At 73.1% G+C, this 82,487-nt stretch carries 86 protein-coding genes (1 of these 86 running past the window's edge); 46 read left to right on the top strand and 40 right to left on the bottom strand.

Annotation, left to right across the window (positions count from 1 at the left end; genetic code table 11):
* Nucleotides 1–629: sugar phosphate isomerase/epimerase family protein (locus IE108_RS31800; protein WP_189397808.1), on the bottom strand; the 629-nt coding region annotated here is incomplete at its 3' end.
* 53 nt (nt 630–682) lie between these two features.
* A complete protein-coding gene (locus IE108_RS31795) occupies nt 683–1,729 on the bottom strand; it encodes a zinc-dependent alcohol dehydrogenase (RefSeq protein ID WP_064731602.1) in 1,047 nt (348 codons plus the stop codon).
* A 170-nt stretch (nt 1,730–1,899) separates the two neighbouring features.
* Between IE108_RS31795 and IE108_RS31790 the strand changes: the two genes are divergently transcribed.
* The 5 genes from IE108_RS31790 to IE108_RS31770 are packed head-to-tail and all read left to right on the top strand — an operon-like array spanning nt 1,900 to nt 7,395.
* Entirely contained in the window at nt 1,900–3,303 is a 1,404-nt protein-coding gene (locus tag IE108_RS31790; RefSeq protein ID WP_064726111.1) for an ABC transporter substrate-binding protein, read from the top strand.
* Between the two features lie 30 nt (nt 3,304–3,333).
* Complete coding sequence (locus tag IE108_RS31785; protein WP_064726112.1) at nt 3,334–4,353, top strand: carbohydrate ABC transporter permease; 1,020 nt, start codon at nt 3,334–3,336, stop codon at nt 4,351–4,353.
* A complete protein-coding gene (locus IE108_RS31780) occupies nt 4,350–5,234 on the top strand; it encodes a carbohydrate ABC transporter permease (RefSeq protein ID WP_064726113.1) in 885 nt (294 codons plus the stop codon). Before IE108_RS31785 ends, IE108_RS31780 begins: the two co-directional genes overlap by 4 nt.
* Nucleotides 5,235–5,252: 18 nt before the next feature.
* Nucleotides 5,253–6,452 (top strand): ROK family transcriptional regulator, encoded by a 1,200-nt coding sequence (locus tag IE108_RS31775; protein ID WP_064731603.1) that lies wholly within the window; start codon nt 5,253–5,255, stop codon nt 6,450–6,452.
* A 49-nt stretch (nt 6,453–6,501) separates the two neighbouring features.
* Complete coding sequence (locus tag IE108_RS31770; RefSeq protein ID WP_064726114.1) at nt 6,502–7,395, top strand: Gfo/Idh/MocA family protein; 894 nt, start codon at nt 6,502–6,504, stop codon at nt 7,393–7,395.
* 37 nt (nt 7,396–7,432) lie between these two features.
* Here the strand turns inward: IE108_RS31770 and IE108_RS31765 are convergent, their stop codons facing one another.
* Nucleotides 7,433–7,840, bottom strand: coding sequence for a RidA family protein (locus IE108_RS31765; protein WP_064726115.1), 408 nt, complete (start codon nt 7,838–7,840; stop codon nt 7,433–7,435).
* A gap of 119 nt (nt 7,841–7,959) precedes the next feature.
* Nucleotides 7,960–8,427, bottom strand: coding sequence for a GtrA family protein (locus IE108_RS31760; protein WP_226485591.1), 468 nt, complete (start codon nt 8,425–8,427; stop codon nt 7,960–7,962).
* Nucleotides 8,428–8,630: 203 nt separating this feature from the next.
* On the opposite strand from IE108_RS31760, the gene IE108_RS31755 reads away from it, so the two are divergent.
* Together IE108_RS31755 and IE108_RS31750 are read left to right on the top strand one after the other, a co-directional pair.
* Nucleotides 8,631–9,206 carry a tellurite resistance TerB family protein gene (locus tag IE108_RS31755; RefSeq protein WP_064726116.1) on the top strand — a complete coding sequence of 192 codons (576 nt, stop codon included), beginning with the start codon at nt 8,631–8,633 and terminating at the stop codon, nt 9,204–9,206.
* A gap of 71 nt (nt 9,207–9,277) precedes the next feature.
* On the top strand, nt 9,278–10,195 hold the full coding sequence (locus IE108_RS31750) for an aminoglycoside phosphotransferase family protein (RefSeq protein WP_373297082.1): 918 nt from the start codon (nt 9,278–9,280) through the stop codon (nt 10,193–10,195).
* Here IE108_RS31750 and IE108_RS31745 read toward each other — a convergent pair.
* Nucleotides 10,192–11,655, bottom strand: coding sequence for an alpha/beta hydrolase (locus IE108_RS31745; protein WP_064726117.1), 1,464 nt, complete (start codon nt 11,653–11,655; stop codon nt 10,192–10,194). The two genes, IE108_RS31750 and IE108_RS31745, sit on opposite strands and share 4 nt — an antisense overlap.
* 289 nt (nt 11,656–11,944) lie before the next feature.
* On the opposite strand from IE108_RS31745, the gene IE108_RS31740 reads away from it, so the two are divergent.
* Nucleotides 11,945–13,162 (top strand): alginate lyase family protein, encoded by a 1,218-nt coding sequence (locus tag IE108_RS31740; protein WP_064726118.1) that lies wholly within the window; start codon nt 11,945–11,947, stop codon nt 13,160–13,162.
* A 22-nt stretch (nt 13,163–13,184) separates the two neighbouring features.
* Here IE108_RS31740 and paaE read toward each other — a convergent pair whose 3' ends face one another.
* Genes paaE through paaA form a run of 5 tightly spaced genes read right to left on the bottom strand, consistent with a single transcriptional unit; the run spans nt 13,185 to nt 16,898 of the window.
* On the bottom strand, nt 13,185–14,291 hold the full coding sequence (gene paaE, locus IE108_RS31735; protein WP_064726119.1) for a 1,2-phenylacetyl-CoA epoxidase subunit PaaE: 1,107 nt from the start codon (nt 14,289–14,291) through the stop codon (nt 13,185–13,187).
* The gene (paaD, locus tag IE108_RS31730; RefSeq protein WP_064726120.1) at nt 14,291–14,800 is read right to left on the bottom strand and encodes a 1,2-phenylacetyl-CoA epoxidase subunit PaaD; all 510 of its coding nucleotides are present in this window, start codon (nt 14,798–14,800) and stop codon (nt 14,291–14,293) included. The genes paaE and paaD overlap by 1 nt, the downstream gene beginning before the upstream one ends.
* Nucleotides 14,794–15,621: a 1,2-phenylacetyl-CoA epoxidase subunit PaaC gene (gene paaC, locus IE108_RS31725; protein ID WP_064726121.1), complete on the bottom strand. Its 828-nt coding sequence runs from the start codon at nt 15,619–15,621 to the stop codon at nt 14,794–14,796. Before paaC ends, paaD begins: the two co-directional genes overlap by 7 nt.
* Nucleotides 15,622–15,630: 9 nt before the next feature.
* Nucleotides 15,631–15,924 carry a 1,2-phenylacetyl-CoA epoxidase subunit PaaB gene (gene paaB / locus IE108_RS31720; protein ID WP_064726122.1) on the bottom strand — a complete coding sequence of 98 codons (294 nt, stop codon included), beginning with the start codon at nt 15,922–15,924 and terminating at the stop codon, nt 15,631–15,633.
* A complete protein-coding gene (gene paaA / locus IE108_RS31715; RefSeq protein ID WP_064726124.1) occupies nt 15,921–16,898 on the bottom strand; it encodes a 1,2-phenylacetyl-CoA epoxidase subunit PaaA in 978 nt (325 codons plus the stop codon). Before paaA ends, paaB begins: the two co-directional genes overlap by 4 nt.
* Before the next feature lie 178 nt (nt 16,899–17,076).
* On the opposite strand from paaA, the gene paaI reads away from it, so the two are divergent.
* From paaI to IE108_RS31700, 3 genes are all read left to right on the top strand, one after another.
* Nucleotides 17,077–17,544 carry a hydroxyphenylacetyl-CoA thioesterase PaaI gene (gene paaI / locus IE108_RS31710; RefSeq protein ID WP_064726126.1) on the top strand — a complete coding sequence of 156 codons (468 nt, stop codon included), beginning with the start codon at nt 17,077–17,079 and terminating at the stop codon, nt 17,542–17,544.
* A complete protein-coding gene (paaK, locus tag IE108_RS31705) occupies nt 17,541–18,887 on the top strand; it encodes a phenylacetate--CoA ligase PaaK (RefSeq protein ID WP_064726128.1) in 1,347 nt (448 codons plus the stop codon). The genes paaI and paaK overlap by 4 nt, the downstream gene beginning before the upstream one ends.
* A 111-nt stretch (nt 18,888–18,998) precedes the next feature.
* The gene (locus IE108_RS31700; RefSeq protein ID WP_064726129.1) at nt 18,999–20,309 is read left to right on the top strand and encodes a flavin-containing monooxygenase; all 1,311 of its coding nucleotides are present in this window, start codon (nt 18,999–19,001) and stop codon (nt 20,307–20,309) included.
* Nucleotides 20,310–20,393: 84 nt separating this feature from the next.
* Here the strand turns inward: IE108_RS31700 and IE108_RS31695 are convergent, their stop codons facing one another.
* The 6 genes from IE108_RS31695 to IE108_RS31670 form a co-directional block, all read right to left on the bottom strand.
* Entirely contained in the window at nt 20,394–21,521 is a 1,128-nt protein-coding gene (locus IE108_RS31695) for a tryptophan dimethylallyltransferase family protein (protein WP_064726130.1), read from the bottom strand.
* A 207-nt stretch (nt 21,522–21,728) separates the two neighbouring features.
* Nucleotides 21,729–23,075: a cytochrome P450 gene (locus tag IE108_RS31690; RefSeq protein WP_064726131.1), complete on the bottom strand. Its 1,347-nt coding sequence runs from the start codon at nt 23,073–23,075 to the stop codon at nt 21,729–21,731.
* A 15-nt stretch (nt 23,076–23,090) separates the two neighbouring features.
* Nucleotides 23,091–23,684: a GTP-binding protein gene (locus IE108_RS31685; RefSeq protein ID WP_064726132.1), complete on the bottom strand. Its 594-nt coding sequence runs from the start codon at nt 23,682–23,684 to the stop codon at nt 23,091–23,093.
* A complete protein-coding gene (locus tag IE108_RS31680) occupies nt 23,659–24,036 on the bottom strand; it encodes a DUF742 domain-containing protein (RefSeq protein ID WP_064726133.1) in 378 nt (125 codons plus the stop codon). The genes IE108_RS31685 and IE108_RS31680 overlap by 26 nt, the downstream gene beginning before the upstream one ends.
* Entirely contained in the window at nt 24,033–24,434 is a 402-nt protein-coding gene (locus tag IE108_RS31675) for a roadblock/LC7 domain-containing protein (RefSeq protein ID WP_064726134.1), read from the bottom strand. Before IE108_RS31675 ends, IE108_RS31680 begins: the two co-directional genes overlap by 4 nt.
* Nucleotides 24,431–25,603: an ATP-binding protein gene (locus tag IE108_RS31670; RefSeq protein ID WP_064726135.1), complete on the bottom strand. Its 1,173-nt coding sequence runs from the start codon at nt 25,601–25,603 to the stop codon at nt 24,431–24,433. The genes IE108_RS31675 and IE108_RS31670 overlap by 4 nt, the downstream gene beginning before the upstream one ends.
* Before the next feature lie 330 nt (nt 25,604–25,933).
* Between IE108_RS31670 and IE108_RS31665 the strand changes: the two genes are divergently transcribed.
* The 8 genes from IE108_RS31665 (at nt 25,934) to IE108_RS31630 (ending at nt 34,419) form a co-directional block, all read left to right on the top strand.
* Nucleotides 25,934–26,686, top strand: a complete 753-nt coding sequence (locus tag IE108_RS31665) for a sulfite exporter TauE/SafE family protein (RefSeq protein ID WP_189397810.1) — start codon at nt 25,934–25,936, stop codon at nt 26,684–26,686.
* Between the two features lie 143 nt (nt 26,687–26,829).
* Nucleotides 26,830–28,227 (top strand): cytochrome P450, encoded by a 1,398-nt coding sequence (locus tag IE108_RS31660; protein ID WP_202544486.1) that lies wholly within the window; start codon nt 26,830–26,832, stop codon nt 28,225–28,227.
* A 158-nt stretch (nt 28,228–28,385) separates the two neighbouring features.
* Nucleotides 28,386–29,114: a S1 family peptidase gene (locus IE108_RS31655; protein ID WP_064726137.1), complete on the top strand. Its 729-nt coding sequence runs from the start codon at nt 28,386–28,388 to the stop codon at nt 29,112–29,114.
* 261 nt (nt 29,115–29,375) lie between these two features.
* Entirely contained in the window at nt 29,376–30,215 is an 840-nt protein-coding gene (locus IE108_RS31650; protein WP_064726138.1) for an ABC transporter ATP-binding protein, read from the top strand.
* A 208-nt stretch (nt 30,216–30,423) separates the two neighbouring features.
* Nucleotides 30,424–31,497 (top strand): ABC transporter substrate-binding protein, encoded by a 1,074-nt coding sequence (locus IE108_RS31645; protein ID WP_064731607.1) that lies wholly within the window; start codon nt 30,424–30,426, stop codon nt 31,495–31,497.
* Complete coding sequence (locus IE108_RS31640) at nt 31,494–32,354, top strand: ABC transporter permease (protein ID WP_064726139.1); 861 nt, start codon at nt 31,494–31,496, stop codon at nt 32,352–32,354. The genes IE108_RS31645 and IE108_RS31640 overlap by 4 nt, the downstream gene beginning before the upstream one ends.
* A complete protein-coding gene (locus tag IE108_RS31635) occupies nt 32,330–33,097 on the top strand; it encodes an ABC transporter ATP-binding protein (protein ID WP_064726140.1) in 768 nt (255 codons plus the stop codon). The genes IE108_RS31640 and IE108_RS31635 overlap by 25 nt, the downstream gene beginning before the upstream one ends.
* Nucleotides 33,094–34,419 carry an LLM class flavin-dependent oxidoreductase gene (locus IE108_RS31630; RefSeq protein WP_064726141.1) on the top strand — a complete coding sequence of 442 codons (1,326 nt, stop codon included), beginning with the start codon at nt 33,094–33,096 and terminating at the stop codon, nt 34,417–34,419. Before IE108_RS31635 ends, IE108_RS31630 begins: the two co-directional genes overlap by 4 nt.
* Here the strand turns inward: IE108_RS31630 and IE108_RS31625 are convergent.
* The 4 genes from IE108_RS31625 to IE108_RS31610 all read right to left on the bottom strand — a co-directional run bounded on the left by IE108_RS31625 (nt 34,377) and on the right by IE108_RS31610 (nt 38,305).
* Nucleotides 34,377–35,282 (bottom strand): oxygenase MpaB family protein, encoded by a 906-nt coding sequence (locus IE108_RS31625; protein WP_064726142.1) that lies wholly within the window; start codon nt 35,280–35,282, stop codon nt 34,377–34,379. The genes IE108_RS31630 and IE108_RS31625 overlap by 43 nt on opposite strands.
* Nucleotides 35,283–35,353: 71 nt before the next feature.
* Nucleotides 35,354–35,719, bottom strand: coding sequence for a transglycosylase family protein (locus IE108_RS31620; protein ID WP_064726143.1), 366 nt, complete (start codon nt 35,717–35,719; stop codon nt 35,354–35,356).
* A 99-nt stretch (nt 35,720–35,818) separates the two neighbouring features.
* On the bottom strand, nt 35,819–37,288 hold the full coding sequence (locus tag IE108_RS31615; RefSeq protein ID WP_064726144.1) for an MFS transporter: 1,470 nt from the start codon (nt 37,286–37,288) through the stop codon (nt 35,819–35,821).
* Between the two features lie 87 nt (nt 37,289–37,375).
* Nucleotides 37,376–38,305, bottom strand: coding sequence for a dihydrodipicolinate synthase family protein (locus IE108_RS31610; protein ID WP_064726145.1), 930 nt, complete (start codon nt 38,303–38,305; stop codon nt 37,376–37,378).
* A gap of 129 nt (nt 38,306–38,434) precedes the next feature.
* On the opposite strand from IE108_RS31610, the gene IE108_RS31605 reads away from it, so the two are divergent.
* Together IE108_RS31605 and IE108_RS31600 are read left to right on the top strand one after the other, a co-directional pair.
* Nucleotides 38,435–39,151 (top strand): FadR/GntR family transcriptional regulator, encoded by a 717-nt coding sequence (locus tag IE108_RS31605; protein ID WP_079163798.1) that lies wholly within the window; start codon nt 38,435–38,437, stop codon nt 39,149–39,151.
* Nucleotides 39,152–39,246: 95 nt separating this feature from the next.
* Nucleotides 39,247–39,735 carry a DUF5949 family protein gene (locus IE108_RS31600; RefSeq protein ID WP_064726147.1) on the top strand — a complete coding sequence of 163 codons (489 nt, stop codon included), beginning with the start codon at nt 39,247–39,249 and terminating at the stop codon, nt 39,733–39,735.
* 40 nt (nt 39,736–39,775) lie between these two features.
* Here IE108_RS31600 and IE108_RS31595 read toward each other — a convergent pair whose 3' ends face one another.
* Nucleotides 39,776–40,312, bottom strand: coding sequence for a cysteine hydrolase family protein (locus IE108_RS31595; RefSeq protein ID WP_064726148.1), 537 nt, complete (start codon nt 40,310–40,312; stop codon nt 39,776–39,778).
* 153 nt (nt 40,313–40,465) lie between these two features.
* Here IE108_RS31595 and IE108_RS31590 point away from each other — a divergent pair, with 153 nt between their 5' ends.
* Together IE108_RS31590 and IE108_RS31585 are read left to right on the top strand one after the other, a co-directional pair.
* Complete coding sequence (locus IE108_RS31590) at nt 40,466–41,536, top strand: right-handed parallel beta-helix repeat-containing protein (protein WP_064726149.1); 1,071 nt, start codon at nt 40,466–40,468, stop codon at nt 41,534–41,536.
* Between the two features lie 49 nt (nt 41,537–41,585).
* Nucleotides 41,586–42,614 (top strand): methyltransferase, encoded by a 1,029-nt coding sequence (locus IE108_RS31585; RefSeq protein ID WP_064726150.1) that lies wholly within the window; start codon nt 41,586–41,588, stop codon nt 42,612–42,614.
* 82 nt (nt 42,615–42,696) lie between these two features.
* Here IE108_RS31585 and IE108_RS31580 read toward each other — a convergent pair whose 3' ends face one another.
* The 4 genes from IE108_RS31580 to IE108_RS31565 all read right to left on the bottom strand — a co-directional run bounded on the left by IE108_RS31580 (nt 42,697) and on the right by IE108_RS31565 (nt 45,931).
* The gene (locus IE108_RS31580; RefSeq protein ID WP_064726151.1) at nt 42,697–43,860 is read right to left on the bottom strand and encodes a SchA/CurD-like domain-containing protein; all 1,164 of its coding nucleotides are present in this window, start codon (nt 43,858–43,860) and stop codon (nt 42,697–42,699) included.
* Between the two features lie 134 nt (nt 43,861–43,994).
* A complete protein-coding gene (locus tag IE108_RS31575) occupies nt 43,995–44,672 on the bottom strand; it encodes a class F sortase (protein WP_064726152.1) in 678 nt (225 codons plus the stop codon).
* 113 nt (nt 44,673–44,785) lie between these two features.
* Nucleotides 44,786–45,226, bottom strand: a complete 441-nt coding sequence (locus tag IE108_RS31570; protein WP_064726153.1) for a hypothetical protein — start codon at nt 45,224–45,226, stop codon at nt 44,786–44,788.
* A 267-nt stretch (nt 45,227–45,493) separates the two neighbouring features.
* Entirely contained in the window at nt 45,494–45,931 is a 438-nt protein-coding gene (locus IE108_RS31565) for an ATP-binding protein (protein WP_064726154.1), read from the bottom strand.
* Nucleotides 45,932–46,052: 121 nt separating this feature from the next.
* Here IE108_RS31565 and IE108_RS31560 point away from each other — a divergent pair, with 121 nt between their 5' ends.
* Nucleotides 46,053–47,024 (top strand): LysR family transcriptional regulator, encoded by a 972-nt coding sequence (locus IE108_RS31560; RefSeq protein ID WP_203237559.1) that lies wholly within the window; start codon nt 46,053–46,055, stop codon nt 47,022–47,024.
* Nucleotides 47,025–47,052: 28 nt separating this feature from the next.
* On the opposite strand, the gene pgm is transcribed toward IE108_RS31560, so the two are convergent.
* The 3 genes from pgm to IE108_RS31545 all read right to left on the bottom strand — a co-directional run bounded on the left by pgm (nt 47,053) and on the right by IE108_RS31545 (nt 50,221).
* On the bottom strand, nt 47,053–48,693 hold the full coding sequence (gene pgm / locus IE108_RS31555) for a phosphoglucomutase (alpha-D-glucose-1,6-bisphosphate-dependent) (RefSeq protein ID WP_064726156.1): 1,641 nt from the start codon (nt 48,691–48,693) through the stop codon (nt 47,053–47,055).
* Between the two features lie 103 nt (nt 48,694–48,796).
* A complete protein-coding gene (locus tag IE108_RS31550) occupies nt 48,797–49,225 on the bottom strand; it encodes a hypothetical protein (RefSeq protein ID WP_181849096.1) in 429 nt (142 codons plus the stop codon).
* Nucleotides 49,226–49,285: 60 nt separating this feature from the next.
* Nucleotides 49,286–50,221, bottom strand: coding sequence for a LysR family transcriptional regulator (locus IE108_RS31545; protein WP_064726158.1), 936 nt, complete (start codon nt 50,219–50,221; stop codon nt 49,286–49,288).
* A gap of 94 nt (nt 50,222–50,315) precedes the next feature.
* Here IE108_RS31545 and mdlC point away from each other — a divergent pair, with 94 nt between their 5' ends.
* Genes mdlC through IE108_RS31530 form a run of 3 tightly spaced genes read left to right on the top strand, consistent with a single transcriptional unit; the run spans nt 50,316 to nt 54,654 of the window.
* Complete coding sequence (gene mdlC / locus IE108_RS31540; RefSeq protein ID WP_064726159.1) at nt 50,316–51,896, top strand: benzoylformate decarboxylase; 1,581 nt, start codon at nt 50,316–50,318, stop codon at nt 51,894–51,896.
* A 41-nt stretch (nt 51,897–51,937) separates the two neighbouring features.
* Nucleotides 51,938–53,392 carry an aldehyde dehydrogenase family protein gene (locus tag IE108_RS31535; protein ID WP_064726160.1) on the top strand — a complete coding sequence of 485 codons (1,455 nt, stop codon included), beginning with the start codon at nt 51,938–51,940 and terminating at the stop codon, nt 53,390–53,392.
* 17 nt (nt 53,393–53,409) lie between these two features.
* On the top strand, nt 53,410–54,654 hold the full coding sequence (locus IE108_RS31530) for an MFS transporter (protein ID WP_064726161.1): 1,245 nt from the start codon (nt 53,410–53,412) through the stop codon (nt 54,652–54,654).
* A 75-nt stretch (nt 54,655–54,729) separates the two neighbouring features.
* On the opposite strand, the gene IE108_RS31525 is transcribed toward IE108_RS31530, so the two are convergent.
* On the bottom strand, nt 54,730–55,491 hold the full coding sequence (locus IE108_RS31525; RefSeq protein ID WP_064726162.1) for a PepSY domain-containing protein: 762 nt from the start codon (nt 55,489–55,491) through the stop codon (nt 54,730–54,732).
* Nucleotides 55,492–55,569: 78 nt separating this feature from the next.
* Nucleotides 55,570–56,556 (bottom strand): LysR family transcriptional regulator, encoded by a 987-nt coding sequence (locus tag IE108_RS31520; RefSeq protein ID WP_064726163.1) that lies wholly within the window; start codon nt 56,554–56,556, stop codon nt 55,570–55,572.
* Between the two features lie 214 nt (nt 56,557–56,770).
* Between IE108_RS31520 and snpA the strand changes: the two genes are divergently transcribed.
* Together snpA and IE108_RS31510 are read left to right on the top strand one after the other, a co-directional pair.
* Entirely contained in the window at nt 56,771–57,454 is a 684-nt protein-coding gene (gene snpA, locus IE108_RS31515; RefSeq protein ID WP_064726164.1) for a snapalysin, read from the top strand.
* A 125-nt stretch (nt 57,455–57,579) separates the two neighbouring features.
* Nucleotides 57,580–57,840, top strand: coding sequence for a hypothetical protein (locus IE108_RS31510; protein WP_064726165.1), 261 nt, complete (start codon nt 57,580–57,582; stop codon nt 57,838–57,840).
* Nucleotides 57,841–57,851: 11 nt separating this feature from the next.
* Here the strand turns inward: IE108_RS31510 and IE108_RS31505 are convergent, their stop codons facing one another.
* Nucleotides 57,852–58,535 carry an adenosylcobinamide amidohydrolase gene (locus IE108_RS31505; RefSeq protein WP_064726166.1) on the bottom strand — a complete coding sequence of 228 codons (684 nt, stop codon included), beginning with the start codon at nt 58,533–58,535 and terminating at the stop codon, nt 57,852–57,854.
* Nucleotides 58,536–58,699: 164 nt separating this feature from the next.
* Here IE108_RS31505 and IE108_RS31500 point away from each other — a divergent pair, with 164 nt between their 5' ends.
* Nucleotides 58,700–59,050, top strand: a complete 351-nt coding sequence (locus tag IE108_RS31500) for a hypothetical protein (RefSeq protein ID WP_064726167.1) — start codon at nt 58,700–58,702, stop codon at nt 59,048–59,050.
* Here IE108_RS31500 and IE108_RS31495 read toward each other — a convergent pair.
* Together IE108_RS31495 and nsrR are read right to left on the bottom strand one after the other, a co-directional pair.
* Nucleotides 59,047–60,249, bottom strand: coding sequence for a globin domain-containing protein (locus IE108_RS31495; RefSeq protein ID WP_064726168.1), 1,203 nt, complete (start codon nt 60,247–60,249; stop codon nt 59,047–59,049). The two genes, IE108_RS31500 and IE108_RS31495, sit on opposite strands and share 4 nt — an antisense overlap.
* A 71-nt stretch (nt 60,250–60,320) precedes the next feature.
* Complete coding sequence (gene nsrR, locus IE108_RS31490; RefSeq protein ID WP_064726169.1) at nt 60,321–60,767, bottom strand: nitric oxide-sensing transcriptional repressor NsrR; 447 nt, start codon at nt 60,765–60,767, stop codon at nt 60,321–60,323.
* Between the two features lie 99 nt (nt 60,768–60,866).
* On the opposite strand from nsrR, the gene IE108_RS31485 reads away from it, so the two are divergent.
* Entirely contained in the window at nt 60,867–61,298 is a 432-nt protein-coding gene (locus tag IE108_RS31485) for a hypothetical protein (RefSeq protein WP_064726170.1), read from the top strand.
* Nucleotides 61,299–61,321: 23 nt separating this feature from the next.
* Here IE108_RS31485 and IE108_RS31480 read toward each other — a convergent pair whose 3' ends face one another.
* Nucleotides 61,322–63,058, bottom strand: coding sequence for an MFS transporter (locus IE108_RS31480; protein ID WP_064726171.1), 1,737 nt, complete (start codon nt 63,056–63,058; stop codon nt 61,322–61,324).
* Nucleotides 63,055–63,534, bottom strand: coding sequence for a MarR family winged helix-turn-helix transcriptional regulator (locus IE108_RS31475; protein ID WP_064726172.1), 480 nt, complete (start codon nt 63,532–63,534; stop codon nt 63,055–63,057). The genes IE108_RS31480 and IE108_RS31475 overlap by 4 nt, the downstream gene beginning before the upstream one ends.
* A gap of 150 nt (nt 63,535–63,684) precedes the next feature.
* Here IE108_RS31475 and IE108_RS31470 point away from each other — a divergent pair, with 150 nt between their 5' ends.
* The 10 genes from IE108_RS31470 (at nt 63,685) to IE108_RS31425 (ending at nt 72,647) form a co-directional block, all read left to right on the top strand.
* Nucleotides 63,685–64,374 carry a GAF and ANTAR domain-containing protein gene (locus tag IE108_RS31470; RefSeq protein ID WP_064726173.1) on the top strand — a complete coding sequence of 230 codons (690 nt, stop codon included), beginning with the start codon at nt 63,685–63,687 and terminating at the stop codon, nt 64,372–64,374.
* 165 nt (nt 64,375–64,539) lie between these two features.
* Nucleotides 64,540–66,438 (top strand): ATP-binding protein, encoded by a 1,899-nt coding sequence (locus IE108_RS31465; protein WP_064726174.1) that lies wholly within the window; start codon nt 64,540–64,542, stop codon nt 66,436–66,438.
* The gene (locus IE108_RS31460; protein WP_064726175.1) at nt 66,435–66,842 is read left to right on the top strand and encodes a roadblock/LC7 domain-containing protein; all 408 of its coding nucleotides are present in this window, start codon (nt 66,435–66,437) and stop codon (nt 66,840–66,842) included. The genes IE108_RS31465 and IE108_RS31460 overlap by 4 nt, the downstream gene beginning before the upstream one ends.
* On the top strand, nt 66,839–67,186 hold the full coding sequence (locus IE108_RS31455) for a DUF742 domain-containing protein (protein ID WP_064726176.1): 348 nt from the start codon (nt 66,839–66,841) through the stop codon (nt 67,184–67,186). Before IE108_RS31460 ends, IE108_RS31455 begins: the two co-directional genes overlap by 4 nt.
* Complete coding sequence (locus tag IE108_RS31450) at nt 67,167–67,784, top strand: GTP-binding protein (protein WP_189397807.1); 618 nt, start codon at nt 67,167–67,169, stop codon at nt 67,782–67,784. The genes IE108_RS31455 and IE108_RS31450 overlap by 20 nt, the downstream gene beginning before the upstream one ends.
* Nucleotides 67,781–69,013, top strand: a complete 1,233-nt coding sequence (locus tag IE108_RS31445) for a cytochrome P450 (RefSeq protein WP_064726177.1) — start codon at nt 67,781–67,783, stop codon at nt 69,011–69,013. Before IE108_RS31450 ends, IE108_RS31445 begins: the two co-directional genes overlap by 4 nt.
* Nucleotides 69,010–70,233 (top strand): cytochrome P450 family protein, encoded by a 1,224-nt coding sequence (locus tag IE108_RS31440; protein WP_064726178.1) that lies wholly within the window; start codon nt 69,010–69,012, stop codon nt 70,231–70,233. Before IE108_RS31445 ends, IE108_RS31440 begins: the two co-directional genes overlap by 4 nt.
* Nucleotides 70,234–70,397: 164 nt before the next feature.
* Nucleotides 70,398–70,796 carry a hypothetical protein gene (locus IE108_RS31435; protein WP_064726179.1) on the top strand — a complete coding sequence of 133 codons (399 nt, stop codon included), beginning with the start codon at nt 70,398–70,400 and terminating at the stop codon, nt 70,794–70,796.
* A 115-nt stretch (nt 70,797–70,911) separates the two neighbouring features.
* A complete protein-coding gene (locus tag IE108_RS31430; protein ID WP_064726180.1) occupies nt 70,912–71,715 on the top strand; it encodes a YhjD/YihY/BrkB family envelope integrity protein in 804 nt (267 codons plus the stop codon).
* A 140-nt stretch (nt 71,716–71,855) separates the two neighbouring features.
* A complete protein-coding gene (locus tag IE108_RS31425) occupies nt 71,856–72,647 on the top strand; it encodes an SAM-dependent methyltransferase (RefSeq protein WP_064726181.1) in 792 nt (263 codons plus the stop codon).
* Nucleotides 72,648–72,668: 21 nt separating this feature from the next.
* Here the strand turns inward: IE108_RS31425 and IE108_RS31420 are convergent, their stop codons facing one another.
* Nucleotides 72,669–72,854, bottom strand: coding sequence for a hypothetical protein (locus IE108_RS31420; RefSeq protein WP_064726182.1), 186 nt, complete (start codon nt 72,852–72,854; stop codon nt 72,669–72,671).
* Between the two features lie 190 nt (nt 72,855–73,044).
* Between IE108_RS31420 and IE108_RS31415 the strand changes: the two genes are divergently transcribed.
* Complete coding sequence (locus IE108_RS31415; RefSeq protein WP_189397806.1) at nt 73,045–74,223, top strand: spore photoproduct lyase family protein; 1,179 nt, start codon at nt 73,045–73,047, stop codon at nt 74,221–74,223.
* Nucleotides 74,224–74,236: 13 nt separating this feature from the next.
* On the opposite strand, the gene IE108_RS31410 is transcribed toward IE108_RS31415, so the two are convergent.
* From IE108_RS31410 to IE108_RS31395, 4 genes are all read right to left on the bottom strand, one after another.
* On the bottom strand, nt 74,237–75,250 hold the full coding sequence (locus IE108_RS31410; protein WP_064726183.1) for an iron-siderophore ABC transporter substrate-binding protein: 1,014 nt from the start codon (nt 75,248–75,250) through the stop codon (nt 74,237–74,239).
* 44 nt (nt 75,251–75,294) lie between these two features.
* On the bottom strand, nt 75,295–76,107 hold the full coding sequence (locus IE108_RS31405; RefSeq protein WP_064726184.1) for an ABC transporter ATP-binding protein: 813 nt from the start codon (nt 76,105–76,107) through the stop codon (nt 75,295–75,297).
* 253 nt (nt 76,108–76,360) lie between these two features.
* Nucleotides 76,361–77,407: a FecCD family ABC transporter permease gene (locus IE108_RS31400; protein WP_107420049.1), complete on the bottom strand. Its 1,047-nt coding sequence runs from the start codon at nt 77,405–77,407 to the stop codon at nt 76,361–76,363.
* A complete protein-coding gene (locus tag IE108_RS31395) occupies nt 77,404–78,441 on the bottom strand; it encodes a FecCD family ABC transporter permease (RefSeq protein WP_064726185.1) in 1,038 nt (345 codons plus the stop codon). Before IE108_RS31395 ends, IE108_RS31400 begins: the two co-directional genes overlap by 4 nt.
* Before the next feature lie 160 nt (nt 78,442–78,601).
* Between IE108_RS31395 and IE108_RS31390 the strand changes: the two genes are divergently transcribed.
* The 4 genes from IE108_RS31390 to IE108_RS31375 all read left to right on the top strand — a co-directional run.
* Nucleotides 78,602–79,165 (top strand): MSMEG_1061 family FMN-dependent PPOX-type flavoprotein, encoded by a 564-nt coding sequence (locus IE108_RS31390; RefSeq protein ID WP_064726186.1) that lies wholly within the window; start codon nt 78,602–78,604, stop codon nt 79,163–79,165.
* A 102-nt stretch (nt 79,166–79,267) separates the two neighbouring features.
* Nucleotides 79,268–80,128, top strand: coding sequence for an ABC transporter ATP-binding protein (locus tag IE108_RS31385; protein ID WP_064726187.1), 861 nt, complete (start codon nt 79,268–79,270; stop codon nt 80,126–80,128).
* The gene (locus IE108_RS31380; protein ID WP_064726188.1) at nt 80,125–81,108 is read left to right on the top strand and encodes an iron-siderophore ABC transporter substrate-binding protein; all 984 of its coding nucleotides are present in this window, start codon (nt 80,125–80,127) and stop codon (nt 81,106–81,108) included. The genes IE108_RS31385 and IE108_RS31380 overlap by 4 nt, the downstream gene beginning before the upstream one ends.
* A 7-nt stretch (nt 81,109–81,115) precedes the next feature.
* A protein-coding gene (locus tag IE108_RS31375) for an iron ABC transporter permease (RefSeq protein ID WP_064726189.1) crosses the window boundary here: on the top strand, nt 81,116–82,487 show its 5' portion. The gene runs 698 nt beyond the window's last position; 1,372 of the gene's 2,070 nt are visible here — the first part of the coding sequence; it begins with the start codon at nt 81,116–81,118; the stop codon falls past the right edge of the window.

The raw sequence follows: 82,487 nt of genomic DNA, 5'->3' as shown, positions 1-82,487 counted from the left end.
GAGACCTGGGCGTGGCCGATGACGTCGGCGTGGGCGACGATCGCGGCGGCGGGGTCGGTTTCCTCGATGTTCATGTGGTAGCTGTCGATGCCGATCCGGACCGAGTCCAGGCCGACGGTACGGATCAGGTCGGCGGCCTGCTCCAGCCGGTTGACCATGTGGTCCTCGTACCGGTTGAGCGGCTCCAGGAAGAGGGTGACGCCCTCCCGGCGGGCGTGCTCGCCGAGTTCGGTGAGGCCGGCGAGGAGCACCTCGCGGTCCGCCGCCTCGTCGCGCGGCGGTTCGAACGGCGGCAGACGGCGGGAGAACATGCCGTACGAGGCGGGCGTCTGGGCGCCCACCCCGCCGATCTCGGCGATGACGGTGAGCTGCGACTTCATCTGGGCGACGGCGTCGCGGCGCAGGTCCTCGTCGAAGGCGCCGAGGAAGTGCAGCATGTCGACGCAGACCGTCGGCATGACGACTCCGTCGGCGCGGGCCTGCCGCAGCTCGCCGAGGCGGGAGGCGAAGTGGAAGTCTCCCTTGCCGCGCAGTTCGATCGCGTCGTAGCCGGCCTGCCGGGCGAACTCCCACTTGGCCTGGAGGGTGTCCCCGGGCAGCAGCTGTTCCTGGACGGCGGTCTTGAGCATGGGGGGCCTTTCGGAAAATCCGGTCTCGGGGAGTCGGGTGGGGAGATCCGGGCTCAGAATTCCAGGACGACCTGCAGCGCCTCGGCGGGCCGCTCGTCCAGCAGTACGTAGGCGTCGGCGGCCTCGGCGACAGGGACGACGTGGCTCACCAGGCCGTCGACGTCCACCTGGCCCTCGGCGACCAGGCGCAGGAAGGTCCGCTGGAGGCGTTCGACGGTCCAGCGGCCCGACAGCTGCGGGGGCACGCCGCCGATCTGGGAGCAGATCAGCTGGACCCGGTTGTGGTGGAACTCGTCGCCCAGGCGCAGGCCGATCCCGTCGCCCTGGTAGAAGCCGGAGGCGACGACCCGTCCGCCGGCGGCGACCGAGCGCAGCGCCTCGTGCAGGGCCGGGTAGGCGCCGCTGATCTCGATGGCGAGGTCGGCGCCGAGGCCGCCGGTGGCCTCCCGCAGGCGTTCGGCGACGGCGTCGGTGCGGGCGTTGAGGGTGTGCTGGGCGCCGTACCGCTTCGCGGTCTCCAGGCGGCCGTCGAGGGCGTCCACCGCGGTGACGCGGGCGCCGCTGAGCCGGGCGAGCCGGGTGGTGAGCAGGCCGATCACGCCCTGCCCGAACACGGCGACGTCCTCGCCGAGGTGGATGTCGCCGGCCAGGACGGCGTTGTACGCGATGGCACCGACCCGGGCGAAGGCGCCGGCCAGCGGTTCGAGGCCGGCCGGGAGGGTGTGGCCGATCATGCGCTCGGCGGGGACGATGCCCTCGCTGCGGTGGCCCCAGATGCCCCACACCAGGTCGCCGGGGACGGGCAGGCCGGGGGTGCCGGCCAGCTCCGGGGAGACCTCGACGACCTCGCCGACCTCGGAGTAGCCCCAGCCGGCCACCGGGTACTCGATGCCGGGCGCGCCGTCGCGGAAGAGGCGCGCCTCGGGGTCCCAGGTCCGGGTCAGGTACGGGTTGGTGCCGCGGTAGGCGGTGAGTTCGGTGCCCGCGGAGATGCCGGAGTACCTGGTGCGGACCCGCAGGTGGCCGGGCGGCAGCTCGGCCCGGGTGTGCTCGGCGACCTCGACCTGGCGGGGGCCGGTGAACTGGACGACGCGCTCCACGGACGGCACGGGCGACGCTGCTGACTTCGGCGACACGGATGACACGGAGGGCTCCGGAAGGGTTGCTGATGCTGTTGCGTCGACAATATCCGCAACTTATGTCTTGTCAACAAGCAAAAGTGATGCTGTGATGCGTGACGAGCAGACGTAAGCCGGAACGAGGACACTCAATGCGCATCAGGACCCTGCGGTCGAGGACGACCGCGGTCGGCGTCACGGCGGCCCTGGGAGTGGGGCTGCTCTCGGGCTGCGCGGGCAGCACCGGGCCCGGCAAGCCGGACCGTGAGATCACGGTCTGGTCCCAGGAGAACCTCCCCGACCGGGTCGCGGCGACGCGCAAGGTCGTCGACGGCTTCGAGAAGAGGACCGGGATCAAGGTCAAACTCGTCGGGGTCGACGAGGCCCAGATGCCGCAGCTGATCATGTCGGCGGCGGCCTCGGGCACGCTGCCCGACGTCATCGGCGCCGCCCCCATGGGCCAGGTCTGGCAGATGTACACCAACGGCCTGCTGAACACCGACATCCCGAAGCGCATCGTCGGCGAGCTGGGCCGGGACACCTTCAACGCCAACGCGCTGGAGCTGACCTCCGACGGCGCCACCAGCCTCGGGGTGCCCTCCGACGCCTGGCTCCAGCTGCTGGTCTACCGCAAGGACCAGTTCGCCCGGAAGGACCTGCCGGCCCCGGACACGTACGCGAAGACGCTGGCCGCCGCCAAGGCACTGACCACCAAGGGCCATGACGGCATCTCGGCGGCCACCGACCCCAGCGACGTCTTCACCTCGCAGAGCTTCGAGAGCGTCGCCCTCGCCAACGACTGCCAACTGGTCGACGACCGGCACGAGGTCGCCCTCGACTCCCCGCAGTGCCAGGCCGCCTTCCGCACCTACGATCAACTGGCCCGCACCTACGGCGCGCCCGGCACCCAGACCGTGGACTCCACCCGGGCCACCTACTTCGCCGGGCGCTCCTCGATGGTCGTCTGGTCCTCCTTCCTGCTGGACGAACTCGCCGGCCTGCGCAAGGACGCCCTGCCCAGCTGCCCGGAGTGCGCCGAGAACCCCCAGTACCTGTCGGACAACAGCGGCATCGTCACCGCGATGAAGGGCCCCGACGCCGAGGAGGCGGCCCAGTTCGGCGAGATCACGTCCTGGGTGACCACCAAGACCGCCGAGACCACGGCGTCCCGCGAGTTCATCGAGTACATGATGGGCACCGGCTACGAGTCCTGGTTCGGCATGGCGCCCGAGGGCAAGATCCCGGTCCGCAAGGGCACCGCCGACGCCCCGGAGCGCTACCTCGAGTCCTGGCGCCACAGCGAGATCGGCGTGGACACCCGCAAGCCGCTGGACGAGGTCTTCCCCGACAGCCTGCTGGACCAGCTCGCCGACGGGGTCAGCAACATGCGCCGCTGGGGCATCGCCCAGGGCGAGGGAGCCCTGGTCGGCGCCACCAACGGCGAACTGCCCGTCCCGAAGGCCGTCGGCGCCATGACCAGCGGCCAGAGCTCGCCGTCCGAGGCGGCACGCGACGCCGAGGAAGAGGTCGCCGCCCTCAAGAAGTCCTTGCAGTAGCCGCCCGCCTGCACCTCACGAAGGTCCCTCATGACTACAGCTCCAGCCGGCGCACCGCAGCGCCGGGACACCAGCCCCCGGTCCACCGACCGGTCCGCCCCCGAGGGGCGGCGCCCGATGACCGCCAGCCGGCGTGCCAACCGGGCGGGACTCGCGTTCGTCTCCCCCACCTTCATCGTGGTCCTCGTGGTGGTCGTGCTGCCCATCGCCTGGACCGTGCTGCTCGCCTTCCAGAAGGCGAGGCTCGTCGACATCCAGGGCATGGGCCTGTTCGGCAACTGGTCCCTGGACAACTTCGCGCAGGTCTTCGACTCCGCCGGCTTCTGGTCCAGCCTCGGCACGACCCTGCTGTACACGGCCGGTTCGACGCTCGGCTCCGTCGTCCTCGGCCTGATCGCGGCGCTCGCACTGCGCAAGCCGTTCAAGGGGCGCGGGCTGCTGCGCGCGGCGATGCTGCTCCCGTACGTCGCGCCGGTCGTCGCGGTGGCCTTCGTCTGGGAGGTCGCGCTCAGTCCGCAGTACGGCGTGGTCAACGACTGGGGCAAGCGGCTGTTCGGCTGGGACGACCCGATCGCCTTCCTGTCGACCCGGGAGTACGAAGTCCACCTGCTGGGGCTGCACTTCGACATCCCCCTGGCGCTGCTGACCGTCATCGTCTTCGAGTGCTGGCGCTACTTCCCCTTCGCGTTCCTCTTCATCCTGGCGCGGCTGCAGGCGGTGCCCGACACCCTGGAGGAGGCCGCGCTGGTCGACGGGGCCACCCCGACCCAGCGGTTCCGGCACGTGCTGCTGCCCCAGCTGATGCCGGTCATCGCGCTGCTGTGCGTGCTGCGCTTCATCATGACGTTCAACAAGTTCGACGACGTGTACCTGCTCACCGGCGGCGGCGCCGGCACCGACGTGGCCGCCGTGCGCGTCTACGACTTCCTCACCGCCCGCTACGACGTGGGAGCCGCGGCCGCCCAGGCGCTCGTCCTGGCCGCCTCGCTGATGATCCTGCTGGGCTTCTACTTCAAGTTCTTCGGCAACAAGGTCCAGGAGGAAGCGTGACGCGCAAGGCGGCCCTGACCCGGGCCCAGTTCGAGGAGCGGTTCTTCGGCGTACTGCGCTGGTTCGTCATCGCGTTCCTCGCCGTGATCACCGTGCTGCCGTTCTACTACATGGTGCTGCTGTCGCTGAAGCCCATCGACGCGCTCCTGCTGGACCCGGGCTCGCTGTGGATCTCGGCGAAGGACTTCACCCTCTCCACCTACCGTGACGTACTGCGCTCCTCCGAGGACGGCGGGCAGGGATTCCTGAAGTTCCTGCTCAACTCCGCGCTGGTCTCGCTCGGCACGGTGGTGCTGACCCTGGTGGCGGCGGTGCCGGGCGCCTACGCGGTGAGCCGGCTGAAGTTCTTCGGCCACCGGCAGGTGAGCGCGCTCTTCCTGGCGGTCTACCTGTTCCCGGCGACGCTGCTGGCCGTCCCGCTCTTCGTCATCTTCGCCCGGATCGGCCTCTCCTCCAGCCTGGTGGGCCTCGCCATCGTCTACGTCGCACAGACGGTGCCGGTGTCGATCTACATGCTGAAGAACTACCTCGTCACCATCCCGCCCTCGATCGAGGAGGCGGCGGCGCTCGACGGGTGCTCCCGGCTCCAGACCGTCCGCAAGGTGATCCTGCCGCTGGCCCTGCCCTCCCTGATGGCGACCGGGCTCTACGTCTTCATGATCGCCTGGAACGAGTTCCTCTTCGCGCTGCTGTTCCTCGCCGCCGACCCGGGCGAGTGGACGGTGTCCCTGGGACTGGCCCAGCTGTCCAACGGCATCGAGGTGCCCAAGACCGTCCTGATGGCCGGTTCGGTGGTGCTGACGATCCCCGTGGTACTTCTGTTCTTCGCCGCCGAACGCCTGCTCACCGAGGGGCTGACCAGCGGCGCCGACAAGAGCTGAGCCGTGGGGGACTCCATGATGACGTCAAGTCAGGCCAGCGCGGGTGCGCTGCTGCAGCTGATCCGCAGCGGCCGCGCCAACACCCGCGCCGACCTCCAGCAGGCGACCGGCCTGTCCCGCTCCACGGTCGGACAGCGCCTCGACCTGCTCAACCGCGCCGGGTGGCTGCGCCACGCGACGGGCAGTTCCACCGGTGGCCGCCCCTCCCACCGGATCGTGTTCGAACCGGGCCACGCCTCGGTGATCGCCTTCGACCTGGAGACCCGGCACGCGCGGGCCGCCGTGCTCGACCTGGCGGGCACCATCCTGGCCGAGCACACCGCTCCGCTGGACGTCGCCGAGGGCCCCGAGCACGTCCTGGACCGGCTGGCGGAGTGGTTCCCCGACCTCGTCGCGGCCGCCGGGGTCCCGGCCTCCCACGTCGCCGGCATCGGCCTCTCGGTGCCGGGGCCGGTCGACTGGGAGTCGGGGCAGGTCATCGAGCCGCCGATCATGCCTGGCTGGGACCGGTACCCCATCAGGGAGCGGCTGCAGAAGGCGTTCGCCGCGAAGACGGGCCTCGCCGCGTCGGCCGGCGCCGTGCCGGTCCTCGTGGACAACGACGCCAACCTCATGGCGCTGGCCGAGTACCAGGCCAGCCACCGGGACTGCTCCTCGTTCGTCCTGCTGAAGGTGTCCACGGGCATCGGCGCGGGGGTCGTCATCGACGACAGCCTCTACCGGGGCATCGACGGCGGGGCCGGCGACATCGGGCACATCCGGCTGCACGACCGGTCGGACGCGCTGTGCATGTGCGGTTCCCACGGCTGCCTCGCGGCCGTCGCCAGTGGCCGGGCCATCGCCAAGGAGCTGTCCGCCCTCGGCCTCGACACCACGTCGGGCCGGGACGTGCGGCGGCTGCTCAACGAGGGGCATCCGGACGCGGTCCGGCTGGCCCGGGAGGCGGGACGGCGGGTGGGCGAGGTCCTGGTGACCGTCGTGACCCTGCTCAATCCCGGGGTGCTCATGATCGCCGGTGAGCTGTCCGGGGTGCCCTTCCTGACCGGGGTGCGGGAGCTGGTCTACCAGCGGGCCATGCCCCGCGCCACGGCCAACCTCCAGGTCGTCACCTCGCGGCTCGGCGACCACGCGGGGCTCGTCGGGGCCGCCGCGATGGTCGTGGAGCACCTCTACTCCCCCGCCGGGGCCGACGCCCGTCTCGAACGCCTCGCACCGTGAGCACACCGCATCGCGACCGTGTGCCGTACCCCGCGAAGACAGGAACACCGTGAACGCTGTCCCCGCCCCCTGGACCGACCGGCCCGTCGAGGTCGGGCTCGTGGGCGCCGGCCCCTGGGCCCGCGCCATGCACGCCCGGGTGCTCGCCGCCGGACCCGAGACCCGGCTCGCCGCGGTCTGGGCCCGCCGCACGGACGCGGCACGCGAGGCCGCCGCGCCCTACGCCGCCCATGTCGCCGCCTCCTTCGAGGAGTTGCTGGACCGCTGCGAGGCCGTGGCGTTCGCCGTGCCGCCCGCCGTGCAGGCCGAACTGGCGCCCCTGGCCGCGAAGCGGGGCAAGGCGGTGCTGCTGGAGAAGCCGCTCGGCCCCGACCTGTCCGCGGCGCACCGGGTGGCCGACGCCGTCGCCGAGGCCGGTGTCGTCTCCCAGCTGGTGCTCACCAAGCGCTACCACCCGGCCACCCGCGCCTTCCTCGAGGCCGCGCGCTCCTTCGAGGCGAGCGGGGCCCGTTCCTGCTACCTCCACGGCGCCTTCCTGGGGGGCGAGTTCGCCACCGGCTGGCGGCTGGAGCACGGCGCCCTGCTGGACCTCGGCCCCCACCTCCTCGACCTGCTGGACGCCTCGGTGGGCCCCATCACTGGCATCCGCGCCACCGGCGACCCGCGCCGCTGGACCGAGCTGACCTGCACGCACGAGAACGGCGCCGTCAGCCAGGCCTCGCTGTCCGGCGCGGTGGCGGTCCCCCACGCACTCACCCGCGTCGAACTCTTCGGCCCGGACCAGCCGCTGGTCTACGACACGGCCGGCATCGACCACGAGGAGTGCTGGCCCGTCCTGCGCCACGACTTCGCCACGGCCGTCCGCACCGGCACACCGACACCGGTGGACGCCCGGCGCGGCCTGTACCTGCAGGGGTTGCTCGACCGGGTCACGTACGACTGACGGCCCCGGCCGGAGAACCGTGCGACCGCACGCCGTGTCAGTCGACGACCGCCGTCGCCTCCACCTCGACCAGGTGCTCGGGCACGTCCAGCGCCGCGACGCCCAGGAGGGTGGCCGGTGCGGCCGGGGTCACGCCCAGCCGGGCAGAGGCGCGGGCGATGCCGTCCAGGAGCAGGGGCATCTTGTCCGGGGTCCAGTCGACGACGTGGACGTTGAGTTTGGCGACGTCGGCGAAGGTCGCGCCGGCCGCGGCGAGGGCGGTGCCGACGTTGACGTAGCACTGCTCGACCTGTGCGGCGAGGTCGCCCGCACCGACCGTGGCGCCCTCGGCGTCCCAGGCGACCTGGCCGGCGACGAACACCAGTCTCGTGCCCGAGGCGACCGAGACCTGCCGGTAGACGTCGATCTCCGGCAGTCCCGCGGGGTTGACCAGGGTGATGGCCATGGCTGCTTCTCCTTGCCCGTGTGCTCTCCAGTGGTTACCGGGGAACCGTAGGAGAGTGACCCCTGACATGGAAGAACGCACTTTCGGGTGACCTGGGCACCTGTCGGTGACCCAGCAGCTCAGGGACGTGCCCGGCGCCCGAAGACGGCGAGTCGCAGCACCAGGAAGCGCACGACGGTGACGACGACGGACGTGGCGGCGAGGACCACCGTCTCCGCGGCGGGCGAGGCACCGGGCCGCTCGTGCCGGAACCAGAGCACCGCGCCGGAGGTCACCAGGTAGCCGAGCAGGAAGAGCCCGCCGGCTCCCAGGTGGGCCCGGAGCGGCCCGGCGTCGGCGTTGCGGAACGTCAGCCGCCGGTTGGCCTCGGTGTTGAGCACCGTGAGGACCAGCAGGGAGACCAGGTTGGCGGCGACGGGGGGCCACCACAGGCGCAGCGCCCAGTAGAGAGAGGCCTGTCCGGCGGTGGACGCCACGCCGATGGCGACGAACCAGCGGACCTCGCGCGACCACACCGCGCGGCGGACGGCGGACATCCGGGAGGGCGCGGCGCCCTCGGCGACCGGCGCCCCCTTCAGCCGAGCCACACGCGACGCCTCCACCCGGCCGGCCGAACCCTCGACACCCTGACTCCTGGTCGCGCAGCCTACTACGGCACCGGTAGGCTCTTTGCCCTGTCTTTGCCTTCCGGGAACCCTGCGGTCCCGGGGGGCGTTGATGCTGGTGACCGCGGGCGACCGCGGCCAGGAACCACGACCGACAAGCAGCAACAGAAGCCGAGGTGGCACGAGTGGCGATGTGGGACAAGATCAAGGACCAGGCCAAGACCTTCCAGCAGTCCCAGGGCACTCGGGGAGCGACCGGATCGGGCCACGGACAGCCGGGACACCACCAGGCGGGTGGCACGGGCTCGTCCTCCGGAGGCTCCAAGGCCCAGCTGATGGGGCTGTTCAAGTCCCAGCTCGCCTCGGTCAAGACCGAGCTGAAGAGCGGCTCCTACCGGGACGCGAGCATGGCCATGTGCGCGCTGGTCGCCGCGGCCGACGGCCAGGTGGAGCCGGCGGAGCGCCAGCGCGTGGAGGAGCTGATCGTCACCAACGAGGTGCTGCAGAACTTCCCGGCGGACCAGCTGCGCCAGCGGTTCAACCAGCACGTGGACAAGCTCCTCGCCAACTTCCAGCTGGGGAAGACCGAGGCGCTCCAGGTGATCGCCAAGGCCGCCAAGAAGCCGCAGGAGGCCCGCGCCGTCATCCAGACCGGCATGGTCGTGGCGGGCGCCGACGGCGTCTTCGAGCACGCCGAGCAGCAGGCGATCCGCGAGGCCTGCACGGCGCTGGGCATCTCGCCCTCGGAGTTCGGCGTCTGACCCGCCGTCGGGAAAGCGTTTGACGGCCGGCCGCGCCCGGGGGTCGGATGCGGTGCATGAGTGCAGAGCGAATGCGTCCGGACGCCCACCCGATCGACGAGCGTCTGGTGCGGCGGCTGGTCGACGGGCGGTTCCCCCGGTGGGCGGAACTGCCCGTCGAGCGCTTCCCGTCGGGTGGCACGGTCAACGCGATGTACCGGCTGGGCGACGACATGGTCGTACGGCTGCCGCTCGTCGAGGGCGGCGCGGCGGACGTGGCGGCCGAGCGGCGCTGGCTGCCGCGGCTGGCGCCGCTGCTGCCCGTCGCCGTGCCCGAGGTGCTCGGCGCCGGTGAGGCGGCCGAGGGCTTTCCGTGGCCCTGGTCGGTGTACCGGTGGCTTCCCGGGGAGATCCCCGAGGCCGGCGCGCTGAGCGACCCCGAGGCGCTGGCGACGGACCTCGCCGGGTTCGTGGCCGCGATGCGGGGCGTCGCTCTTCCCGGTGCGCCCGGCGCACACCGCGGCGGTCCGCTCGCCACGCTGGACGCCGCGACCCGGTCCGCCGTCGAGGAGCTGCGCGGCATCCCGGAGGAGGACGTCGACTGCGACGCGCTGACCGCCGTGTGGCAGGACGCCTTGGACGCCCCGGCCTGGGACGGGCCGCCCGTCTGGCTGCACGCCGACCTGATGCCCGGCAATCTGCTGGTCGCGGACGGCAGACTCACCGCGGTCATCGACTTCGGGTGCGCGGGGGTGGGCGACCCCGCCTGCGACCTCTTCCCGGCGTGGAACCTGCTGCCCGCGGCCGCGCGGGAGGTCTTCCGGGAGAGGCTCGGCGTCGACGGGGCGACCTGGCGGCGCGGCCGGGGCCGGACGCTCTCCCAGGCGCTGATCGCACTGCCCTGCTACCGGAAGACCAACCCGGCGATGGCGGACAACGCCCGCCACGTGATCCGCGCGGTGCTGGCGGAGCGGGAGCGGAGCCGCCAGGCCTCGGCCCGTCCGGTCTAGGGCGCGATCCCCACCCCCTCGATCCTGCTCCATGCCCGCTCCTGCGCGGCGGTCATGGCGGGCCAGTGCAGGCCGCCGGGCCGGGGCAGCACGCGGGAGGCGTAGGGTTTCGGGTGGAACCCGGGGTCGTAGAAGCAGCCGTCGCCGTACGTGGCATCGAAGGTGGCGCAGGAGGCCGCGATCGAGTGCGGCGCGGGCTTGCGGCCCGTGCTCGCCCAGGCGTCCAGCGCGGCGATGGAGGCGGCGTACTCGGAGTCGCTCAGCGAGCTGTGCTCGGACTCCCTCGTGAACGTCTGGACCAGGTTCCGGCCCCGGCCGGCACCGTCGAGCGTGGCCCGGTAGGCCGCCTCGTGCTCCACGAAGGCCGTCGGGTCGTCGATGGCGTGCAGCGTGAGGACGGGCAGGTCGACGCGGCCGGTGAGGTCGCTGTCGTAGGACAGGTCCCGGCGGGCGGCGGGGTCGGCCGAGAAGCGTTCGACACCCGCGTTGAGGGCCTTGTCGTCGTGCGAACCCGAGTACCGCACACCGCGGTTGCTCCACGGGTTGCGCCCGTCCAGCCGGCTGGACACGATGTCCCGGAACGTGAACGTGGCGAACCTCAGGTGCGACTCCAGCGTCCGCTCGGGGATCCCGGTGACGGCGAGGATGTCGTCGAGGTTGCGCTGCTGGAGGGCCGTGCGGTCGGCGGGGGCGGAGTCGTAGCCCGTGCACTCCCGCAGGCGGGCGTCGAGCCCGGCGTTCGTCATCGTGGAGCCGGGGCGCAGGCCCTGCCACAACGGGTACTGCGGCTCGGTGGGACGCGGGTGGTTGCGGCAGTAGTACTGGTAGACGACGCGCAGGTCCACCCGGTAGTCGTAGCCGCGCGAACCGCCGCCGAGGACGCCGTTGGTCAGCAGTACCCCGTCGTAGGCGCCGCGCCGGGCGCCGTAGGTCTCCGCCGCCTTGGCCGCGACGTCGCCGCCCCAGGACTGGCCGTGCAGATAGGTCCGTTCCGGCCGCCCGAACCGCTGCGTGAACAGGCGCCGTACGTTCTCGGTGTCCTCGGCCGCCATGCGGGCGCCGTAGCCGCCGCGCCGGTAGGCGGAGCCGGCCCAGGCGTACCCCTCCTCGACCATCACCGCCCAGCGCCCCAGGTCCTCGGTGCTGCGGGCGGGGTCCGAGGCGTCGCCGAGGTCGGGTCCGCCGTGCGCGTGGACGACGAGGGAGCCGTTCCAGTCCTTCGGGACGGCCATCGTGTAGTACGCCCCGCCCGTGTCCCGGCCGGTCCAGCAGGTGGCCTTTTCGGCCAGTGCGGGCGGGCAGTCGGCGACCGCGGGCGGTTCGGCCGCGCGGGCGGGGGCGGCCGACACGCTGCCGAGGGTGCCGAGGAGGACGGCCGCGAGCGCGGCGGCCACCAGGGCCGGGCGGCCTCGGCGGTGAGTGGTCCGGGGGGTGTTCGGGGGAGCGTCGGGTCTGGTCAAGGTGCGGCTCCTGTACGTGCTGCGGGCCGGCGCGAAGTTGCGCTGCGAGCCGGGATGCTAGGAATCCGCCGCGTCCGGGGCCACCCCTTCGATCATTGCGTTCATAGTGTTCGCCCCCGGCCACCGGCCCGGCCCCGTCGGTGACACCGAGGGAGTGCTCTTCGGTCGTCCTCCGGCGCTCCCTGCGCGGCCTCTTGACGGCCCATTGGTCTCTACCTATCGTCACCGCCCAGCCGAACGTTCAGAACAGCACTCAACGTTCACATAGACGAACGGATGGACCCCCCACATGTCCTCTGCCGCCACCCCTCGCCCCCGCGGATCCCGAGTCGTCCTGCTCGCGGCCCTCACCGCCGCGCTGGCCGGCACCCTGCTCGTCGGTCCGGGCCCCGCGGCCTCCCGCGCGGAAGCCGCTCCGGCCGCGTTCACCCACCCCGGAGTCACCGTCTCCGAGGGCCAGCTCGACTTCACCCGCGCCAAGGTGCAGGCCGGGGCCCAGCCCTGGAAGGGCGCGTTCGACCAGATGATGCGGAGCAGGTACGCCGACCTGAACCGTGCCCCCAAGCCCCGCGCGGTGGTCGAGTGCGGTTCCTACTCGAACCCCAACCTGGGCTGCACCGACGAGCGCGAGGACGCGATCGCGGCGTACACCAACGCGCTCGCCTGGTACATGACCCGCGACGAGCGCTACGCCCGCAAGGCGATCGAGCTGATGGACGCCTGGTCCGCGGTGATCCGGGACCACACCAACAGCAACGCGCCGCTCCAAACCGGCTGGGCCGGCTCCTCCTGGCCCAAGGCCGCGGAGATCATCAAGTACACGTACACCGGCTCGTGGGCCAACTCCGGCCGCTTCGCCACGATGCTCCGGAACGTCTACCTGCCCGAGATCATCAACGGCTCCAACTCCAACGGCAACTGGGAGCTGACGATGATGGAGGCCGCCGTCGGCATCTCCGTCTTCCTGGAGGACAAGGCGTCCTACGACAAGGCCATGGGCAAGTTCCGCACCCGCACGGCCGCGTACGTGTACCTGGAATCGGACGGCGCCCTGCCGAAGACCGTCCCGAGCCAGAACCTCAACACCCGGGACAAGATCGTCAACTACTGGCAGGGCCAGTCCACCTTCGTCAACGGCCTCACCCAGGAGACCTGCCGGGACTTCACCCACACCGGGTACGGCATCTCGTCGATCGCGCACGTCGCCGAGACCAGCCGGATCCAGGGGCAGGACCTGTACGGCACCGACGTGGGCGAGCGGCTGCGGCACGCGCTCGGCTTCCAGGCGAAGTACGAGCAGGGCGCCGCGGTCCCGGGCTGGCTGTGCGGGGGCTCCGTGCACCTGGGGCTCGGTCCGGTCACCGAGGTCGGTTACAACGCCCTGCACAACCGCCTCGGCCACGCCATGGACAACACCCAGGCCCTGACCGAGCGCACCCGTCCGTCCGGCTCGAACAACCTGTTCGTCGCCTGGGAGACGCTCACCCACGGCGACAACCCGGCGTGAGCGGGCGCCGGGTGGGAGCCGCTCAGCTGTCGTAGTCCACGGTCAGCCTCTCCGAGACCGGGTACGTCTGGCAGGTCAGCACGTACCCGGCGTCGACCTCGGCGTCCTCCAGGGCGTAGTTGCGGCGCATGTCGGCCGTGCCGTCGGTGACCAGGGCGCGGCAGGTGCCGCAGACCCCGCCCTTGCAGGCGAAGGGGAGGTCGGGCCGGGTCTGCTGGGCTCCGTCGAGCAGCGTCCGCTCCCGGGAGAGCGAGGCGCTGGTGGAACGGCCGTCCAGGGTGATGGTGACCTCGCTGACGGGGCCCCGCGGGCCGGACTCCTCGTGGCGGACCTCCCGTACGGGCTCGTCCTCGGCGAAGAACAGCTCCCGGTGGACGCGGTCCGCCGGGACGCCGAGGCCGGCCAGCACCTGCTGGGCGTCGGCGACCATGCCCTGCGGCCCGCACAGCCACCAGTGGTCCGCGGACTCCACGTCCACCAGCGCGCCGACGAGCTCCGCGAGCCGCCCGGCGTCCAGGCGGCCGGAGAGCACCTCGGCCTCGCGGGGTTCGCGGGAGAGCACGTGCGCCAGGTGGAAGCGGGCCGGGTGGAGGTCCTTCAGGTCCGCCAGCTCGTCCGCGAACATGACCGTGTCGGTGCGGCGGTTGCCGTAGAACAGCGTCACGGACGACCGGTCGTCGGCGGCCAGCACCGACTCGGCGATGGACACCATGGGCGTGATGCCCGACCCGGCCGCGATCAGCACGTGGTGGCCGGGGACGGTCAGGTCGGGGGTGAAGAGGCCGGTGGGCGCCATGACCTCGACGGTGTCGCCGGGCCGCACCTCCTCGACCAGCCACGAGGAGAACACCCCGCCCGGCACCACCCGGACCCCGATGCGCGGCACCGCGCCGGCCGGCGCGCAGATCGAGTACGAGCGGCGCTCGTCCCGGCCGTCGACCTCACGCCGCAGGGTGAGCGACTGGCCGGGTGCGAAGGCGAACTCCGCGGCCAGGTCGTCCGGGATCTCGAAGCTCACGGCCGCCGCGTCCGCGCACAGCCGCTCCACGGCGGCGACCCGCAGGCGGTGGAAGGCGGGCCGGCGGCGGGCGCGCACCGGCGCTGCCGGGACGGGGGCGGTCGGGGCCATCAGATCTCCTTGACGTACTCGAACGGCTCGCGGCAGGCCCGGCAGCGCCACAGGGCCTTGCAGGAGGTGGCGGCGAAGCGTGAGGTCTCCTCGGTGTCCGCCGATCCGCAGCGGGGGCAGGGCACCGCGGGCCGGGTGGGCGACAGCACGAGGGGGACAGGGCCGCCGCGCGGTGCCGGGCCGGGCGGGGCGATGCCGTGCTCGGTGAGCTTGCGGCGGCCGGACTCGGTGATCCAGTCGCTGGTCCAGGGCGGGTCCAGGACGGTGCGGATCTCCACCCGCTCGTAACCGGCCTCGCGCAGCCGGGCGGCGACGTCCGCGCGCATCTCGGCCATGGCCGGGCAGCCCGAGTAGGTGGGCGTCAGGCTCGCCACCACGGTGCCGTCCGCGCCGACCTCGACGCCGCGCAGGACGCCCAGGTCGGCGAGGGTGAGCATGGGCAGCTCGGGGTCCGGCACCCGTTCGGCGACGCGGCGGGCGCGGGCGGTGTCCAGGAGCGCGGTCACCATGTCGCCCCCGGGTACGCACGGGCGACGCCCTGCAACTCGGTGAGCAGCGGCGCCAGGTGCTCGGTGTGCTCGCCGGCGCGGCCGGAGCCGGGCAGCGGCCGGTACACCGGCATGGCGAGGCCGGCCGCGTCGGTGACCTGGCGGAGCACGTCGGCCACCTCGTCCCGCACGTCGTACGCCGTGTGCAGTTCGCCGAGGTAGGGGGCGACCTCGTCCAGTGCCGCCCGCATCCTGCGGTGCGACTCCTCGGTGCCGTCGCCCAGGCGGACGGCCCAGTCGGCGGCGTACTGCCGGTGGTAGGCCAGTTCCTTGACGCCCTTGGCCGCCACCGCCGCGAGGACCGGGTCGGGGTGGTCCACCAGCCGCTGGAAGTGGGCCAGCCGCCAGGTGGAGAGCACCAGCAGCCGCACCACGGCGAACGCGAAGTCGCCGCGCGGGAGTTCGGCCAGCACGACGTTGCGGAAGTCGGCGGCGTCGCGGAGGTAGGCGTAGGCGTCCTCGTCGCGGCCGGTGCCGTCGGCCTGGCCGGCGCGGGTGTACAGCAGGCGGGCCTGGCCGAGGAGGTCGAGGCCGATGTTGGCCAGCGCCACCTCCTCCTCCAGCTCCGGGGCCCGGGTGACCCACTCGGCGAGCCGCTGGGCGCTGATCAGGGCGTCGTCGGCCAGCGCCACGCAGTCCGCGGCCAGTTCGGCGGCGTCGACGCCCTCGGGCACGGTGGTGTCGACGCCGTGCAGCGGGTCCTCGAAGCCGGTGCCGTAGGCCCAGCGGGTGTCGTCCTCGTGTCCCTCGGCCAGGGTGAGGTAGACGTGGTCGTCGCTCATGCCCTGCTCCTAGATGTGGGGGACGTCGTCGGGGATGTCGTAGAAGGTCGGGTGGCGGTAGACCTTGTCGGCGCTGGGGGCGAAGAACGGGTCCTTCTCGTCGCGGGTGGAGGCGGCGACGTGCTCGGAGCGGACCACCCAGATGCTCACGCCCTCGTTGCGCCGCGTGTAGAGGTCGCGGGCGTGGGTGAGGGCCATGGTGTCGTCGGCGGCGTGGAGCGAGCCGACGTGCACGTGGTTGAGGCCGCGCTTGCCGCGCACGAAGACCTCGTACAGAGGCCAGCCCTGCTTCTCGGCGGTCATGCCACCGCTCCCTTCTCCGCGCGGGCGGCCTGCTTGGCGGCGTGGGCGGTGGCCGCCTCGCGGACCCAGGCGCCGTCCTCGTGGGCGGTGCGACGCCGCTCGCCGCGCTGGGCGTTGCAGGGGCCGTCGCCCTTGATGACCCGCATCAGCTCGTCCCAGTCGGGGGTGCCGAAGTCGTGGTGCCCCGCCTCCTCGTTCCACCGCAGCTCCGGGTCGGGCAGGGTGACGCCGAGCTTCTGGGCCTGCGGGACGGTCATGTCGACGAAGCGGCGGCGCAGCTCGTCGTTGCTGTGGCGCTTGATCTTCCAGGCCATCGACCGCTCCGAGTTGGGCGACGCCTCGTCGGGCGGGCCGAACATCATCAGGGACGGCCACCACCAGCGGTCGACGGCGTCCTGGACCATGTCGCGCTGGGCCGCGGTGCCGCGCATCATCGTCATCAGCAGCTCGTAGCCCTGCCGCTGGTGGAAGGACTCCTCCTTGCAGATGCGCACCATCGCGCGCGCGTACGGCCCGTACGAGCTGCGGCACAGCGGCACCTGGTTGCAGATGGCGGCGCCGTCCACGAACCAGCCGATGACGCCGACGTCGGCGAAGCTGAGAGTCGGGTAGTTGAAGATCGACGAGTACTTCTGCCGGCCGTCGATCAGCCGCCGCGTGAGGTCGTCGCGGTCCGCGCCGAGCGTCTCGGCCGCCGAGTACAGGTACAGACCGTGACCGGCCTCGTCCTGGACCTTGGCGAACAGGATCGCCTTGCGGCGCAGCGACGGCGCGCGGGTGATCCACTCGCCCTCCGGCTGCATGCCGATGATCTCCGAGTGGGCGTGCTGGGCGATCTGCCGGATCAGCGTCTTGCGGTAGCCCTCCGGCATCCAGTCGCGCGGCTCGACGCGCTGGTCGTGCGCGATCGTCGCGTCGAAGTGCTCCTGGAGCGCGTCCGGGGGCGGCGCCTCGGCGGCGTGTGTCGTGGTCATCGTCACCAGCTTCCCAACCGACCATTCGTTCGGTACCCAGTGTGACGGGTTTCGGGGCGCCGGGCAAGACCCGCGGCACCGCCCTCCACACTCTTGACAGGGCGGCCGCGCGGCTGGATTACTGGGCCCTGCCGCGAGCTAACCGAATGGTCGGTCGGGACGGAAGGTGGTGGGAAGGATGTCGCAGGCCACTGGGCCGACACCGACGGAGACGATGTTCTCCGCGGACGAGGCCTCCCGGGGGCTGGGCATCGAGCTGGTCGAGCACGGCGAGGGCACCGCCCTGCTCCGGATGACCGTGACCCCGGCGATGGTGAACGGCCACCGCATCGCCCACGGCGGCTACGTCTTCCTCCTCGCCGACTCCGCGTTCGCCTGCGCCTGCAACAGCCACGGTCCGGTGACCGTCGCGGCCGGCGCCGACATCGTCTTCGTCGCCCCGGCCCGCGAGGGCGACGTCCTCGTCGCTCGGGCCGAGGAGCGGGCCCGTTTCGGCCGCAGCGGCGTCTACGACGTGAGCGTGCGCCGCGGCGACGAGCTGATCGCGGAGTTCCGCGGACGCAGCCGCAGTGTGCGGGAGAGCGCGGCGGGCGGTACGCAGCATGTCCCGCCCGGGCCGACCGAGCCGACGAAGGAGTCGCAATGAGCAGCGAGCCGACGACCGGGCCGGCCCCGGCCCCACGCCGCGGGGAACCGCTCCCCCACGACCTGCTCGACGACGCCGAGCGCCTGTCCCGGGATCAGCTCGCGGAACTCCAGCTGGACCGGCTGCGCGCCACCCTGCGGCACGCGTACGAGAACGTGGAGCTGTACCGCAAGAAGTTCGACGCCGCCAAAGTCACCCCGGACGACTGCCGGAGCCTGGCGGACCTGGCCCGGTTCCCGTTCACCACCAAGGCGGACCTGCGGGACACCTACCCGTACGGGATGTTCGCCGTCCCGATGGAGGACGTGCGGCGGGTGCACGCCTCCAGCGGCACCACCGGCCGCGCCACGGTCGTCGGGTACACGGACAACGACCTGTCCATGTGGGCGGACGTCGTCGCCCGCTCGATCCGGGCCGCGGGCGGCCGTCCCGGCCACAAGGTGCACATCTCCTACGGCTACGGGCTGTTCACCGGCGGTCTCGGCGCGCACTACGGCGCCGAGCGCGCCGGGTGCACGGTGATCCCGGCCTCCGGCGGCATGACGGCGCGCCAGGTGCAGATCATCCAGGACTTCCGGCCCGAGATCATCATGGTCACGCCCTCCTACATGCTCACGCTGCTCGACGAGTTCGAGCGGCAGGGCGTCGACCCGCGCTCCACCTCGCTGAAGGTGGGCATCTTCGGGGCCGAGCCGTGGACCGAGGAGATGCGGCGCGAGATCGAGGAGCGCGTCGGCATCCACGCCGTCGACATATACGGGCTGTCCGAGGTGATCGGCCCCGGTGTGGCCCAGGAGTGCGTCGAGACCAAGGACGGACTGCACGTCTGGGAGGACCACTTCTACCCCGAGGTGGTGGACCCGCTCACGGACGCCGTGCTGCCCGAGGGCGAGGAGGGCGAGATCGTCTTCACATCCCTCACCAAGGAGGCGCTGCCGGTGATCCGCTACCGCACGCGCGACCTGTCGCGGCTGCTGCCGGGCACCGCCCGGCCCGCCTTCCGCCGGATGCGGAAGGTCACCGGCCGCTGTGACGACATGATCATCCTGCGCGGGGTGAACGTCTTCCCCACCCAGATCGAGGAGATCGTGCTGCGCACCCCCGGTGTCGCCCCGCACTTCCAGATCCAGCTCTCCGAACGCGGCCGGATGGACCACATGACGGTGCGGGTCGAGGCCCGCCCCGACGCGGGGCCGGAGGTGCGCGAGGCCGCCGCCCGAGCGATCGTCCAGGGCGTCAAGGACGGTGTGGGCGTCACGGTGGAGGTGGAGGTCGTCGCGCCGGAGACGCTGGAGCGCTCGCTCGGCAAGATCCGCCGGGTCAGGGACCTGCGCGGCGCGTGAAACGTGAGGACGAACACGTCTGTTCGTCCCTCGTGCCGGTGTGCCGCGGGATGCGGATGGGCAGTCAATGCATGATCGGGGGAGGTCTGGTCCGTCCTGGGGGGAAATCCCGTGCGCGTGTGTGTGATCGGTGCAGGTCTGTCGGGATTGGCGGTGGCGCACTCCCTCAAGGAGCGGGGGATCGGCTTCGTCTGCCTGGAGAGGGCGCCCGACGTCGGCGGGATCTGGAGGCAGCCGGAGGCCGGTGAGCGGGGTCCGGGCTACCTCTCGCTGCACCTGAACACCGCGAAGCAGCTGACCGGTTACGCCGGTTTCCCGATGCCGTCCGCGTATCCGCTCTACCCCCGGCACAGCCAGGTCGCCGCGTACCTGCGCTCCTTCGCCGAGTGGGCGGACCTGCTCGGCGACATCGAGCTGCGCACCGAGGTGGTCTCCGTACGGCAGGACGTACGGCAGGACGCCGACGGCGCGTGGACGGTGGTCAGCCGGGCCGCGGACGGCACCGAGTCGGTCCGCCGCTTCGACCACGTGGTCGTCGCTTCCGGGCACCACACCGAGCCGGCCCTGCCCGACCCCCTCCCGTCCGGCGCCGACGCGTTCAGCGGAACGATTCTGCACTCCCTCGACTACCGTGACGGCGCCGACTTCGCCGGCCGCCGGGTCGTCGTCGTCGGCCTCGGCGCCTCCGCCGTGGACATCGCGGCCGACCTCTCCCGGCACGCCGAGGAGACGGTGCTGTCGGTGCGGCGGGGCCTGCACATCGTGCCCAAGCAGCTGTTCGGGATGTCGGTCGACGAGATCGCCGAGGCTCCCTGGTGGACGGAGATGTCCTTCGCCGAGCAGCGCAGCTGGGTGGAGCGGTCCCTGCTGGTCGCCCGCGGCAGGCTGTCGGACTACGGCCTGCCCGAGCCCGACCACCCGGTCTTCTCCTCCGCCGTGACCCTCTCGGACGAGATCCTCAGCCGGATCCGGCACGGCGCGGTGACGCCGAAGCCCGCGATCGCCTCCTTCGACGGCGACCGGGTCGTCTTCACCGACGGCACCTCGACGGTCGCGGACAGCGTGGTCTACTGCACCGGCTTCCACATGACCTTCCCCTTCCTGCCGGCCGGCTGCCCGGTGGCGGCGGACGGCTCGGTCGAGCTGTACCGGCGGGTCGTCCCGGCAGGCCGGCCGGGTCTCTACTTCGTCGGCCTGGTCCGCCCGGTGGGCTCCATCACGCGGCTGGTGGAGGCGCAGTCGGAGTGGGTGGCCCGGATCGTCGGCGGCGAGGCCGAGCTGCCCGCGCCGGAGGTGATGCGCGAGGAGATCGGCGCCTATCTCGACTCCGTGGTCCGGCGTTACGGCCGGACGCAGGGTGCCTCGATCCAGGTCGACGTGGGCCCGTACCTGGCGGAGTTCCGCGAGACGCAGCCCGTGTGACCGTGCGGAGGCCCGCGGCGGCGTCCCGAACACTTCGAGGGGCTCCCGGCGGCCGGCCGGGAGCCCCTGCCGTGTTCCGGCGGCTCAGTGCACCGCGACCGGGCGCCGCAGCGGCACCGCGGCGGGCGGCCGGACCGCGTACGCCTCCGAGGAGAGGTACGCCGTCACCCGGGGCCGACTGCCCCGCTGGAGGGCCAGGGCCAGATAGGCGATGAGCCCGACCCCGTCCTCGGGCCGCCGGTCGGTGAGGGCCGCCAGGGCCCGGACCAGCACCGAGGCGTCCATGCCGTACTGCCGCAGCAGCCGCGAGGCCCGTGCCAGGGCCTCACCGTCGTGCGCGGCGTAGTCCCGGACCGGCACGTGCAGGGTGAATCCGCTGGGCCGCGGATCGGCCGGGCCGGTGAAGGAGTGGCAGGACAGACCGGGTCGCCCGGTCAGGCCCGTCACCGCGGCCCCGGGGCCCGCGACCGTGCGGAAGAAGGCCTCGACCGACGCCGCGGAGGGCTCCGGCACCATGCGGGACAGTCTCCCGGCCCGGACTGGGGTCAGGTTGTCGTGCCGCACGTAGACCTTCACCCGGGGTTCCGCCCAGTCCCCGAGGTCCAGCGCGAGGAAGGGGTGCCCGCCGCCCGGGGGGAGGTTGGCGTGGGCCCGGCGGAGTCCCAGCCGGCGCAGCGCCTCCCGCACCGCCGCAGCGGAACGTTCCTCTCCGCCCGCGGCCGGGTTCAGATAGACCTTGACCTTGGGCACACCGCCGGGTGCCAGCTCCAGTGCGATCCACAGGGCCAGGGGCCCCCGCGGGGCGGACGGCAGGAAGAGGTCCGCGACCTCGTCGAGCGGGCCGGTGCCGAACCGCCACCGGCGCGCCATCTCCCGCACCGTCTCCAGCCCCGCGCGCCCGTTGAGAGCCAGGCTGTCTGCGCCGCAGCCCGGTTCCAGGAGCACCCGCAGGGCGGGCGCCGCGTCCGGCCGGAAGGAGAGGGAGAACTCGACGGGGGTGTGGTCGTCGGACAGGAAGGTGCGGTAGGGCGGCGGGAGATGGAGCGGCCGCCCGGCCACCGGGCCCAGGGAGTCCGTCAGGACCCGTACGTAGGTCTCGGTGTCCGAGGCGGTGAGGCCGGCGACCGCCCCGAGTCTTCGCAGCTGGGCGCCGGTGAAGGCGCCGAGCGTCGGGGTGCCCTGCGGGCCGGTGCCCGTCGGCGTCGCGGTCACCGGCCCGTCCCCGGCCGGGGCCGTACAGAGCGATACCCGCCGGGAGGGGCGGGTATCGGGGGTTTCGGCGGTGGGAAAGCGGCGTTCGTGGATATGTGGTCCACGACACCTCCTTTTACTCGTAAGCAACTTGAATGCCGCGTTGCTCACTACCCGTGCCGTTCAACCTTCATGCGAAAGGGGCGGGTTGGGAGGGTGTTGTACAGATCACCGCGTGAGCCAGTTGAGGAACTGGCTCCACATGCCTCCGCGTTCGGTCGGGCGGGCCGGTGCCGGGGTCTCGGGCTCCTCCCCCGCGACCGGCCGCAGGGGTTCGGTCCGCCGGCCGGTGCGGGCCGGGGTGAAGCGGGCCGGCAGCGTCGCCAGGGCACGGTTGAAGGGGCCCGGACGCCAGGTCAGGCTGTCCTCGGGGACGGCGAGTTCGACGTCGGGCAGCTCGTTGAGGAGGTGTTCGATCGCGGTGACCGTGATGTGCCGGGCCGGCTCCTTGGACGGGCAGGCGTGCGGCCCGGCGCTCCAGGCCAGGTGGGCGCGGTTGCTGCCGGCCTGCCGGGAGGCCCTCAGCGCCGGTCCGGTGTTGGCCGCGGCGAAGCTGACCAGCACGAGGTCGCCCGCCTGGAGATGCTGTCCGGCGAGTTCCGTGTCGGCGGCCGGATAGTGCGGCGCGTAGTTCGACATCGGGGGGTTCTCCCACAGCGTGTCGTCGAGGGCCTCGTCGATCAGGCCGCCCTCGCGCGCGTACCGCTCGTGGGTGAGGAGGCGGTGCAGCGTGTTGCCGATGAGGTTGCGCAGCGGCTCGGCGCCCGCGCCGAGGAGCAGGGCGAGCTGGTGGACCATCTCCTCGTCGCTGAGGCCCGCCTCGTGCCGCATCAGCCAGGAGGTGACGTCGTCGCCGGGCTTGCCCCGCTTGAGCGCGACGAGTTCGCCCACCGCCTGGAACAGCACCTCGACGGCCTTCTCGGCGTTGACGCCGTCGAACATGCCGGAGATGCCGAAGAGCACCCGGTCGCCGATGTCGGCGGGGCAGCCGAAGAGTTCGTTGAACACGAAGAGCGGCAGCTGCTTGGCGTAGTCCCCGAGCAGGTCGGCGGAGCCGCGGCCGGCGAACTGGGAGATGAGGTAGCCGGAGATCTGCTCCGTGCTCCGGCTCAGCCGCCGGCTGTCCACCCGCGCCATGCTGTCGGTGACGGCCTGGCGGAGCCTGAGGTGGTCGGCGCCGTCGGCGAACATGCAGTTGGGGCGGTAGGCCAGCAGCGGTGCGACCGGGCTGTCCGGGCCGACCTTGCCCTCGTTGAAGGCCCGCCAGCGCCGGGCGTCCTTGCGGAACGTGCCGGAGTCCTGCAGCAGCTGGAGGGCCGCGGCGTAGTCCGTGACGAGGGTCGCCTCGACTCCCGGGGCCAGTTCGACGGGCGCCGCGGCCCCGTAGTGGCGCAGGTACTCGTAGTACGCCTGCGGATCGGCGGCGAATTCCGGACCGTGCAGGGGCACTCTGGCGCCGGAGCCGTGCGCCGGGCACCCGGGCGGCGGCACCGGGGCCGTGTCGTGGGCGTTCATGTCTGCTCCCAGCTCCTAGCGGGTGCGGTCCAGCAAGTAGCGGACGAGGGTGGTCAGTGCGGCGGCCGACGACTTCTCGTCCCGGGCGTCGCAGGTGACGACGGGGGTGTCGTCGAGCAGGTCGAGCGCCTCGCGCAGCGCGTGTTCGTCGCGCAGCGGCGTGCCGTCGAAGTGGTTGACGGCGATGGCGTAGTCGAGCCCGTAGTGCTCGATCAGGTCGATGACCGGGAAGGAGTCCGCCAGCCGCTCGGGGTCGACGAGCACCAGGGCGCCGAGCGCGCCGCGCGCCATGTCCTCCCACATCTGGACGAAGCGCTGCTGGCCGGGGGTGCCGAACAGGTAGAGGACGACGCGGTCGCTGATGGTGAGGCGGCCGAAGTCCATCGCGACCGTGGTGGTGGTCTTGCCCTGGACGCCGCCGAGGTCGTCGACCGCCTCGGCGGCCTGCGTCATGGTCTCCTCGGTGGACAGCGGTTCGATCTCCGAGATGGAGCCGATGAGGGTGGTCTTGCCCACCGCGAAGTGTCCGACGACGAGGATCTTGACGGCGGTCTGCGTCGCCCCGCCGCGCACGTAGTCCCGCTCATCCAAACTTGGCGCGGAGCCCATTGAGCACCTCCTCCAGGATCTCCTTGTCCGCGAGCCGGGCGCGGGCCACCGGCGGGCGGGTCATCAGGTGGCCGCCCTCCATCAGGGAGGCCAGCAGGATCCGCACCACGCCGAGCGGCAAGTGGGTGTGTCCGGCGATCTCGGCGACCGAGAGGTAGCCGGCCGAGCAGAGGTCCAGCAGGCTCTGCTCCTCGGGGGAGAGCCGCAGCGGCCGCCGAGTGTCCTCGGCGGAGGCGGTGACGAGGGTGATGAGGGACAGGTGGTCCTCGTCGGGCAGGCCGCGGCCCTTGGTGATGACGTACGGCCGCACTAACTCCGGAGTCTCGGCCTCCCAGCCGTCGCGGCCGGTCATGAGCGGGCGCCGAGGTTCTCGCGCGGCGGTGTCGTCAGCCGCTTGCCGAGCTGGGCGACGAGCTGCTGCATCCGGAAGGTGATGTCGGCCATGTCGACGTCCGGGGAGGCGGAGACGCCCAGGTAGGCGCCCTCGCCGGCGGAGATCAGGAACACCCAGCCGCCGTCGAACTCGACCAGGGTCTGGCGCCAGGCCTGGTGCGGGTCCTCACAGAAGAAGGCGAGGGTGCGGCTGAGCGACTGCACCCCGCTCATCGCGGCGGCCACCCGGTCGGCGTCGTCCTTGTCGAAGTCCTGCGTCCGGGCCATCAGCAGGCCGTCGGCGGATATCAGGACGGCGTGCAGGGCGCCCGGAATCTCCAGGGCGCTGTCGAGCATCCATGACAGATCGTCGTTCACGAGACCTCATGTCCTTCGCTGCTGGCACCGGGGGTTCTGCGCGTACGGTCGGTGCCCTCGGGGTCGGTGTCCCGGCCGGACCGCGTTCCCCGCTGGAAGGCACCCATGACCTGTGCCTGCTCGGAGTCGGAGCGGCCCGCCGGGCGGGGGGTGGGCTCGTTGCCGGGCACGATGGCCATCGGCCGCTTGCGGCGCCGCCGGGGCAGTCCGTCGTCGGTGCGGGCCGAGACGGGCGCGGCCTCGGGGCCGCCGTCCCGGACCGGCCGGGCGGCACTGTGGGTGACGGGGGCGGGAGTCTTCTTCTCCGGCATGGCGGTGAGCAGTTCGTGCGGCAGCAGGACCACCGCCCGTACACCTCCGTAGGGGGAGGAGGAGTCCACGGACACCTCGAAGCCGAATCGTTCGCACAGCAGGCCGATGACGGCGAAGCCGAACTGCGGGGGGTTGCCCAGCCCGGCGACACCCGAGGCCCGTTCGGTGGCGAGCAGCCGGTCGGCGCGGACGCGCTCCTCGTCGCTCATGCCGACGCCGGCGTCGTCGACGACCACGCAGATGCCCTTGGGCACGGTGCGCAGGTTGATCTCGACGACGGTGTCCGGGCTGGAGTAGCTGGTGGCGTTGTCGAGCAGTTCGGCGAGGGCCAGGGCGACCGGTTCCACGGCGCGGCTGGTGATGCCGAAGTCGACCTGGGAGAGGATGTCGATCCGCCGGAAGTGGCGGATGCGTCCCTGCGCGCTGCGCACCACGTCGTAGACCGAGGCGGTGTCGCGCCGTCCGCCCAGCCAGCCGTCGCAGAGCACGGCGATGGACTGCGCCCGGCGGCCGAACTGCGAGTTGGTGTGGTCGATCTCCAGCAGGTCCTGGAGGAGCGCCGAGTCGCCGTACTTGGCCTGGAGCCGGGAGAGCACCAGCTGCTGTTCCGCGGCGAGGCCCTGGAGGGTGCGCATGGCGGACTTCAGGACGGTCTTGGTCTCGTCCTCGGCCCGCTCCTGGGCGGCGCGCACGGACTTTCCGTAATCGTTCTCCAGCTCGGTGTAGTGGTCCTTGAGTCCCCGGACCTGCCGCCGCAGCTCCCGTGCCGCCCTGCGCTGGCGGCTGATGAGCACGGCGGCGGCCACGAGGGCGACGAGGGCGACCCAGAGCAAGGGGTTCCCTGTGTATTCCGTCATAAGACTCTCTTCAGGCGACTGACGGCCGGCTTGCTGAATTCCCGTCTACGCGGACGGCCGGTGGACCGCCCGTACGGGGTAGCTGCCCGGGCTGTCCCTGAAGTCGGGGATGCCGTCTTTCACCCATCCGCCCGCTCCGCAAACGCGGTGATCGTATCACCGCATGATCAGGTGAATTTACGTCAAGAAGCGTCCATCCAGGACCGGTTGGGGACCACCGGACGTACCGGTTCGATCGGTGGGTACAGTCGGCCCCGTGAAAGCTGCATCGCACACCTTCCGGCCGGTCAGCGGCGCGGCACCGGGCGGCCCGGGGTGACGCCCGAGGCCATGGCCGCGGTGTTCGCGGCCGGTGTCGGGGCGGGCGCCATCAACAGCGTGGTCGGCTCCGGCACCCTGATCACCTTTCCGGTGCTGCTGGCCACGGGGCTGTCGCCGGTCACCGCCACCGTCTCCAACGCGCTCGGCCTCATCCCCGGCTCCATCAGCGGCGCGATCGGCTACCGCGAGGAGCTGCGCGGCCAGCGCCGGCGGGTCCTCAAGCTGAGCGCCGGCGCGCTGGCGGGCGGCCTCGCGGGTGCCACGCTGCTGCTCGCACTGCCGGCCGACGCCTTCGAGACGATCGTGCCGGTCCTGGTGGGCCTCGCCCTGGTGCTGGTGGCCCTGCAGCCGCAGATCGGCAAGTGGGTGCAGCGCCGCCGGGCACGCACCGGCGCCTCCCCGCGCCGCGACGGCGGCCCGCTGCTGTTCACCGGCCTCACCCTGGCCAGCGTCTACGGCGGCTACTTCACGGCCGCCCAGGGGATCATCTACCTGTCCCTGATGGGCATGCTCCTCGACGAGCCCCTGCAACGCCTCAACGCCGTCAAGAACGTCCTCGCCGCCGTCGTGAACACCGTCGCCGCGCTCTTCTTCCTCTTCGCCGCGGACTTCGACTGGACGGCCGTCGGCCTGCTGGCGGCCGGGTCGGCGCTCGGCGGGTACGCCGGGGCCAAGGTGGGCCGCCGTTTCAAGCCCGTCGTCCTGCGCACGCTCGTGGTGACGATCGGAACCGTCGCGCTCGTCCAGCTCCTGCTGCGCTGAGGGGATTCGGCGGCGGCCAAATGTGGAATCTGCCCCGCCGCTTTCCTCCGCACACGGAGCGGGCCCCTTCCGCCCACGTGAAATGGCCCACGGCGTACGGCGGATTGGCCCGCGCGGCGATCTGGGAAGCCATGGAGGCGCCCATGATCGAATCGAAGGGACACGCCCTCGTGACGCTCGTAGCGCCTCCCCCCATACCCAGGGCAGCGGGTTCGCTGCCGTTCCTGGGTCACGCGGTACAGCTCCTGCGCGACAACCTCGGCTTCATCGCCGCCCTGCGCACCACCTACGGACCACTCGTCGAGATCACCCTCCAGCCCGGCACCCGCACGCTCGTCGTCCAGGATCCCGGCCTCGTCCGCACCATGCTCACCGACCTCGGACCCGGCCTCGACAAGGGCCGGTTCTTCGAGAAGATGGGCCAGTTGCTGGGCGACTCCGTGGTCACCGCGGCCGGCCAGACCCACGTCCGCAGGCGCCGCCAGCTCCAGCCCGCCTTCGCCCGCGAACGGATCGCGGGCTACGTGGACACGATGCGCGGCGAGGCCGAGGCCGCCGTCGACGGCTGGGCGCCCGGCGCCGTCCTCGACGTCCGCGAGGCGATGGTCGGCCTCAGTCTGGACATGCTGGCCAAGACCGTGTTCGCCGGCAGCCTCGACGGCACCGCCTTCCGCCGGCTGCGCGCGGACCTGTCGGTCGTGATGAACGGGGTGGGCGCCCGGGTCATGCTGCCCGACTGGGTCGAGCGGCTGCCGTTGCCCGCCAACCGGCGCTTCACCGCGGCCCGCGACGCCGTACGGGCCACCGTCGAAGGGGCGGTCACCCGCCTCCAGGCGTCCGGACACGACACCGGCGACATGCTCTCGCTGCTGCTGCGCACCACCGACGAGGAGACCGGCCGGCCGCTGTCCGGGCACGAGATCTCCTCCGAGATCCTGACCCTGGCCGTGGCCGGCACGGAGACCACCGCCTCGGTGCTGTCCTGGGTGCTCTACGAACTCGCCCGCCACCCGGAGGCCGAGTCGCGGGTGCTGGCGGAACTCGGCGACGTCCTCGGCGACCGGCCCGTGACCTTCGGCGACCTGGGCCGGCTGCCCTACCTGGGACGGGTCCTCGACGAAACCCTGCGCCTGCACCACACCGGCTGGCTGGTGACCCGTCGTACCGTCACCGAGACCCGCCTGGGCCCCTGGACCCTGCCCGCCGGGACCGAGCTGGCCTACTGCCAGCACGCCCTGCACCGGGACCCCCTGCTCTTCCCCGATCCGCTGGCCTTCGACCCCGACCGGTGGCTGGACGACTCCCGCCCGCGGCCCAGCGGGGCCTTCCTGCCCTTCGGCGCAGGCAAGCACAAGTGCATCGGCGACCGTTTCGCGCTCACCGAACTCCTCACCGCCGTCGCCACCATCGTCCGGCGGGTGCGTCTGGAGCTTCCCGCCGGGCGGACGGTGCGCCCGGTGGCCGCCGCGACGGTCCGGCCGCGGACCCTGCTGATGACCGTCCGTCCCAGGACGGGCGCACCGCCCCGCCGGGGCGCCTGAGTCACCGGCCCGGCCGGCGCCGCACCGGCCGGGCCGCGCCAGGCATAACGCCGCGCTATGGAAAGACGGGAGTGCCACCTCCCCGGCCAGGCCCGGGATGCTGGGCGCCCCCACACGTCCACACGCCCCGCGGCGCGTGCCCTTGGAATCGAGGAGCCTTGCGAACCTCCAGACCCGTCCCCACCCTGATCGCCGCCCTTACGGCCGTCCTGCTGTCCGTCCTGGCGCTCGCTCCGCACGCCTCGGCGGCCGAGCCCCGGCCCGGCGACGGCGGCCCCCGGCCGATCATCGGCGGCGGCTACGCGCAGAACGCACCCTGGGCGGCCCGGCTGTTCTCCGGCGGCACCCAGACGTGCAGCTCGACCATCGTCTCCGCCACCTGGATCCTCACGGCCAAGCACTGCGTCGGCGGCGGCGCGCTGTCCTTCCGCATCGGCAGCCTCGACCAGGGATCGGGCGGCACCGTGGCGAACGGCGCGCAGACCGTCACCCACCCCTCCGCGGACCTCGCGCTGGTCCGGCTCGACCGCTCCGTCCCCGGGTCCTACGCGCGGCTCGGCCAGCCGGGCACCGTACGGGTGGGCCAGACCGTGCAGGTCTACGGCTGGGGCGCCACCTCACGCTGCGGCTCGGAGATCAACTGCCAGTCCCAGTACCTCAAGGTCGCCAACCTGACCGTCACCAACGGGTGTTACGACGCCTACTACGGCCAGGCGATATGCGCCCGTCCCGGCGACGGCATCACGGCGGGCGGCGACTCCGGCGGACCGATGATGGCCGGCGGCGTCCAGGTCGGCGTCGCCTCGACCAGTGACCGGCAGTCCACCACGGCCTACACGAACGTGACCGCCTACCGGTCGTGGATCCAGTCGGTGGCAGGCGTCTGACCCTTCCCCTCCTGCCCCGGGAACCGCCCGGACCCGCCTGCCCCGCCACGGCGGGGCGGGCGCCGGCCGCCGCGCTCGTCGCGCCTTCGGTGCGCCCGCGACGAGCGCGGCTCCCCGGGCTTCCGGAACCCGCGGCGGCCACGGACGCGGGTCCCCCCTGCCACTGCCCGACGTCCAGGAACCGGACGCCCCGGCAGGCGCGTGGCGCGTACATCTACTGTCGTCCGGTACGGCACACGCCCCGCGCGAAGGAGGCACGGCATGACCGGGCGGACGACGGAATCCCAGGTGGACGGGCGGGAGGCGGCCGTGCTCCGCCTGCGGGACGTGCACGTGCGGCGCCTCACCACCGACCAGCTGATCCTCGACGGGATCGACTGGACCGTCCGGCCGGGCGAGCACTGGGCCCTGCTCGGGGCCAACGGCGCCGGCAAGACCACCCTGCTGCGGCTGCTCGGCGCGCTCATGCACCCCACCTCCGGCACCGTCGAGGTCCTCGGCAGCCGGCTCGGCCGGGTGGACGTGCGCGAGCTGCGGGCCCGCATCGGCCATGTCAACGCCGCCCAGCGGGTCCCGCAGGACCTCTCCGCCCACGCGGTCGTGCTCACCGGCCACAGCGGCACCGTGCAGCCCCTGTGGCGGACGTACGACGACGAGGTGCGGGAGCGTGCCCGCGGCCTCCTGACCGAGCTGGGCGTCAAGGAGCTGGCGGACCGGCCGTACGGCGTGTGCTCCGGAGGGCAGCGGGCCCGCGTCCTCATCGCCCGGGCACTGATGGCGGATCCGGCGCTGCTCCTCCTCGACGAGCCGTTCAACGCGCTCGACCTGCCCTCCCGCGAGGACCTGGTCGAGGCCATGCACCACCTCGCCGAGGGGCGCCCGCGGCTGGCCACCGTGACGGTCACCCACCATCTGGAGGAGCTGTCCCCGGCCGTCGGGCACGCCCTGCTGCTGCGCGAGGGCAGGACCCTGGCCGCGGGCCCGGTCGAGGAGGTGCTGACCGGCGCGCACCTGACCGCCTGCTTCGGCCGCGACATCACGGTGGCGAGGCGCGAGGGCCGCTGGACCGCCTACTCGGGGCGCCGCGTTTCCGGAACATGACACGCCCGCGAAGGCGTCGTTGCAGTCCGGGCGGAGCCCGACAGCGGCCTTGACCGGCGTTTCGGCCCCTGGCTAGCGTCCACGGCATGCGGAAATCCCGGCAGTTCAAGAAGCGGCGCGCCATCGATCTGATGCGCGTCGCCACCGCGGTGTGTAGCTGACCCCACCGCCCGCTGCCCCTCTTTTCCCGCTCCCCGTGAAGGCCGTGATGACCTCTCGCACACCCCTGCCCGGATTCCGGCACGCCCCCGCCCTGGCCGCCCTGGCCCTCTCCCTGACCCTCGCCGGCTGTGTGGCACCGGCGCAGTCCGCCGACGGCCGGGACGTCTCGGACGAGAGGATCCCGGCGTCGGTCGACCGCGACACCACGCTCACCGTCGGCGCGCCCGACCTCAAGGTCGCCCTGGAGCTGTCCGGACGGATCGACGAGCTGCCGTTCAAGGTGAAGTGGGCCAACATCAGCGGCGGCCCGCAGTGCTCGGAGGCGTTCCGGGCCGACGCCCTCGACGTCTGCTCGGCCGCCGAGATCCCGTCGATCAACGCCCACTGGACGGGTCTCGACACGAAGCTCGTGGCCGTCGAGTTCCGCGCGGATCCCTACGAGAACCCGATCTACGAGCTGGGCACGGCGCCGGGGTCCGGCATCAAGACCCTGGCCGACCTGCGGGGCAAGCGGATCGCCTACAGCCCGGGGCAGGCCCAGGGCGCGCTGGTGCTGCGCATCCTGCACAAGGCCGGTCTCACCCGGGACGACGTCGAACTCGTGGAACTCGCCAGCACCGGCGACGTCTACCCCACAGCCCTCGGCAACCGCCAGGTCGACGCGGCCCCGATCGCGGACGTCAACGTCAAGCGCTACCTGGCCAACTACGGCAAGGAGGGCGGCTCGACGATCCGGCACGGGCTACGGGACGACCCGACGCACCTGTGGGCGCTGACCGAGTCCGTCGCCGACGCGCACAAGTCGGCGGCCCTGCGGGAACTCGTGAAGTTCTGGGCCCGCGCGCAGCTCTGGATCGACGGGCATCCCGAGGAATGGGTCGCGGGCTACTACATGAAGGACCAGGGGCTCAGCCGCGAGGACGGCGAGTACCTGGTCCGGCGCGCCGGCCACCCCGACCTCCCGGCCGACTGGACGGACGCCATCCACCGGCAGCAGCAGACCATCGACCTGCTGGCGAAGGAGCAGGACCGCGAACGCTTCGACGCGGACATCCTCTTCGACCGCCGCTACGAGCCGGTGGCCGCCGAGGCCGTCGCCGGTGAAGGGACGTCGTCATGAGCACCACGACCTTCGACGGGCGGGCTCTCCCGGCCGCGCAGGCACCACCGCCGGGCCCCGCGCCCCTGCGCGCCCCGCGCCGCCGGCGCCTCGGCCCCGGCAAACCCGTGCGGTACGGCTGGGCGATCGGGCCGGTGCTGCTGCTCGCGCTCTGGGCGGCGGGCTCGGGGCTGGGCGTCTTCGACGTGCGCAGCCTGCCCGCGCCCTGGACCATCGCGAGCACCGCGCGCGACCTCGTCGACAACGGCAAGCTCCCGTCGCATCTGGCCACCTCCGCCCAACGCGCCCTTCTAGGCCTGCTGTTCGGTGTGGCGGCCGGCCTGCTGCTCGCCCTCGTCTCCGGTCTCAGCCGGCTCGGCGAGGCCGTGATCGACGGGCCCGTGCAGATCAAGCGGTCGATCCCCTCGCTGGCGCTGATCCCGCTGCTGATCCTCTGGTTCGGCATCGGCGAGACGATGAAGGTGATCACGATCGCGCTCGGTGTCTTCGTACCGGTCTACATCCACACGCACAACGGACTGCGCGCCATCGACAGCCGCTACGCCGAACTCGCCGAGACGGTGCGCCTCGGCCGGCTCGGCTTCGTCCGGCACGTCGTCCTGCCGGGCGCCCTGCCGGGCTTCCTGCTCGGGATGCGCTTCGCGGTGACCGGGGCCTGGCTGGCACTCGTCGTGGTGGAGCAGGTCAACGCCACCAGCGGCATCGGCTACATGATGGAACTGGCCCGCACGTACGGGCAGACCGACGTCATCATCGTCGGTCTCGTCGTCTACGGACTGCTCGGACTGGCCTCCGACGCCCTGGTACGCCTGGTGGAGAGGAGGGCCCTGTCGTGGCGGCGGACGCTCGCGGGCTGACGGAGGAGGACCGCGCTACGGTCCGCATCGAGAACCTGGTCCGTTCCTTCGGCGACCGCAGGGTGCTGGACGGACTCGACCTGTCCATCGCGCCCGGCGAGTTCGTGGCGCTGCTCGGGCGCAGCGGCTCCGGCAAGAGCACCCTGCTGCGGGCGCTTGCGGGGCTGGACCACGAGGTGGCGGGCGGCGGCGGCCTGGCGGCCCCCGACGACGTGTCCGTCGTCTTCCAGGACGCGCGGCTGCTGCCCTGGAAGCGGCTGCTCGGCAATGTCGTCCTGGGCCTCACCGGCCCCCTCGCCGAGGAGCGGGGCCGGGCCGCGCTCGCCGAAGTGGGCCTGGCCGGCCGCGAACGCGCCTGGCCCGTGGAGCTGTCCGGCGGCGAGCAGCAGCGCGTCTCGCTCGCGCGGTCACTCGTGCGCGAGCCCCGGCTGCTGCTGGCGGACGAGCCGTTCGGCGCCCTGGACGCGCTGACCCGGATCCGGATGCACGCCCTGCTGCGGCGGCTGTGCGAGCGGCACCGGCCCGCCGTACTGCTCGTCACGCACGACGTCGACGAGGCCATCGCCCTGGCGGACCGGGTGCTGGTGCTGGACCGGGGGCGGATCGCGGCGGACCTGCCCGTACGGCTGCCCGCCCCGCGCGACCACGCGGGCGCCGAGTACACGGCCCTGCGCGCCCGCCTGCTGGACCGGCTGGGCGTGCGCGGCACCCCGAGCACCGGACCCGAGGAGGAGGCGGCATGAGCGCCCGCACACTGCACCTGAACCTGTTCGTCTACCCGGGCGGTCACCACGAGGCCGCCTGGCGGTACCACGGCACCGACCCGGACCGCCTGCTCGACATCGGCTTCTACCAGGACCTCGCCCGGCGGGCCGAGGCGGCCGCCTTCGACGCCGTCTTCTTCGCCGACGGACCGTCGCTGGCCGACAACGTGCGCTACGCCAGCCGCTTCAGACTCGAACCGTTCACCTGGCTGTCGGCCGTCGCCGTCGCCACCGAGCGCATCGGCCTGATCGCGACCGCCTCGACCACGTACACCGAGCCGTACAACCTGGCCCGACTGTTCGCCTCGCTCGACCACCTCAGCCGCGGCCGGGCCGGCTGGAACATCGTCACCACCGGCGCCCCGCAGGCCGCCGGGAACTTCGGCCTGGACGAGCATCCGGTGCACGCCGAACGGTACGACCGGGCGCGGGAGTTCGTCGAGGTGGTGACACGGCTCTGGGACAGCTGGGAGGACGAGGCCCTGGTCGCCGACCAGAAGAGCGGGGTCTTCGCCGACACCGACCGCATCCACGAGATCGGCCACTCGGGCCGCCACCTCAGGGTGCGCGGTCCGCTGAACCTGCCCCGCTCCCCGCAGGGACGCCCGGTGTACGTCCAGGCCGGGTCGTCCGAGGACGGGCGCTCCTTCGCTGCCGCGCACGCCGAGGCGGTGTTCACCGCCCACCAGACGCTGCGCGGCGGACAGGACTTCTACGCCGACCTCAAGGCGCGGGCCGCGGCCCTCGGCCGCGACCCCGGCCGGCTCCTCGTGCTGCCGGGCATCAGCCCCTTCATCGGCTCGACCGAGGCGGAGGCACGGGCGCTGCACGCGGAGTTCGACGAACTCACCCAGCCCGAGTACTCGCTCCAGCTGCTCCGGCGCCTGCTGGGACTCGACCTCACCGCCGACCAGCTGGACGGCCCGGTCCCCCGCCGGCTCATCGAGACCGAGGGAGAACGCGGCAACGGCAGCCGCTTCCGGCTCGTGCTGGACATCATCGACCGCGAACAGCCCACGGTGCGCGGCCTCATGCACCGCCTCGCGGGGGCCCGCGGGCACCGGGTGGTGGCCGGGACACCAAAGCAGGTCGCCGACCAGATCCAGGAGTGGTTCGAGCACGGAGCCGCCGACGGGTTCAACGTCATGCCGCCGTGGCTGCCCGGCGGCTTCGACCTCTTCGCCGACCAGGTGGTGCCGATCCTGCGGGCGCGCGGACTCTTCCGCACCGCGTACGACGCGACGACCCTGCGCGGTCACTACGGACTGCCGCGCCCGGCGGCGTCACCGGCCCTCCGCTGAGGGGGCGGGGTCATCGCCCAGCGGATCCCCGCGGTCACGGCCGAGCCGAGCGGCCGCACGCACACGCCCTCGGCGCGGGGCAGGCGGGGCAGCCCGAGCGCGCGGGAGGCCCAGAGCGGCAGCAGGGACACCGCGTTGGCGGCGACCACACCGTAGGGCAGCCGGGCGAGCAGCGGGACGGGCGGCCTGAGCAGCAGGAAGCGGGCGGTGTCGCGCGCCTCCTCGGTCGCGCGCAGTTCGCCGCGGTAGGCGGCCAGCCGCTCGGCGAGTCCGGCACGGTCGACGGGCGGGTCGGGCACGCCGAGCGCGGTGGCGATGCGCGCCATGTCGGCCACATAGCCGTCGCATCCCTCGTCGTCCAGGGGGTGGGAGCCGTACCGCTGGTGGGCGCGGAGGAAGCTGTCGGTCTCCGCCACGTGCACCCAGCACAGCAGGTGGGGGTCGGCGGCGGCGTACTCCCGGCCCTCGGCCGTGACGCCGCGCACCCTCTCGTGCACGGCCCGCACCCGCTCGCAGGCCTCCCGCGCGCTGTCCGCGGTGCCGTAGGTGGTGACGGCGAGGAAGGTGCTGGTCCGCTGGAGCCTGCCCCAGGGGTCGCCGCGGAACCCGGAGTGCGCGGCCACCGCGGCCATCGCCAGCGGGTGCAGGGACTGGAGCAGCAGGGCGGACAGGCCGCCGATGAACATGGAGGCGTCCCCGTGCACCCGCCGGACGGGCCGCTCGGGACCGAACCAGCGCGGGCCCGGTGTGCCGTGGATGCGGGCACGGTTGCCGGGTCCCTCCGGGCCCGCCACCCGGGAGAAGATCATCTCCCCCAGCCGGGCGCGCGGGTCGGGGCGGCGGTCACCTGGGAGACGTGCCATGTCTGCCGAGCCCTTCTGCGGCCGGTGCGGCCCACACCCCTACGTCTGCCCGGGACCGCCCGGCCGGAACATCAGGCGCAGCCCCAGGCACCCATCCCCTGGATCCGGGCCAGGCGCTTGGCCACCGCGATCTGCTCGGCGCGGGAGGCGAGGTCGGCGCGCGGGGCGTACTTGAGTCCGCCGGCCGCGACCCAGCTGGACGGCTTGAACTGGAGACCGCCGTAGTAGCCGTTGCCGGTGTTCGCCTTCCAGTTGCCGCCCGACTCGCAGGCGGCGATGGCGTCCCAGTCAGTGCGCAGCGACCCCGACGGAGAGGCGGCGGCTTCGGTGGCCGCGCCCAGGGCGGTCGCGGCGAGCAGGGCCGCGACCGCGGTCCGCACCCCGCGGCGGTGCGTGCCGCGCGCGTCATTCCGATGAGCATCTCGTCTACAGATCATACAGGGACTGTTACCTCACGTGACGGCCCGGCGACGCTCCGTCCGCCGCCGGATTGCGCCGGACGGAGCAGGCGAACCACCCTCCGTCCGGCGTCCGCCTCACTTGGCCGTCGTCACGCGGGCGGGGCCGTCCACCGCCGCCTCCGTGGCCAGGTAGTCCGGCACGGCCTCGGGGTCGACGAGCCGGTTGAGCCGGCTGGGGACGTCGAAGCCGATCAGCACGATGACCACGAGGGTCAGCGAGAAGGTGAGCACCGCCAGCGACTGGCCGAGCGACATGCTCGACGCCAGCCGCGCCCCGAGCACCGGTGCGACGGCGCCGCCCAGCGCGCCGACGTTGTAGGTGAAGCCCAGCGACGCGGCCCGGGTCTCGGTCGGGAAGTGCCCGGCGATGTACTTGGGCAGCAGCCCGGAGATGCCCTGCATGCAGGCGAGCATGAGGAAGAGCAGGACGCCCAGGCCGAACTGGCTGTCGCGGATGGCGAAGACGGGGAACACGAAGGCGATGCCGACCGCGAGCGTGCAGGCGTACGCCCTGCGGGTGCCGAAGCGGTCCCCGACGAAGCCCGTGACGATGCAGCCGGCCATCGTGCCGAACCCGGCGTAGTAGAGCGCGTCGCTGACCTGCGCGGGGGTGAAGCCGAGTTCGGTCTTGAGGTAGGTCGGCAGCAGCGCCTGGACCGGCCAGCTGTAGAGGAAGGCGCAGAACACGGTGACGCAGAGCGCGACGAACAGCAGCCAGCGCCGGCGTCCGCCCAGTTGCACGGCGAAGGCGATGAGACAGGCCGCGGCCACCACGGAGAGGACGGGTACGGCTCCCGCGCCGAGCGGGGTGAACACCGCGAACAGCGCTCCGGTGGCGACGACCACCAGCACCGTGTTGACGGTCGCCCGGCGCCGGCCGGCGAACAGCGGCCGGAAGGGGTTCGGCCGCTCGCCGGCGGCACCGACGCGTGCCTCCCAGTCGTCGGCCTCGGGCAGCGCGCGGCGCACCCAGAGCGCGACGACCACGGGGAACAGGCCGATGTAGAACAGCCAGCGCCAGCCGTGCCCCGGCACCACGTGCTCGTAGACCTCGGCCGCCAGGACGCCACCCAGGGAGAACCCGGAGATCAGGAAGCCGGAGGCGCGGTTGCGCAGCCGGGCGGGCCAGCTCTCCAGCACGTAGGTGGCGCTCGCGCTGTACTCGCCGGCCATGCCCATGCCGATCAGCAGGCGGGCGGTGAACAGGCTGGTGTAGTCCCAGGCGAAGCCGCAGGCGAAGGTGCCGACGGAGTACAGCAGGATGCTGACGACCATGGCGCTCTTGCGGCCGAAGCGGTCGCCCAGCGCGCCCAGCACGGCGCCGCCGAGCCAGCGGGTGATGAAGGCACCGGACACCAGGCTCGCGGACTCGACGGTGGACAGACCGAAGTCGTCGGCGATCTCGGTCAGCACGAGGGTGATGAGCACGAAGTCGAAGCCGTCGAGCAGGTAGCCGATCCAGGCGGCGAAGAAGGACTTCCACTTCTCCCGGGTGATCTCGCGGTACCAGGGCGGGGAGGTCGGGGTGGTGCGCGCAGATGACATGACGGATCCAATGCGGGTGGGAAGACGCGCGTGGGGACAGGGGGGAACGGTTCGGACCGGGGCCGGCCGGCGGCCCCGGTCCGGGGGTCACAGGAGGCCGGCGCCGGTGAGCCGGGCGCGGACCCGGGCGACGGCCGCCTCGTCGAGCGGGACCTGCGGTGCGGCGGTGGCCGCGCAGTCGATGAGACCGAGCAGCCGGGCGGCCGCCTTGAACGCCCCGAGCGCGCTGGAGCTGGCGCCCATCAGGCCGGGGTCGCCCGCGTCGGTGAGGGCGAACAGCGCCGCGAGCCGGTCCTGCTCCGCCCGCGCGGTGGCCCAGTCCCCGGCCCGGGCGGCCTCGTAGAGGCGTACGTAGCCGTGCGCGTCGACGTTGCCGAGCCCCGGCACGACGCCGTCGGCGCCGGCGAGGAGCGCGCCGTCCACGGTGAGTTCGGAGCCGGTGAGCACCGAGAAGTCCGGGGCGAGCGGACGCAGTTCCACCAGGAGGCGGCGCAGGGAGCCGTCGTCTCCGCTGGAGTCCTTCAGGCCGGCCAGGGTGCCGTCGCCGGCCAGCTCCAGGACGAGGTCGCGGGGCAGCTTGGTGTGCACGGCGACCGGGATGTCGTAGGCGAACAGCGGCAGGCCGGCGGCCTCGCGGATCCGCCGGAAGTGTCCGGCGATCTCCACCGGATGGGTGCGGGTGTAGAAGGGCGCGGTGGCCACCAGCGCGTCGGCGCCGGCCCGGACCGCGTCGGCCGCCCGGTCGAGGACCCGGGCCGTGGTGGTGTCGATGACCCCGGCCAGTACGGGGACGCGGCCGGCCGCGGCGTCCACGGCGGCCTCGAGCGCGGTCAGCCGCTGGGCGTCGGTGAGGTAGGCGGTCTCGCCGCTGGAGCCCAGCAGGAACAGACCGTGCACCCCGGCGCCGATCAGGTGCTCGGCGAGCCGGTGCACCGACCCGGTGTCCACGTCGCCCGCGGGGGTGAGCGGGGTGATGACCGGGGGGATGACGCCGTGCAGCGGCGTGGGGATGGGCATGCGGTGACTCCTGGTCGTGCGGTGGTTCAGGGGCGGGAGGGCAGGCGGCGGCAGCGCACCCGGAATCCCGTATTCCGAGGACGTAGGACGTCCTACGTCCTGTTAGAGTGACACATGACGGAGCAGGAGATGTCAAGGGTCGAGAGGGGACGCCACATGGGCTCGGTCGCCGCCGACGCCGAGGAGCGGATCAAGGGGCTGATCGTCGAGGAGGGCCTCGGCCCCGGTGACCCGCTGCCCACCGAGACGGAGCTGATGGAGCGCTTCGGCGTCAGCCGCAACTCGTTGCGCGAGGCGCTCAAGTCCCTCCAGGCCATGCACATCGTCGAGATCCGGCGCGGCTTCGGCACCTACGTCGGCACCATGTCCCTGGAGCCGATGACCGAGGCCATGGCGTTCCGCACCGTGGTCGGGCACCGCCGCGGCCAGGGCAGCCTGCTCGAACTGCTGCAACTGCGCGAGGCGCTGGAGGCCGGGCTCATGCACCGCCTCGCGGGCCGGCTGCCCGAGGCCGATCTGGCGGAGCTGGACGCGCTGGTGGCGACGATGCACACCGAGGTGCGCGAGGGGGGCGAGATCGCGGCCCGCACCGACCGGGCCTTCCACCGCGTTCTGCACCGTTCCCTGGACAACGAGCTGCTCAGCGAGCTGCTGGACGCCTTCTGGAACGCCTTCCACCGGGTGCGCACCCAGGCGCGGGGCCTCGGCGCGGCGGCCGACGGCGAGGAGCTGGCCCGGATGCACGCGAGGATCGTCGACGCGGTGCGCGCGGGTGACGCGCTGGCCGCGGAGCGCGCCGTGCACCGGCACTTCGACGACATCCGCAGCCGTCTGTCCCGCGAGTGACCGGGGCCCCTCGTTCGTGTGAAGAAGGGCGCGGACGTCGCCCGGTCGGGTGACGGCCGGCCGGGAGCGTCCCGGCGCGCGCTTACGGTTTCGCGATGACCTCGATCTCTACCGACCCCCGCCCGCTGCGCACCGCCGACCTCGGCACGCTCGTCATCATGTGCTGGAGCCGTGAGACCCCCGAAGGCGACGTCCCCTTCCTCCTCGCCTGCTCCCTGGGCGACGGCGAGGGCGGCCCGGAGGCGACCCCGGCCGCCGTGGAGGGGCTGCTGAGCCGTTCCGGGATCGCCGTGGGCGACGGCGTCCTCGACGCCACCGGCCTGCCCGACCTGCCGGTCAACCTGCTGGTGGTGCCGGGGGCGGCGGCCCTCACCATGCCGGGCGTCAACGCCCAGTTCGTGCCGACCGCGCAGTGGCGCGAGGCGGTGGACGAGCGCGGGTACGCCTGCCTCATCTTCGCCACCCGCCCGTGGCCCGGCGGCGAGCCCGGCGAGGCCGAGGCGGTCGCCGCCTTCGCGAACCACGAGGACACGCTGCGGACCTCGGCGCAGCTCGTCCTGCCCGTGCGCAGCCTGCGCACCTGACGCGGGCCGCCGCCCGGAACCCGGCCCGGCGCCGGGCGGCTCAGGTCCACAACTCGCCGCTGTCGCAGACCCGGGCGCCCATGTTCCGCTCCATCATGACGAGGGCGGCGTCCGCGAGATCGGCGTGGATGTGCGCGACCGCGTCCCTCGGGACGATGACCTGGAGATGGCGGATGTGGGCGTCGAGCGCCGAGTACAGCACGCACTGCTCGGTCACCTGCCCGCACAGCACGAGCCGGTCGATGCCCTGCTGGTGGAGCAGATAGGTCAGCGGCGTCTCGTAGAAGATCGAGTGCCGCGCCTTGACCACGAAGAGGGAGGACTCGTCGGGCCGCAGCGGCTCGACGAGTCCGGCGTGCGGCCCCGACAGTGCCTTGTCCAGGATCTCGCCGTGGTGCGAGCGCCACTCCCCGAAGTTGTCGTTGACGTAGATCACGGGGACGCCGTGCCGCCGCGCCCGTTCCAGCAGCCCGGTGAGCTTCGGCAGTACGGACTCCGCGGCCGGGATCAGCCGCTCGGCGTCCTGGTGGTCGTAGGTGTTGATCATGTCGATGACGATCAGCGCGGTCTTGCCCATGCCGCCCAGGTTGCCATCCCGCGTCCCTCGAACCCCTCTCCCCCGGCGCGTCCCGTGCGCCCCAAGAGCCACCCCTGCGGCGCCCGTTCATGACACGCCGTCGGATGGCTCATCCCGACCATGGGGGAATATTCCAGGCATATCTTTCCGAATATGAAGAAATGCCATGTCGTGTACCTGGTGTGCACCGCAGCGATGATCGGTACGGGGCTCGGAGCGGCCCCCGCGTCCTCCGTTCCCATGACCCACGTGGTCCACCCCGGCGAGTCGATCCAGAAGGCGGTGGACGCCGCCGAGTCGGGCGACACGGTCCTCGTCACCCCCGGCACCTACCGCGAGAGCGTCAAGGTGAGCACACCCGGGCTCACCCTGCGCGGCATGGGCCGCGAGACGGTCGTCAGGCCCGCCGCGGAGAAGGCCGCCGCCAACACCTGCGCCGAGGGCGGCAACGGCATCTGCGTGACGGGCACGAAGGACAAGAACGTCAAGGGCGTCACCATCGCCGACCTGACGGTCACCGGCTTCACCCGCACCGGCCTGTTCGCCGTGTCCACCGACGACCTGACGGTACGGAACGTGACGGCCGTGAAGAACGGCGTCTGGGGCATCGCCCAGGAGCGGTCGGTGCACGGCGTCATCCGCGGCAACACCGCCCTCGACAACGGCGACGCGGGCATCTTCCTCGCCAACACCGTCGAGTCCGAGGAGGGCGCCGCCGACACCGAGGGCACCGTCGTCGCGCACAACCGCGTCGAGGGCAACCGCATCGGCGTCACCGTGCGGCGGCTGCGCAACCTCGCCGTCGCCGACAACCACATCACCGGCAACTGCGCGGGCGTGTTCGTCGTCGGCGACGAGAACAAGCCCAAGGCCGGCGACCTGGTCGTGCGCGACAACCACGTCGTGCGCAACAACAAGTCGTGCCCGAAGACCGAGCGGCTCGACGCCCTCCAGGGCTCGGGCATCGTCCTGACCGGCACCGAGAAGGTCCTGGTCGCCGACAACACCGTCCGGGAGAACGCGGGCAAGTCCCCGCTGTCGGGCGGCATCGTCCTGTTCAAGAGCTTCGTGGGCGTCACCAGCGAGCGCAACGAGGTCAAGGGCAACGCGCTGAGCGACAACTCCCCCGCCGACCTGGTGAACACCGAGACCGCGGCGACCGGGAAGAACAACACCTTCGAGAGCAACACCTGCGGCGCCTCCAAGCCCGCGGGCCTGTGCTGACCGGCCGGCCGCGACCACACGTGGACCCGAGAAGGAAGGAAGGCGGCGCATGACGACCGCACAGACCGCCCCGCCCCCGCCCATGCGGCTGCGCGAGCTCGTGTTCGGGGCGGCGTGTGCCGCCGCCCTCCGCACGGCCGCCCGGCTCGGCGTCGCCGACGCCCTCGGCGAGGCCCCCATGACCGTGGACGACCTCGCCACCGCGGTGAAGGCCGAGCCCAAGCCGCTGCGCCGGCTGCTGCGCGCGCTGACCTGCTACGGCGTCTTCGCCGAGCACAAGGACGGCACGTTCGCGCACACCGACATGTCCCGCCTGCTGCGCGAGGACGACCCGCACAGCCTGCGCTACATCACCCTGTGGTGCACGGAGCCGTGGACCTGGGACGCCTGGCCCCTGCTCGACGAGGCCGTGCGCAGCGGCCGCAACGTCGTCGAGGGCCTGTACGGCAAGGAGTTCTTCACCTACCTCAACGAGGACGCGCCCCAATCGGCCGAGGTCTTCAACCGTGCCATGACGACCTCCAGCCGCCAGTCGGCCCAGGACGTCGCGGCCCTCCTCGACCTGTCGGGCAGTTCCTCGGTCGCCGACATCGGCGGCGGCCAGGGGCACGTGGTGGCGAGCCTCCTGGAGAAGTACCCGGCCATGCGGGGCACCCTGCTCGACCTGCCGCGGGTGGTGGAGAACGCCGACCCCCGGCTGCGCGAGGGCGGCGCGCTCGCGGACCGGGTGCGGATCGTGCCCGGGGACTGCCGCGAGGACATCCCGGTACGGGCCGACGTGTACGTCATCAAGAACATCCTGGAATGGGACGACGACAGCACCGCCCGCGCCCTGCGCAACGTCATGCGAGCGGGCGGGGCCGGAGCGAGGGTCGTGGTCATCGAGAACCTCGTTGACGACACTCCGTCGATGCGGTTCAGCACCGCCATGGACCTGCTGCTGCTCCTGAACGTCGGCGGGGCGAAGCACACCACCGACAGCATGGTGGGCCGGCTGACGGAGGCGGGGCTCGTCATCGACGACATCCGCCCGGTCAACCCCTACCTGCACGCCTTCGACTGCACCGTCCCCGAGTGACCTGACACCCGAGGGACACGCGACGGCCGCCGGACCGCACATCGCGGTCCGGCGGCCGTCGCGTGTCCGCGGCGTCCCTGCGTCAGGCGTCCGGGGCGCGCCGGTCGGTGACGGGGGTCATCCGGGCGCCTTCGAGCGCGCGGAGAAGCTCGTCGCCGGGACGGGCCGGCCCCGCGTCGGCGCCGGCCGGGCCGTCCAGGAGGGTGGTCAGCTCGGTGACCCGCGCGGGGTCCGGAAGCCCGAGGGTGACCGCGGGGTCGCCGGCCCGGAGGTCGCCCCGCACGTCGATCAGACGCACCACGATCTCGTCCCGCTGGAAGATGGTGCTGCTCAGGACGGGGCTGTCCGGGTCGTCCGCCGCGGCCTCGTCGCGCTCGGCGAGGAGCTGTGCCAGCCGCATCCCCTGCCCGGACCGTGCGGGGTAGGACAGGGCGTGGCGCTGCGCCGCCGGGTCCCGCTCCCCCGCGGTGACGTGGTGCACGGCCGGCAGCGCCGCCCGCGTGTAGAACACCCGCGCGGACTCCGGGTCGCCGAGGTCGCGGTCCTGCTCCAGGTACGGGTTGAGGGCCTCCTCGGCGGCCCGCACCTCGGGCTGTTCGGCCACGTGCCGCAGGGCGGCCAGCAGGTCGCCGCGCACCTCGATGGCCCGCACCACCCGGTTGCCGTGCAGGAACAGGGAGGTGCGGCACAGGCGCGTGGTGTCGTCGACGCGCGGTTCGGGCGACGCGTAGTCGGCGAGGATCCGGGCGACCGCCTCCTCGCTGCCGGGCTTCACCGTGAAGGTGAGCGCGTGCCGGATGACTCCGTCGCCGATCCGGGGCGCGGGCTGCAGCCCGCCGCGGCCGGGTTCGGCACCGTCCCGCCGGCCGCCGGTCTCGCGGACCACGTGGAAGCGGAGCGAGCGGGTGTGCCGCACGCACTCGTGCAGCGGCCGGACCATCCGCACGTGCTCTTCGCTGCTCACCCAGTTCAGGAACGGCGGGGCGCTCTCCCACTCGCTGGTGATGAGCCACTGGGAGGGGTTCTCGATGGACTGGCACAGCTGCTCGCTGAGGTGCCCGGGGACGGACTCGACGTGGCTGCGCAGGTTCTCGTACGTCTCCAGGAACTGCTGCTGGGCTCCGTCGTAGACCTCCACCAGCAGGACCACCCGGAGGCGGGAGCCGTCGAACACGGACTGGGAGACCTGGTGCGACACCTGACGTGCCGACGGGTCGGAGGCAGGGGTGGTGGTCGTGGTGGTCATCCTGCGCACATCTCCTTCGCGGAGGCGGAACGGAACGTCGCCCGCGGTGCTGCGGCGCCGGCGTTCCTCGATCCTCTGCCGGGCCCCGGCGGCGCGCGACCCGTGTGCACTGCGCGGGTGACGACCGCGCGGGCTCAGGTGAGGTGGGCGAAGACGACCAGGTTGTCCGTGTAGTCCTTGGCCTTGCGGTCGTAGTCGCCCGCGCAGGTGATGAGCCGTACTTCGGGCCGGCTGGTGTCCCCGTAGACGCGCTTGCTGGGGAACTCGTCCTTGGCGAAGGTCTCCACCCCGTCGACGGTGAAGGTCGCCCGGCGTCCGTCGGCGCGCCGCACGTGGAAGACGTCCCCCTCGTCCAGCTCGCCCAGGCGGGCGAAGACGGCGGCGGCGGTCTTGGTGTCCACGTGCCCGGCGATGATCGAGGTGCCCCGCTCGCCGGGGCTGACGCCCTTGGCGTACCAGCCGACGAGGTTGGTGTCGGCGGCCGGCGGCGGCTGGAGCTGTCCGTTGGCGCCGATGGCGAGGTCGGTGAAGGGCGCGTCGACGGAGATCTCCGGGATCAGCAGCCGCACCGGCTTCGAGCGCGGCAGGACCGGTCCCGCCGGGGCGGCGGACCCGGTGGCGGGCGGCGCCGAGGTGCCGGGCTGGGCGGGCAGCGGGGGGCGCGAGGAGTCGGCCGACGTGTCGTTGCCGCCGACCAGGCTGACGGCGAGGACCAGCAGGGCGACGGCGCACAGCACCATCAGGCCGTTGCGGGACCCCGGGGCGGCCGGCGTCTGGTCGTCGTCGGCGGGGGCGGGCGGGGGGACTGTCATCGAGGACCACCTCGGTAGGGCACGGCGGCGGAGCGGGACACGGAGGGGGACAGCGAGCCGGGCCGCCACGGAGTTCCTGGTGGCGGCCCGGCTGCTATCGCGCCCGGCACGGCTCAGGCCAGCCCGTTGGCCGACTTCTTGCGTCGGACGGCGTACAGGCCGGTGCCGGCGACCGCCAGGACGGCGAGCCCGCCCGCGGTGGTGGTCGGCGTGTCGAGGCCGCCGCCACCGGTGTGCATGCCGCCGCGCGGCTTCTCGTGCTCGCCGCCGCCCCAGCTCTTCTCGCCCTCGTCCTGCTGGTACGTCTCGCCGCCGCCCTGCTTGGACTCGCGGCCGCCGCCGTCCCAGTCGCCCTCGCTCACGGCGGTCAGCGCGCCGCCGCCAGTGTGCATTCCGCCGCGCGGCTCGTCGTGCTTGCTTCCGTTGTCGTGCTCCTTGCTGTAGGAAGAGTCGTCGTGGTCCCAGCCGCCGCCGGAGGCGAAGGCGGCCGGAGCGCCGAGGACGATCACGGCGGAGGCCGCGGCGGTCGTCAGGAGCATGCGAGCAGAACGCATCTGAGATTCCTTCCGTCACGGCCGGGCAGCTGGTGCTTCGTCAGCTGGGTGACCCGGCCCCGACGTGAATCACCGTCAGCCAGGCGTGGGTCCCGCACCACTGGGAGCGCTCAGGCGGGTGAACGCGCAGGTGTGCCCGGCGGCCCTCCGGGCGTCCCAAGAGCGCCTGGAAGAAGGCGAGTTGCCGGTGGCGGGGGTGGCGTTGACGCGACGTCACCCGCGAGGACTACTCCCCCGAGGACTCAGGAGGGGCGGGCGGGGGTGTCGTCAGCCCGCGTCGGCGAGCATCACCGCGGCCCTCATGCGCTTGCCGACCGGCTCGCGGTGCACCTCGAAGCTGTGGCACACGGCCATGACGATCTCCAGCCCGTGCCGCCCGACGCGCGCAGGGTCCGTGGCCTCGGCCACGGGCAGCACCGGCTCGCTGTCCCACACGGTGACCTCCACGAAACCGTCGGTCAGCTCCAGGTCGACCAGCGAGGGGCCGGGCGCGTACTTGCAGGCGTTCGTCAGCAGCTCGCTGACCACCAGCTGCAGCAGGTCGGACGCGCGGTCGGACACGGTACGGCCCTGCTCGCGCACTCCGGCGAGAAACTTCCTGGCCAGCTCGCGTCCCCGGGCGATGTCACCCGGAATGCCCTCGTACTCCGCCGATACCTTGACCGCCTCGTTCAGCCTGTCCTCGTGCCGGGCAGCCCCGTCCATCCGATCCGCCCTCTTTCTGAGCCTTGACCGCTACGCCAGCCCGTCTACCCACGAATCCGCGAAACATCACCCACCGCTACGACCACAGGTGGGCGGTGCCCCGGCTCGTACGATGGCGGTCGTGGATCTCAGCGCCGTACGCACCTTCGTCGCCGTCGCGGAGGCGGGGCAGTTCCAGGTCGCCGCCGCCCTGCTGGGCGTGACCCAGCAGGCCGTGTCCAAGCGGGTCGCCGCGCTGGAGAGGGAACTCGCCGTGACCTTGTTCACCCGGACCGCGCGCGGCGGCCGGCTCACCATCGACGGTCAGGCGTTCCTGCCGCACGCCCGTGCGCTGCTGGAGGCCGAGGAGCGGGCCGTGGCCTCGGTGCGGCCGGGGCGGCGGCCGCTGCGGGTGGACGTGATCGGCAGGCGGGCGGCGACGGCCGGTCTGCTGCGCGACTTCCACCGCGCCCGTCCCGACGTCGACCTGGACGTGGTCGCCCTGCCCGACGTGCACGCGGCCCTCGCGGCCCTCGGCTCCGGCGCCATCGACGCGTCGTTCCGCTGTGTCACCATGCCGAACCTGCGGCTGCCCGACGGCATCGGGGCGACGCCGGTGTTCGACGAGCCGCTCCAGCTGTGCACGGGGCCCGCCCACCCGTTCGCGCGGGCGCGTGCGGTGCGGCCGGAGCAGCTGGCCGGGCAGCGGGTCTGGATGCCCGGCAACGTGCCCGGCGCGGAGTGGTCGGCCTACTACGACGCCTTCGCCGCCGCGTTCGGCTTCACGGTGGACGCGATCGGCCCGAACTTCGGTGTCGAGGCGCTGCTGGACACCATCGCCGAGTCCTCGACGGTGTCGACCTTCCTCAGTGAGCACACGCCCCTGGTCTGGCCGTCCGGCCACGACCTGCGGCGCGTCCCGGTGCTCGATCCGGTGCCGGTCTATCCGCACTCCCTGCTGCGGCACGCGGACAACGCCCATCCGGGGCTGGCGGCGCTGGACGCCCACCTCGCCGCGCGGCCACCGGAGCGGGGCGGGGCGGAGGTCTGGGCGCCGGACTGGGCGCTGCGCCGCGGGGCGCCGGGCCGCGAGGGCGCCCCGGGCCGGCCGTAGCCCGGCCGGCCCGACGGGCGCGGTGGTCTCAGCCGCCCAGAGCGCCGAGCACGACGAGTTTGGCCTCGTCCTGCACCTGCCGGAGGTGGTCGGCGCCGAGGAAGGACTCCCCGTAGATCTTGTAGACGTCCTCGGTGCCGGAGGGGCGGGCCGCGAACCACGCGTTCTCGGTGGTGACCTTGATGCCTCCGATCGGCGCGCCGTTGCCCGGTGCCTCGGTGAGGACGGCGGTCACCGGCTCCCCGGCGAGGGTGTCGGCGGTGACCTCGGCCGGGGACAGCCTGGCCAGCCGGGCCTTCTCCTCGCGGGTGGCGGGGGCGTCGATGCGGGCGTAGGCGGGCTCGCCGAAGCGGCCGGTGAGCGCGGCGTAGTGCTCGGAGGGGCTGCGGCCGGTGACGGCGGTGATCTCGGAGGCGAGCAGGGCCAGGATGATGCCGTCCTTGTCGGTGGTCCACACGGAGCCGTCCCGGCGCAGGAAGGACGCCCCCGCGGACTCCTCGCCGCCGAAGCCGAGCGAGCCGTCGAGGAGCCCGTCGACGAACCACTTGAAGCCCACCGGGACCTCGACGAGCCGCCGGCCGAGGTCGCCGGCGACCCGGTCGATCATGCCGGAGGAGACCAGCGTCTTGCCCACTCCCGCGCCGGCGGGCCAGTCGGTGCGGTGGGCGTAGAGGTAGGCGATGGCGGTCGCGAGGTAGTGGTTGGGGTTCATCAGGCCGCCGTCGGGCGTGACGATGCCGTGCCGGTCGGCGTCGGCGTCGTTGCCGGTGGAGATGGCGAAGCGGTCGCGCCGCTCGATGAGGGAGGCCATCGCGTGGGGCGACGAGCAGTCCATCCGGATCTTGCCGTCCCAGTCCAGCGTCATGAACCGCCAGGTCGGGTCGGTCAGCGGATTGACCACGGTCAGGTCGAGGCGGTGGTGTTCGGCGATGCGTCCCCAGTACGCGACGGAGGCGCCGCCCAGCGGGTCGGCGCCGATGCGTACGCCGGCCGAGCGGATCGCGTCCAGGTCGAGGACGGACGGCAGGTCCGAGACGTAGCGGTCGAGGAAGTCGTAGCGCCCCGTTCCCGGGGCGGCGAGCGCACGCGCGTAGGGGATGCGCCGGACGTCCTTCAGGCCGGCCGCGATGATCTCGTTGGCCCGGTCCTGGATCCAGGAGGTGGCGTCCGAACCGGCCGGTCCGCCGTTCGGGGGGTTGTACTTGAAGCCGCCGTCGGCGGGCGGGTTGTGCGAGGGGGTGACGACCACGCCGTCCGCGAGGCCCGAGTCGCGGCCCCGGTTGTGGGTGAGGATGGCGTGCGACACCGCGGGGGTGGGCGTGTAGCCGTCGCCGGTGTCGATGAGGACGGTGACGTCGTTGGCGGCGAACACCTCCAGCGCGGTGACCCTGGCGGGCTCGGACAGGGCGTGGGTGTCGGCGCCCAGGAAGAGCGGGCCGTCGGTGCCCTGTGCGGAGCGGTACTCGCAGATGGCCTGGCTGGTGGCGGCGATGTGGTCCTCGTTGAACGCCGTCGCGAGGGACGACCCCCGGTGCCCGGACGTGCCGAAGGCCACGCGCTGGGCGGGCTCCGACGGGTCCGGGTGCAGGGCGTAGTACGCCGTCACCAGCCGGGCTGTGTCGATCAGGTCCTCGGGGCCGGCCGGCTTCCCGGCTCGGTCGTGCTGCATGCGCCCACTCCTCCGCGTCGGTCGGGACTTCGCTCGCGGTCCCATCTTCCCCTGTCCGGGGAGCGGCGCTGCGCCTTCCGGCCGGGGCCGGCCGGTAACGGCGTCAGATCCGGCCCCCGGTCATGCGGGTGAGGGGCCCCTGCGCGCGGTGGCCCGACCGCCGGCCCACCGCGTACGACGCCGCGCTGAGGGCGGTGATGCCGGCACCGACGCCCGCGGCGACGAGCTTGCGGTGGGCGATGACCGTCCAGGCGGTCTTCGCCCCGGCGACGACGTGGCCCGAGGTGGTGATGACGGCCTGACGGCCCGCCTCGACACCCTTGGCCGCCGTCTGCACGGCGCCGTTCGCGGCCTGGGCGGAACGCTGGGCGCCGGCCTTGGCGGCCGACGTCGCGTCACCCGCCTTGTCCGCGGCGGCCCGTGTCGCCCGGGAGGCGGGGGCGGTCGCCTTCTTGGCGGCGCTCTCGGCCTTGGCCTCGGCGGTCCGCGTAGTGGTCGGCTTCTTGTTCGTGTCCTTGTTCGGATCGCTCATGGACACCGCATTGCCCCTCACCGCGACCGCAAACACACGTAGTTCACAAGGTGCCGGGGGTCAGCGGGCGGCGGTCGGGGGCAGTTGGGCGGGGCTCACCTGTTCGCCCAGCACCTGCGCCATGAACCGGACGAGCCAGCGCTGCGCGGGGGTGCGCGAGGACTCGTGCCGCGCGTACAGCGCGATCTCGATCGGCTCGGTCTCGAACGGCAGGCGGACCAGGCGCACCCGGTGCGAGGCGGTGAAGACCTCGCCCACGAACTCGGGGACGATGGCGACGAGATCGGTCTTCTCCAGCAGGTAGGGCAGCATCGAGAAACGGGTGGCGTCCACGGCGACGCGCTCCAGCAGTCCGTGGGCGGCCAGTACGGCGCGCGGCGCGACGTGACCGCTCGGCCCGAAGACCGTCGCGTGGTGCTCGGCCGCGAGGTCCGCCAGTGAGGCCGCGTCGCCCCGGATGCGCGGATGGTCCGCGGCGACCATCAGGACGTAGCGCTCCCGGAAGAGCGGCACCCGCACGGTCAGGTGCGAGGTGATGACCGGGGTGGCCACGAACGCGTCGAGGTCGCCGCGGCGCAGCTGGCTCTCGGCGTCCTCCACGTCGAAGGGGCGGACGGTGAACGACACCCCGGGGGCGCGCTCGCGGGCGGCGGCGAGGAGCCTCGGCAGCAGCGTCGCCTCGCCGAGGTCGGACAGTGCGATCGTGAAGCGCCCGGACATCGTCGCGGGGTCGAAGACGTGGCCCTGCCGCACGGTCCCGTCGATCTCCCCCAGGGCGCGCTGCAGCGGTTCGTACAGGCGCCGGGCGCCGGCCGTGGGGGTCAGTCCGCGCCCGTTGCGGCGGAACAGCTCGTCGTCGAAGTGCCGTCGGAGCTTGCCCAGGCTGTAGCTGACGGTGGGCTGCGTGACGTGCAGGGTCTCGGCCGTGGCGGTGACGCTGCCGGTCTCGTAGAGCAGCACGAAGACCCGGGCGAGGTTGAGGTCGAAGGTGCCCATATCGACGGACTCTATATCGGGGCACCGAAACATCTATTGGTGCCCATGTCGCGGGGTGCCTAGCGTGTCGGACGTCACGTCGAAAGGACCGCCCGTGCCCTCCGTGCGCCGTGTCGCCCACGCTTTCCTGGAACGCCAGGGGCTCACCACCGTCTTCGGCAATCCGGGCTCCAACGAGCTGCCGTTCCTCGCCGGACTGCCCGCGGGCTTCCGCTATGTCCTCGGTCTGCACGAGGGCGCGGTCGTGGCCATGGCCGACGGGTTCGCGCAGGCGAGCGGCCGGCCGGTCCTGGTCAACCTGCACGCGGCCTCGGGTTCCGGCAACGCGCTGGGCGCGCTGACCAACGCGGTGTCCGCGCGCACCCCGCTCGTGCTGCTGGCCGGCCAGCAGGTCAGGCCCGCCGTCGGCCCGGAGGCCAACCTGGCCAGCGTCGACGCGCCCGCGCTGATGAAGCCGCTGGTCGGCTGGGCGGCGGAACCGGCGTGCGCCGAGGACGTGCCGCGCGCACTCGCCCAGGCCGTCTTCGAGGCGCGGCTCCAGCGGCGGCCGGCGTATCTCTCCGTGCCGTACGACGACTGGTCGGCCGAGGCCGGTGAGAACGCGGCCGCCGTGCTGGACCGCCGGGTCGAGCGGGCGGGCGTGCCGGACGAGGCGCAGGGCCGGCGGCTCGTGGAGCGGGTCTTCGCCGCCCGGCGCCCCGTCCTCGTGCTGGGCGGCGACATCGACGCCGAGGGGCTGTTCGACGACGCGGTGCGGCTGGCCGAGCGGCTGGAAGCCCCGGTGTGGGCGGCGCCCTCGCTGTTCCGGCTGCCCTTCCCCAACCGGCACCCGCGGTTCCGCGGTGTGCTGCCGGCCGGGATCGCCCCGGCCTGCGCGGCGTTCGAGGGGCACGACCTCGTACTCGTGCTGGGCGCCCCGGTCTTCCGCTACCACGAGCACCTCCCCGGCCGGTACCTGCCCGAGGGCACCCGGCTGGTCCAGGTGACCTCGGACGCGTCGGCCGCCGCGCGGGCTCCGGTGGGCGAGGCGCTGGTCGCCGACCCCGCCGCCGTGATCGCCCTGCTCCTGCGGTCGGCGCCCGCGTCCGCGAGGCCGGCCGGCCCCTACCGGCCGGTGCCGGAACCGCTCACCGCCGAGGGCCCCGGCCTCCACCCCGAGCAGGTCTTCGCCGCGCTGCGCGACGCACTGCCCCGGGACACGGCGTACGTCGTCGAGTCGACGTCGACCAACGCGGCCTGGTGGCGGCAGATGGACCTGCGGCGGCCGGGCTCCTACTACTTCCCGGCGGCCGGCGGGCTCGGCTTCGGCCTGCCGGGCGCGGTGGGGGTCGCGATGGGCCGCCCGGACCGCCCGGTCGCGGCGGTGGTCGGCGACGGCTCGGCCAACTACGGCATCACCGCCCTGTGGACGGCGGCGCGGCACCGGGTCCCGCTGACCGTCGTGCTGCTGCGCAACGGCACGTACGGGGCGCTGCGGTGGTTCGGCGGGTTGCTCGGGGTGCCGGACGCCCCCGGACTGGACATCCCCGGGCTGGACTTCACCCGGGTCGCCGAGGGCTACGGCGTCCCCGCCCGGCACGTCGAGGACGCCGGGGAACTGCGCGCCGCGCTCGCCGAGCACACGGACGGGCCCCGGCTGCTCCAGGTGGACACGGCGCTCACCACGCCCTCCTGACCGCAACGACATCCCGACACCCCACGAAGAGAGGGACGACGATGACACTCCTGGACAGCGACGTCTGGGGCCGGAAGTTCTACAGCGACGGCTGGCGGGACTCGGCCGGGGAGCATCCGGTGACCGAGCCGGCCACCGGTGACCGGCTGGGCTCGGTCGGCCTCGCCACGGCCGGGGACGTGGCGCGCGCCGCCGCCCGGGCCGCCGAGGCGCAGCGCGGCTGGGCGGCGACCGCGCCGCGGGAGCGGGCCGCCGTACTGCGGCGGGCGGGTGAACTCCTCACCGAGCACGCCGCCGAGATCGAGGACTGGCTGGTGCGGGAGGCCGGATCGGTGCGGTCGAAGGCGGCCTTCGAGGTGGGACTCGCGATCGGCGAGTGCTTCGAGTGCGCGGGCCTGCCGAGCCATCCGCAGGGCGAGGTGCTCGCCTCGGACGAGGCCCGCTGGTCGCTCGCCCGCCGCCGCCCGGCCGGGGTGGTGAGTGTGATCGCGCCGTTCAACTTCCCGCTGGTGCTGGCCCTGCGCTCGGTGGCACCGGCGCTCGCCCTGGGCAACGCCGTGCTGCTCAAGCCGGATCCGCGCACCGCGGTCGGCGGCGGGGTGGCCGTCGCCCGGGTCTTCGAGGAGGCGGGGCTGCCGGCCGGTGTGCTGCACCTGCTGCCGGGCGACGGCTCGGTCGGGCAGGCCGTCGTCGAGGCGCCCGAGGTGCGGGTCGTCTCCTTCACCGGGTCGACGCCGGTCGGGCGGGCGATCGGCGAGCGGGCCGGGCGGCTGCTGAAGCGGGCCCACCTGGAGCTGGGCGGGAACAACGCGCTGGTCGTGCTGCCCGGCGCGGACGCGGCGAGGGCGGCGTCCGCGGGGGCGTTCGGTTCCTACCTGCACCAGGGGCAGATCTGCATGACGACCGGCCGGCACATCGTGCACGAGTCGCTGGTGGCGGAGTACACCGCCGCGCTCGCCGCGAAGGCCGACGCCCTGCCGGTCGGCGATCCGGCCCGCGAGGACGTCGCGCTCGGCCCGCTGATCGACCGCGGGCAGGTGGAGCGGGTGCACGGCATCGTCACCGGCAGTGTCGCGGCCGGCGCGAAGATCGCGGCGGGCGGTGAGCCGGCGGGTGCCGGATACCGGGCCACCGTCCTCACCGGGGTGACACCGGACATGCCCGCCTGGCGCGAGGAGATATTCGGTCCCGTCGCGCCGGTCGTCTCCTTCTCCACCCTCGAGGAGGCCGCGCGGATCGTCGACGACTGCGAGTTCGGGCTGTCGGTCGGCATCCTCGGCGACGTCGGTACGGCGATGCGGCTGGCCGACCGGATCGAGTCCGGCAAGGTCCACATCAACGAGCAGACCGTGAGCGACGAACCGGGCGCCCCCTTCGGCGGGGTCAAGTCCTCGGGCACCGGCTCCCGTTTCGGCGGTGCCGCGGCCAACGTCGAGGCGTTCACCGAGACCCAGTGGGTCACGGTCCGCCCGGACATCGCCGGCTACCCGTTCTGACCCCGGGGAGGGTGACCATGGCTTCCGCCACCACGTCCGGCGCGTCCGCGCGGGCCGGCAACGGCTCCTGGACGGTGGTCCTCTGCTGGATCACCGTGCTGCTGGAGGGCTACGACCTCGTCGTCCTCGGCGCCATCATCCCGACCCTGCTCGACACCCGTCACGTCGGCATGACCGCGGGGGACGCGACCACGATCGCGACGCTCTCGCTGGTCGGGGTCGCCATCGGCGCGGTCTGCGTCGGTCCGCTCGCCGACCGGCTGGGGCGCCGCAGGCTGCTCATCGGCTCGGTCGGGCTCTTCTCGCTGCTCACCGTCGTGGTGCCGCTGGCGGACTCCGTCGCCGCGTTCGCCGCGCTCCGGCTGCTCGCCGGGCTGGGCCTGGGTGCCTGCATGCCGGTCTCGCTGACGATGATGGCCGAGCACATGCCGGCCGAACGCCGGGCGCGGGCCAGCACGCTGACGATGACCGGGTACCACACCGGTGCGGTGATCACCTCGCTGCTCGCCCTCCGGGTGGGCGACGACTGGGAGATCCTCTTCTACCTGCTGGGCGTCGTCGGCCTCGCGGTCGCCGTCGTGCAGTGGTTCAAGCTGCCGGAGTCGGAGGTCTTCGTGCGGGCCCGGCGGGACGGGGCCCGGCGGGTGCCGTTCACCGAGCTGCTGAGGCCGGCGTACCTGCGGGCGGGCCTCGGCATCTGGGTCGCCTCGTTCATGGGCCTGCTGCTGGTCTACGGCCTCAACACCTGGCTGCCGAAGCTGATGAACGACGCCGGCTATCCCGTGCCGACCGCCGTCACCCAGCTCCTGGTGCTCAACGTCGGCGGCGTCGTCGGCCTGGTCCTCGGCGGGTTCGTCGCCGACCGGCGTGGGATCAAGGGCACCACCATGGCCTGGTTCGCGGTCTCGGTGGCCATGCTGGCGTGCCTGAGCATCCGGATGGAGAGCGACCTGATGCTCAACACCGTCGTCTTCCTCACCGGCGTGTTCGTCTTCTCGGCCATGGTGCTGGTCTACGCCTACGTGACGAGCTTCTACCCGGCGTCGGTGCGCGGCACCGCGCTCGGCTCGGCGTCGGGGATCGGCCGCATCGGTTCGATCGTCGGCCCGTCCATCACCGGAGCGCTGGTCGCCTCGGGGGTCGGTCACCCGTGGGGCTTCTACTTCTTCGCCGCGGTGGCGGCGCTCGGGCTCCTCGCCGTCACGACGCTGCCCCGCGTCGGCGGGAACGCGTCGGCGGAGGCCGCCGCGCCCGCCGGGTGACGGTGCCAGGCACGCGGAACGGGAGCAGGGGGTCCGTCGACCCGCTGCTCCCGTCCGTGTGCGTCCCGCGGTGACTCAGTCGTTGTCGACGTCCTGGGTCAGGACCTTGCCGTTGGCCGCGTCGACGCCGACGGTGGTCTTGTTCCAGTTGTCGGTGGAGACGACGTCGACGGACCAGACGGCCTGCTGGTTGTCGTTGTCGCCGAGTTCGACGTGGGTGACGGTGCCCTTGACCTCGCCGGTGGCCGCCTTGACCGCCTGCTGCGGCGTCTGCTTGGCCTTGCCCAGCCAGTCGGCCATCTGGCTCTTGTCGTCGGCGTCCTGGTCGGGGTCGGCCTGGACGCGGAAGACCTTGCCGCTGACCGCGTCGATGTCGACGCGGTGCACGGTGCCGTCGCTCTCGGCGACCTTGGCCTCCCACTCGGGGGCGCCCTGGCTGGGTGCCGGGTTCGGCATGCTGGGGCTCGGGGAACCGCTGGGCGACGCGGTGGCGTCGGCCTCCGTGCGCTTGAGTTCGAGGTCCACGAGCTTGGTGTCGGGGACCTCCTTGACGGCGGTGTCGGCGGCCTTGTCCCAGGTGACCTTCGTCGCCGAGACGAGGTCCTTGCGCTCGGTCTGGTCCTGGGTCAGCGAGGCGGACCCGGAGGGCGAGCCGCTGGGGGATCCGGAGGGGGAAGTGGTGGCGGTCGCGGACGGAGACCCGGTCTGGGCCGCCTCCGCGACGCTCGAACGTGTCGTATCGGCGTTCGTGCAGGCGGTCATCAGCAGAACGGAGGTGCCCAGGGCACTCATCACGGCCAGCGAACGCAGCGTGGGGAGTCGTCGTGCAGAGCTCATGATGCTGTCCGTAACCGTTCCGTCACGCTGACACACCGGGCCGGTACGTAAATCACCCCATCGGCCGGACGGTCCGGGTCAGCGGGCCCGGACGAACTCCACCCGGTCGGTTCCGGCGGCGGTGACCGGGCGCCTGGGGAGCATGCGGATCCCGGCGCCCTCCAGCCACTCCCGGTACGCGGTGGACTGGCGGGCCGCCTCCCAGTAGGCGTCCTCCAGCGCCGGGAAGACGGCGTCCAGCTCGGCCCGGGTGCGCGCGGCCAGCAGGAGGCGTACGCCGAGGGGGTCGCCGTACAGGCGCCGCACCGCCATGTCGGGGCGGGTCTGGGAGCTGGGCTGGCAGACGGTCACGACCTCGCCGGTGGCGACGAGGGAGGCGGCGGTGTGGTAGTCGCCGTGCAGGACGCGGGGGTTGAGGCCGACGGCGCGGAGCATGCGGTGCACGCCGTCCCACTCGCCGTCGACGGTGGGGTCGACCATCCAGCGGTCGTCGGCCAGGTCGGCGAGGCGGACCACGGGGCGGGCGGCCGCGGGGTGGTCGGCGGGCAGCATGACGAACTGCGGTTCGCGTTCGACGAGGACCCGCAGCCGCAGCCCGTCGGGGACGTGCAGGGCGCTGCCCTCGACCTCGTGGACGAAGGCGACGTCGAGCTGCCCCTCGGCGACCCGGCGCAGCAGCGCGTTGGCGGAGACGTCCATCTGGAGGGTGGGTTCCAGGCCCGGGCGTCTGAGCCGGCGCAGCCAGCCGGCCAGGGCGCGGCTGGCCGTGGAGCCGATGCGGAGCCTGCTGTCGGCGCCGGCCGCGGCGGCGCGCGCCTCGCGGACCAGGGTGCTCATGTCGGCGAGCAGTGGACGGGCCCGGCCGAGGACGGAGCGCCCGAGGGGGGTGGGGCGGCAGCCGGTGCGTTCGCGGACGAACAAGGGGCCGCCCAGGGCCTGTTCGATGCGGCTCAGCTGGGTGCTCAACGCGGGCTGGCTGACGCCGAGTTGACGGGCGGCTCGGTGCAGGCTGCCGCCGTCGGCGATGGCGCAGAGCGCGCGTAGGTGCCTCACCTCGAGCTCCATGCAGGGAGCGTAAGGCGGAACAGTTGGTTGCGCCAGGTGAACAAAACGCGGCGGATCAGGGCGAGTTCTGCACTCCGGTCCAAGCCGCACCGGGGGTGTGCCGGGCGGTGATAGCCCGGTCCTATCACCAGTTGCCATCATCACAGCGGGCTCATGGGCGCCCCACACTCACCGGTGACGACTTCTCCCCACTCCCCCACTCTAGGAGTCATCGATGCGCATCACCCTGCCCCTGCTGTCCACCGCGGCCGGCCTCGGCCTGACCGCGGCGCTGCTCGGCACCGTTCCCGCCGCCACGGCCGCCGCTCCCCAGGCGCCGGCCCAGGCCGCCCACGTGGGCTTCGAGCCCTCGGCCGGTTCGGGCGAGGACGCGGCCGCGAACCGGGCGTTCTTCGAGGCGGTCGTCAAGTCCGTCGCCGAGAAGCGGGCCGCCAGTCCGTCGTCCGCGGCGGCCGTCACCGTCTACTACAGCACCACCAACGCGCCGAGCTTCCGCTCGCAGATATCCCGCTCCACCCAGATCTGGAACGGCTCGGTCTCCAACGTCCGGCTGGCGGAGAGAAGTTCCGGTGCGGACTTCGCGTACTACGAGGGCAACGACTCGCGCGGCTCGTACGCCTCGACGGACGGGCACGGCAACGGGTACATCTTCCTCGACTACCGGCAGAACCAGCAGTACGACTCGACGCGGGTCACCGCGCACGAGACGGGCCACGTGCTCGGCCTGCCCGACCACTACTCGGGCCCGTGCAGCGAGCTGATGTCGGGCGGCGGCCCCGGCCCGTCCTGCACCAACGCCTACCCGAACTCGGCCGAGCGCAGCCGGGTGAACCAGCTGTGGGTCAACGGCTTCCAGGCGGCTCTCGACAAGGCGCTGGAGAAGGCCTCGCAGCGCTGACGCAACGGTGCCACGTGCGGGGGCGGCCCGGCCGGGCCGTCCCCGCACGCCTGTCCGCCCGCGTGCGCAAGGCCTGGGCGGGTAGCCGGAGTTCACTTCTCTGCGACCTCCGGAAGGAGTCCGACATGGACGAGCGGCAGCCGGCCGCCGACAGCGGCCTGGGCGATCTGGAACCGGGCACCGCGCAGCGGGCCCAGCTGCGCACCCGCCTGGCGGACATCGCCTGGACCGCGCTGTGCGTGGTGCTCGCGCTGTGGGCGGTGTGGAGCGTCGTCGACCTCGCCCGGGGCGCGACCGCGTGGGTGTACTCCGCCGTGGCCTGGGTGCTGCTCGCCGCGGCGCTGGTTCTGCGGACGCGGGCGATGCGGCGCAGAACGTCGCTGTAGCGGGCCCGCGCTCAGCCGGGGGCGGGCAGCGCGGACCGCACGGCCCGGTGGACGGTGCGGGCCAGCCGGGCGCCCCACTCGGAGCGGGGGCCGGCGAAGGCGTGTGCGTCGCCGCCCGGCTGCGGGGCGCGGGCGGCGACGCACACGGCGTCCGTGGGGGTTCCGGAGCAGTCGAGCCCCGCGTCGAGGAGCGCCTGCACCTTGGCCTCGGTCGCCGTCATCACCGCGTTGACCAGCGCCGCGTCGCTCAGCGCGATCGGCACGGCGGCGACGATGTTGATCGTCCCCGGCGGGGCGGCGCCGGGCACGCCGTCCCCGGGCGCGGCCGCCCACCCGCGTACCGAGATGCCCGCCGTCACGACGGCGTCGGCCCCGCCGTCGTGTGCGCGGGCGCAGGCGGACACGTCGGCCGCGGTCATCAGGCCCACGCCGGGCCCCCGGGCGCCCGCGGCGTGCGCGAGGGCGGCCAGGTGGCGGGCGGGGTCGGTGCGCCGGTAGCCGTGGGCGACCTGGGCGTTGAGCACCCAGGCGCGCTCGCCGATCCCGCCGCCCAGGACGGCGCTGCTGGCCATCCGCCAGCCCGGGCCCGGACGCCAGAGCAGGGCGTGCAGCCGTTCCCCGTCCTCCCGCCGCGTCAGGCGCTCCGGGTCGGGCAGTCGGTGCCCGGTGCGGGGCGGGGGCAGCAGGGCGGGCACGGGCCGGGGCTCCTCGGGACGTCTGCGGTGTTCGGGCGGACCGGATGATCGTACTCAGCGGGCGCGCGCCGGAGGCCCGGCGTCCCCGAGGCGCGTTGCGGACCCCGTGGCGGGGACCTTCACTGAACACAACTTCGCCACGAGGCGACGGATCGGAGGCCGCGATGCTGTCCCACACCCTGGAGCATGGGGTCCTGGTCATCACGGTGGACCGGGACCCGGGAATCGACGGGCGGGCCGCGCTGACCACGCACATCACCAACCTGGTCGACGCCCATCAGCCGACCCCCGTCGTCATCGTGCTCACCGAGGGCGCCGACGGACACGCCGCGGTCAGCGCCGTGCTCCGGGCCCACCAGTGGTGCGGGAGGCTCGGCGTCCTGATGTCGGCGGTCACCCACAGCGCGCCGGTCCGGCGGCTGCTGGAGAACAACGCGGACACCACGGGCACCCGCCTGGTCGTGCACGCCCGTGTCGACACCGCCATCACGACCGCGTTCACCGCCGCGGCCTAACGCCCGCCGGGAATCAGTCCGAGGTCGGGGCCGAAGACCTCGTAGTGGACGGCCTCGGCGGCGACGCCCCGGCGCAGCAGGCCCCCGCGGACCGCGCGCATGAACGGCACCGGGCCGCACAGGTAGGCCGTGAGCCCCGGGGGCACGTCGACTCCGGCGAGGTCGACGCGTCCGGCCGAGGCCTCCGGCGCGGCGTCGCCGGGCTCCTCGTAGAAGAGGTGGATCCGGGCGTCCGGCAGGGCGTCCACCAGGGCGCGCTGTTCCCGCCGGTGGGCGTGGGCGGCGGGGGTGCGGTCGGCGTGGAGGACGGTGACCGGCCGGGTGGCGCCGGTGGCCGCGAGGTGGTCGAGCATGGCCAGGACGGGGGTGATGCCGATGCCGGCGGAGGCGAGGAGCAGCGGCCCGTCGCCCGCCGCGAGGGTGAGGTCGCCGAAGGGCGCGGAGACGTCCAGGACGTCGCCCTCGCGGACCCGCTCGTGCAGCCAGGTGGAGACCTCGCCGTCGGGCCGCCCGCCGCCGTGCACGCGCTTGACGGTGATGCGCAGCTCGGTGCGGCAGGGTGCGGCGGACAGGCTGTACTGGCGTATCTGCCGGGAGCCGTCGGGCAGTTGGGAGCGGATGCCGACGTACTGGCCGGGGCGGAAGGACGGTACGGAGCGGCCGTCGGCGGGCCGCAGGACGAGACCGAGCGCGTCCGGGCTCTCCTCGCGACGCCCGACGACCTCCATCCGGCGCCAGACGTCGCCCTCGGTGACGCCCGCCTCCGCGTAGAGCCGGGCCTCGATGGCCATGAGCGCGTTGGCCATCAGCCAGTAGACCTCGTCCCAGGCGGCGGCGACCTCGGGGGTGACGGCGTCGCCGAGCACCTCCGCGAGCGCGGCGAACAGGTGGCGGTGGACGGTCTTGTACTGGTCGGAGGTGATGCCGAGGGAGGCGTGCTTGTGGGCGATACGGCCCAGCACGATGTCGGGCCGGGCGTCGGGGCGCTCCAGCAGCAGGCCGGCGAAGACGGCTACGGAGCCGGCAAGGGCACGCTGCTGTTCCCCGCCCGCCTGGTTGCCGCGGTTGAACAGGTCCCGCAGCAGTCCGGGGTGGGCGGCGAAGAGCTTCCGGTAGAACAGCTCGGTGATGTCGCCGAGGGCCGCTGCGACGGCGGGCAGGGTGGCGCGGACGACGGGGACGGACTGTTCGGAGAGCACGGGGGCTCCTTAATTGGTAGATGATATTCGTGTTTTAGGCCGCGGCACGACAGCCCTCGGGCGCCCGTCCGTCACACTCCGGGGCGGCCCGACAGGCCGACGAGTACCGGACCGGTGGGCGAGGCGACGAGATCGGCGACGGTCAGGGGGTCGAGGGCGGCGTAGAACGCCTCCTGGGCCTCGCGCAGGGCGGACCTGAGCCGGCAGGCCGACCTGAGGGGGCACGGCGGATCGCCCTCGCAGGCGACGACCTCGCCGTCGCCCTCGAGTTCCCGCACCAGCCGGCCCACCGAGGCCTCGCGCCCCGCGCCGGTCAGCGTCAGTCCGCCGCCACGGCCGCGCCGCGCCTCGACCACGCCGAGGTGCTGGAGCCGGGTCACGGCCTTCGCCGCGTGCGTGTAGGGCACGCCCATGGCGTCGGCCACCTCCCGGGTGGTCAGCGGGTCGTCGCCGTCTCTCACGACCGCCAGGCGCATGACGGAACGCAGCGCCAGGTCGGTGAACTTCGTCAGCCGCACGGCGGTGACGCTATCAAATACGCATAATGGATGCGTGTTTATCGACGGATACGGCCCCGCGGCACGCGTCACCGGGCCCGGAAGGGGCGGTGACCGCTGATGGCAGGGCACGAAGACGGCTCCCCCGCACCGACACCCGGAGCTCCCTCCCCGCAGGTCCTGTGCGACACCACCGGTCTCCTGGCGCTCGGCGACGACGCGGGCGCGGGCGCCCTGTGGAGGCTGGCGGAACCCGGGCGGCAGCTCGACGCCAACGTGGTCCGCGTCCCGGCGGCGGGGCGGGTCGGCACGCACACCGAGCCGGATCTCGACGTCCTGCTGCTCGTGCTCGACGGCGGGGCCTCACTCGTCTGTTCCGACGGCGAGCTTCCCCTGCGGCGTGGGGTCCTGACCTGGCTCCCGCACGGGTCGGCCCGGGGTGTGGTGGCCGGCCCGGACGGGGTGACGTACCTGACCGTCCACCGGCGGCGCCCCGGCATGCGGGTCCAGCCGTCCGGCGCCGCCGACCGGCTCCGGCCCGGCGGCGCCTGACACCGGGCCGGTCCGCCGGCGGCTCAGGCCTCGGCGCGGAGTTCCGTCAGTGACCGCGCGGTCAGGGTGCGCGGCTCCGCGTCCGGGTCGACGAGGACGACGGTGCAGGTGGCCGCGTGGGTGAGGGCACTGGTGAAGCTGCCGTCGGCGAACTGGGCGGACGCTCCGCGGGGCGAGCGGCCCACGGCGACGGTGCGGGCGCGGGCCTCGGCCGCGTGCCGGGCCAGGGCGCGGCCCGCGGCGGCGCGGTCGCCGACGCCGCCCAGGACCTGGCCGGTGGCGGCGACGCCCAGGGCGCCGAGCCGGTCCAGGTGCGCCTGGACCGCGCGCCGCGCCTCCTCCTCGGTCTCGGTGTCGACGGCCTGCTCCTCCACCACGGCGGTCAGCCGCACGTGCACGACCTCCAGGGGGCTGTCGGTGTCGCGGGCCAGCCGGGCCGCGCTGTCGACGATGACGGCCGCCCGCTCGTGGGCGCCGACGGCGACGACGACGGGGCGCGCGCCGGCCGGGGCGTTCGCCGGGACGGGGGTGAACGACGGGGTCACCGGCTCGCCGTCCCCGGTGCCCGACTCGGCCTCGCGCAGCAGCCGGTGACCGCAGGCCAGCACCGGGATGGCGAGGAGGAAGGTGGCGGCGCCGACGTAGAAGGGGACGCCGAGGTCGGTGGCGTCGGCGAGCTTTCCGGCGACGTAGGGCGCGAGGCCGCCGCCGATGAAGCGGAGGAAGCCGTACGCGGAGGAGGCCACCGGGCGCTCGACGGGTGAGACGAGCATGACGGCCTGGGTGGTGAGGGTGTTGTTGATGCCGATGAAGGCGCCGCTGACGATGACCGCGACGACGACGGTGGCGGGACTGCCGACGCCGGCCGCGATGACGGTCATGACGACGCCGAGACCGAGCAGGTTGGCGTACAGGACCGGGGCGGTGCCGAAGCGGGCCTGCAGGCGCGGGGCGAAGAAGACGCTGAAGGCGGCGACGAGCAGGCCCCAGGCGGTGAAGACCAGCCCGAGCCGGTGGGCGTCCAGCTCCATCGGGTACGGGGCGTAGCCGAGCATGGTGAAGAAGCCCCAGTTGTACAGCAGGGCCATGATGCCCATGGTCAGCAGCCCGCGGTGGCGCAGGGCGCGCAGCGGGGCCACGGGCGAGGTGCGGCGCTGCGGCCTGGGCAGGTCGGGGACGAAGGCCAGGGTGGCGACGAGCGCGACGGCCATGAGGACGGCGACGCCGAAGAACGGGCCGCGCCAGCTGATGGCGCCGAGTTCGCCGCCGAGCAGCGGGCCGACGGCGATGCCGAGGCCCAGGGCGGTCTCGTAGAGGATGATCGCGCCGGCGAAACCGCCACTCGCGGAGGCCACGATGACCGCGAGGGAGGTGGCGATGAACAGGGCGTTGCCCAGTCCCCAGCCGGCCCGGAAGCCGACGATGCCGTTGATCGAGTCGGTGCTGCCCGCGAGGGCCGCGAAGACGACGATGATCGCCAGGCCGGTCACCAGGGTGCGCTTGGCGCCGATCCGGCTGGAGACCCAGCCGACGAAGAGCATGGCGACGGCGGTGACGATCAGGTAGCTGCTGAACAGCAGGCTGACCTGGCTCGGGGTGGCGTCGAGGCTGTCGGCCAGCGCGGGCAGGATCGGGTCGACCAGCCCGATGCCCATGAACGAGATGACGCAGGCGAAGGCGACCGCCCAGACGGCCCTGGGCTGGCGGAACGGCCCGGCGGACGTGCCGCGCGTGCCCTCCTCTTGGTGCGGTGCGCTCATGTGCGGTGCTCCTCGGAGGTGTCCGGTCGGTTCTCGATGACCCGGGCCATGGCGAGCAGCGCGGTCGTGGTGGCCCGCTGCTCCGGCCCGGTCATGTCCCGCATGAGCCCCTGGAGGGCCAGGGCCCGCTCGGCCCGCCGGCGTGCGACGACCTCGAGCCCGGCGCCGGTGACCTCCACGAGCACGCCCCGGCCGTCGCTGGCGTCGGCGGTGCGCCGGACCAGCCCCGCACGCTCCAGGCGGGTGACGAGCTGGGTCATGTTCGGCTGGGAGACGCCCTCGCCCCGGGCCAGTTCGGTCAGCCGGCGCGGGCCCTCGCGGCTCAGGCGGGCCAGCGTCTGGGAGGCGGCGGTGCTGAGACCGCCGGTACGGGCGCTCTGCCGGACGTACCTGATCATCTGCTCCACCGCGACGATCAGGTCCTCCGGCGAGGGCTCCGGGCCCTCCTGGGGGCTTTCCATAAGCGCATTATGCATTTAGGTGTAACGTGAATCAAGATGCGCCGGTCCGCCTCCCGTTGTTGCTTCCGCGCTTCGGGGGGCACTCGCCACCGAAGCCGGAAACCATGAAGCATGGAACCGGGAGCCAGGAACCAGAAGGAGCGGGGAAGCGAGGGAGGTGACGGCATGGACTGGCGCGGGTTCGCCCAGCAGATGGCGTCCTTGGCACGGGATCTGCTGGCCCAGGAGTCGGTGAACGACACCCTGGACCGGATCACCGGCTCGGCCACGGAGCTGGTCGACGGGTGCGACGCGGCCGGCATCCTCATCCTGCGCGACCGACGGGTGCGGTCGCTCGCCCCCACCGACCAGGTGGTCGTCGAGAGCGACGCGCTCCAGGAGCGGGTCGGCGAGGGGCCGTGCTTCGACGCCGCGCGCACCTCGGACGGGCAGCGGCAGTACCGGATCGCCGACTTCCGCGACGAGGCGCAGCGCTGGCCCAAGTACGTCCCCGAGGCCCGCAAGCTGCGCCTGGGCAGCATGATGGGCTTCCTGCTGTTCACCGAGGACGAGGACCTGGGGGCGCTGAACCTCTACTCCTACCGGCCGGGCGCCTTCACCGAGGCCGACGAGACGGCCGGCTGGCTGCTCGCCTCGCACGCGGCGGTCGCCTTCTCCAGCGCCCGCACGCACGCCCAGCTCCAGGAGGCCATCGGCACCCGGCACACCATCGGCGAGGCGATGGGCATCCTCATGGGCAGCCACCACCTCACCGAGGACCAGGCCTTCGCCGCCCTGCGCAAGTACTCGCAGGACAACAACGTCAAACTGCGCGATCTCGCCGCCCGCGTCTGCGAGTCGGGCGGGCTGCCCTGAGCTGCTTGCGCACGCATGAGCAAAGATTGACCGACTTCCTCTCGTTTCGATCACGAACTCTCGTATAGTGATCGTCCGTTGAGTGGCGTGTGACTGCCCCCTGCTCGCACGCGCCCCGTTGGACGACACGAGGGCCGCTCCGGCGGCCTGGCGAGGACCCGATTGATGACCGCGCCCGCCCGCCCAGGCGACCGACCCGCTCCCCGCACCCTCGTAGCCGTGGCCCTGCCGTGTGCCGTGGTGGCGGCGCTCGCCGTCGGCGGCGTCGTCGCCGCGGCGCCCTCCTCGGCACGCCTGCCGGTCGGCCTGGGCGCAGGCGCGGCGGCGATCCTGCTCTGCGTCGCCGTGACGGTGGCCGTGCACGCGGTCCGCGGGGAACGGAGAACGCGCCGGCTGCTGGAAGCCGCCCGTGCGGACGCGGACGCCCTCGCCCGGGAACGGGGACAACTCGCCGAGCGGGCGCGGCAGGAGCGGGAGCGGCTGCGGGCGGAGGCCGACCGGGAACAGGCCGACGTGGTCGCCGCCGCGGACCGTGAACGCGCCGCCCTGCTGGACGGGTTCGCCCGCGAGCGGGACCAACTGGCGGCCGGTTTCGAGCAGGAGCGGGCCCGGCTGGCCGAGCGGCACGCCGCGGAGACCGCGCGGCTCGCCGAGGAGAACGAAGGACTCAGGACGCGACTGGACCGGGCCCGCGCCGAACGCGCGGCCGCCGTCTCCGCCACCGCCAACGCGGCCGGCCGGATGCAGGCGCTCGCCACCGGGATGCTCGCGGACCTGCGCGCCATGGAGGAACGGCACAGCGACGAGGACGTCCTCACCGACCTGCTCCACCTCGACCACCGCACGGCGCAGGCGGGCCGGCTGGCGGACTCCGTCGCCGTCCTCACCGGGGCCCGCTCCGGGCGCCGTTGGGCGCGCCCGATCGGCATGGAGTCCATCCTGCGCGGCGCCATGGGGCGGATCGCGGGCTATCAGCGGGTGCGTGTGCACTCCGCCAGCGACACCGCCGTCGCCGGGCACGCCGCCGAGGGCGTCATGCACGCCCTGGCCGAACTCCTCGACAACGCGGCGAACTTCTCCCCGCCGACCGCCGAGGTCCACGTCTACGTGGAGGCGGTGCCGGCCGGCGCGATCGTGTCCGTGGAGGACAGCGGTCTCGTGATGGGCGAGGTGCAGCTGCGCCGGGCCCAGCGGGCGGCGGCCGGCGACGCGGCGGGGCTCGGCGGCCTGACCGGCACCCGGCTCGGGCTCGCCGTCGTGGGCCGGCTGTCAGCCAAGTACGGGCTGAAGGTGTCCTTCCGGCCGTCGGCGCGCGGCGGCACGGGCGTACTGATGCTCATCCCGCAGGACATCCTGACCGGCTCCGGGTCCGCGGACGCCCCGGCGGCCGCCCGGCCCGTCGCCGCGTCGGCCGGACCGCGACGCGACGCGGTCGCGGACGGGGCCGCACCGGACGGCCCCGGGCGGGAGCCCGCGTCCGCTGGAGCCCCGGCCGAGGTCGCGTCCGTCACCGGGACCGCGCCCGCCCGGGCCGCGACCGGAGCGGAAGCCGGGAGCGCCGCATCCGGCCCGGAGCACGCGTCCGCCGCCGCATCCGGCCCGGAGCACGCCTCGGCGACCGGATCCGGCGAGGAGCACGGTCCGGTGTCCGCCCACACGGAACCGCCGGCCGCGGCCGCACCCGGCGGGTCCGAGCCGTCGCCCACGCACGACCTGGCGGAGGACGCGGACGAGGGGGCCGGCGGGCTGCCCAAGCGCCGTCGCGGCAGGACCCTCGCCGCCGCCGAGCGCACCCGGTCCGCCGCCCGTGCCGCCGAACCGCGCCCCGCACCCGCGGCCGACGACGCCAAGGTGCGCGCGGCCCGCTTCAGCAGCTTCCGCCAGGCCGTGCGCTCCGCCGACACCGGCGCCTCGCGGACCGGCAGCACCCCCGTGCCGGACGGCGCCGCCCCCGCGGAGCCCTCCGCGCCCACCGCCCCCGCGTCCCGTCCCGCACCGGACGACACCGCCACCGACCACCCGTCCCACTCCCCCGCGCACCCGGAAGGCGACACCACTTCATGACCGGCTCGACCACCGCCGACGAGAAGCTCACCTGGCTCATCGAGGGCCTGCTGGAGCGCACGCCGGGCGCGCGGCACGCGCTCGTGCTCTCCCGAGACGGCCTCAAGCTGTGCCGCACCCCGGAACTCTCCGTGGACCAGGCCGACCAGCTGGCCGCGATCGCCGCCGGCATCCAGTCGCTGTCCCACGGCGCCTCCGTCGAGTTCGGGGACGGCAGTGGCGGGGTGCGCTCGGCCATGACCGAGTTCTACGGCGGCATCCTGTTCATCGTGGAGGCCGGCCAAGGCGCGCACCTCGCCGTGGTGACCGCCGAGGACGCGGACGCGGGGCTGGTCGGGCACAACATGAGCGAGCTGATCGAGCAGCTCGGGGAGCACCTCACCGCGCAGCCCCGCACATCATGAGCCGCCCCGGCAGGGACGACTCCCCCGACCGGCTGTACACGGTCACGCAGGGGCGCAGCCGCTCCGCGTCCGACACCCCCTTCGACCTGGTCACCCTGGTGGTCGCGGAGTGCGAGCCGACGCGTGGCATGCAGTCGGAGCACTCGGCGATCCTGCGGCTGACCCAGGCACCCACGGCCGTCGTGGAGGTCGCCGCCGAACTGCGGCTGCCGGTGAGCATCACCAAGATCCTGCTCTCCGACCTGCACGCCGCGGGCCGGGTGAGCGCCCGTCATCCGTACACCGCAGCCGTCCCCGATCCCGACATCCTGGAGCAGGTGCTCGTTGGACTCCGCAATCTCTGACGCCCGCACGCCCCTGGGCGCGTCCGCCGACAACGGCCTCAAGATCGTGGTCGTGGGCGGGTTCGGCGTCGGCAAGACGACCATGGTCCGCTCGGTCAGCGAGATCCGTCCCCTCAACACCGAGGAGACGATGACGCAGGCCGGCGAGACGGTCGACGACACCAGCGAGGTGCGCGGCAAGACCGCGACGACCGTCGCCTTCGACTTCGGCCGCATCAGCCTCGACGCGCGCAACGTGCTGTACCTGTTCGGCGCGCCCGGGCAGGAGCGGTTCTGGTTCCTGTGGGACCGGCTGTTCTCCGGCACGCTGGGCGCGGTGGTCCTCGTCGACACCCGGCGCATCGACGACTCCTGGTACGCCATCGACCGGCTGGAGCACCACGGCACGCCGTTCGTCGTCGCCTGCAACGACTTCGGCGGCGCGCGGCACTCGCCCGAGTCGGTGCGCGAGGCGCTGGACCTGGACCCGGAGGTGCCGCTGGTCTTCTGCGACGCCCGGTCCCGGGAGTCCAGCAAGCAGGTGCTGATCGCGCTGGTCGAGCACCTGAGGACCCGTATCGCCGGCCATGCCGCCCCGCCCCGACAGGAGTTCGTGTGAGCACCGACGCCACCGACGCCGTACCGCTCAGCGGCCCCCGCTTCCAGACCGAGCCCGCGCTGCTGTACCGGCAGATGCGGCGCGACCACGGCGCCGTCACACCGGTGCTGCTGGACGGGGACATACCTGCCTGGCTGGTCGTGGGCTACCGCGAGCTGCACCAGGTGACCGGCGATCCGGTGCTGTTCAGCCGGGACTCGGAGCTGTGGAACCAGTGGGAGAACATCCCGGCGGACTGGCCGCTGCTGCCGATGATCGGCCGCAGGCAGCCGTCGATCCTGTACACGGTCGGCGAGCGGCACCGTGAGCGCGCCGCCATGATCAGCGACGCGCTGGAGGCCGTGGACCCGCACGTCCTGCGCGGCCACGCCGAGCGGTTCGCCGACGAACTCGTGGACCGGCTGTGCGCCAAGGGCGAGGCGGACCTGGTCGCCGACTACGCCATGCTGCTGCCGGTGCGGGTCCTGGCCCGGCTGTACGGCTTCTCCGACGAGCAGGGACCGGCCCTGGTCACCGCGCTCAACGACATGATCGACGGCAGGGAGCGGGCCATCGCCGGCCAGACGCACCTCGGGACGTCGATGGCGCGGCTCCTCGCCGACCGGAAGGCGGCGCCCGCCGAGGACGTCGCCTCCCGGATGCTGGCCGACGAGAGCGGCTTCACCGAGGAGGAGATCGCCCAGGACCTGATGGTGATGATGGCCGCCGGGCACCAGCCGACGGCGGACTGGATCGGCAACTCGCTGCGCCTGATGCTGACCGACGAGCGCTTCGCCGCCTCGCTCTTCGGCGGCCGCAACAGCGTCGCCGAGGCCATGAACGAGGTGCTGTGGGAGGACACCCCCACGCAGAACGTGGCCGGCCGCTGGGCCTCCCGGGACACCCGGCTCGGGGACCGCCGGATCCGCGCCGGCGACCTGGTCCTGCTCGGCCTCCAGGGCGCCAACTCCGACCCTCAGGTGCGCACCGACGGCTCCGCCCTCACCGGCGGCAACAACGCGCACTTCTCGTTCGGCCACGGTGAGCACCGCTGCCCGTTCCCCGCGCAGGAGGTCGCCGAGGTCATCGCGCGCACCGGCATCGAGGTGGTCCTCGACCGGCTGCCCGACATCGATCTGGCGGTGCCCGCCGCGTCCCTCACCCGTCGCCCCTCGCCCTGGCTGCGGGGGCTGACCGAGTTGCCCGTGCGGTTCACCCCGACCACTGCCCTGGGAGGCACGTCAGCATGACGACCGGCACCGAAGAAGCCCGCATACCGCTGGACCCGTTCGTCACCGACCTGGACGGCGAGGGCGCGCGGCTGCGCGCGGCCGGGCCGCTGGCCGCCGTGGAGCTGCCCGGCGGCGTCCCCGTCTGGGCGGTCACGCACCACGCCGAGGCCAAGGCCCTGCTCACGGACCCCCGGCTGGTCAAGGACATCAACGTGTGGGGCGCCTGGCGGCGCGGCGAGATCCCGGCGGACTGGCCGCTGATCGGGCTGGCCAATCCCGGCCGCTCGATGCTCACGGTGGACGGCGCCGAGCACCGGCGACTGCGGACGCTCGTGGCGCAGGCGCTCACGGTGCGCCGGGTGGAGCACATGCGGGAGCGGATCACGGAGCTGACCGGGCGGCTGCTCGACGACTTCCCGGCGGACGGGGGCGTGGTCGACCTCAAGGCGGTCTTCGCCTACCCGCTCCCCATGTACGTCGTCGCCGACCTGATGGGCATCGAGGAGGCGCGGCTGCCGCGGCTGAAGGTGCTGTTCGAGAAGTTCTTCTCCACGCAGACGCCCCCCGAGGAGGTCCTCGCGACCCTCACCGAGCTGGCGTCGATCATGGCGGAGACGGTCGCGGCGAAGCGGGCCGCGCCCGGCGACGACCTCACCAGCGCGCTGATCGAGGCGTCCGAGAACGGCGACCACCTCACCGACGAGGAGATCGTCTCCACGCTCCAGCTGATGGTCGCCGCCGGTCACGAGACCACGATCTCGCTGATCGTGAACGCCGTGGTCAACCTGTCCACGCACCCCGAGCAGCGGGACCTGGTGCTCGCGGGGAAGGCCGAGTGGTCGGCGGTGATCGAGGAGACGCTGCGCTGGTCCACCCCGACCTCGCACGTCCTGATCCGCTTCGCCACCGAGGACGTCCCGGTCGGCGACCGGGTGATCCCCGCCGGGGACGCGCTGATCGTGTCGTACGGCGCGCTGGGCCGGGACGAGCGGGCGCACGGTGCGACGGCGGGGGCGTTCGACATCACCCGCGCCTCGGAGAACCGGCACATCTCCTTCGGCCACGGCCCGCACGTGTGCCCCGGCGCCGCGCTCTCCCGCCTGGAGGCCGGCGTGGCGCTTCCCGCGCTGTACGCCCGGTTCCCGGAGCTGGACCTCGCGGTGCCCGCCGCGGAGCTGCGCAACAAGCCGGTGGTCACGCAGAACGACCTGTTCGAACTGCCGGTCAAGCTGGCCTGACGGGGCGGGGCGCGGGCCGGTCCCCGGCGCGCGCCGGACCGGTCGGCCGCCCGCGGGGCGTTTGCTTCCCGTCTCGCGGGCAACTCCGACATTCCGGACGCCGATCCTCTAGCGGCAACCGGCGTCGACACTGCTGTGTGGCACCCTCACCCCCGGGAGTCGCCATGTGGAAGCGCAAGGGCAGGAAGGACCGGGCCCCGCGGCCGGTCCCGATGGAGCTGTGCGACCTGTGCGCCAGGGTCTTCCCCCAGGACGAGTCCGTGACCGGCTACGTTCCGGACTCCTCCGCGGTGCAGGCCGCCCAGGAGCGGTTCGACGGGCTCCGGCTCATCACCGCGTGCTCGGACGGCCACTTCGACGTGATCAAGGAGGGGTACACGCACCGGCCCTTCGTGGAGGAGGAGCTGTGGGCCGGCAAGCTGACCCGCGTCCTGGCCGAGGGCCCACCGGCGCTCTCCATGGACCAGCTCGGCTGCCGGACCGGTCTCCAGGAGCCCCAGATACGCGCCGCCATCGCCTGGCACAACGAACGGCTGCGCGAGCAGCAGGGCACCGACCCCTGATACCGGCCTCCCGGAGGCCTGGGGCCGTCCGGGTGGCACCACGTTTGCCCGGGCGCCCCGGGGGTCACTCAGTTCCCCGTCGGCGAGCCATCGAAAGGACGCCCGAGGAGCACCCGTGAACCGGTTGTGGCGGCCGTTCCACCGCGTGTGGGACCGGCTGGCCGCGTCGTCCCTCGTCCGGCGCGGCCGGGACCTGGAACTGATGCACAGGGCGATGGGCTTCGCCACCCTCGCCCTGGTGACGCTGGCACCGCTGCTGATCGTCGTGGCCGCCGCGGACCCGCTGGGCCGCGGCGGCTTCGCGTCCTGGCTGGCCGACGGCATGGGCCTTTCGGGGCGCTCCGCCAAGGTGCTGACGGACATCATCAGCCCGCCGACCAAGGTCGTGGGCACCACGAGCGTCTGGGGTGGCATCCTGCTCGCGGTCTTCGGCGTGTCCTTCGCCGCCAGCGTCCAGAACGGCTACGAACGCATCTGGGAGCTGCCCTCGGGCCCCTGGCACCGGGTCTGGCGCCAGGCCACCTGGGTGATCGCGCTGACCGCGTACCTCTACCAGGAGGTGCAGACCAGGACCGCCCTGCACGGCTCGGCGCGGATCGCGTTGTCCACCGCCACCGGCCTGCTGTTCTTCTGGTGGGGTCAGCACTTCCTGCTGGGCAGCCAGGTCCGCTGGCGGGACCTCGTTCCGGGGGCGGTCGCGACCGTGGTGGGCATGGTCGGGCTGCGCGGCTTCTCGTACCTGGTCTTCACCCCGCTGATCCTCGACAACGCGATCAGCTACGGCACGGTCGGCATCGTGCTGGTGGTGGAGTCCTGGCTGATCGGGGTGGGGTTCGTCGTCTTCGGGGGCGCGATGGTCGGGCACTGGTTCTGCGAACACCACTGGTGGACCCGGAACATCGACCGGGAGCCGGACTGACCGCCCGAGGGACGGCACGGCACGCGGCGCGACAAGATCCGCAACTTCCGCCGTGCACCCCGGACATGGCACCGCGCCGAGGGCAGTACGATGATCGAAATTTACGGCGGAGCGTCACCTCCCGAGCCTCGGAGCCTGCCATGACGACGGACCATTCCCAGCCTCCCCACATCGACACCGGCCGGGCCCACCCCGCGCGGGTCTACGACTGGCTGCTGGGCGGCAAGGACAACTACCCCGTCGACGAGGCGGTGGGCGAGACCCTGCCCCCCGAGGCGCGGGACGCGGCACGCCAGAACCGCGCGTTCATGAACCGCGCGGTGGCCCACCTCGCCGCGCGGGGCGTGGACCAGTTCCTGGACATCGGCACGGGCATCCCGACCGAGCCCAACCTGCACCAGATCGTGCAGCGGACGGTCCCGAAGGCGAGGGTCGTCTACGCCGACAACGACCCGATCGTCCTGCGGCACGCGGAGGCGCTGCTGGTCAGCAGCGCGGAAGGGGCCACGGACTACATCCAGGCCGACGTCCGCGAGCCGGCGGAGATCGTGCGGCACGCCCGCGAGATCCTCGACTTCGACCGGCCCATCGCCCTGTCGCTGATCGCCCTGATGCACTTCATCACGGACGACCAGGACGCCCACGGGATCGTCCGCGGCCTGGTCGAGACCCTGCCCTCCGGCAGCTACCTGGTCCTCTCGCACGCCTCGATCGACCTGTTCCCCGAGCTGTCGGAGCAGGTGATCGCCCAGTACGCGAAGGGCGGCATCCGCCTCGGCTTCCGCACCCGGGCGGAGGTGACCCGCTTCTTCGACGGGCTGGAACTGATCAGTCCCGGCCTGGTCACGGCCACCGAGTGGTACGGAGAGGGCCAGGAGCCGCCGGCCCCGGAGGACAGCGGCATCTACGCCGCCGTGGCGCGCATCCCCTGACGCGGGGACGCGCGCACGGCCTCAGCGGCGACGCCCCCGTGCCGCCCAGCCGCTGCCGATCCCGGCGACGTGCAGGGCGACCAGGGCGAGGCCTATGAGCATCACGTTGGTGGAGGTGAAGACGTCGTTGGTCGACACCTCCGCCGCGTTGATCAGCCAGGCGATGAGGAACAGAACCGCGGCGATGATGGCGAGCACGGTGTACATCCCTTCGGGTAGGCGGCACCCGACCGGTGCCGTGTCACGCGTATGCCCCCGACGGAGGGTGTGACACGGCGCGGTGCTCCCCTTGCCCGGCACGGGCCCGCGGGTGCTTCGTAGAGTGGAGGGACGTGGACGGTCCCGGGGGTGCCGGGGACCGTCCGGCCCGTCCCGCACCCCCGCACCGGAGCACGCCATGCACGATCCGTCCCCCGCGCCGGACGACGGCTCCGGCACCCTGTTCGGGCTCGACGCCCTCACTCCGGGCGGGCCGGTCCCCGGCCCCACCGCGACGGGCTTCCGGGACTCCCCCGCCGCCCGCCGCCTGCTGCCGGTCCGGGAGATCCACGCCGAGCCCGCGGCCGCCGCCTCGCCGCGCGGCCGGCAGGTGCTCGCCCGGTTCCCCGGAGCCCGCGTGGTCGAGGTGGACTCCCACTGGCGCATCCCGGGCCTGCACGGCAACGAGGGCAACGTCGAGCGGTGGGTGCGGATCAAGGGCGAGACACTCGTCCTGGGCGAGCGGAAGACGCTCACCACCCGCCCCAACGGCCGCTCCGCGGACTGGATCGCGCCCGGCGCCTCCAACGGCTGCGCCATGGCCTGCGCCTACTGCTACGTGCCGCGCCGCAAGGGGTACGCCAACCCGGTCACCGTCTTCACCAACATCGACCGGATCCTCGCCCACATCGGCCGGCACATCGCCCGGCAGGGACCGAAGACCGAGCCGAACCAGTGCGACGACCAGGCCTGGGTGTACGACGTCGGCGAGAACGGCGACTGCTCGGTGGACGCCCTGATCTGCGACAACACCGCGGACCTGGTGCACGCGTTCCGGCAGTGGCCGACCGCGAAGGCGTCCTTCGCCACCAAGTTCGTCAACCCGGATCTGCTGGCCCTGGACCCGTGCGGGCGCACCCGGATCCGGTTCTCCCTGATGCCGCCGGACGACTCGCGGCTGCTGGACGTGCGCACCTCGCCGGTCGCCGAGCGGATCGCCGCGGCGGCCGACTTCCTGGACGCCGGGTACGAGGTGCACTTCAACCTCTCCCCCGTGGTGGTGCGGCCGGGCTGGGAGGGGGCCTGGGCGGAGCTGCTGCGGCACCTCGACGACGTCCTGCCGGAGCGGGTCAGGCGGCAGGCCGCCGCCGAGGTGATCATGCTGACGCACAACCGGGAGCTGCACGAGGTCAACCTGGGCTGGCACCCGCGCGCCGAGGAGGTGCTGTGGCGGCCGGAGCTGCAGGAGGCCAAGCGCTCCGAGAACGGCGCGCTCAACGTCCGCTACCGGGCCGGGGCCAAGGCCGAAGCCGTCGCCCGGCTGCGCGCGCTGGTGGCGGAACACGCGCCGTGGCTGCGCCTGCGGTATGCCTTCTGACCCCGGCGGGGCGTCACTTCACCGCGTCGGCGAACAGCGGCACCACCTTCTCGATGGCGTAGCCGACGGACAGCACGGAGTTGGTGGCGAAGGCCTGGCTGATGTTCTGGTCGTCGAAGACGACGGAGTGGCCCTTCTCCACCGCGGGGAGCGTCTTGAAGAGCGGGTCGGCCGAGATCTTCTTCGCGTCCACGCCGATGGGCGACATGACGACGAGGTCGGCGTCGAGCATCTGGAGGTTCTCCTCGGAGACGGTGACGGAGAAGCCCGCTCCGGCCTCGGCGTCGACCTTCGGGTTGTTGCGGAAGCCGAGCTGGCGCACGAAGTTGACCCGGTCGGTGCCCGTCACGTACGCGCCCCAGCCGGCGGAGGTGCGGGAGCCGACGGTGACCGTCCGGTCCTTGAACTCGGGGTGCGCCTCGGCGGCGGCCGTGAACTTGCGCTGGGTGTCGGCGATCAGCTTCTCGCCCTTGTCGGGGACGCCGAGGGCGGTCGAGATCATGGTGGTCTGCCGCTGCCAGGCGATCTTGTACTGGTCGCCGCCCTCGGGCACGCCGACGGTCGGGGCGATCTTGCTGAGAGTGTCGTAACGGGTCTGGTCGCCGCTGGACTTGACGTCGAGGATCAGGTCCGGCCGGAGCGCGGCGATCTTCTCGTACTCGGGTTCCAGGGTGCCGATCTTCTGCGGGCTCTCGTCGTAGCGCCCCTTGGCCCAGGGGCCGACGCCGTCGCCGCCGAAGGCGAGCCAGTCGCTCTGCCCGACCGGCTGGACGCCGAGGGCGAGGGCGGTCTCGGCGTCGCCCCAGCCGAGGGCGACGACCCGCTGGGGCTTCGACTCGACGGTGACGTCGCCGAACTTGGTCTTCACCTTCGCCGGGAAGGCGCCGGAGGACTGTCCGGCGGAGCCGGAGGCGTCGTTGTCGTCGGTGGCGGAACCGGAGCCGCAGGCGGTGAGGGCGGCCAGCAGCAGGGCGGCGAGGGCGGCCCAGAGGCGCCGGGTGCGGGCGGGCGGGCGGTGCGGGGACATGGGGGCTCTTTCCGTCGGGGGGAGGTGCGCGACGTGCGCGGGCTTCAGGGGTTCGGGGAGGTGACGTGGTGCCGGCCGAGGGGGACGATCATCGGAGTGCCGGACGCGGGGTCCGGGATCACCGTGGAGCGCAGCCCGAACACGTCCCGCACGAGGGACTCGGTGACGATGTCGGAGGGCGTGCCCTCGGCCACGACGCGGCCGTCCTTCATGGCGATCAGATGGTCCGCGTAGCGGCAGGCCAGATTCAGGTCGTGCAGGACGACGCCGAGGGTGACGCCGCGGTCCCGGTTGAGGTCGGTGAGCAGGTCGAGGACATCCAGCTGGTGGCTGATGTCGAGGTAGGTGGTGGGTTCGTCGAGCAGGAGGATGTCGGTCTCCTGGGCGAGCGCCATGGCGATCCAGACGCGCTGGCGCTGTCCGCCGGAGAGTTCGTCCACGGAGCGGTCCGCCAGGTCGAGCACGTCGGTGGCGAGCATCGCGGCGGCGACGCCCTCGCTGTCGGCCGCGGTCCAGCGGCGGAACCAGCCCTGGTGCGGGTAGCGGCCCCGGCCGACGAGGTCGGAGACGGTGATGGCGTCGGGTGCGACGGGTGTCTGCGGGAGCATGCCGAGGGCGGCGGCGACCTGCTTGGTCGGGGTGGCGTGGATGTCCCGGCCGTCCAGGAGGACGGTGCCCGCGGTCGGCGTCAGCAGCCGTGCCATGGCGCGCAGCAGGGTGGACTTGCCGCAGGCGTTCGGGCCGACCACGACGGTGAGCCGCCCGGGCGGCAGGTCGACGTCGAGACCGGAGATGATCTCGCGCTCCCCGTAGCCGAGCCCGAGGTCCCGGGTCTGTAGGGCGTGCTGGGCCGTCACCGTGCTCTCCTCGTCGTCCTTGCACTGTCGTTGCCGTCGCCGCCGTGGCCGGCGGTCTGCGGGTGATGGGTGTGGTGCGGGTGGGGCGGTGGCGCTGACGGCCACCCCGCCGGGCTCTCCTCGGGGAAGCCCGCCGGAGGAAGGCCCGCGGGGTGCGGCCCGGCGCGGTGGAGGCCGCCGAGGTGAAGCCCCCGGAGCGCGAAGGCGGACGCGGCCAAGGCCGTACCTCTCCGCCCGGCCGGTGGCGTGTTCATCAGCCGCCCCGTCCCGAGCTGCCCGCGCGGGCCAGCAGCCACAGCAGGTAGGGGGCGCCGACCACGCTGGTCACCACGCCCACGGGCAACTGGACGCCCGGCAGCACGTGCTGGGCGGTGAAGTCGGCCGCGCAGACCAGCGCGGCGCCGGTCAGGGCCGCCGGCACGAGCGCGGCACCCTGGCCGGGCAGCAGGCGACGGGCGATCGGGGGGCTGACGAAGGCGACGAAGCCGATGGGGCCGGCGGCCGCCGTGGCCACGCCGACGAGTGCGGTGGCGCAGGCCAGCAGGGCGAGCCGGCCCCGCTCCACCCGGGCGCCCAGCCCGCCGGCCGCCTCGTCGCCGAGTTGCAGCGCGGTCAGGCTCCGGGAGGCGGCGAGCGTGAGGGGCACGAGCAGGGCGGCCGAGGCCAGCAGCGGCCACAGCTGGTCCCAGGAGCGGCCGTTGAGGCTGCCGGCCAGCCAGACGAAGGCGTTCTGCGCCTCGGTGACCTCCGCCCGGGTCATCAGGTACGAGCGCAGACTGACCAGTCCGGCGGCGACGCCGATGCCGATGAGCACGAACCGGCCGCCGCTGACGCCGCCCCGCCAGGCGAGCAGGTAGATGAGGGTGCCGGCGAGGAGCGCGCCGGCCAGGGCGCCGCCGGACAGCGCGAGGCCGCTGAGCCCGAACGCCATGGACGCGAGCACGGCCGCGGCACTCGCGCCGGCGCTGACGCCGATGATGTCGGGACTGGCGAGGGGGTTGCGCAGCAGCGCCTGGAAGACGGCGCCGGACAGTCCGAAGCAGAGGCCGACGGCCAGGGCCAGCAGGGCGCGGGGCAGGCGCAGTTCGTGCACGACGAAGCGGCTGCCCGGGTCGCCGCCCCCGGTGAGGACGGCCCAGACGTCGGCGAGCGGGACATCGATGTCGCCGACGGCGAGGGAGAGCAGCAGCCCGGCGAGCGCGGCCAGGACGAGGGACGCGCAGACGAGGGCGAAGCGGTTCCGGCGGGCCTGCCGGAGCCGTTCGACGCGGGCGGCGGCCTGAGCGGTGGGCGTCTTCACAGAGCGGCCTTCCCACGGCTGCGGACCAGGAGGATGAACGGCACGCAGCCGATGGCGGCGGTGACGACGCCGACCTGCACCTCGCCGGGCGGCGCAACGACCCGGCCGACGACGTCGGCGACCAGGAGCAGCACCGGCGCGAGCAGGGCGCTGCAGGGCAGGATCCAGCGGTGGTCGGGGCCGGTGAACATACGGACCGCGTGCGGCACGGCGAGGCCGACGAAGGCGAGGGGACCGGCCACGGCGGTGGCGGCCCCGCACAGCAGAACGGTGCTCGCGGCACCGGCGAGGCGGGCGACGGCGACGCGCTGGCCCAGGGCGCGGGCCACGTCGTCGCCGAGGGCCAGCCCGTTGAGCCGGGGCCCCAGGCCGAGGGCGAGGACACCGCCGGCGAGGACGAAGGGCAGCGCCTGGAGCAGGACGTCCGTGTCGCGGCCGTCGAGCGCACCGACCTGCCAGAACCGGAACTGGTCGTAGGTGTGGCTGTCGGTGAGCAGGATGGTGTCCGTGACGGAGACCAGCAGCGCGGTGGCGGCGGCTCCGGCGAGGGCGAGCTTGACGGGCGTGGCACCCTCGCGTCCGAAGCTCGCCACCCCGTAGACGAGGGCCGCGGCCAGGCAGGCGCCCAGGAACCCGAACCAGATGTACTGGCCGGGCTCGGTGAGGGACAGCACGCTCATGGCGAAGACGACGGCGACGGCCGCGCCCGCGTTGATGCCGAGCAGGCCGGGGTCGGCGAGCGGGTTGCGGGTGACGCCCTGCATCACGGTGCCGGCCAGGCCGAGGGCGACGCCGGCCAGCAGTCCGGCCAGGGTGCGGGGTATGCGCACCTCCTGGACGACGAGTTGGCCGCGCACCGAGCGGTCGGGGTCGAGGATGCCGTGCACGAGGTCGTGCGCGGAGACGTCTCCCGAACCGACCGCGAGACTGAGCGCGGTGGCCGCGAGCAGCAGCAGGGCCAGCCCGCAGACTCCGGCGGTCAGGGCCGCGCGCCGGGGTGTCCGGCGCGTCCGGGCAGGTGGGGCTGGGGGCATCTGCGGGGTTCCTTGGGAGGGCACGGGGGCAGCCCGAACTCACCGGAGTGGTCACTTCCGGCTGTTAGGTAAGGGGAACCTAACATCAGATAATGTTCTATGTGCAACCACCCAGCCGGAAGCACCCGCCTCCGGTCAGCACGCACCCGGGGAGCCGGCCTTGCCACACACGATCGACGCGACCGGAGACCGGCCCGACACGGCGGGCGAGGAGGGGTGGGTCGAACTGGGCTCACCCGCCGAGCTGCGCGAACTGCTGGGCGACCCCTGGCCCGTCGTCATCGACAAGGTGCACGGGCGGCTGACGGACGACGACGTGGACATCCTGACCCGCTCGCCCTTCTGCCTGCTGGCCACCTCCGACGCCCTCGGCAACTGCGACGTCTCGCCCCGCGGGGACGCACCCGGCTTCACCCACGTCCTGGACCCGGGCACCATCGCCCTGCCGGACCGGCCGGGCAACCGGCGCGGCGACAGCTTCCACAACATCCTCGCCAACCCGCACGCGGGCCTGCTGTATCTGATCCCGGGCGGCAAGCAGGTGCTGCGGATCAACGGCCGGGCCCGCATCCTCACCGACGCGCCCTTCTTCGACGCGATGAGCCAGGCCGGGCGGCGCCCGGACCTCGCGCTGGTCCTGGAGATCGACGAGATCTACCTGCACTGCCCGGCGTCCCTGAACCGGGCGGGGCTATGGAAATCCCCTTCGCCGAATGGGAGTTGAGCACTTCACCCGAACCGCCCCGGACGACCGGAGCGGAATCGGGGCGGCCGGTGTGAGCCCCGTCTCTACCAGCACTTTTTAGGTTAGGCTAACCTTCGCCACGTGAGATCTGGTGAAGACACGGCCGGCATGCGACGCCTGCGCGGTCACGAGCTGTCCGCGACGGACGTGACCGTCGCCTACGACGGCGTCGACGTCGTGCACGGCGCGGAGGTCACCCTCCGCCCCGGCGAAGTGACCGTCCTGGTGGGCCCGAACGGCAGCGGCAAGTCGACGCTGCTGCGCACCGTCGCCCGCCTCCAGCGTGCCCGGAGCGCCGCGATCGGCATCGACGGCGACATCGACGGCCTGGCGCTGACGTCCCGTGAGTTCTCGCGTTACGTCGCCCTGCTGACCCAGGGCCGTCCGACGCCCGGCGGGCTGACCGTGCGCGACGTCGTCGAGTTCGGCCGCTATCCGTACCGGGGCCGCTGGGGGCGGCCCGATCCGGACGGTCCGGCCGCCGTCGACCGGGCGCTCGCGCTCACCGGCGTGGACGGCTTCGCCGACCGGGGCGCCGACCACCTCTCCGGCGGGCAGTTGCAGCGCGTGTGGCTCGCGAGCTGCCTGGCCCAGGAGACCGGCGTACTGCTGCTGGACGAACCCACCACCTATCTCGACCTCCGCTACCAGGTCGAACTCCTCGACCTCGTCCGCGATCTGGCCGACGTCCACGGGATCGCCGTCGGCGTCGTGCTGCACGACCTCGACCAGGCCGCGGCCGTCGCCGACCGGATCACGCTGCTCGAAGCGGGCCGGATCGTCGCCGACGGTCCGCCCGAGGACGTACTGACACCGGAGCGGCTCACGGCCGTCTACGGCATCCGGATCGACGTCGACACAGACCCCCTCACCGGCCGGCTGCGCACCCGCCCGATCGGCCGCCACCACATACGAACCGAAAGGCTCGGCACCACCTCATGAGACGCCTTCTGCTCACCGCGGCCGCCACCACCGCCGCGGCGCTCACCCTCGCCGCCTGCGGCACCACCGAACCCGCCGCCGACAAGTCCGAGAAGAAGGCCTCCGAGGCCATCACGCTCAAGGACGGCAAGGGCACCGAGGTGAAGCTCGACGGCCCGGCCACCAAGGTCGTCGCCACCGAGTGGAACGTCGTCGAGAGCCTGGTCTCCCTGGGCGTGGACCCGGTCGGCGTCGCGGACGTCAAGGGCTACAAGACCTGGGACAGCGCGGTGCCGCTGAAGAACGCGCCCAAGGACATCGGCACCCGCGGCGAGCCGAGCATGGACACCGTCGCCTCCCTCGCCCCCGACCTGATCGTCGCCACGACCGACCTCACCCCCGCCGCGGTCAAGCAGCTGCGCGAGGTCGCCCCGGTCATCGAGGTCACCTCCGCCGACGGCACCGGCCAGATCGACCAGATGCTGGAGAACATCGACCTCATCGCCAAGGCCACCGGGAAGACGGCCGAGGCCAAGACCCTGCGCACCGGCTTCGAGGCCAAGGTCGCCGAGGGCAAGAAGGCCCTGGCCGACGCCGAAATAGCCGGCCGGAACTACGCCTTCGCGGACGGCTACGTCGCCTCCAACCAGGTCTCGATCCGCCCCTACACCGCGACCTCGCTCATCGGTGAGGTCAACGAGGCGATCGGCCTGAAGAACGCCTGGACCGTCAAGGGCGACCCCGCCTACGGTCTCGGCACCACCGACGTCGAGGGTCTGACCAAGCTGCCCGAGGACACGCAGTTCGCCTACATCGGCAACGAGGACGACCCGTCCGCCACCCCGTTCACCGGTGAGCTGGCCAAGAACTCGGTGTGGAAGTCCCTGCCGTTCGTGAAGTCCGGCGACGTGCACCGCCTGGACGACGGCATCTGGATGTTCGGTGGCCCCGGATCGATGGAGGCGTACATCGACGCCGTCGTCGCCGCGCTGACGAAGTAGCGAGGCCATGGCCGTCACCGCAACCGAACCCGCGACCCGTCCGACGACGGTCCCCACGTCCCGGTCGGGCGCGGCCGCGGTGGCGGCCGGGATCGTCCTGCTGGTCGCCGTCCTCGCCGTCGTCGACATCACCCAGGGCACCGCCGCCGTCGGCCCCTCCGAGCTGCTCAAGGCCCTGACCGGGCGGGCCGATCCGGACGACGCGTCCGTGGTCGTCGCCTCCCGGCTGCCCCGGATGACGGCGGGCCTGCTGGTCGGCGCCGTCCTCGGGATGGCCGGCGCCGTGCTCCAGGCGGTCAGCCGCAATGTGCTGGCCTCCCCCGACACGCTGGCCGTGAACGCCGGCGCCTACCTGGCCCTCGGGGTGGCCGGCGCCACCGGCGCCTCGCTGCCCATGCTCGCCTCCTCCGGCGTCGCCTTCGTGGGCGGCCTGGCGGCGGCGGCCGTCGTGCTGGGTCTCTCCGGCCTCGGCACCGGCACCGTCCGGCTGGTGCTGGCCGGTACGGCGCTGATGCTGGGCCTGCACTCCATGACCGAGGGGCTGCTGCTGCTCTTCCCCGAGCAGACCGAGGGCCTCTACCAGTGGAACCAGGGCAGCATCTCGCAGAACGGCTTCGACGGCGTCCTCCAGATGCTGCCGATCGCCCTGGCCGGTCTGGCGGGCCTGATGCTGACGGCCCGCCGGGTGGACGCGCTGGCGCTCGGCGACGACGCGGCGCGCGGGCTGGGCGTGCCGGTCCGGGCCACCCGGGTCACCGTCGTCGTGCTGGCGGCGCTGATCTCCGCGGCGGCCGTCACGCTCGCCGGCCCGATCGGCTTCGTCGGCCTGTGCGCGCCCGCGCTGGTACGCCCGCTGGCCCGGCGCTTCCGCGGGTTCGCCCGCTCCCGCGTCTCGATGCCCGTGGCCGGGCTGACCGGCGCCGCCCTCGTGCTCGGCTCGGACGTGCTGCTGCGGTTCCTGGTGTCGGAGGACCGTGCGGTGGCCGTGCCCACCGGCGTGGTCACCAGCCTGCTCGGGGCCGTCTTCCTGGTCGCCATGGCGATGCGGGTCAAGGACACCGCCGGGGCCGGCGCCCCGGACCGGCTGCGCATCCCGAGCCGGGCGGTGTTCCTGGCCACGGTCGCCGTACTGGTGGCCGTCCTGGTGGGTCTGGTCGTCGCCTCGGTGCTGGTGGGCGACAGCAAGCTGCTCCTCGGCGACGTGGTCAACTGGGCGCAGGGCAGGGCCGGGCGGACCGTGTCCTTCGTGCTGGACACCCGGGTGCCCCGGGTGCTCGCCGCGCTCGGCGCGGGTGCGGCGCTGGCCCTGGCCGGCACCCTCGTGCAGGCCGTGACGCGCAATCCGCTGGCCGAGCCGAACGTCCTCGGCGTGACCGGCG

The sequence above is a fragment of the Streptomyces parvulus genome, assembly GCF_014648855.1.
Lineage (GTDB): Bacteria > Actinomycetota > Actinomycetes > Streptomycetales > Streptomycetaceae > Streptomyces > Streptomyces parvulus.
The sequence above is the reverse complement of the archived record's forward strand: the minus strand, read 5'-3'. Positions and strand labels throughout refer to the sequence as shown.

Excerpts from the sequence above, each read along its gene's own strand:
- IE108_RS31615 (WP_064726144.1), bottom strand. The coding sequence starts at position 37,288 with ATGTCATCTGCGCGCACCACCCCGACCTCCCCGCCCTGGTACCGCGAG.
- IE108_RS31455 (WP_064726176.1), top strand. The coding sequence starts at position 66,839 with ATGAGCCGCCCCGGCAGGGACGACTCCCCCGACCGGCTGTACACGGTC.
- IE108_RS31750 (WP_373297082.1), top strand. The coding sequence starts at position 9,278 with ATGCGTCCGGACGCCCACCCGATCGACGAGCGTCTGGTGCGGCGGCTG.
- IE108_RS31670 (WP_064726135.1), bottom strand. The coding sequence starts at position 25,603 with ATGACGGAATACACAGGGAACCCCTTGCTCTGGGTCGCCCTCGTCGCC.
- IE108_RS31640 (WP_064726139.1), top strand. The coding sequence starts at position 31,494 with ATGAGCACCACGACCTTCGACGGGCGGGCTCTCCCGGCCGCGCAGGCA.
- IE108_RS31580 (WP_064726151.1), bottom strand. The coding sequence starts at position 43,860 with ATGACCACCACGACCACCACCCCTGCCTCCGACCCGTCGGCACGTCAG.
- IE108_RS31785 (WP_064726112.1), top strand. The coding sequence starts at position 3,334 with ATGACTACAGCTCCAGCCGGCGCACCGCAGCGCCGGGACACCAGCCCC.
- IE108_RS31440 (WP_064726178.1), top strand. The coding sequence starts at position 69,010 with ATGACGACCGGCACCGAAGAAGCCCGCATACCGCTGGACCCGTTCGTC.
- IE108_RS31380 (WP_064726188.1), top strand. The coding sequence starts at position 80,125 with ATGAGACGCCTTCTGCTCACCGCGGCCGCCACCACCGCCGCGGCGCTC.
- IE108_RS31680 (WP_064726133.1), bottom strand. The coding sequence starts at position 24,036 with ATGACCGGCCGCGACGGCTGGGAGGCCGAGACTCCGGAGTTAGTGCGG.
- IE108_RS31500 (WP_064726167.1), top strand. The coding sequence starts at position 58,700 with ATGCTGTCCCACACCCTGGAGCATGGGGTCCTGGTCATCACGGTGGAC.
- paaE (WP_064726119.1), bottom strand. The coding sequence starts at position 14,291 with ATGGCCCCGACCGCCCCCGTCCCGGCAGCGCCGGTGCGCGCCCGCCGC.
- IE108_RS31585 (WP_064726150.1), top strand. The coding sequence starts at position 41,586 with ATGACGACCGCACAGACCGCCCCGCCCCCGCCCATGCGGCTGCGCGAG.
- pgm (WP_064726156.1), bottom strand. The coding sequence starts at position 48,693 with ATGCAGCACGACCGAGCCGGGAAGCCGGCCGGCCCCGAGGACCTGATC.
- IE108_RS31480 (WP_064726171.1), bottom strand. The coding sequence starts at position 63,058 with ATGAGCGCACCGCACCAAGAGGAGGGCACGCGCGGCACGTCCGCCGGG.
- IE108_RS31510 (WP_064726165.1), top strand. The coding sequence starts at position 57,580 with ATGGACGAGCGGCAGCCGGCCGCCGACAGCGGCCTGGGCGATCTGGAA.
- paaI (WP_064726126.1), top strand. The coding sequence starts at position 17,077 with ATGTCGCAGGCCACTGGGCCGACACCGACGGAGACGATGTTCTCCGCG.
- IE108_RS31620 (WP_064726143.1), bottom strand. The coding sequence starts at position 35,719 with ATGATCTGTAGACGAGATGCTCATCGGAATGACGCGCGCGGCACGCAC.
- IE108_RS31565 (WP_064726154.1), bottom strand. The coding sequence starts at position 45,931 with ATGGACGGGGCTGCCCGGCACGAGGACAGGCTGAACGAGGCGGTCAAG.
- IE108_RS31415 (WP_189397806.1), top strand. The coding sequence starts at position 73,045 with ATGCACGATCCGTCCCCCGCGCCGGACGACGGCTCCGGCACCCTGTTC.
- IE108_RS31570 (WP_064726153.1), bottom strand. The coding sequence starts at position 45,226 with ATGCGTTCTGCTCGCATGCTCCTGACGACCGCCGCGGCCTCCGCCGTG.
- IE108_RS31660 (WP_202544486.1), top strand. The coding sequence starts at position 26,830 with ATGATCGAATCGAAGGGACACGCCCTCGTGACGCTCGTAGCGCCTCCC.
- IE108_RS31625 (WP_064726142.1), bottom strand. The coding sequence starts at position 35,282 with ATGGCACGTCTCCCAGGTGACCGCCGCCCCGACCCGCGCGCCCGGCTG.
- IE108_RS31475 (WP_064726172.1), bottom strand. The coding sequence starts at position 63,534 with ATGCATAATGCGCTTATGGAAAGCCCCCAGGAGGGCCCGGAGCCCTCG.
- IE108_RS31765 (WP_064726115.1), bottom strand. The coding sequence starts at position 7,840 with ATGGCCATCACCCTGGTCAACCCCGCGGGACTGCCGGAGATCGACGTC.
- IE108_RS31590 (WP_064726149.1), top strand. The coding sequence starts at position 40,466 with ATGAAGAAATGCCATGTCGTGTACCTGGTGTGCACCGCAGCGATGATC.
- IE108_RS31435 (WP_064726179.1), top strand. The coding sequence starts at position 70,398 with ATGTGGAAGCGCAAGGGCAGGAAGGACCGGGCCCCGCGGCCGGTCCCG.
- paaC (WP_064726121.1), bottom strand. The coding sequence starts at position 15,621 with ATGAGCGACGACCACGTCTACCTCACCCTGGCCGAGGGACACGAGGAC.
- snpA (WP_064726164.1), top strand. The coding sequence starts at position 56,771 with ATGCGCATCACCCTGCCCCTGCTGTCCACCGCGGCCGGCCTCGGCCTG.
- IE108_RS31525 (WP_064726162.1), bottom strand. The coding sequence starts at position 55,491 with ATGAGCTCTGCACGACGACTCCCCACGCTGCGTTCGCTGGCCGTGATG.
- IE108_RS31685 (WP_064726132.1), bottom strand. The coding sequence starts at position 23,684 with ATGGGCTCCGCGCCAAGTTTGGATGAGCGGGACTACGTGCGCGGCGGG.
- IE108_RS31545 (WP_064726158.1), bottom strand. The coding sequence starts at position 50,221 with ATGGGCACCTTCGACCTCAACCTCGCCCGGGTCTTCGTGCTGCTCTAC.
- paaB (WP_064726122.1), bottom strand. The coding sequence starts at position 15,924 with ATGACCGCCGAGAAGCAGGGCTGGCCTCTGTACGAGGTCTTCGTGCGC.
- IE108_RS31410 (WP_064726183.1), bottom strand. The coding sequence starts at position 75,250 with ATGTCCCCGCACCGCCCGCCCGCCCGCACCCGGCGCCTCTGGGCCGCC.
- IE108_RS31775 (WP_064731603.1), top strand. The coding sequence starts at position 5,253 with ATGACGTCAAGTCAGGCCAGCGCGGGTGCGCTGCTGCAGCTGATCCGC.
- IE108_RS31740 (WP_064726118.1), top strand. The coding sequence starts at position 11,945 with ATGTCCTCTGCCGCCACCCCTCGCCCCCGCGGATCCCGAGTCGTCCTG.
- IE108_RS31530 (WP_064726161.1), top strand. The coding sequence starts at position 53,410 with ATGGCTTCCGCCACCACGTCCGGCGCGTCCGCGCGGGCCGGCAACGGC.
- IE108_RS31610 (WP_064726145.1), bottom strand. The coding sequence starts at position 38,305 with ATGCCCATCCCCACGCCGCTGCACGGCGTCATCCCCCCGGTCATCACC.
- IE108_RS31645 (WP_064731607.1), top strand. The coding sequence starts at position 30,424 with ATGACCTCTCGCACACCCCTGCCCGGATTCCGGCACGCCCCCGCCCTG.
- IE108_RS31470 (WP_064726173.1), top strand. The coding sequence starts at position 63,685 with ATGGACTGGCGCGGGTTCGCCCAGCAGATGGCGTCCTTGGCACGGGAT.
- paaA (WP_064726124.1), bottom strand. The coding sequence starts at position 16,898 with ATGACCACGACACACGCCGCCGAGGCGCCGCCCCCGGACGCGCTCCAG.
- paaK (WP_064726128.1), top strand. The coding sequence starts at position 17,541 with ATGAGCAGCGAGCCGACGACCGGGCCGGCCCCGGCCCCACGCCGCGGG.
- IE108_RS31690 (WP_064726131.1), bottom strand. The coding sequence starts at position 23,075 with ATGAACGCCCACGACACGGCCCCGGTGCCGCCGCCCGGGTGCCCGGCG.
- IE108_RS31550 (WP_181849096.1), bottom strand. The coding sequence starts at position 49,225 with ATGAGCGATCCGAACAAGGACACGAACAAGAAGCCGACCACTACGCGG.
- IE108_RS31630 (WP_064726141.1), top strand. The coding sequence starts at position 33,094 with ATGAGCGCCCGCACACTGCACCTGAACCTGTTCGTCTACCCGGGCGGT.
- IE108_RS31535 (WP_064726160.1), top strand. The coding sequence starts at position 51,938 with ATGACACTCCTGGACAGCGACGTCTGGGGCCGGAAGTTCTACAGCGAC.
- IE108_RS31575 (WP_064726152.1), bottom strand. The coding sequence starts at position 44,672 with ATGACAGTCCCCCCGCCCGCCCCCGCCGACGACGACCAGACGCCGGCC.
- IE108_RS31605 (WP_079163798.1), top strand. The coding sequence starts at position 38,435 with ATGTCAAGGGTCGAGAGGGGACGCCACATGGGCTCGGTCGCCGCCGAC.
- IE108_RS31485 (WP_064726170.1), top strand. The coding sequence starts at position 60,867 with ATGGCAGGGCACGAAGACGGCTCCCCCGCACCGACACCCGGAGCTCCC.
- IE108_RS31465 (WP_064726174.1), top strand. The coding sequence starts at position 64,540 with ATGACCGCGCCCGCCCGCCCAGGCGACCGACCCGCTCCCCGCACCCTC.
- IE108_RS31420 (WP_064726182.1), bottom strand. The coding sequence starts at position 72,854 with ATGTACACCGTGCTCGCCATCATCGCCGCGGTTCTGTTCCTCATCGCC.
- IE108_RS31600 (WP_064726147.1), top strand. The coding sequence starts at position 39,247 with ATGACCTCGATCTCTACCGACCCCCGCCCGCTGCGCACCGCCGACCTC.
- IE108_RS31650 (WP_064726138.1), top strand. The coding sequence starts at position 29,376 with ATGACCGGGCGGACGACGGAATCCCAGGTGGACGGGCGGGAGGCGGCC.
- IE108_RS31520 (WP_064726163.1), bottom strand. The coding sequence starts at position 56,556 with ATGGAGCTCGAGGTGAGGCACCTACGCGCGCTCTGCGCCATCGCCGAC.
- IE108_RS31665 (WP_189397810.1), top strand. The coding sequence starts at position 25,934 with ATGGCCGCGGTGTTCGCGGCCGGTGTCGGGGCGGGCGCCATCAACAGC.
- IE108_RS31595 (WP_064726148.1), bottom strand. The coding sequence starts at position 40,312 with ATGGGCAAGACCGCGCTGATCGTCATCGACATGATCAACACCTACGAC.
- paaD (WP_064726120.1), bottom strand. The coding sequence starts at position 14,800 with ATGGTGACCGCGCTCCTGGACACCGCCCGCGCCCGCCGCGTCGCCGAA.
- IE108_RS31790 (WP_064726111.1), top strand. The coding sequence starts at position 1,900 with ATGCGCATCAGGACCCTGCGGTCGAGGACGACCGCGGTCGGCGTCACG.
- IE108_RS31395 (WP_064726185.1), bottom strand. The coding sequence starts at position 78,441 with ATGCCCCCAGCCCCACCTGCCCGGACGCGCCGGACACCCCGGCGCGCG.
- IE108_RS31425 (WP_064726181.1), top strand. The coding sequence starts at position 71,856 with ATGACGACGGACCATTCCCAGCCTCCCCACATCGACACCGGCCGGGCC.
- IE108_RS31460 (WP_064726175.1), top strand. The coding sequence starts at position 66,435 with ATGACCGGCTCGACCACCGCCGACGAGAAGCTCACCTGGCTCATCGAG.